The 115,343-nt window shown below is 45.3% G+C and carries 103 protein-coding genes, 2 pseudogenes and 1 riboswitch (1 of these 106 running past the window's edge); of the genes and pseudogenes, 19 read left to right on the forward strand and 86 right to left on the reverse strand.

Annotation, left to right across the window (positions count from 1 at the left end; genetic code table 11):
• Window positions 1-96: 96 nt before the first annotated feature.
• The 19 genes from AN618_RS00005 to hutH all read right to left on the reverse strand — a co-directional run bounded on the left by AN618_RS00005 (window position 97) and on the right by hutH (window position 22,377).
• Window positions 97-906, reverse strand: a complete 810-nt coding sequence (locus tag AN618_RS00005; protein WP_066350500.1) for an ATP-binding protein — start codon at window positions 904-906, stop codon at window positions 97-99.
• Between the two features lie 15 nt (window positions 907-921).
• Entirely contained in the window at window positions 922-2,805 is a 1,884-nt protein-coding gene (cooS, locus tag AN618_RS00010) for an anaerobic carbon-monoxide dehydrogenase catalytic subunit (RefSeq protein WP_066350968.1), read from the reverse strand.
• A 15-nt stretch (window positions 2,806-2,820) separates the two neighbouring features.
• Entirely contained in the window at window positions 2,821-3,237 is a 417-nt protein-coding gene (locus AN618_RS00015) for a 4Fe-4S binding protein (RefSeq protein WP_066350502.1), read from the reverse strand.
• A gap of 86 nt (window positions 3,238-3,323) precedes the next feature.
• Window positions 3,324-4,616, reverse strand: coding sequence for a [FeFe] hydrogenase, group A (locus tag AN618_RS00020; RefSeq protein WP_066350504.1), 1,293 nt, complete (start codon window positions 4,614-4,616; stop codon window positions 3,324-3,326).
• Complete coding sequence (gene fdhF, locus AN618_RS00025; RefSeq protein ID WP_083514956.1) at window positions 4,603-6,654, reverse strand: formate dehydrogenase subunit alpha; 2,052 nt, start codon at window positions 6,652-6,654, stop codon at window positions 4,603-4,605. The genes AN618_RS00020 and fdhF overlap by 14 nt, the downstream gene beginning before the upstream one ends.
• Entirely contained in the window at window positions 6,638-6,862 is a 225-nt protein-coding gene (locus AN618_RS00035) for a 4Fe-4S binding protein (protein WP_066350510.1), read from the reverse strand. The genes fdhF and AN618_RS00035 overlap by 17 nt, the downstream gene beginning before the upstream one ends.
• 182 nt (window positions 6,863-7,044) lie before the next feature.
• Entirely contained in the window at window positions 7,045-8,331 is a 1,287-nt protein-coding gene (locus AN618_RS00040; protein ID WP_066350513.1) for a [Fe-Fe] hydrogenase large subunit C-terminal domain-containing protein, read from the reverse strand.
• 69 nt (window positions 8,332-8,400) lie between these two features.
• Window positions 8,401-8,571 carry a hypothetical protein gene (locus AN618_RS12975; RefSeq protein ID WP_157081581.1) on the reverse strand — a complete coding sequence of 57 codons (171 nt, stop codon included), beginning with the start codon at window positions 8,569-8,571 and terminating at the stop codon, window positions 8,401-8,403.
• A gap of 167 nt (window positions 8,572-8,738) precedes the next feature.
• Complete coding sequence (gene thiS / locus AN618_RS00045) at window positions 8,739-8,939, reverse strand: sulfur carrier protein ThiS (protein WP_066350516.1); 201 nt, start codon at window positions 8,937-8,939, stop codon at window positions 8,739-8,741.
• Window positions 8,940-8,973: 34 nt separating this feature from the next.
• Window positions 8,974-11,109, reverse strand: coding sequence for an aldehyde ferredoxin oxidoreductase family protein (locus AN618_RS00050; protein ID WP_066350518.1), 2,136 nt, complete (start codon window positions 11,107-11,109; stop codon window positions 8,974-8,976).
• A 26-nt stretch (window positions 11,110-11,135) separates the two neighbouring features.
• On the reverse strand, window positions 11,136-11,531 hold the full coding sequence (locus AN618_RS00055; RefSeq protein WP_066350526.1) for a 4Fe-4S binding protein: 396 nt from the start codon (window positions 11,529-11,531) through the stop codon (window positions 11,136-11,138).
• Window positions 11,532-11,691: 160 nt separating this feature from the next.
• The gene (locus AN618_RS00060; protein ID WP_066350529.1) at window positions 11,692-12,348 is read right to left on the reverse strand and encodes a cyclodeaminase/cyclohydrolase family protein; all 657 of its coding nucleotides are present in this window, start codon (window positions 12,346-12,348) and stop codon (window positions 11,692-11,694) included.
• Entirely contained in the window at window positions 12,329-13,603 is a 1,275-nt protein-coding gene (gene hutI, locus AN618_RS00065; RefSeq protein ID WP_066350532.1) for an imidazolonepropionase, read from the reverse strand. Before hutI ends, AN618_RS00060 begins: the two co-directional genes overlap by 20 nt.
• Window positions 13,604-13,617: 14 nt before the next feature.
• The gene (ftcD, locus tag AN618_RS00070) at window positions 13,618-14,520 is read right to left on the reverse strand and encodes a glutamate formimidoyltransferase (RefSeq protein WP_066350535.1); all 903 of its coding nucleotides are present in this window, start codon (window positions 14,518-14,520) and stop codon (window positions 13,618-13,620) included.
• Window positions 14,521-14,541: 21 nt separating this feature from the next.
• Window positions 14,542-16,191 carry a urocanate hydratase gene (gene hutU / locus AN618_RS00075; protein WP_066350536.1) on the reverse strand — a complete coding sequence of 550 codons (1,650 nt, stop codon included), beginning with the start codon at window positions 16,189-16,191 and terminating at the stop codon, window positions 14,542-14,544.
• Window positions 16,192-16,246: 55 nt separating this feature from the next.
• Complete coding sequence (locus tag AN618_RS00080) at window positions 16,247-17,467, reverse strand: helix-turn-helix domain-containing protein (RefSeq protein ID WP_066350539.1); 1,221 nt, start codon at window positions 17,465-17,467, stop codon at window positions 16,247-16,249.
• A gap of 12 nt (window positions 17,468-17,479) precedes the next feature.
• Window positions 17,480-19,129 (reverse strand): urocanate hydratase, encoded by a 1,650-nt coding sequence (gene hutU, locus AN618_RS00085; RefSeq protein WP_342670454.1) that lies wholly within the window; start codon window positions 19,127-19,129, stop codon window positions 17,480-17,482.
• A 16-nt stretch (window positions 19,130-19,145) separates the two neighbouring features.
• A complete protein-coding gene (locus AN618_RS00090; protein ID WP_066350543.1) occupies window positions 19,146-20,429 on the reverse strand; it encodes a YjiH family protein in 1,284 nt (427 codons plus the stop codon).
• 415 nt (window positions 20,430-20,844) lie between these two features.
• Window positions 20,845-22,377, reverse strand: a complete 1,533-nt coding sequence (gene hutH / locus AN618_RS00095; RefSeq protein ID WP_066350545.1) for a histidine ammonia-lyase — start codon at window positions 22,375-22,377, stop codon at window positions 20,845-20,847.
• A 313-nt stretch (window positions 22,378-22,690) separates the two neighbouring features.
• Between hutH and AN618_RS00100 the strand changes: the two genes are divergently transcribed.
• A complete protein-coding gene (locus AN618_RS00100) occupies window positions 22,691-22,927 on the forward strand; it encodes a peptidoglycan-binding domain-containing protein (RefSeq protein ID WP_222926167.1) in 237 nt (78 codons plus the stop codon).
• A gap of 42 nt (window positions 22,928-22,969) precedes the next feature.
• Here the strand turns inward: AN618_RS00100 and sspI are convergent, their stop codons facing one another.
• From sspI to AN618_RS00125, 5 genes are all read right to left on the reverse strand, one after another.
• The gene (gene sspI, locus AN618_RS00105; RefSeq protein WP_066350547.1) at window positions 22,970-23,185 is read right to left on the reverse strand and encodes a small acid-soluble spore protein SspI; all 216 of its coding nucleotides are present in this window, start codon (window positions 23,183-23,185) and stop codon (window positions 22,970-22,972) included.
• 113 nt (window positions 23,186-23,298) lie between these two features.
• The gene (locus tag AN618_RS00110) at window positions 23,299-24,399 is read right to left on the reverse strand and encodes an ABC transporter permease subunit (protein WP_222926169.1); all 1,101 of its coding nucleotides are present in this window, start codon (window positions 24,397-24,399) and stop codon (window positions 23,299-23,301) included.
• Window positions 24,392-25,429 carry an ABC transporter permease subunit gene (locus AN618_RS00115; RefSeq protein WP_066350549.1) on the reverse strand — a complete coding sequence of 346 codons (1,038 nt, stop codon included), beginning with the start codon at window positions 25,427-25,429 and terminating at the stop codon, window positions 24,392-24,394. Before AN618_RS00115 ends, AN618_RS00110 begins: the two co-directional genes overlap by 8 nt.
• On the reverse strand, window positions 25,429-27,048 hold the full coding sequence (locus AN618_RS00120) for a sugar ABC transporter ATP-binding protein (RefSeq protein WP_066350551.1): 1,620 nt from the start codon (window positions 27,046-27,048) through the stop codon (window positions 25,429-25,431). The genes AN618_RS00115 and AN618_RS00120 overlap by 1 nt, the downstream gene beginning before the upstream one ends.
• A gap of 93 nt (window positions 27,049-27,141) precedes the next feature.
• Complete coding sequence (locus AN618_RS00125; RefSeq protein WP_066350554.1) at window positions 27,142-28,311, reverse strand: DUF3798 domain-containing protein; 1,170 nt, start codon at window positions 28,309-28,311, stop codon at window positions 27,142-27,144.
• Between the two features lie 220 nt (window positions 28,312-28,531).
• On the opposite strand from AN618_RS00125, the gene AN618_RS00130 reads away from it, so the two are divergent.
• Window positions 28,532-29,284 carry an SIR2 family NAD-dependent protein deacylase gene (locus AN618_RS00130; protein WP_066350557.1) on the forward strand — a complete coding sequence of 251 codons (753 nt, stop codon included), beginning with the start codon at window positions 28,532-28,534 and terminating at the stop codon, window positions 29,282-29,284.
• Here the strand turns inward: AN618_RS00130 and AN618_RS00135 are convergent.
• From AN618_RS00135 to AN618_RS00190, 12 genes are all read right to left on the reverse strand, one after another.
• Window positions 29,262-30,164: a selenium metabolism-associated LysR family transcriptional regulator gene (locus tag AN618_RS00135; protein ID WP_066350973.1), complete on the reverse strand. Its 903-nt coding sequence runs from the start codon at window positions 30,162-30,164 to the stop codon at window positions 29,262-29,264. The genes AN618_RS00130 and AN618_RS00135 overlap by 23 nt on opposite strands.
• A gap of 26 nt (window positions 30,165-30,190) precedes the next feature.
• A complete protein-coding gene (gene sfsA, locus AN618_RS00140) occupies window positions 30,191-30,880 on the reverse strand; it encodes a DNA/RNA nuclease SfsA (protein WP_066350560.1) in 690 nt (229 codons plus the stop codon).
• 11 nt (window positions 30,881-30,891) lie between these two features.
• The gene (locus AN618_RS00145; RefSeq protein ID WP_066350563.1) at window positions 30,892-31,593 is read right to left on the reverse strand and encodes a DUF6391 domain-containing protein; all 702 of its coding nucleotides are present in this window, start codon (window positions 31,591-31,593) and stop codon (window positions 30,892-30,894) included.
• Between the two features lie 60 nt (window positions 31,594-31,653).
• A complete protein-coding gene (locus AN618_RS00150) occupies window positions 31,654-33,009 on the reverse strand; it encodes a GlmL-related ornithine degradation protein (protein WP_066350566.1) in 1,356 nt (451 codons plus the stop codon).
• A gap of 5 nt (window positions 33,010-33,014) precedes the next feature.
• Entirely contained in the window at window positions 33,015-35,219 is a 2,205-nt protein-coding gene (gene oraE, locus AN618_RS00155; RefSeq protein WP_066350568.1) for a D-ornithine 4,5-aminomutase subunit OraE, read from the reverse strand.
• Window positions 35,220-35,609: an ornithine aminomutase subunit alpha gene (locus AN618_RS00160; protein ID WP_066350569.1), complete on the reverse strand. Its 390-nt coding sequence runs from the start codon at window positions 35,607-35,609 to the stop codon at window positions 35,220-35,222.
• Between the two features lie 11 nt (window positions 35,610-35,620).
• Complete coding sequence (ortB, locus tag AN618_RS00165; RefSeq protein WP_066350570.1) at window positions 35,621-37,027, reverse strand: 2-amino-4-oxopentanoate thiolase subunit OrtB; 1,407 nt, start codon at window positions 37,025-37,027, stop codon at window positions 35,621-35,623.
• A 1-nt stretch (window position 37,028) separates the two neighbouring features.
• Entirely contained in the window at window positions 37,029-37,340 is a 312-nt protein-coding gene (gene ortA / locus AN618_RS00170; RefSeq protein ID WP_066350571.1) for a 2-amino-4-oxopentanoate thiolase subunit OrtA, read from the reverse strand.
• Window positions 37,333-38,385, reverse strand: coding sequence for a 2,4-diaminopentanoate dehydrogenase (ord, locus tag AN618_RS00175; protein WP_066350572.1), 1,053 nt, complete (start codon window positions 38,383-38,385; stop codon window positions 37,333-37,335). The genes ortA and ord overlap by 8 nt, the downstream gene beginning before the upstream one ends.
• 178 nt (window positions 38,386-38,563) lie before the next feature.
• Entirely contained in the window at window positions 38,564-39,952 is a 1,389-nt protein-coding gene (gene nhaC / locus AN618_RS00180; protein WP_066350574.1) for a Na+/H+ antiporter NhaC, read from the reverse strand.
• Window positions 39,953-40,175: 223 nt separating this feature from the next.
• The gene (locus AN618_RS00185) at window positions 40,176-41,828 is read right to left on the reverse strand and encodes a M20/M25/M40 family metallo-hydrolase (RefSeq protein ID WP_066350575.1); all 1,653 of its coding nucleotides are present in this window, start codon (window positions 41,826-41,828) and stop codon (window positions 40,176-40,178) included.
• Window positions 41,829-41,879: 51 nt separating this feature from the next.
• Window positions 41,880-42,950 (reverse strand): alanine/ornithine racemase family PLP-dependent enzyme, encoded by a 1,071-nt coding sequence (locus AN618_RS00190; protein WP_066350578.1) that lies wholly within the window; start codon window positions 42,948-42,950, stop codon window positions 41,880-41,882.
• 244 nt (window positions 42,951-43,194) lie between these two features.
• Here AN618_RS00190 and AN618_RS00195 point away from each other — a divergent pair, with 244 nt between their 5' ends.
• Window positions 43,195-44,874, forward strand: coding sequence for a Na+/H+ antiporter NhaC family protein (locus AN618_RS00195; RefSeq protein WP_066350580.1), 1,680 nt, complete (start codon window positions 43,195-43,197; stop codon window positions 44,872-44,874).
• A gap of 60 nt (window positions 44,875-44,934) precedes the next feature.
• Here the strand turns inward: AN618_RS00195 and AN618_RS00200 are convergent, their stop codons facing one another.
• From AN618_RS00200 to AN618_RS00215, 4 genes are all read right to left on the reverse strand, one after another.
• Window positions 44,935-46,344, reverse strand: coding sequence for a sigma-54 interaction domain-containing protein (locus AN618_RS00200; RefSeq protein WP_066350586.1), 1,410 nt, complete (start codon window positions 46,342-46,344; stop codon window positions 44,935-44,937).
• Window positions 46,345-46,367: 23 nt separating this feature from the next.
• Window positions 46,368-46,742 (reverse strand): DUF1284 domain-containing protein, encoded by a 375-nt coding sequence (locus AN618_RS00205; protein WP_066350587.1) that lies wholly within the window; start codon window positions 46,740-46,742, stop codon window positions 46,368-46,370.
• Between the two features lie 17 nt (window positions 46,743-46,759).
• Window positions 46,760-47,269, reverse strand: coding sequence for a thioredoxin family protein (locus AN618_RS00210; RefSeq protein ID WP_066350588.1), 510 nt, complete (start codon window positions 47,267-47,269; stop codon window positions 46,760-46,762).
• A gap of 152 nt (window positions 47,270-47,421) precedes the next feature.
• Window positions 47,422-48,873 (reverse strand): IS200/IS605 family accessory protein TnpB-related protein, encoded by a 1,452-nt coding sequence (locus AN618_RS00215; protein WP_066350589.1) that lies wholly within the window; start codon window positions 48,871-48,873, stop codon window positions 47,422-47,424.
• A 261-nt stretch (window positions 48,874-49,134) separates the two neighbouring features.
• Here AN618_RS00215 and AN618_RS00220 point away from each other — a divergent pair, with 261 nt between their 5' ends.
• Window positions 49,135-50,472 carry a CCA tRNA nucleotidyltransferase gene (locus AN618_RS00220; RefSeq protein ID WP_066350592.1) on the forward strand — a complete coding sequence of 446 codons (1,338 nt, stop codon included), beginning with the start codon at window positions 49,135-49,137 and terminating at the stop codon, window positions 50,470-50,472.
• Window positions 50,463-51,011, forward strand: coding sequence for a phosphodiesterase (yfcE, locus tag AN618_RS00225; protein WP_066350594.1), 549 nt, complete (start codon window positions 50,463-50,465; stop codon window positions 51,009-51,011). Before AN618_RS00220 ends, yfcE begins: the two co-directional genes overlap by 10 nt.
• A 36-nt stretch (window positions 51,012-51,047) precedes the next feature.
• On the opposite strand, the gene purD is transcribed toward yfcE, so the two are convergent.
• The 15 genes from purD to AN618_RS00300 form a co-directional block, all read right to left on the reverse strand.
• Window positions 51,048-52,319: a phosphoribosylamine--glycine ligase gene (purD, locus tag AN618_RS00230; protein ID WP_066350596.1), complete on the reverse strand. Its 1,272-nt coding sequence runs from the start codon at window positions 52,317-52,319 to the stop codon at window positions 51,048-51,050.
• Between the two features lie 15 nt (window positions 52,320-52,334).
• Entirely contained in the window at window positions 52,335-53,891 is a 1,557-nt protein-coding gene (purH, locus tag AN618_RS00235) for a bifunctional phosphoribosylaminoimidazolecarboxamide formyltransferase/IMP cyclohydrolase (protein WP_066350598.1), read from the reverse strand.
• 13 nt (window positions 53,892-53,904) lie between these two features.
• Window positions 53,905-54,531, reverse strand: coding sequence for a phosphoribosylglycinamide formyltransferase (gene purN / locus AN618_RS00240; RefSeq protein ID WP_083514961.1), 627 nt, complete (start codon window positions 54,529-54,531; stop codon window positions 53,905-53,907).
• Window positions 54,519-55,544, reverse strand: coding sequence for a phosphoribosylformylglycinamidine cyclo-ligase (gene purM / locus AN618_RS00245; RefSeq protein ID WP_066350978.1), 1,026 nt, complete (start codon window positions 55,542-55,544; stop codon window positions 54,519-54,521). Before purM ends, purN begins: the two co-directional genes overlap by 13 nt.
• A gap of 24 nt (window positions 55,545-55,568) precedes the next feature.
• Entirely contained in the window at window positions 55,569-57,008 is a 1,440-nt protein-coding gene (purF, locus tag AN618_RS00250) for an amidophosphoribosyltransferase (RefSeq protein ID WP_245628316.1), read from the reverse strand.
• On the reverse strand, window positions 56,972-59,185 hold the full coding sequence (gene purL / locus AN618_RS00255) for a phosphoribosylformylglycinamidine synthase subunit PurL (protein ID WP_066350601.1): 2,214 nt from the start codon (window positions 59,183-59,185) through the stop codon (window positions 56,972-56,974). The genes purF and purL overlap by 37 nt, the downstream gene beginning before the upstream one ends.
• Window positions 59,163-59,888 carry a phosphoribosylformylglycinamidine synthase subunit PurQ gene (gene purQ / locus AN618_RS00260; protein ID WP_066350603.1) on the reverse strand — a complete coding sequence of 242 codons (726 nt, stop codon included), beginning with the start codon at window positions 59,886-59,888 and terminating at the stop codon, window positions 59,163-59,165. The genes purL and purQ overlap by 23 nt, the downstream gene beginning before the upstream one ends.
• On the reverse strand, window positions 59,885-60,136 hold the full coding sequence (purS, locus tag AN618_RS00265) for a phosphoribosylformylglycinamidine synthase subunit PurS (RefSeq protein WP_066350605.1): 252 nt from the start codon (window positions 60,134-60,136) through the stop codon (window positions 59,885-59,887). The genes purQ and purS overlap by 4 nt, the downstream gene beginning before the upstream one ends.
• Before the next feature lie 34 nt (window positions 60,137-60,170).
• Window positions 60,171-60,875 carry a phosphoribosylaminoimidazolesuccinocarboxamide synthase gene (gene purC / locus AN618_RS00270; protein WP_066350607.1) on the reverse strand — a complete coding sequence of 235 codons (705 nt, stop codon included), beginning with the start codon at window positions 60,873-60,875 and terminating at the stop codon, window positions 60,171-60,173.
• Window positions 60,875-61,405, reverse strand: coding sequence for a 5-(carboxyamino)imidazole ribonucleotide mutase (gene purE, locus AN618_RS00275; protein WP_066350610.1), 531 nt, complete (start codon window positions 61,403-61,405; stop codon window positions 60,875-60,877). The genes purC and purE overlap by 1 nt, the downstream gene beginning before the upstream one ends.
• A gap of 4 nt (window positions 61,406-61,409) precedes the next feature.
• A complete protein-coding gene (locus AN618_RS00280; RefSeq protein ID WP_066350611.1) occupies window positions 61,410-62,543 on the reverse strand; it encodes a 5-(carboxyamino)imidazole ribonucleotide synthase in 1,134 nt (377 codons plus the stop codon).
• 105 nt (window positions 62,544-62,648) lie between these two features.
• Window positions 62,649-62,751, reverse strand: a riboswitch (purine riboswitch).
• A gap of 96 nt (window positions 62,752-62,847) precedes the next feature.
• Complete coding sequence (locus AN618_RS00285; RefSeq protein ID WP_066350613.1) at window positions 62,848-64,011, reverse strand: aminotransferase class I/II-fold pyridoxal phosphate-dependent enzyme; 1,164 nt, start codon at window positions 64,009-64,011, stop codon at window positions 62,848-62,850.
• A 26-nt stretch (window positions 64,012-64,037) separates the two neighbouring features.
• Complete coding sequence (nth, locus tag AN618_RS00290) at window positions 64,038-64,688, reverse strand: endonuclease III (protein ID WP_187694849.1); 651 nt, start codon at window positions 64,686-64,688, stop codon at window positions 64,038-64,040.
• A 19-nt stretch (window positions 64,689-64,707) separates the two neighbouring features.
• Window positions 64,708-65,577 carry a deoxyribonuclease IV gene (locus AN618_RS00295; RefSeq protein WP_245628318.1) on the reverse strand — a complete coding sequence of 290 codons (870 nt, stop codon included), beginning with the start codon at window positions 65,575-65,577 and terminating at the stop codon, window positions 64,708-64,710.
• The gene (locus AN618_RS00300) at window positions 65,558-66,550 is read right to left on the reverse strand and encodes a dipeptidase (RefSeq protein ID WP_066350632.1); all 993 of its coding nucleotides are present in this window, start codon (window positions 66,548-66,550) and stop codon (window positions 65,558-65,560) included. Before AN618_RS00300 ends, AN618_RS00295 begins: the two co-directional genes overlap by 20 nt.
• A 452-nt stretch (window positions 66,551-67,002) precedes the next feature.
• On the opposite strand from AN618_RS00300, the gene AN618_RS00305 reads away from it, so the two are divergent.
• Complete coding sequence (locus AN618_RS00305; RefSeq protein ID WP_066350634.1) at window positions 67,003-67,557, forward strand: nitroreductase family protein; 555 nt, start codon at window positions 67,003-67,005, stop codon at window positions 67,555-67,557.
• 78 nt (window positions 67,558-67,635) lie between these two features.
• On the opposite strand, the gene AN618_RS14225 is transcribed toward AN618_RS00305, so the two are convergent.
• The 3 genes and pseudogenes from AN618_RS14225 to AN618_RS00315 all read right to left on the reverse strand — a co-directional run bounded on the left by AN618_RS14225 (window position 67,636) and on the right by AN618_RS00315 (window position 70,789).
• Window positions 67,636-68,250 carry a dehydroquinate synthase/iron-containing alcohol dehydrogenase family protein gene (locus AN618_RS14225; RefSeq protein ID WP_483788263.1) on the reverse strand — a complete coding sequence of 205 codons (615 nt, stop codon included), beginning with the start codon at window positions 68,248-68,250 and terminating at the stop codon, window positions 67,636-67,638.
• A 27-nt stretch (window positions 68,251-68,277) separates the two neighbouring features.
• Window positions 68,278-68,817, reverse strand: a pseudogene (locus AN618_RS14230) (iron-containing alcohol dehydrogenase); the annotation flags it as partial.
• A gap of 7 nt (window positions 68,818-68,824) precedes the next feature.
• Window positions 68,825-70,789 (reverse strand): NAD(P)/FAD-dependent oxidoreductase, encoded by a 1,965-nt coding sequence (locus tag AN618_RS00315; protein WP_066350636.1) that lies wholly within the window; start codon window positions 70,787-70,789, stop codon window positions 68,825-68,827.
• A 202-nt stretch (window positions 70,790-70,991) separates the two neighbouring features.
• On the opposite strand from AN618_RS00315, the gene AN618_RS00320 reads away from it, so the two are divergent.
• Entirely contained in the window at window positions 70,992-71,900 is a 909-nt protein-coding gene (locus AN618_RS00320) for a LysR family transcriptional regulator (protein ID WP_066350638.1), read from the forward strand.
• A gap of 105 nt (window positions 71,901-72,005) precedes the next feature.
• On the opposite strand, the gene AN618_RS13405 is transcribed toward AN618_RS00320, so the two are convergent.
• Together AN618_RS13405 and AN618_RS13410 are read right to left on the reverse strand one after the other, a co-directional pair.
• On the reverse strand, window positions 72,006-72,950 hold the full coding sequence (locus tag AN618_RS13405) for a sensor domain-containing diguanylate cyclase (protein ID WP_066350640.1): 945 nt from the start codon (window positions 72,948-72,950) through the stop codon (window positions 72,006-72,008).
• Window positions 72,940-73,611: a response regulator gene (locus AN618_RS13410; protein ID WP_222926180.1), complete on the reverse strand. Its 672-nt coding sequence runs from the start codon at window positions 73,609-73,611 to the stop codon at window positions 72,940-72,942. The genes AN618_RS13405 and AN618_RS13410 overlap by 11 nt, the downstream gene beginning before the upstream one ends.
• A 192-nt stretch (window positions 73,612-73,803) precedes the next feature.
• Between AN618_RS13410 and AN618_RS00335 the strand changes: the two genes are divergently transcribed.
• Entirely contained in the window at window positions 73,804-75,840 is a 2,037-nt protein-coding gene (locus AN618_RS00335) for a methyl-accepting chemotaxis protein (RefSeq protein WP_066350646.1), read from the forward strand.
• A gap of 203 nt (window positions 75,841-76,043) precedes the next feature.
• Complete coding sequence (locus tag AN618_RS00340; protein ID WP_066350648.1) at window positions 76,044-76,964, forward strand: polyprenyl synthetase family protein; 921 nt, start codon at window positions 76,044-76,046, stop codon at window positions 76,962-76,964.
• 2 nt (window positions 76,965-76,966) lie between these two features.
• Here the strand turns inward: AN618_RS00340 and AN618_RS00345 are convergent, their stop codons facing one another.
• Complete coding sequence (locus tag AN618_RS00345) at window positions 76,967-78,028, reverse strand: tetraprenyl-beta-curcumene synthase family protein (protein ID WP_066350650.1); 1,062 nt, start codon at window positions 78,026-78,028, stop codon at window positions 76,967-76,969.
• A gap of 194 nt (window positions 78,029-78,222) precedes the next feature.
• Between AN618_RS00345 and AN618_RS00350 the strand changes: the two genes are divergently transcribed.
• From AN618_RS00350 to AN618_RS00370, 5 genes are all read left to right on the forward strand, one after another.
• The gene (locus AN618_RS00350) at window positions 78,223-80,379 is read left to right on the forward strand and encodes an alkaline phosphatase family protein (protein ID WP_187694850.1); all 2,157 of its coding nucleotides are present in this window, start codon (window positions 78,223-78,225) and stop codon (window positions 80,377-80,379) included.
• A 6-nt stretch (window positions 80,380-80,385) separates the two neighbouring features.
• Window positions 80,386-81,489, forward strand: coding sequence for a glycosyltransferase family 4 protein (locus AN618_RS00355; protein ID WP_066350659.1), 1,104 nt, complete (start codon window positions 80,386-80,388; stop codon window positions 81,487-81,489).
• A gap of 72 nt (window positions 81,490-81,561) precedes the next feature.
• Complete coding sequence (gene nikR / locus AN618_RS00360; protein WP_066350668.1) at window positions 81,562-81,969, forward strand: nickel-responsive transcriptional regulator NikR; 408 nt, start codon at window positions 81,562-81,564, stop codon at window positions 81,967-81,969.
• Between the two features lie 95 nt (window positions 81,970-82,064).
• Window positions 82,065-82,610 (forward strand): ECF transporter S component, encoded by a 546-nt coding sequence (locus tag AN618_RS00365; RefSeq protein ID WP_066350676.1) that lies wholly within the window; start codon window positions 82,065-82,067, stop codon window positions 82,608-82,610.
• A gap of 6 nt (window positions 82,611-82,616) precedes the next feature.
• Window positions 82,617-83,219 carry a class I SAM-dependent methyltransferase gene (locus tag AN618_RS00370; protein ID WP_066350677.1) on the forward strand — a complete coding sequence of 201 codons (603 nt, stop codon included), beginning with the start codon at window positions 82,617-82,619 and terminating at the stop codon, window positions 83,217-83,219.
• On the opposite strand, the gene AN618_RS00375 is transcribed toward AN618_RS00370, so the two are convergent.
• The 17 genes from AN618_RS00375 to AN618_RS00450 form a co-directional block, all read right to left on the reverse strand.
• The gene (locus AN618_RS00375) at window positions 83,216-84,847 is read right to left on the reverse strand and encodes a putative manganese-dependent inorganic diphosphatase (protein ID WP_066350678.1); all 1,632 of its coding nucleotides are present in this window, start codon (window positions 84,845-84,847) and stop codon (window positions 83,216-83,218) included. The two genes, AN618_RS00370 and AN618_RS00375, sit on opposite strands and share 4 nt — an antisense overlap.
• Before the next feature lie 39 nt (window positions 84,848-84,886).
• A complete protein-coding gene (locus AN618_RS13845) occupies window positions 84,887-85,009 on the reverse strand; it encodes an OadG-related small transporter subunit (protein WP_281176769.1) in 123 nt (40 codons plus the stop codon).
• An 18-nt stretch (window positions 85,010-85,027) separates the two neighbouring features.
• On the reverse strand, window positions 85,028-86,131 hold the full coding sequence (locus AN618_RS00380) for a sodium ion-translocating decarboxylase subunit beta (protein ID WP_066350690.1): 1,104 nt from the start codon (window positions 86,129-86,131) through the stop codon (window positions 85,028-85,030).
• A 206-nt stretch (window positions 86,132-86,337) separates the two neighbouring features.
• Window positions 86,338-87,498 carry a S41 family peptidase gene (locus tag AN618_RS00385; protein ID WP_066350696.1) on the reverse strand — a complete coding sequence of 387 codons (1,161 nt, stop codon included), beginning with the start codon at window positions 87,496-87,498 and terminating at the stop codon, window positions 86,338-86,340.
• A 27-nt stretch (window positions 87,499-87,525) separates the two neighbouring features.
• Window positions 87,526-89,190, reverse strand: a complete 1,665-nt coding sequence (gene ubiB, locus AN618_RS00390; protein WP_066350698.1) for a 2-polyprenylphenol 6-hydroxylase — start codon at window positions 89,188-89,190, stop codon at window positions 87,526-87,528.
• A gap of 142 nt (window positions 89,191-89,332) precedes the next feature.
• Window positions 89,333-90,262 (reverse strand): TDT family transporter, encoded by a 930-nt coding sequence (locus tag AN618_RS00395; RefSeq protein WP_066350700.1) that lies wholly within the window; start codon window positions 90,260-90,262, stop codon window positions 89,333-89,335.
• 20 nt (window positions 90,263-90,282) lie between these two features.
• Window positions 90,283-90,756 carry a C-GCAxxG-C-C family protein gene (locus AN618_RS00400; protein WP_066350701.1) on the reverse strand — a complete coding sequence of 158 codons (474 nt, stop codon included), beginning with the start codon at window positions 90,754-90,756 and terminating at the stop codon, window positions 90,283-90,285.
• 146 nt (window positions 90,757-90,902) lie between these two features.
• Complete coding sequence (locus AN618_RS00405) at window positions 90,903-92,036, reverse strand: peptide ABC transporter substrate-binding protein (protein ID WP_066350702.1); 1,134 nt, start codon at window positions 92,034-92,036, stop codon at window positions 90,903-90,905.
• A gap of 2 nt (window positions 92,037-92,038) precedes the next feature.
• Window positions 92,039-93,271 carry an RNA-guided endonuclease InsQ/TnpB family protein gene (locus tag AN618_RS00410; protein WP_066350704.1) on the reverse strand — a complete coding sequence of 411 codons (1,233 nt, stop codon included), beginning with the start codon at window positions 93,269-93,271 and terminating at the stop codon, window positions 92,039-92,041.
• Window positions 93,272-93,691: an IS200/IS605 family transposase gene (gene tnpA / locus AN618_RS00415; RefSeq protein WP_066350705.1), complete on the reverse strand. Its 420-nt coding sequence runs from the start codon at window positions 93,689-93,691 to the stop codon at window positions 93,272-93,274.
• A 583-nt stretch (window positions 93,692-94,274) separates the two neighbouring features.
• Entirely contained in the window at window positions 94,275-94,577 is a 303-nt protein-coding gene (locus AN618_RS00420) for a carboxymuconolactone decarboxylase family protein (RefSeq protein WP_066350707.1), read from the reverse strand.
• A 58-nt stretch (window positions 94,578-94,635) separates the two neighbouring features.
• Complete coding sequence (gene rlmD / locus AN618_RS00425) at window positions 94,636-95,991, reverse strand: 23S rRNA (uracil(1939)-C(5))-methyltransferase RlmD (protein WP_066350708.1); 1,356 nt, start codon at window positions 95,989-95,991, stop codon at window positions 94,636-94,638.
• Between the two features lie 27 nt (window positions 95,992-96,018).
• Window positions 96,019-96,501 carry a tRNA (uridine(34)/cytosine(34)/5-carboxymethylaminomethyluridine(34)-2'-O)-methyltransferase TrmL gene (gene trmL, locus AN618_RS00430; protein ID WP_066350712.1) on the reverse strand — a complete coding sequence of 161 codons (483 nt, stop codon included), beginning with the start codon at window positions 96,499-96,501 and terminating at the stop codon, window positions 96,019-96,021.
• Between the two features lie 14 nt (window positions 96,502-96,515).
• On the reverse strand, window positions 96,516-97,340 hold the full coding sequence (locus AN618_RS00435; RefSeq protein WP_245628319.1) for a histidinol-phosphatase: 825 nt from the start codon (window positions 97,338-97,340) through the stop codon (window positions 96,516-96,518).
• Window positions 97,341-97,491: 151 nt separating this feature from the next.
• Window positions 97,492-98,796 carry a Na+/H+ antiporter NhaC family protein gene (locus AN618_RS00440; protein WP_066350718.1) on the reverse strand — a complete coding sequence of 435 codons (1,305 nt, stop codon included), beginning with the start codon at window positions 98,794-98,796 and terminating at the stop codon, window positions 97,492-97,494.
• A gap of 28 nt (window positions 98,797-98,824) precedes the next feature.
• Window positions 98,825-100,012, reverse strand: a complete 1,188-nt coding sequence (gene megL, locus AN618_RS00445) for a methionine gamma-lyase (protein ID WP_066350720.1) — start codon at window positions 100,010-100,012, stop codon at window positions 98,825-98,827.
• Between the two features lie 145 nt (window positions 100,013-100,157).
• Window positions 100,158-101,759: a sigma 54-interacting transcriptional regulator gene (locus AN618_RS00450; RefSeq protein ID WP_066350721.1), complete on the reverse strand. Its 1,602-nt coding sequence runs from the start codon at window positions 101,757-101,759 to the stop codon at window positions 100,158-100,160.
• 106 nt (window positions 101,760-101,865) lie between these two features.
• Here AN618_RS00450 and AN618_RS00455 point away from each other — a divergent pair, with 106 nt between their 5' ends.
• The 4 genes from AN618_RS00455 (at window position 101,866) to AN618_RS00470 (ending at window position 105,187) form a co-directional block, all read left to right on the forward strand.
• Window positions 101,866-102,288 carry a HutP family protein gene (locus AN618_RS00455; RefSeq protein WP_157081583.1) on the forward strand — a complete coding sequence of 141 codons (423 nt, stop codon included), beginning with the start codon at window positions 101,866-101,868 and terminating at the stop codon, window positions 102,286-102,288.
• Between the two features lie 233 nt (window positions 102,289-102,521).
• Window positions 102,522-103,445: an ABC transporter substrate-binding protein gene (locus AN618_RS00460; protein ID WP_157081584.1), complete on the forward strand. Its 924-nt coding sequence runs from the start codon at window positions 102,522-102,524 to the stop codon at window positions 103,443-103,445.
• Window positions 103,446-103,471: 26 nt separating this feature from the next.
• On the forward strand, window positions 103,472-104,386 hold the full coding sequence (locus AN618_RS00465; protein WP_066350724.1) for an ABC transporter permease: 915 nt from the start codon (window positions 103,472-103,474) through the stop codon (window positions 104,384-104,386).
• 6 nt (window positions 104,387-104,392) lie between these two features.
• Window positions 104,393-105,187: an ABC transporter ATP-binding protein gene (locus AN618_RS00470; RefSeq protein WP_066350729.1), complete on the forward strand. Its 795-nt coding sequence runs from the start codon at window positions 104,393-104,395 to the stop codon at window positions 105,185-105,187.
• Window positions 105,188-105,337: 150 nt separating this feature from the next.
• Here AN618_RS00470 and AN618_RS00475 read toward each other — a convergent pair.
• The 7 genes and pseudogenes from AN618_RS00475 to AN618_RS00505 all read right to left on the reverse strand — a co-directional run bounded on the left by AN618_RS00475 (window position 105,338) and on the right by AN618_RS00505 (window position 114,095).
• Window positions 105,338-106,915: pseudogene (locus AN618_RS00475) on the reverse strand (sodium:neurotransmitter symporter family protein).
• 153 nt (window positions 106,916-107,068) lie between these two features.
• Window positions 107,069-107,650: an indolepyruvate oxidoreductase subunit beta gene (locus AN618_RS00480; RefSeq protein ID WP_066350737.1), complete on the reverse strand. Its 582-nt coding sequence runs from the start codon at window positions 107,648-107,650 to the stop codon at window positions 107,069-107,071.
• Window positions 107,650-109,404, reverse strand: a complete 1,755-nt coding sequence (gene iorA / locus AN618_RS00485) for an indolepyruvate ferredoxin oxidoreductase subunit alpha (RefSeq protein ID WP_066350739.1) — start codon at window positions 109,402-109,404, stop codon at window positions 107,650-107,652. Before iorA ends, AN618_RS00480 begins: the two co-directional genes overlap by 1 nt.
• Window positions 109,401-110,309, reverse strand: a complete 909-nt coding sequence (locus tag AN618_RS00490) for a bifunctional enoyl-CoA hydratase/phosphate acetyltransferase (protein WP_066350741.1) — start codon at window positions 110,307-110,309, stop codon at window positions 109,401-109,403. Before AN618_RS00490 ends, iorA begins: the two co-directional genes overlap by 4 nt.
• Window positions 110,302-111,387: a butyrate kinase gene (buk, locus tag AN618_RS00495; RefSeq protein WP_066350744.1), complete on the reverse strand. Its 1,086-nt coding sequence runs from the start codon at window positions 111,385-111,387 to the stop codon at window positions 110,302-110,304. Before buk ends, AN618_RS00490 begins: the two co-directional genes overlap by 8 nt.
• An 11-nt stretch (window positions 111,388-111,398) precedes the next feature.
• Complete coding sequence (locus tag AN618_RS00500) at window positions 111,399-112,484, reverse strand: Glu/Leu/Phe/Val dehydrogenase dimerization domain-containing protein (protein ID WP_066350985.1); 1,086 nt, start codon at window positions 112,482-112,484, stop codon at window positions 111,399-111,401.
• Window positions 112,485-112,691: 207 nt separating this feature from the next.
• Window positions 112,692-114,095: a sigma-54 interaction domain-containing protein gene (locus AN618_RS00505; protein ID WP_066350747.1), complete on the reverse strand. Its 1,404-nt coding sequence runs from the start codon at window positions 114,093-114,095 to the stop codon at window positions 112,692-112,694.
• 102 nt (window positions 114,096-114,197) lie between these two features.
• Here AN618_RS00505 and AN618_RS00510 point away from each other — a divergent pair, with 102 nt between their 5' ends.
• Entirely contained in the window at window positions 114,198-114,878 is a 681-nt protein-coding gene (locus AN618_RS00510; protein WP_066350748.1) for a hypothetical protein, read from the forward strand.
• A 63-nt stretch (window positions 114,879-114,941) separates the two neighbouring features.
• Here the strand turns inward: AN618_RS00510 and AN618_RS00515 are convergent, their stop codons facing one another.
• Window positions 114,942-115,343 carry the 3' portion of an amino acid ABC transporter ATP-binding protein gene (locus tag AN618_RS00515; protein WP_066350750.1) on the reverse strand. It continues 321 nt past the right edge of the window, so 402 of the gene's 723 nt are visible here — the last part of the coding sequence; its start codon lies off the right edge, out of view; the stop codon is at window positions 114,942-114,944.

Here is a 115,343-nt window from a genome sequence, read left to right on the forward strand (position 1 = left end):
ATGCTGGCAATTCGGGTAAGTATTATGTTCAGCACCACGAACATCGCCATGTAGGTTATCCTTTTAGTGCTCATTTTCATGAAATCGGTGTCCTCCTCAAAAATTGGCTTTTGGCATCAATGAATAGTTTGCGATACAAAGCTGGCTAATCTTATTCTTTATGACAGCAATGCTCTCTCTGGTTTGCTTGCTGGCGTAGAAGGGAGAGACGCCTTCCCTATCTGCTTTTTCTACTGTAACATCGTAGCTCAATATTCCCAGCAGTTTATCCGCTCCCACGTGGTTTTTTATAAAATTTTCATCATCCCGGTCTTTTACCTTATTTCCCACCACCAGGACTTTATTTACACCTATCTCGGCTGCAAGTTTCCTTATAGAATAATAGGTGTTTATGCTCTTTAAAGAAGGTTCTACTATAACTATGAAAGCGTCAACACAATCCGCTGTGGCTCTTCCTAAATGTTCTATACCAGCTTCCATATCCACTATCAGCACATCTTTGCTATCAAGAAGCAAATGCCGCATTATAGCCCGCAAAAAGGTGTGTTCCGGGCAGGCACAGCCTGAGCCGCCCTTTTTTATGCCGCCCATTACCAAGAGCCTGACGCCCTCGTGTTCAGCACAGAATCTTTCAGGTATGTCCTCAACTTTTGGATTGAGTGTAAACATCTGACCCACAAGACCGGGTTGGGCTCCGGTCCTTTCTGCTATGAGCTCTCTCATCTCAGAAAGAGGTACGATTTTCCTTTGCTTATCCTCAGGAAATCCCAACGCAGCTGCAAGGTTAGCATCCGGATCTGCATCTACAGCCATCACCCTGTAACCTTCCCCTGCATACAATTTAGCGAGGACTGCGGCAAGGGTGGTTTTACCAACCCCGCCCTTGCCGGTAATAGCTATCTTCATACCTTTAACCTCCACTTAAATCCCAAGTCGCTTCCGCTTATTTTCGATATGAACTGCAATTTTTTCGGCAGCTTTGACCGGGTCTTTTTCTATTTCAAACCTGCCACCTAAGACGCTTTCCAGGTCTTTTGTCAGATAGTTTGTTACATTTTCCGAGCCGGTGACAGCAGGAGATACACCCAATACTACGTATATACCTGAGGCTACAGCATAAAGACCTATAGATTGAGCCTTCTCAGACATCCATTCAGGCGCCGCAGCAGCTACCGGCAAATCGCTGATGTCCACGCCCATGTAATTGGCCACTTCAGAAAGCAGCACCAGAATACGGCTTATGTCCACACAGGACCCCATGTGGAGCACGGGAGGTATGTCAAGCAGTTCGCAAACGGTAGCAAGCCCTTTTCCGCAGTATTTTCGGGCTTCTTTGCTCATTAGCCCCGCCTTTATGCAGGAATGAGCACCGCACCCTGTCGTCACAACGAGTATGTCGCGCCTTAAAAGCTCCTTTGCAAGAGTAACGTGGCACGAGTTGTGCGGCTGCTTATGGTTGTTGCAGCCAACTATCGCCACCGCACCCCTTAGCACGCCCGATTTTATGGCGTCAACGAGGGGTTTTACGGTTCCGGAAGGATGGGCGAAGGAATTTGTAACCCGGTCGAGGATTTTGATTATGGCTTCTAAACTATAGCCTATTTCCCCTTCACTTTTTACGTCGGGTATATAAACTTCTCCCTTCCTGTTTTTGAAGTTCATTACCGCTTCTTTTACTATCCTTTTTGCTATATCCAGACCTTTTTGTTCGTCGAATTCCATATGAATTGCTCCAGGAACCTTTGCCTTGGGAGAGGTAGTAATAAGCTTCGTATGGTAGCATTTTGCTACTGTGGCAAGGGAAGGCATTATGCATTGAACGTCAACTATCATAGCTTCAACGGCGCCGGTCACAATAGCCAGTTCCTGCTGGAAGAAATCGCCTGCCATCGGAATTCCATGCCTCATGGCTATCTCGTTGCCCGTGCAGCACATACCCACTACGTTTATGCCCTCTGCTCCCTGTTTTTTCGCAAGTTCCAAAAGTTCCGGGTCTCTGGCCGCCATTACGATAGCCTCGGACAGAGTGGGCTCGTGGCCGTGTACCACTATATTTACGCATTCCTTCTTCAAAACGCCGAGATTGGCCTCCACCTTCCTGGGCACAGGGGTCCCGAAAAGCACGTCGCTCAGCTCAGTGCCTATCATGGAACCTCCCCATCCGTCACTCAGCGCCGCCCTTATCGCCTGCCTGATTATGTTCCTGTAATCGGCATCGCTTCCCATATGGGTGGAGTGCAAAACCTCTACAATTTCTCTATCTATGGCCTCCGGGGCCACCCCTAATTCATCCCACAAATTTTGCCTTTTATGCGGTGCTCTCTTTAAAAATAGTAATTTGCCGAATATTTTACCAAATTCCGATAGAGCTTTTTCCGCCACTTCTCTGGCAATACGCGAAGCATCCTTGCCCTCTACCGCTATGCCCCACTCGCCGGCTATTTTAAAAAGCTTTTCCTCATCTTTTACACGGATTTTACCAGTCGCATGGTAAAGGGCCAGGGCAATATCCCTTCCATGGTCCGAATGGGCTGCGGAACCGGCAGCGACCGCTCTAGCAAAGTTTCGCGATGCAATCGTGTCCTCGGTCGCTCCGCATATACCCGCTTTGGGGCCATCGTCCGAAACTTTTACAATACGGCACGGTCCCATGGAGCAATTGGTACAGCATAATCCCATCTCGCCAAAGCCGCACTGGGGCTGCATAGCAAGGGCGCGGTCCCATACCGTATCTATTCGCTCTTTTTTAGCCTTTTCGTATAACTTTTTTGTCGCTGCATCGCAGGTGAATAATTCACAGTTTATCACGACAATACCTCCCTAAATAGCCTTCATCTTCAGTGCCCTTGTGGGGCAGGCCTTTGCACACAAAGGTTCATCTTGTTCGCTGCAACGGTCGCAAATCGTGGGATAACTGCTCAAAACGATAGCTCCAAAGGGGCAGGCCTCCTGGCACAGACCGCACATGGTGCATACCAGAGGATTTACTTTGATGGTTCCGGTTTTACTTCTGCTAAGTGCGCCGACAGGACAGACTTCAATACATCTGGGGTTACTACAGAGGGCACATTGTTCTGCACTGAGTTTACCGTTTTTTACTTTTATTCTAATACGGGAAACTTTTTTTTCTTTTATAGCACCAAGCAAACTTTTGGTCTTTGAATGTGCCGCAGCACAAGCAAGTTCACACGTCTTGCAGCCCAGACATTTATCCCTTTCGAAAAGGATTTTCACCATTATTTATCTCTCCTCACGTACATGTTTGTTAATATTTTCACAACTTCCGATTTTAGAATACTACTTCGTTAAATGTTTGTCAATACCTAGTGAAAAAATATTTTTTTATCAGAATATACCGTATGCAGGAGCTCATGCGACTTTTCCGACAGGGGACCGCCCAAGAACTCTGTATATAAAGCTTTTATGAAGGGGTTGTCCACCGCTGCAATTTGAGGCAGGCCGAGTTCATAGTAGTATATGGCTTTTTCCCTTTTTTTCAGCACCATTTTTCTCAAAGACCTCTTTGGAATACGCGGCTGTCCTCCTCCACCAATACACCCGTCCGGGCAGGCCATCACCTCTATAAAATGATAGTCCGAAAAACCCTTTCTTATATCTTCCAGGAGCGGCGCAACATTTTTGATGCCGCTTACCACCGCAACTTTTATCTTCCTGTTTTCAATTCCTATTACGGCTTCCCTGACACCCTCTGCTCCCCTAACCGGCTCAAAAGTTATGTTTTTCAAGGGTTTTCCTGTGAGTTTTTTCACGAGAGTCCTCAGTGCCGCTTCCATCACACCTCCGCTTGTCCCAAAGAGAACTCCTGCTCCGGTGTATAGTCCGAACGGGACATCGAAATTCTCCTCCGGCAAGTCTGTAAATTCGATTTGCTTTTCCTTTATCAACTGCGCCAGCTCTCTTGTTGTCAATACCGCATCCACATCATTATATCCATCTTTATTCATTTCAGGTCTTTTAGCCTCGTATTTTTTGGCTGTACACGGCATGGCCGAAAGCAGAAAAATTTTGTCTTTATCTATACCTTCTCTTTCTGCCATATAAGCCTTTACCAGGGCTCCAAACATTTGCTGTGGCGATTTGCATGAAGATAAAAGGGGAAGGAGCTCAGGATAATTTTTTTCCATATAAAGCACCCACGCCGGACAGCACGAAGTGAACATGGGAAAAGGCCCGCCTCTTTCCAGCCTTTCCAAGAATTCATGCCCCTCTTCCATGGCGGTGAGGTCGGCGGCAAAGCAAGTATCATACACCCTGTCAAATCCCAGTTTTCTTAAGACCGAAGCCATTCGTCCGGGGACAATACTACCCGCTTCCATACCGAATTCCTCCCCCAGGCTTACTCTCAAAGCTGGGGCGCACTGGACGACTTTAACTACGCTATCATCCTCGAGGACTTCTTTTACCCTTTCAAGCTCCGACAGGTCGCTAGCAGCACCTGTAGGGCAGGTGACTACGCACTGGCCGCAGTTGATACAGCGACGTTCGTCAATCTCGTGCGGTATCAAAGGTTCCCCAAAACATGCACCTATCCCACAAACCTGCGAACACAAAGTACAGCCTTTGCAAAGTTCCTTATTTATCTCAACTATCGCCATGCTCTTCACTCCCAGCGAAAATATTTACCGCACAAAATTTTAACTGCGGTGTCTTGGCTACCGGGTCCAGTGCATCTATTGTAAGGTAATTGGCCGCAGCTTCCGCAAAGTGGAAGGGCACAAACACAACACCCTGCTTTATCTTTCCGGTCACTCTTGCGGAAAGTTTTATCTTTCCCCTTCTCGATTTTACGTAAACTTCGTCGCCGTCGGATATTCCCAGCTTTTGCGCATCAGCAGGATTTATTTCAACAAAAGGCTCCGGACATTTTTTGTTGAGAAAATCTATTTTTCTGGTCATGGTGCCCGTGTGGTAATGATACAGTACTCGTCCCGTAGTAAGGACAAGGGGATATTTTTCATCGGTCCTTTCGGCGGGTGGCGTATAATTTACAGGAATGAATTTACCTTTCCCCCTTGCAAAAGAATCTTTGTGAAGGTAAGGTGTCCCCGGATGGTCCTTATGAGGACATGGCACCTGAATACCCCAGCCCTCCAACCTGTCGTAGGATATGCCTCCGTAGGAAGGAGTAAGGCTTGCGATTTCATCCATTATTTCTGAAGGGTCTGCGTAAGTCATGGGATAACCCATGCGGGCGGCAAGTTCCACTATAATCTGCCAGTCTGGCTTAGAATTCCATAAAGGCTCAATGGCTTTTCGCAGCCTCTGAACTCTGCGATCGGTTCCGGTGAAAGTTCCGTCCTTTTCGGCAAAGGAGCAAGCCGGCAGCACCACATCGGCAAATCTTGCGGTTTCCGTGAGGAATATGTCTTGAACCACAAGAAATTCGAGGTTTCGCAGGGCTTTTTCTACATGCGAAAGATGGGCTTCGCTCACCGCAGGATTTTCACCTATTATATACATGACCTTTATAATGCCTTTTTCTGCAGCCTCAAACATTTCCGGCACGGTCAATCCCGGAATTTCTGGGATTTCAACCCCCCAGGCCCTGGAAAATTTTTCGCGAACTCCTGGATCTTTTACTTTCTGGTAACCGGATAAAACGTCGGGAAGGGCCCCCATGTCGCAGGCTCCCTGGACGTTATTTTGGCCTCTCAGCGGGCAAAGACCAGCACCGGGTTTTCCTACATTGCCGGTGAGCAATACCAAATTCGACAAAGCAATTACGTTGTCGGTACTGCAGTTGTGCTGCGTTATACCCATACAGTAAAGGATCATTGCCCTCTCAGCCCCGGCGTAAATGCGGGCAGCCCGCCGGATATCCTCGGCTTTTACCCCCGTAATTCTTTCTGCCCTTTCCGGCGTCCATTGAAGGATGTTTTGTCTTAACTCTTCGAAACCCTCTGTTCGCTCTTTAATGAATTCTTCATTGATAAGGCCGTCATTTATTATCACATTCATCATGGCATTTATCAAAGCCGCATCGGTTCCCGGCAAAATGCAAAGGTGGACATAGGCCCTTTCTGCAAGGTATGTTCTCCTAGGATCCGCCACTATTAATTTTGCTCCTTTTTTTATGGCCTCAATTATCCGCGAGCCTATCAAAGGATGCTGCTCTGTTGTATTTGAGCCTATCACGAATAAAACCTGGCTTTCTGTTATTTCGTCTATCGAATTCGTCATCGCTCCAGCTCCCATTGTTTGGGCCAGACCGGCCACTGTTGGGGCGTGTCACAACCGAGCACAATGGTCTATGTTGTTCGTAGCCAAAACGGCTCTTGAGAATTTCGAGATAAGGTAATTCTCTTCAGATGTGGCTCTAGCCGAGCTTAAAACTCCAAAAGCTGAGCCGCCGTATTTTTCCTTTATCTTATGGAATTTTTCAGCGACCATACCAAGGGCTTCATCCCAAGTGGCCTCTCTAAAACTTCCGTTTTCTCTAATAAGTGGCGTCCTCAGCCTTTCAGGAGAATGTACAAACTCATGGGCCAGCATGCCTTTGATACAAAGCGTTCCTTTGTTTATTGAATCTTTTACAGCCGGGGAAGTTCGAACAATCTTTCCATTTTTCACGTGAAGGATTATCGAACAACCACACCCGCAGTAGGGACAAATCGTTTTAACATACTTTGTCAACGCTATCCCACCTTTCGAAATCTTCTTCCTTCCAATTTACTGCTCTAAGCGGGCAGGCTTTCAAGCAAAGCAAGCATTCCATACAGCTTTCTTCTATTACCTCATAAATCTCTTTCCCTCCATAATGTTTTTCTTTAATTGCATCAAAAGGGCATAGATGGAAACATGTCCCGCATCCAATGCATTCAGTCTTATCTATTACTAGCAACCTATAACCCCCTTTGTTTGTTAAATATTTCACAATTCGATTTTACTACTTTGTTATTTTTTTGTCAATTCTGTTTACTTAACTCACGGAGGTATTTTATAACGCCTAAGCAAACAAAAATAGAAGGGCCTTGTAAAACAAATACGAAAAATGCCGGAGGACAATTCTCCGGCATTTTATATTCACATTCGATGGGATTCTAATTTTACTTTATCTTTATGTTTGCCGTAAAGTATCTTCGCAGTGCCGTTGTTTATAGCTTCCTTAACGCTGCTTTTTGCAGCAAAGGCGTCTACCGCTTTCGCCCCTTCCTCCTTCGGAATCAATGCTCCCGGACCTCCTACGCACCCGCCAACGCAGGCCATTCCTTCCACGAAATTCGCATCAAGAGTACCTTTTTCTATAGCATCGAGTATTCTTTTGCATTCCTTTATTCCGTCACCCTGGCAGGCCTTCACTTCAATGTCGGGCCTCATAGATTTTACGCTGGATACAATGGCCGACGTAACACCGCCTGTGTGGGCATATATTCTTCCGTCGTGCGATGCATCGGTTATAGGCATTCTTACGCTTATTTCCGCCAGGTTTATTTTATAGCCTTCGAAGATCGCTGCCAATTCCTCGAACGTCAGGACGCAGTCCACCGCATCCTTGAGTTCCGGCAATTTAGCCTCAGTCTTTTTTGCTATGCACGGGCCAATAAACACGACTTTTGCGTCTTTATCTTCGGCCTTGATAAATCGGGCTATGGCTACCATGGGCGAAACCGAATCGGACACCATGCCTTCGATTTTACCCCGGTAACTTTTGGCCAGCCTCACAAAAGGCGGACAGCAACAGGACGTTATCATAAATTCGTCTCCCCTGTCCATGCGCCGGATGAACTCCTCGGCTTCCTTCACCGTTATCATATCAGCGCCCAGGGCAACTTCGATGACATCGTAAAACCCCAGCATGAGTAAGCCCGACTTCACCTGCTCCTCACTTACTTCCGGTCCAAACTGCCCGGCAAAAGCTGGTGCCAGCACGGCATAGACCCTTGGATTTTTCTTAATCAAATTGATGGTCTGAGCTATCTCCGTTTTGTCGGCAATGGCACCTTCAGGACAGGCTATTATGCAAAGTCCGCAGGATATGCATTTATCCAGGTCGATAGCTGGGCTTTTATCGTCTTTTACCTCTATAGCTTTCGGCTCGCACGCAATTTTGCATCCGCAATCCTGGCCGTGTCCGGTGCAAGCCTTTTCTATAACCGAAATAAAAGGAAAATCTACTACTTCGGGGATCGCACCTTTTTCAAAAGTGCCAAGCGCCGCCCGAACTCGGGCCTCTGCTTCTTCCCGGCTTAATTTGTCCCCAATCGATTCCATAACCGCCGTATATACGTCCTGCAGATTGTCCAGCTTTCGTGCATGTTCAGCTACTAGCTTATAGATTTCCCGTCTTAGTTTTTTTACGCTTTCTTTCAAATCCTTACCACTCCCCTAACTCATACTCTTAAAAAAACAAGCCGGCGGGGCATTACCGGCTTTCCCAATTCATTTTTCATTTAAAAATACAAGATAATGCCAGCCGTATTCCGGGATCAGAAATCTGAATACCTTTTCTCCGGGTTCCATCGCCTCGAGAAGTTCTTTCTTGACGTAAACTTTTACGTCGCCGTCAACCGTAAACACTTCAAAGTTTTCCTCGTTTTCAGGCTTCCCCACCAGACCTGATGGGGTATAAAAAGCGTTTCATCAGCCGCGAACGTCAAGCCTTTTTTCTATATACATTACTTTTCCGCGTTCCCTCACGTAATTTTTAGCCCAAGGGGATAAATCGGCTTTCACTTTTATTTTTCCCTCCGGAAAAAAATTTAAAAAGAGGAGGGGATTTAACATCCCCCGCTCATCATGTGAATTACATTAATTACGTCACCATCTTTTATTTTATGAGTGGAATAACTATCCACCGGAATTACCTTTCCGTTGACTATAACCGTAATCATGGGATGGGAGTACCTTTTTATTCTCAATACATCTTCAATCGTCATTCCATCTGTAAAATCCATATCTTCGTTGTTGACTTTTATCACCGCGCTCCCCTCCTCTTTTTGCTAGTACCTCATTTTACTCCTGGTATTTGGCTATTAATTCCACCACATCGGGGAAATCTATTCCGAGTTTTTTCACGGTTTCAAGGGTCGGAACTCCATTTTTGTTCCAGCCTCTGCGCTTGTAGACAGCATCTGTAAGCTTTTCGAATTGGCTTTCCCTGTATTGCCTGAGCATAGCCATCTTTTCTTCCGTGGTCTTGCCTTCAATATCGTATCCTAACTCTTTCAGCTGCTTATCGTATCTTTCCGCTCTTGATTCGTATTCTTCCTTTGTCGCAGGTCCTAAAAGCCTAAACGGCGGCATATCGTATTCCCGAGTTCCCTTGCCCATTTTGAGATTAAAAATCCTCTGGAAATTAAATACCCTCTCTGACTGCAGCAAAAGTTCTTCTTTCGTTATGTTTTTGCCCGTCACTCCATTGAAGAGGTCTACGTAGTTTTGAACATGGGCCGGTATCTTATGAGGCTCATCGGTCATCGCGTTATCGGCAGGCACAATGTCGTTCCACGGAAGTTTGCACAATCCCTGCAGGCTGAACCAGGTGCGGAAAATCGGGAAGTAATGGAGGGCTTCCGCTTTATCTTCGAATGTGGGTATTTGCTTGTTAACCATATCCATAAAAATTAGCCACGCTTCATCGTGCTGCGGTCCTTTGTTGGCGAATGCATAACCTCCCTGCTGGGCTAGGGATTCCTTGCTTACGTACATGGATACTTCAAGGCCTTTTATTTCCATGCTTATATCCCGCAGCAATTTTGCATCGGCACCTGTTTTTTCAAGGATGTATTCCCTCAGTCGTTTGACTCCCTGCCCGGCTATCTTTCCGAATCCCTCGCCTTTCGCCATCTGGTGCAAAAGCTCCAACGCCGCATCGGCATTTCCGAATTTGAGCTCAAGTCCCCCCGTAATTTCTTTATTTATTATACCTCTTTCATAACATTCCATAGCAAAGCCGACGATGTTCCCGAAGGAAATGGTATCAAGCCCGTAAGTATCGCAGTAAAAGTTTGCTTCTATAACGTATTCCGGGTCAAATATCCCGCAATTTGCGGCAACCGCAGCGATGGTCTCGTATTCCGCTGCATCTACGCACACCTTTTGCCCTTTGTAAGGACCTGTTTTTACCTCATAATTGTCCACCGCCTTTGCACACGAAAGCGAACAACCATACCAGCAGTTATCGGGTACATTTTGAGTAAAGTATTTTTCTCTAAAGACTTTGGATGTTATTCTATTAGCATCCGGATGGGAACCGTACTGGAAGTTCATTACGGGCAACAAATCATAATCATTCATAACTTCAACCAGGTTAGCCGTTCCCACTTCCCTCATCCTGTTTTGCAGCTTATCGAGCTCAAAAATCTCTTTATGAAGCCTTAACGCCGCATTGATGATCTTTTCCTTATCGGCAGGATTGTTTGAATCACCGGTCACTCCTTTGTACTTCACAACTATAGCCTTTATCTTCTTGTCCCTGAAGACCGTTCCTGACCCACCTCTTCCGGCTTGTTTTACCCTGACGGCCTTTCTTTTGACGTCATAGAAGGATACGTTGAGCATACCAATCAGAGTGTTTTCCGCTCCTTTGCCGGACGAAACAACAGAAATGTTCCTCTTGTCTTCTTCGGAATCCGCATACCTTTCCGTTAATTTTTCCGCTAAAAGGTGGGTATCGGCAGGTTCGTCGGAGGCATCTTCTATAACTACTTTCCCTCTGTTTCCGTCGATGAATACGATTACGTCCCTGTCCGATTTCCCTTGAATCTCCAAAGCGTCCCATCCAGAGAATTTCAGAAGCGGTGCAAAATAGCCGCCTACATTGTTATCCATCGGACATCCGGTGAGAGGCGAAAGGGTCACCACTGCTGCTTTCCCCGAACCCGGGTACTGGGTGATTCCGCAAATAGGGCCCCCAGCAATTATTATCTCATTTTCTGGATCGTTCCATTTCGTGTCACTAGAGACGGCATTCCATAAATACCAGAGGCCGAATCCCCTTCCACCTACGAAAAGCTCTTTCATCTTTTCTGTGACCGGCTTTTCCTTAATCGTCATATCCGATAAATTGATATACAAGGTCTTTCCGGCATATCCTTTTTCCACTTTTGCAGGAGTATATTCGTAAGTAGCCAATATCTTGCCCGCCATTCTACCATACCCCCTTACTTTTGAAATTAATCTTGCTCCTCCAAATAAATTGCTCCCGTGGGACAGGCCCTTACACAGGCACCGCAGGCTATGCATTTTATGGGCTCGTTTATGTCTTTGTGGACGAACATCGCCTGCTCGGGACAAAATCCCACGCACATGTAACATCCTACGCACTTTTCCGCATCGATTCTCACCGCACCATTTTTTGCTTTGTAAATTGCCTCGACGCTGCAAATCGATATGCATTTCCCGCAGTGGTTGCAAACGAAAATATCGTAACCGCTTTCCGCTCCGGGCCTTTCTTTTATCCTTATTGCCGATTTATCCGGGTCCTCAACTTTGTAAAGAACTTTAGAGCACGCTATCATACATGCTCCGCACCCGGTACAAAGGTCCGGTCTGGACTTGACTATTTTCATACAATTTCCTCCTTCCCATTTAGTCTACTTAGTAGCCCAGTACAAAAATTTTTAAATACCCTATCTATTAATATAATACTACACTTATCTGATTTTTCCTTTTTTAATTTACACACAATAAAAAAGGAGCCCTCGGGCCCCATTTTTATTGGTGTTTTTATTATTTTTTTTCAAGCTCTTCCTCCACCTTTTTGAACAATCCATCGGCGAGGCGAATACCTCTCTCCAAAATGGAACTTGCCTTTTTTTCTACATCTTTAATAAACTCTTCGTCTTTTATCGAGTTTAAGTTTATCTTTACGTTCAGCCATCCGCCGTAAAGGGCTGTTTTAAGACACTGAATTCCTACGCCAATATCGCTTATCGCAGCCGTAGTGGTATTCCCCAGAGCTTTTTCATGCAACTTGAGTGCTTTAAAGCTTTCTTCCATTACCGAAAGCGGAACAAGGGTTGCTTCTTTTAAAGCCTGCTCCATTGCTTCGCTTTTGAGTTTTTTTTCTTCTTCCGTTGTGCGCGGCATTTTTGCGGCTCTTGCCACTCGATTAAAGGCTTCGGCATCTTTGTCTATTAAATTTATAAGAGATTCTTTTATTCTTCTCGCTTCCTCCAAAATCTCTACTAGCAGTCCTTCCTTATCCTTAAATTTCTCTTTTCCGCAAGATAGGTTTGAAACCATCGATACCAGCGCCGTCCCTATCGCACCGACGAGTGCCGAAGCTGAGCCCCCACCGGGAGCGGGACTTTTGGAAGCTAGCTCATTCACAAATTCTTTGATGCGGTATTCCGAAAGCAGCATTTTATATCTCCTTTCTTTCATGTCTTTGAACTACAACTTTTCCTTTTTTTATTACGGTTCTTACAAGGTTTACTCCGTAGTGGTAAAATATGAAATCCAAATCCGGCGCATCCCATATTATTATGTCGGCCTGCTTTCCGACCTCGATGGTGCCGATAGTTGAGGCTCTTTTTACGGCAGCTGCGGCATTCAAAGTAACAGCAGTCAGAACTTCTTCCGGCGTCATTCTGTACTTAAGGCAGGCCAGATTCATAACCAGCTGCAGCGATTCGGTCGGCGAAGAGCCGGGGTTGAAATCGGTAGCAAGTGCCACCGGCACCCCTTCTTCTATCATGGTTCTTGCGCGGGCAAAGGATTCTCCTAGGTAAAAGGACGTGCCGGGCAATAGCACGGCAATGGTTCCCGATTTCGCCATCGCCCTGATTCCGTCATCGGTTGCGTAAATCAGGTGCTCCGCCGAAAGTGCCCCAACTTCTGCTGCGAGCCTTGCGCCGCCCATCGGCGTGATTTCATCGGCGTGAAGTTTAGGTACGAGGCCATGGGCTTTTGCGCATTCTAATATGTATCTTGATTCTTCGATGTCAAAGACTCCTTCCTCACAGAACACATCGCAGAACTCCGCAAGTCCTTCCCGCGCCACCCTGGGTATCATTTCCTCCACAATCAGCCGTATGTATTCTTTTTTGTTCTCCCTGTACTCCGCGGGAACCGCGTGGGCTCCCATAAAAGTGGGCACCACATCCACGGGGTGAAGCCTGTTCAGCTCCTTTATGGCCGCCAGAGACTTTATCTCATCCTCTAAGTTAAGTCCGTATCCGCTCTTGGCTTCACAGGTGGTCGTTCCGTATTCGAGCATGCGGTCGAGAGCCTTCATTCCGTTTGAAATCAGCTCTTCTAAAGAAGCTCTTCTGGTTTTCCCGACGGTTTCTAGTATCCCGCCCCCCATCTTGAGAATATCTAGGTATTTTACGCCTTTCAATTTCAGCGAAAGCTCTTTCTGCCGCCAGCCAGAAAAAACAAGATGGGTATGGGGGTCTACAAGGCCGGGGGTGACCAGGTTCCCCCCGGCGTCAATTAATTTGGTATTTTCGGCAGGTTTGAAATCCATTAGATTATTTGCTTTTCCCACACCGGTGATAACGCCATCCTTTACCGCAATAAAAGCGCCTTCGATAAGCTCAATATGACCTTGCTCTTTGCCACCTTTTGCGCTACTTCCAACCGGAGTAGCCAAAATTCCTATGTTTTTTATCAAGAGATCAGGATTACAAGTCATGCTCATCCTCCATCTTATTCGGGAATCAAATAATTCTCGAGTATCTGCTTTTTGTCATCGAAATTCTCAAGTTGCAGGTAATACTTTGCCACGTCAATCAACGCCTTCATCGGCGTTATGCCGACAATTTCGCTCCCGATGACCTCCACTCCGTACCTTTTTGCTTCTATTTTTATAAGTTCAAATGCCCTGTAGAGGGAAGTTTTTTCGTAATTCGTCATGTTCATGGAGACCTGTGCTATATTTTTGTCCTCCAGCATAACCCCTATGGCCCTGACGTTTTTCAGGCCTCCACCGCTTTCCCTGATAACCTTTGCTATGTTTTTGGCAATATTTATATCCGAAGTATTTAAATTCACATTAAAGGCGATGAGCGGCATTCTCGCCCCGACTGCTACTGCGCCTGCTGTCGGGTGTATTTCAGGTTTTCCAAAATCGGGAGCCCATGCGGGGTCTTTTATTTTCTCTGCCATTCCCTCGAATTCGCCGCGCCTTATATCCGCCAGGCTTTTTCGTTCTGGCCTCGTCGCCGACTCTTCGTATAAAAACACGGGTATCGAAAGTTCTCTTGCAATTCTTTCCCCGACCTGGCGAGATATTTCAACACATTCTTCCATAGTTATGTCTTTTACAGGGACAAAGGGTATGACGTCAACCGCGCCCATCCTCGGATGCTCGCCTTTATGTTTTGTCATGTCTATTAATTCTGCTGCCTTTGCCGCCGAAGCAAAGGCAGCCTCCTTTACGCCCTCCGGATCGCCGACGAAAGTGAAAACGCTTCTATTGTGATTTTGATCGTAAGAATAATCAAGGAGCCTCACGCCTTCTACGGATCGGATGGCATCAGCTATTGCTTCTATTACCTCTTTTCTTCTTCCCTCGCTGAAATTGGGGATGCACTCAACGAGCTTAGCCATTATTATTATAAACCTCCTTTTTCACTTCAGCATCGGCATTTTTATCCCGTGTTCTTTGGCAGTCCTTATGGCTATCTCGTAACCGGCATCGGCATGGCGCATTACACCTGTGCCGGGGTCGTTATTTAGCACCCTTGAAATCCTGAAAGCCGCGTCATCCGTCCCGTCGGCTACCACCACTACGCCCGCGTGAATTGAATAGCCGATACCAACGCCGCCGCCGTGGTGGACAGAAACCCAGGTGGCTCCTGATGCCACATTGAGCAAGGCATTCAATATAGGCCAGTCGGCTATAGCGTCGCTGCCGTCCTTCATGGCTTCGGTTTCCCTGTAAGGTGATGCCACCGAACCCGTATCGTGGTGGTCTCTACCTATAACTATGGGTGCAGAGAGTTCTCCTTTTCTCACCATCTCATTGAAAGCTAGACCAGCTTTGGCTCTTTCTCCATACCTCAGCCAGCAGATCCTTGCCGGAAGGCCCTGAAATGCAACCCTCTCCCTTGCTAATTTAATCCAGCGGGCAAGGTGTTTGTCCTCGGGGAAAAGTTCCAAGATCTTTTCATCGGTCTTGTAGATATCTTCCGGGTCTCCGGAAAGAGCAGCCCAGCGGAAAGGACCGCTTCCCTCGCAGAACAGGTCTCTTATAAACGCCGGTACATAACCCAAAATTTCAAATGCATCGGTTACCCCTTCGTCGTAAGCCTGCCGCCTTATGTTGTTGCCGTATTCGAATACCACGGCACCGCGTTTTTTCATCTCGAGCATCGCCCTTACGTGTTCTGCTATGCTCTTTTTGGCCTTTGCTATATACTCCTTGGGATTGGTTTTCCTGAGTTCTAGCGCCTGTTCAAGAGTCATCCCCGCGGGGACGTAACCGTTGAGGGGATCGTGAGCGGAAGTCTGATCGGTCACCACATCGGGTATTATGCCCCTGCGCACCAGTTCCGGATGCACCTCAGCTGCATTGCCCACGAGCCCTATGGAAATTGCCCTTCCCTCTTCCTTCGCCTTGAGAGCCATATTGATAGCCTCATCCAGGTCTTCTACCATTACGTCGCAGTACTTGGTTTTTATCCTCTTTTCTATCCTGCTCCTGTCTACCTCTACGACCAAAGCCACGCCTTCGTTCATGGTTATGGCAAGGGGCTGCGCTCCACCCATTCCGCCCATACCAGCCGTCAGTACCAGCTTGCCCTTGAGCGATCCACCAAAATATTTGTTAGCACAGGCGGCGAAAGTTTCGTAGGTACCCTGCAAAATGCCCTGGGTACCTATATATATCCAGCTGCCGGCGGTCATCTGACCGTACATGGTAAGACCCTTTTTCTCAAGTTCCCAGAAATTTTCCCAGGTAGCCCATGCAGGGACAAGCATCGCGTTCGATATTAATACTCTGGGCGCCATAGGATGGGTCTTAAAGATGCCCACGGGCTTGCCCGATTGGATGAGTAGCGTCTCGTCATTCTCCAAATTTCGCAATGCCTCTACGATTTTGTCAAAGCACTCCCAGTTTCTGGCAGCCTTACCTGCACCCCCGTAAACTATTAGTTCATCGGGTTTTTCGGCAACTTCAGGGTCTAGATTGTTCATAAGCATCCTCAGAGCAGCTTCCTGTTGCCAGCTCTTGCAGGAAATTTCCTTGCCTCTCGGGGCTCTTATAACCCTTTTCATAAAATCATGCCTCCTTGAAAGTTATTTATTATATATAATTCTCAATTTTCTCCTTTTACCCTTCGGAAAAATTCCTCATTATGTGGAATTTTTTGCTGAGCTTGAAGCGGCTAGGGGGCATTCCTATCTCGTTTTTGAATACCCGGCTGAAATAATTTGCATCACTGTAACCTACCATTTTCCCGACTTCCTTCACACTCAAATTTGTGGATAAAAGCAGTTTTTTTGCTTCTTCTACCCTTAGCTTCGTTACATACTGGATAAAACTCATTCCGGTAAAGTTTTTAAAACCATGACTGAAATAATAAGGGCTTACGTGAACATGATCCGCTACTTCTTCCAATGTCAAAGGTTTGCGGAAATTTTCCTGGATATACCTTATTGCCCTTTCGAAAACCACAAGGTTCATCCTCTTCCTGCCCTCGTAAACCTCTTCCACAATGCCGCCGATAAATTCCCTGACCTGCTCTCGAGCTTCCTCCAAAGTATCACTTCTTAGAATACCCTCAATGTACCGGCCGCACAATGCCGCTAAAACTTCCTTATCTCCACCTGCTTCAAAAGCCACTTTTACTACAAAATTAAAAATTTCTAAAAAACGGCTTTTTATACTCAATGGATTGAGAAATCCTGCAGTTCCTATGGAATTTACCAAATCCTCGATTATGCTGTAAGCTCCTTCTTTATCACAGCTCAAAACCTTGACCGCCAGCTCTGATTCCACAGCCATGGAAAACAATTCCATATCATCGGAATACGGCAGCACATTCTCGATATGTATTACCTGGCTCTTGCCCAGAAAAAACTTGTAATTCAGAGCCGCCAGAGCTTCTTTATATGAGAGGTGCAAATTATGAATATCTTTGTAGCGCCGGCCTATGCCTATTGAAACACTGACCTGCGCATAGTCTTCTACTCTGTCCCTGATTTGACTCCCCATCTGCAAGGTTTCTTTAACCTGGTGTTCACCATCGCTTTCTGTCTCAAGTAGAATTGCAAAAAGGTTCTCTTCCATGGGAACGACAAGACCGACGAAGGGTTTCACCGCTTCCTCAAGGGCCTCTATTGTCTTCAGCCTCAGAGCACGCTTTTGAATCTCACTCTTATTTCTCGTCTCGGTGTAATAATTGTCGTGGCTAACTACCATGACTGTGTTGGGCATAGCATTTATCCCCAAGGCCTTCAGTAAGAACCATATATCTTTTACACTCTCGATATTGTTGGAGAGCAATTCCCGCAAGAAGCCCAGACGCGCGAAAAATCTAAGCCGCCTCAATCTCTCCTCCCCCTAAAATACGGCTTTGGCCGGAAACGACTGGCTCTTTGCTATCTCTTTTGCGATTTCATAACCTGCATCCGCATACCTTATGACCCCCAGCGCCGGATCTGATTTTAAGACAAGCTGCAGGCGTTTTTCCGCTTCTTCGGTCCCATCGGCTATCACAGTCATACCAGAGTGTATTGAATATCCAATTCCTACACCTCCACCCTGGTAGAGCCCAACTAGCGTAGCACCGGAGCAGCAGTTGAGCATGGCGTTCAAAACCGGCCAGTCCGCAATTGCATCGCTGCCGTCCTTCATAGCTTCAGTCTCCCTGAAAGGTGACGCTACTGCGGCAGCGTCCATATGGTCTCTGGTAATGGCGATGGGTGCCTTTAATTCACCGATCCTGACCATATGGTTAATTATCTCACCGAATAACACCCTCTCCCGGTAATTGAGCCAGCATACCCTTGCGGGGAGTCCGTGAAAAGAAAATCGTTTTTCTACAAAGTCAATCCACTCGACAATCCTTTTATCGTTTTTAAAAATAGCCTTAATAACTTCATCGGTCCTGTAAATGTCTTCAGGATCCCCCGATAGCGCAACCCACCTGAATGGTCCCCTGCCTTCGCAAAACAGCGGCCTTATATACTCCGCCACAAAACTGGGAAATAACGCGCCTTTTAAGCCAGCCTTTCTACCCTGTGTTCTCAGGTTATTGCCATAATCAAAAACCACCGCACCTTTTTCCTTCAGGGAGACCATGGCACTTACGTGCCTTTTTATTGTCTTTAAAGCTTTTTCTTCGTATATATGGGGGTTTCGCTCCCTTAATTCAGCAGCCTCTTCCACCGAAAACCCAGAGGGTACATAACTTTTTAGATCGTGGGCAGGGGTCTGATCGGTCACCACATCGGGCACAATTCCTTTTTTAACAAATTCCTCATATACATCGGCGGCATTTCCTACGAGGCCTATGGACACCGGCTCCTTCCTTGAAATGTACCCTGCAGTTATATCCAGAGCCTCGTCAAGAGAAGTAGCCATAACATCAATTACACTAGATAGCAGGCGTTTTTTAACTACGCTTTTATCCACTTCTACGATTATGGCAACACCACCGTTAGCAGTTATCGCGAGGGGTTGGGCGCTTCCCATTTCTCCAAGGCCGGAAGAGAGTATTAGTTTACCTCTTAAATTCCCCCCAAAATGCTTCTTTGCCACCTGATTAAAAGTCTCCCATGTCCCTTGAAGTATTCCTTGAGTACCTATATACGACCAGGAACCTGCAGTACTCTGCCCGTAAGCAGTAAGCCCCTTCTTTTCCAGCTCGTAAAAAGTCTCCCACGTGGACCACTTGGGCACTAGTAGGGCACCGGCCATTATCACTCTTGGAGCAAAGGAAAACGTCCTGAATACGCCCACGGGTTTGCCTGACTGAACTAACAGGGTTTCGTCGTTTTCAAGATTTTTTAAAATATCTATTATTCTAATCAGGCACTCGTAATTTCTTGCTACTTTTCCGCTACCCCCATACGCGATCAGATCCTGGGGTTTTTTGGCAATATCCGGATGCAGGCAATTTAGGAGGAGCCTTAAAAGCCCCTCCTGCTGCCAGCCTTTGCAGTTTAGCTGATTGCCTGTAGGTGATTTTAAGATTTCCATCAATACCATCCCTAGCAGGTTTTTTTTACAGCAAAATCATAGCCAGCATTGCCGCAAAAACGATCGAGAGAATGGTCCTCTCTATCCATATAACGATTATTTCTGTTAGGGTCAGAGGAATCTCCGTAGAGAGGAGACAGGGAATTGATGCCGAGAAGAACAGTATAGCGGAAATCGAAACAACAGCGACGACAAACCTGGTGACCAGCGGCGCGTTCGCTACAAGAAGAGCTGGTAAAAACATTTCCGCTATTTCTACCGCAGCGGCCTTAGATGCCAAAACTGGTTCTGGAATTTTACAAAGTAACATAAATGGGTAATATATCCATCCGACAATGTCAAACAATGGAGTATACTCTGCCAGAACAAGGCCCAAAAGTCCTATGGACATAATTGTAGGTAGAATTGAAACCGCCATTCGAAAACCGTCTTTTATATTTTTCGCAATGCTTTCAAATATGCCTGGTGCATCTGCCGCTGCTTTTAATGCCTCGTCCCAAGCAACTTTAAAGCCAATACCAATCTCCTTTTCGGGATTAGGTTCAGCAGCATAGCTTTCTGGTTTTCGAGACAAGGGCCAAACTCTTGCAGTAACTGCAGTCACAGCGAAAGTCACCACTAAAGAGGCCCAGAAGAAAGTATTCCACATATCCATCAAGTTAAGGGTTTTGGCAACTATTATCATAAATGTAGCCGAAACTGTAGAAAAACCGGTAGCAATAATAGCCGCCTCTTTAATCGTATATTTTCCTTCTTTGAAAACTCTGTTAGTAATGAGCAAAGCTATTGAATAGCTTCCTACGAAAGACGCAATTGCATCAATAGCAGATCTTCCGGGAGTCTTCCAGATTAATCTCATAACTGGTCTTAAAAAAGTTCCGACAAACTCCATCAGACCATACCCAACCAAAAAGGCTAAAAATACCGACCCTATGGGAACTATCAGTCCAACTGGTACCACGAGCTTTTCAAAAAGAAAAGGCCCCATGTTGCTTTTCAGCATCCACTCTGGACCAATTTTGAAATATACCATAAATGCTATGGGAATTCCTGCAAGCTTAAATATGGAGAAAATGGTATCGACCTTCGTTTTTTTCCAACTTCCGTTTATCCAAGGAAGCAATCCTCCCACTGTTGTTACTATAAGCGCATAAATGAGGGCAAAGGAGGTAAGATTAGTCCTTATCCATGTCACAATATGGTCTAGAGGAATTGACGAACTCCCTTTCCAATTTATTGGAATAAAAAACATAAAAATACCGATCACACTAAAGACAACAAACCTCAATGCCACTTTGGTTCTGTCCATAAATCACCCCTCCTAATTTTCTTTTAAACATCTCTTCAGTAAAAAATATTTTAACCCTTCGTAAATTTTTCTATAAAATAAGCATTTTTTTGCTTATTTAATGCAGCGTATCTATGCTGTTCTCAATTTTTTTAAATGTTAATTCTGGTGTAGAAACCTAATTTTAAAGCCGTCCCTTCCATAAATTTGCAAAATTATTAAGGAAAATTATGTTAATCTGTGCTTGTTTTGAACTTTTCATGGCCAAAACCCAATACAAAAGTCTACAGATTAGGACTTAACTTCTCATTTTGTATGCATAATTACCATTTATTAGGATAAAATGGGCATACTTCCCGCTCTGATTTCACGTAATTGCTCTTTAAACTTGCTCCAGCATGTATCTTGAAAATCGTTTAAAGTTATGAACAAATAATTATTCTAAATCTCCAATAGCCTCTTCAATCTTTCTCACTAACTCGCCATTTTTTATGATATTCGTAAGTTTTTTTACATCTATGCTTAATACTCTGTCTTCTACAATTTTAGGCACTATATCCCTTACGGCTTTGTAGACCACGTCGGTTCCCTTCCCCAACTTAAGCGAGCGGTTTTTCTCCATCCTAAAATCTAAAGCCTGAGCGGCACACAAAAGCTCAATGGCCAATACATTTGTGGTATTCTCGACAATTTTCAAAGCTTTTCTGGCCGCGATTGTACCCATGCTTACATGGTCTTCTTGATTGGCAGAAGAAGGTATTGAATCGACGCTGGCCGGAAAGGACAGGGTTTTGTTCTCAGAAACTAAAGCAGCAGCAGTATACTGGCTTATCATCAGGCCAGAATTCAATCCGCCTTTTTCTGTCAAAAAAGCTGGCAATCCCTCATTGAGATGTGGATTCACAAGTCGCTCTACGCGGCGCTCCGAAATATTTGCCAGTTCCGACACGGCTATGCTTAAATAATCCATACTTATGGCCACAGGTTCTCCATGGAAGTTGCCGCCCGAAATTACCCTCTCTTCTTCGGAAAATATAAGGGGATTATCTGTAGCTGAATTTATCTCAATTTCTAGTACTCTTTTTACATGCCGTATAGCATCTTTTATTGCCCCATGAACTTGAGGTATGCACCTTAATGCATAGGCATCCTGCACTTTCAATTGCCCCTGACGAGTAACAAACTCGCTTCCCTCTAGCAACTTTCTCATATTTCTTGCACACGAGACTTGTCCAGGATGAGGCCTCACTAACTGGACTCTCTCATCTAATGCGTCGATTACACCGTTTAAAGCTTCAAAGCTTAAGGCGCCACAGATATCTGCAACTTTTGATAGGTTCACAGCCCCGGCGATTGCAAGGCTTCCTATTGCCGACATGGCCTGAGTTCCGTTTATCAACGCAAGGCCTTCCTTTGCCTCAAGAATTACAGGTCTTATCCCGGCTCGTGCTAAAGCTTCACCTCCAGTCATTACTTTACCCTCATAAACTGCTTCTCCCTCCCCTATCATTACCAGAACCATATGGGCAAGAGGCACTAGATCCCCACTTGCCCCCAGCGAGCCCTGACACGGCACAAGCGGTGTAACCCCTTTATTCAGCATTTCAATTAAAGTCATTATCGTAGAAAGCCTCACTCCCGAGTAGCCTTTTGCGAGGGCATTTACCCTTAAAAGCATCATTGCCCTTACTACTTCTTCTGGAAGATAATCCCCAACACCCACCGCATGGCTCCTTATTAGATTTATCTGCAATTTCCGGGTATCTTCCGGCGAAATTACAACGTTGCAAAACTTACCAAAACCCGTGGTAACACCGTAAATTACTTCTCCTTTTTCTACTACATTTTCCACATATTCCCTCGAACGTTCGATTTTTTCTATGGCCTCAGCTGAAAGTTCCACCTTTTCACCTTCAACTGCTACTTTTAATACATCTTCGATGGTTAGATTTTCACCATTTATTACCATTTCTGTCCACCCCCGCGAATATTTCATATTTTATTTTGTAATAGTTTAATGCGATAAAATCTCCCAAAAAGTCATCAAGGGAACCTCCTCGGAGAAGGTTCCCTTGAAAAAAGTTTTTCCTTGCAGGTATTAGCTTGCTTTATTTTTCTACTTTTCGTCATTTCATCAGAAAAAATTATAAGAACATAAAGTTAGAGTTTTTATTCTATAAAACCTTTACTTTTTCCTGCTTTTTTGTGTAACTAGGCACAGATTTTCCGGGATTGACATATATTATATTGCCCACAAAGTTATCCGAAAAGGAGGCCTTAACGTGCAATCACGTCAAGCTTTCGGTTCTAGAATATTGCGCCGGGGCATGCGCGGCATGGATGTGGCCGAACTTCAGATGAAATTACAGTCCCTTGGGTATTACATGGGTCCTATAGACGGCATCTTCGGTCCTTTAACCGAGAGGGCAGTAAGGCAGCTCCAGCGGGACAACAATATAAAAGTCGATGGCATAGTTGGACCCCAAACCTATGCCGTATTAGAGCAACTTATACCATAAATGCTTTAGGGGTGGAAATCCACCCCTTTAGTCATAATGTTGCTATGTTCTTTCAATAGCTGCCATAATTTTATCCATCATGCTTTCTTTTTCGCTGCTATTTGATTTTTGCCACACCACTTCAAAAAGTACCCCCATTCCAGGAAGGGCCTGTTCCTCTCGAGTTTGTATGGTCTCGTTGATGTATTCTTTCACCTCCTCCCGCGTACTTCCCTCTAGGTTTTTCAATACCAGTTCCCTGATGTCGAACGAGGCCACCGTTTCTTTCCTCCTTCATTTTGTTTTTCTCAATTTAATAATTCCCTCAATTAAACCTAAAAATACTAAAAAAATAAGAGGCGGTTACGCCCCTTGAAGCCTTAAGTAATTTTTTATTCAGCTGATTCTGCTCTTATATTAGCATCAAAATTCTTCTGAATCGCGTGCAATGCCAGTGAAAGGGCAATTACGCCGTAAGCCACGAAAGACCTGAAAAATTCCCCTATTTGCGGGTCACCGAAGAGGTTTTTCCCCGCATTGGGCGAAACTATAAACAGTGTATGGAACAAAATGGTGCCTATTATGGCATTGCTTATAGTAGCTTTTGTAACCGAAGCTCCACCCACTAAAATAGCCGCAACGGCAAACATTCCAACTTGTTCGTGGCTACTGTAAGTCTGAAGGGTCCCTATGTTCTGCAAAAAGATTATCTGTCCCCACGCTGCAAGAAGGGTTGATATCGTAATAGCAACCAGTCTTGTCCTGTCCACGTCAATTCCTGCCACTTCCGCCACGTGCATATCCTGACCTACCGCCCTGAAATCCTGTCCGATTTTAGTCTTCAGGATAAATTTGGTAAAAAGGCACAAAAGCCCAATCAATATGAAAGAAGCGACGGGTATTCTTACCCCCACTATATTAATGCTTAACAGATTATCCAAGGCATACTGGATGAGCGAAAGGTCTATGGCGTTCTTTAAACCGATGCCGCCCGGCAGCACGATTTCCGGGTTCTTTATAGGAATGATGGTACCTACAAACAACAAAAACACTAGCTGGTACAATCCCATCGCGAAAAAGCCCAGAATCAAACTGGTAATCATTTCCTTGCCCTTGGTTTTATTTAATAATATACCGGTGGCATATCCGAAAACCAGCGCAAAGGGAACTGAAATTAACATAGCAAGGAACAGACCTAAAATGCCGCCTATATTCCACACTTTTATTGCGATAAGGCCTATTTGCCCTGCCATAGCCCCTATAACAAGAGCGAAATTCAGTCCCATTCCTGCCACCACAGGGATTATAAGGGACAAAACCAGGAAAAGATTCCTGTCCAATCTATTGACAATCTCGTTCACGATGTAAAGGAAGCTTAGTTTGGAAGCCACAACCCCTCCCAGACATATCACGAAAAACAATAGGGGAACCATATTGCTCCTTATGAGTTTTATCAGTGTTTTTTTCGAAAACATAGCTTTCATCTCATTCATTCCCTCCCACCCTGGTTAATGCGTACAAAATTACTCCATTACTTACTATTATCCTCACTACCTCCGAGAGATTCCCTTCCGGCATCATTCTATTAATCACCGGCAGCGAAATGGTAAGGAGGGATTGAAATAAAATCACTCCAGCTATTACGTTGGAAATGGAAGCCTTTCTCGCTGTTGCTCCGCCAATTAATATTGCGGAAATCGCAGCGAAAGGCATCATCAAGGGGCCGGTGTAAAGCTGGAAAAATCCGTAGCTTTGGGCATACACAAGTATGCCGATTCCGCCCAAAACCATGGAGAGTATGGTCCCTATTGTCCTATATTTATCCACATTAATCCCTGAAGCTTGGGCAAACCTGGGATTGCTCCCCGCAGCCATCATGGCGATTCCAGTCTTGGACCTCAAAAAAAGCCAGATGAAGAAACAACAGACGGCAAAAAACAAAAAGGTACCTATGGGTAAGTCAACATTGGGCAGAGTTATCAACCGGTCCAGCACCTTATCGTATTTATTTGCCAGGGTTATGGTGGTTCTGAGACCTCTTCCTCCTATTGCCCACACCATTTCGGGATTCCTAAAAGGAAGCAACAACCACCCGATGCACATCAAGGACACGACTGAAAAACCCATGTATGTCCCTACGGTCATCTCGTCCCCTTTAACTTTATTTAACAAGATGGAATACAAATAACCCGCCATTACCGAAAGAGGAATGGAAATCAAAACCGCAGTCAAAAAACCCTTCAATCCCACGATGTTCATTTCTATAGTTATGCATCCGGCAATCAAACCGCATATTATTCCTATGGAAAGTGCAAAATTGAGTCCCGTTCCCGATACAATGCTCGGCACCATCGCCAGCACCAAAACGCTGTTCATGCCTATTCTTACGAGTGAGTCCTTCAAAAGCCCGTAAACGCTTTGCTTTTGTATAATTGCTATAATGAGGAGTATTATAAGCAGGATTGTTATAAAAACTTTAGGATAACCGTACTTATCTACGAGCTTTTGCCACAGGTTTTTCATTACAAAGCCTCCTCCTTCGAATGGGATTTGTATTCTCCGGCCATCATCAGTCCGAAGTCGGTGTCTGAATCCTGAGGACTTAAGATGCCTTCGATTTTTCCGTCGTAGACGATTGCAATTCTGTCGCAAATCGAGCGCAGTTCTCCCAATTCGCTGGAGGTCATAACTATGGTCATGCCCTTTTCGACATTGAGTTTCACCAGCAAATCCAAAACCAGTTTCTTTGCCCCTATATCGATACCTCTAGTGGGTTCAGAAACGAACAATATGTCCGGCTCAAGGACAAGAGCCTTTGCTATGCAGACCTTTTGCTGGTTGCCGCCGCTCAGCTGCCTGGTCTTTTGGGTGGGGCCGGTGCATCTTATATCCAGCTCCTTTATGTACTTTAAGGCATTCTCCCGCACCTTTCGTTCATCCAGAAGCTTTATCCAATTTAAGCCCAAAAGGGGCTTTAAAAACATCCCTTTTACCTGCATGGCCCCTATGGCTATATTCAATTCGATGGATTCGTCAAGCATCAAATTTACGCCGCGCCTATCCTCCGACACGAAGGCCAAACCGTTTTCCATCGCTTTTCTGGGATTGTTCAATTCAATCTTTTTGCCGTTTTTATATACCTCCCCTTTTGCCCTGTAAAGCCCCATTATCCCGTTGGCGATACCTATCTTCCCCTGGCCCGCAAGACCTCCTATACCTAAAATTTCTCCTTTGTAAACATCCAGATTCACACCCTTTACTTCTTCCCCCGGCATATCGACGTAAAGATTTCTAATCGACAAAATAACCTCACTGCTTTTTTCTACCCTGCCCTTACTTTTTTCAACCCTCTCTATTTTCCTTCCTACCATCATTTGAGCCATTTTTTCAACGGACGCTTCTTCCTTTCTCATGGAGCCTACTTTTTCGCCGTCCCTTAAAACCGTTATATTATCAGCTACGGCCAATACTTCATTTAATCTATGGGTTATGAATAATATTCCTATACCTTTGGCAGCCAGCATCTTCATGGCATCGAGCAATTTCTCGGCTTCGCTTTCGGCCAACACAGCGGTAGGTTCATCGAAAATAAGCAGTTTTACATTCTTCTTGTCTATTTCCCGCGCTATTTCCACAAACTGCATGTATCCTACAGGTAGCCCCGCAACGGGAAGCCACTCATCTACATTCATCCCAAGCTCATTCAATGCTTTTTTTGCATCTTTTCTCATGGCGGCCACGTCTAAAGTCTTAAGTTTGGGTCCGAAAATTCTACTTGCCACATTGTCCTTCAGTATCTCCCGGTTTAACTTTATGTTTTCCGTTATCGTGAATCCCGGAAGGAGCATGAACTCTTGGTGGACCATCCCAATGCCGAGCTCCATAGCATCCTTAGGCGACTTTATTTCAACTGGTCTTCCCTCAAATAGTATTTCGCCAGTAAATCCGCCCGTGCTGAAGATTACCGGCATTCCGAAAATGATGTTCATCAGAGTAGATTTCCCCGCACCGTTTTCTCCCACCAGTGCGTGGATTTCTCCCGGCTTTACGGCGAGGCTAACTCCCTTTAAAACTTTGTTTCCGTAGTATTCCTTTTCTATTTCTCTCAGCTCTATAATGTAGGTATTTTTGTTTTCTCCCATATCAAACTTTCACCTCTAGAAGAAAATAAAAAATATCACTTATGAGGGGATTGCCCTTAAAAAGCAGCAATCCCCCCTGCTTCCAAAATTAAATTAGAAGGTTATGTAGTCGCTCAGAACCATATAGTAATTGTCGTGCTTTATTTCCTTCCCATCCGCACCCACCTCGACGTAATTGCTTATTTCAATCTTCGTATCTCCGGCAACTTCCTGTAAACACTTTTTAAAGGCTTCAGGGTCGTTTCTAGATGCTAATTTCCCTTCCGCATAAAGTTTCGCGTATTCCACCGCAGCCGCCGTAAAGAGCATTCCTGCTGGAATCGGCCAGGTGGAGAACCTGCCCGTTCCTCCTTTTTCCGCAATTTTTGCCTTTATCTGCTCTATCACGTAATCCACGTCTCCGGCCTTGTCAGGAGGAATGTTTATGCCAAGGGCACCCGGATAGCCGTGGAAGGGGCTCGGACAGCACTGCTGCACCACCATGGCCCCCTGTTCCAAGGCTGTTTTTATCAGAGGCTCCTGCATACCGCAGTTGGTGCTGAAAAATACGGTATCCTTGCCGTACTCGGCAACTTTCCGCGGAATGTCCTCGATTATAAATTGCTGCGCACCGGGCAATCCCGCATCACCTGTGGGGTCAGGTGCAGTGGCGTCGACGAATTTTATCCCCGCTTTTTCACACTCCTGCTTCAATATGTCTCTTCTCCTCGCAAGAAGCGGGTATGACATGTGCCTCGGGAATGAATAATGCACAAAGGTCTTAGCTCCAAATTTTTTGGCCTGTTCCACCATTTTGTAGCCCATGGAAAGTTCATCGGCCTGAATAACTATATCGGCCTTGTCTCCGATGACATCCTGCTCGGCAGGAGTTATAGCTATCAATAGAACGTCCGGGCGCTGCTGCCTTATTTTTTCGAAAGCCGCTGCCGCGCCGGGAACCGCCTGATTCATAATCAGAGCCTTAACATTCTTGTCGGCGACCAGGGCAACAGCATTGGCTATAAGAGTCTCCTGCTCTTTCATAAAGTTGTCGGGCATCGTCTGGGTAACTATAATATCCGGATACTTTTTCTGTGCCTGCTGGGCAGATCTGAATTCTTCTTCGTTTTGAGAGACGGTATTGGTGTAGATGGCAATCTTATAGCCCGAACCTTGAGGAGCGTTTCCACCCGAAGAGGAACCCTGCGTGCCGGTGTTCCCGCACCCTGCTATGCTCAAGCAGGTCGCTAAGATTAAAAATACAGAAATAAGCTTTTTTATCACTAAAAACCCCCCTTTTGATAATTTGAATGTTATGATTTTTAATGATTTATATTTTCTGTATTCACCCCTTCCTTAAAATATTTTATATTCTTGATGTAAATAATATTATAAATTGTGATTTGATAATCAATGGTATTTCTTATTCGACATTTAAAACAAAAATTCCTTCAATATCATAATTTGATTTGAAGTTATATAATTATCTTTGAGGTGATCACATATGTCGATATCAGAAAAGGACATCATAAAAGAATCGGCGGAAATAATAAAAAAATCCCGCCATACGCTAGTACTTACAGGGGCAGGAATAAGCACTGAAAGCGGGATTCCCGATTATCGAAGCAAAGGCACAGGTCTTTGGGAAAAATACGACCCTATCCAGAAAGCAAGTTTATCCGCCCTGATGCATAATCCTAAAGAATTTTACGAATTCAACCTGCCGCGGTGGAGCAGCTATATTGATGCCAAACCCAACATAGCGCACAAAGTATTAGCTTTAATGGAAGAGCAAGGACTGATATATGGAGTGATTACCCAGAATATAGATGGGCTACACATAAAGGCGGGTTCCAAAAAAGTATGGGAAGTCCACGGACACCTTCGCACATGCCACTGCATGGAATGCGGCAGGTCCTATCCTTTCACAGAATTAAAAGAGCAATACGAAAAAGGCGTAAATCCCCCTCGGTGCAGGAAATGCAGCGGAATGCTTCGCCCCGATGTGGTGCTCTTCGAAGACCCAATGGGTAAGGATTATTATCGAGCTTTAGAGGCTTTAAGGGGATGCGACCTTTTGATAGTGGTGGGAAGCAGCCTTCAGGTTTATCCTGTTGCCGATATGCCCGGATACGCGGAAAAGCTAATAATAATAAACAGGGAACCCACTCCCTGGGACAAAAAAGCCACTTTAGTTTTTCACTCATCTGCGGGTGAATATTTCGCAAAATTAGCTAGGGAATTAAATTTAGAATAAATTCTTTAAAAGTAGCGGCATTCGGCGAGAGGGTTCGACCTTTTTTGTACACCAGATAAAAGTTCCTGCGAAGGTCTAGGTCCTCGATGCGGTAAACATTTATAAAGCCCATCTTTTCGTAATCCAACACAGCCTTTTGAGATACAACGGAAATCCCCATACCTTCTTTTACAGCATGTTTTACCGCTTCGGAACTGCCGAACTCCGCAACGACATTTAAATCTTCGAGTTTTATACCTTTGTCGCTCAATGCCTTTTCAAAAACCTTTCTCGTGCCGGAAGTTTTTTCACGCAATACAAATCTTTCTTCAATAATATCGCCAATTAATACCGACTTTCCTTTTTCAAACCTCTTTTTTTCCCAGCAGGCGGGCGTTATCAGCACCAGTTCATCGGTCATAAAAGATTCAAATACCAGCTCGTCGGTCGTCAAAGCGGTACCTACAATACCCATCTCAACTTCCCCGTCGGAAACCATTCTTATAACCTCTCCCGAATCGGCCTGGTGTGCCTTTAACTTAACCCCGGGATACAGTTCGTTAAATTTTTTTATCAAAAATGGCAGTATGTAGACCGCCGGAATGGAGCTTGCGCAAATCTTGAGTTCCCCCTCCACGGTCCCCAAAAAATGCTTAATTTCTTCAAGAATCCTTACTTTCTCCTCCAAGATGAGTTTTGCTTTTTCGTACAAAATCCTGCCTGCCGGGGTTAATTCTACTTCCTTTCCCCGCCTGTCGAAAAGTTTTGCGTTTAGTTCTTTTTCCAGAGAAATTATATGGGAGCTTACCGTGGGTTGAGTCAAAAAAAGCGAAGCCGCAGCTTTTGAAAAACTTTTATTTTCCGCTACTTTTACGAAAGCTTCTAACTGATGGAATTCCACCGTGAAAACCCCCGTCATTTTTTTGGTCACAACTGTACAGGCAATGGCCGAAGCAGCACCACTTCATCTTGAGTTACCCGGCAGCTGTATGCGAAAAGTTCAACCCCGGCATTTGCGGCGACCCTTAGAGCTTTCCCGAAATTTTCGTCCATCGAATCATTGGGTGAAAAAATTTCTGCATCATCTCTCTGTACCACGAAAAATACGCCAGCCCCGAATCCCTCTTTTTTTGCTTTTGCAAGCTCTATCATGTGCTTTGCGCCTCTTTCCGTCGGCGCATCGGGAAAGAGGGCCTTGCCTTCTTCAACCAGGGTTACACCCTTGACTTCCATATAATAGAAAATTTTGCCATCGTTTCCAAGCGCGATATCAAAACGGCTGTTGCCACAGGGTACTTCTGTCTTCACCCAATCGTAATCGAGTTTCAACAACTTCTTTTTTGAAAGTTCGCTGGCTAAAAGCCGTGATGGCAAGGTCGAATCTATGGATACGAGGGTATTGCCCTTGTACACCATTATCAGATCATAAGGGTATTTTCTATGTGAATTTAGAGCTTTTTGCAGGATCACCCGGGCGCCCGGTGTCAGAAGCTCTTTAAGCCTTCCGCTGTTTGGAACGTGCACATATTCCGGCTTGTCGTTTATTTTCACGGAAGCGACAAACCTGTTCAACCTTTTTTCAAAAATCCCGTCGACCTTTTCGCCATCGATCTTCATAGTCCTTTCTCCTAGAGCAGCAATCTAAATCGTCCGGATTCAAATTCGGTCCTTATATAATAAGTTCTGTTGGGGTTAAAAAAATTTTCGAACGGAAAACCGAAAATAAAACCTCTACCATAAATATCTACGATCATCAAATCCCTCACATCCGGATAGGTGGTAAAAAACTTTTGGAGCACCCTGCCAAATGGAATCGCCAGCATGTTCGAAACCAAAAATGCCAATAAAATATTGATTATGGAAAGATGGTCGTAAAAAACCAGTACTAATATGAATACTACCGAAAAGAGGAAATTCGCCCCCGCCATAGAAGTCCCGCACCGTGGGTGGATGGCGAGCCGACTTTCGCCGTTCTTCATGCGGAAGAGAGCTTCCCTCGCCGCATCCAAAACTTCATAAGCCGGCGGAAGGTCAGGCCCCGATATCGAAAATCCATCGGAGTAAGCAAGACCGCCTATGCGAAGCGTCCTGCCGTACCTTTCTTCCAGCACATTAATGGTGGCGTGTTCAAGGCTGTGATTCTTCCTTACCCGCTTGTCCGTGGCGATTTTTAGTAGCTGCCACGGAATGGTTACGATGTTAAACAGAGACTGGAAAACGAATACATACGGAAGCAGGAATATAAAGCCTATGAGGAAAAAAGCAAGAATCGGTAAAAAGAGATACGGGAAAAACAAAAGGAGCAAAAATAAAAAAATCAAAAACGGCATAACATCACCCACTTATAGTATACCGTTTTTGACCTGCTTTTGGCAAGGATTTAGGAATTATTATTTCAGCCTCAAGCTTTTTTTAAGTAGCTCTTTCGCATCGGAGGGACATTCTTTTGACAGCACGCCCACAGAAGCCATTATGTAATCCCAATCTATCAAAACTTTCGCGTCTTCACCGGGCAGCAGCTTCTTTGTCCCGGCTTTAGCCTTTATTTTTTCCAATATATTTTTCCCCCCGGGAAGCCGGGTAAAAGCTCCGCCCGTTCCGATTATCCACTTTACCTGGGTCAGGTCCTTCCCCTGAGCCACGGTGTATCTTCCCGTCGGTCCGTATAGATGCTTTATCTCTCCCGCATGGCGATTGACCGCCGTTACGGTAGCTATCTCCGCCAGGAATTCCGCGAGTTTTATCTCGTCGGGATTTTCGGGCACCGGCGGCTGATTTTTCAGGGCCTCTTTTAAATTTTCACCGTAAATTCTCTTTGCTTCTTCGAAACCTACTATTTCTATCACGTTGTACCTATTTAAATAAACTCCCAAATCTCCTTCAACCGTCCTTTTAGCAACGGGTTCCGGGGATAGTAATATCCTGTTTATCTCCTCCGAACCTTCAGTTACCGAATGCACATCCGTCGTGGCCCCGCCCACATCTATTACCATCAAATCCCCTATGTCTTCTTTTAAAAGTACCGCAGCCATCATGACAGCCCCTGGCGTCGGCACTATTGGTCCGTCCACCATGGTGCGGATTTTTTCCATCCCTGGCGCAACCACTATGTGCTCTTCGAAAACCTGCTGAATTACCTTTCTCGCAGGCTCCACGTTGAGTTCGTCAATTCTGGGGTAGACATTTTCCACGAAAAAAACTTTGTTTTTACCCTCAAAGATGGAAGCCACTTCATCCCTTGCCGCCACGTTCCCCGCGTAAATTATGGGGGTATTCAGGTTCAACCCTGCAATTTTTTTTGCGTTTTCGATAACAGTTTTCTTTTCGCCGTAGTCAACCCCTCCCGCCAAGAGAATTATATTCGGCCTTATCTTTTTAATCCTCTCAAGCTCAGCATCGCCCAAAACACCTGCCGTCGTCATGTGCAGGACCGCTCCGGCGCCCAAAGCCGCTTCCCTGGCCGCCTTTGCCGTCATGTCGTGAACTAGTCCGTGGACAGTCATCTTAAGCCCGCCGGCTGCGCTGCTGGAGGCCATCATCCTCTGCCATTTTAAAGGACTGCCCAGCTTTTTCTCCAAATCTTTTATGGCCTTTTCAAGACCAACGGTAACATCTCCCTGCAGCACAGTAGTAGGTGCAACCCCCTGCCCCATAAATCGAGGACAGGGGGTGCCGATACCGCAAAAAGCATTGACCAAAGTAGTGGTGCTGCCTATTTCCGCTACAAGCACATCCACCTCTACCACTTGAATTAACCTCCATTTTTTTCAATTTTCTCCTTCATTTTTTTCACCAGGAAACTGGCCACGTGGATCCCTTTGGTGCCGCGCCCGAATCCGGCGTCAAGCCCCGCTTCTTTAGCCATTTCATCGGTGACCTGCGTTCCGCCGCCCACGAGGATGACCTTCTCCCTTATGCCCTTTTCGATGCAAAGTTCGTGCAATTTCCTCATATTTATTCTGTGGATATCGGCGTGGGTGATGATGGTGCTTATGAGTATTGCATCAGCATCGATTTCTATGGCCGCATCCACCACCTTTTCCACCGGAACGGAAGTTCCCAAATAATGGCATTCTATTCCGAAACCTTCAATCCCTCCATGCTTGATATCAATAATTTCCCTAAGTCCCACGGAATGCTCATCCTCTCCAACCGTAGCCGCCACGATTTTCATGGGATGTTCCTTTATAAAGCTCCTTATCTCTTCTTCCGAAAGCACCTCGGGTTTCTTTGGAATCGAAAGCGTTGCAGGGTCAATCGCGAATGGGACTTTCCCCTTTATTTCAAGATAAGTGCCTTCCGCGGGATGCATTATCTCGCGGTGGATTACTTCAGCATCCTGCAGTCCCATCCTTTTTGCAATCTCGAGTCCCGCAGCTTCCGCCACCTCTTCCTTGACCGGCAGGAACAAGTTCAAGCAAACAACTCCATCGGCAAACCACTCTACTTCAGGTTTTATAAGGCCTTTTTCTCTGAGTTCTCTCGTCTCTTCCAGCCTCACGTGGACGTTGTCTTTTTCATCCAGTTCATCGATATAAGCTATCTTATCTGGATTGCAAAGGGTGCACCCTCCTATCAAATCGCAGGGGTGCTCCAGTCCCTCCGGCAGGTTATTGTAGCCAAAATGGTGGCAAACGGGCGCCATGTAGTCTTCGTCCCTTTTTACCACGGTCCCGGCTCCAACGCCGCCATCGATTTTTCTTACGATTCCATCGCCGTTACGCTCTGGGTAAAATCCCGAATCCACGAAAAATCCCATTTCTACGGCCTTGAAATATCCGCCCACTTCCAGGATTTCTTCTAAAAACAGCACGGCTCTCTCCTTTAATTCTCTCACTTTTTCTCCGAGCGGGCCATCCCTTTTTATTTGGACCATCTCGGTCAAGCCGTCCATACCAACAAGAGCCTGTTTCGCCGTGTCCACGGCCTGGATGTTGAAGTAATGCCAGGGCACGTTTCTCCCCTCGTCTGGAGTGATGGTGCTCTGTATATCTGCACCGGTGAGGCGCGATATGAGGAGGTTAAGGACGTGCGTTACGGTGGCCTCCCTCGTGCTTGATTCGATGTACTTCGTGTTCATCTGGGCACGCATCCTGAATCCTTTAAAAAGCTCCCGTAGGGCCACAGCATAGGGCAGGTCAAGCCTCAAACACGGAGCCGGGGGCGCCGTCGGCGGCACTGTCGAAAGGCAGATGTTTTCTTTTTTCATGCCGACCTTTAATGAATACATAGCATTTATGGCGTGCTGCACCATGAGCTCAGGCATTACCTTCCAGGCTTCCCGGGCGGTGGCGTTGGCATTGTGGGCGCCGTCTATTTGTATCATATCGGCCCAGGCCATTATCTTTTTTGCTACCGCCGCATCGACGAAAGAACGCACCATATTGACGTTCCTGTAGAGCACGTTATACTGCGGGTCCTGGTGGGCGCCGTTTACCCCTTCCTCTGCAAACAGCACTGCCACCTCAGGTCCCGCCACACCGCTTACGTAGGAGTGAAAGTTTATCGGCCTTCCCACCTCATCTTCTATCATATCAAGAGCTTTTCTTGTAGCCCGAAGCTGTTTTCTGGTTATCGGAACTCCCCCTACACCTTCCGGAGTACCCTCAATAAGGCCGTCAAAGTGGCTCTGCCCTGCTGTCCTGATGACCATGATGTGGTCCGCACCGTGCCAGGCCGCCATGCGCATCCTGCGGATATCGTCTTCAAACCTGCCGGAAGCAATTTCCGTGGTGATGACGAAATCCGGCTGTGGGTCTATGTTTCCGAAATACTTGGCAGCTGGAAGCGGGATGCTGTTTTTTAAGCTTTTTGATGTTTCCAGGTATTCAAAAGGCCCTATTTTCTGGTTTTCTACCTTTTCACGCCAGTGCCAGCCCCTGCGCCGGGGACGGTAGTGTTCCAGGTCCTTCAGTATTTCTTCAATATTCAGCTTTTCATCTTTTTTAAGTTCCATTTACATCACCTTCCCCACGATCGATGCGTCAATTTTTAACGCCATGGCTTTTTCTATTTCGTCCCAGCCCTCGCCTCGAGCCAATTGATTCCCGGCTTCTTTAACGGAAATCCCTTTATAAAGGGCGTATTTCAAAACCACATGCCCCGCTCCCTTTCCGAGCAATCCCTTTTCCACGCACCTTTCCACAACGGCTTTGGCTGTGAGGCTGTCAAAACCCATCCTGAGCAGCACGGACCTTTCTATAGAAGGAGATGTATGGGTTCGCGCAAGCTCAATCAGAGGGTCTACTATCTTCTCGGTGAGCTCCCAGAACCTTTTTTCTAATTCTTCCTCCGTGAGATTTGCAAGGTGCTTTCGCCTTTCTTCAAAGTCATCTTTCCTCTGCATTTTCCCACCTCCTAAAATTTAACTCCCAGTTCATCTAATACGCCTTTTACATATTCCTCATCCGTCTTTGTATCTTCGGCCAGAAATTTTATGTCTTCCTCCGTCAACTTTTCGACTTTATAATTTTCTATACAGTTGCTGATATAGGATTTCCTCAAGACGTTCAGGTCAATTTCCTTTACCCTAATTTGAGAAGGATGTTCCGGGATAATTATCCTCTCGCCGGGCTTGTCGTCGGCAGGATCACCGCGGCGCACTTCTATACCCATTTCTTTTGCAAAAGTAAGCTGAGCCGACGGCAGTTTCCCCGCACCTGTGTATTCCGTTTCCTGCACTACGAGAATCTGGTCTTCGTCCATCTCTTGAGCTATGGCAAAAGCTGCAGCAAGGGACGTGTTACCCGCCGGGCCCCTTTCCAGGCCTTCGAGCTGTGCTAAAGCTTCCGTTATGTAAAAGACCTCGCCCTGACTTACGGTCACGTATCTATCCAGGTAGCGCAGGGGCCTTGCGGCATTTCTCGGCACGTCGGCCCTGTCGGGCCATGTAGCAAAGGGAACGCCGAAGCCCGTATGTCCCGTGGTAAAGGATTTCCTGTTAAAGTCCCTGTCGCTTGCCATGTGAAGCCCTGAAAGATCTACGCTGGCACCGATTATCTTCGTATTTTGGCAGCCCGCCTTCAAAAGGCCCCTTGCGGTGCCGGTTACGTTCCCGCCGCCGGCATGGGTTATGACCACTGCGTCGGGGTCTCTGCCGGCGATTGCCCTTACCTGCTCCGCCAGCTCGTATCCCAGAGTCTCAATCCCGGCTATGGCAAAGGGTGTGTAAAGCGAGGCATTGAAGTACCCGGTCTCCTCCAGAAGGCACAAAAAGGTGTAAAAAAGTTCCGGTCCCACAGTAAGCTGGATCACTTCTGCGCCAAAGGCTTCACACTTTCTCCCTTTTTCCAGTATTTCAGGCTGGCCCCTGCCTCGACTGTCGAATACCTCCTGAACCACAATGCAGTTTAATCCCCTCATGGCAGCCTGCGATGCCACCGCCGCCCCGTAATTTCCGCTGGTGGCGGCTATTACCCCTTTATATCCCAATTTTTGAGCCCTGTATACCGAAACCGATGCCCTCCTGTCCTTGAAGCTGCCCGAAGGGTTGCAGGCTTCGTCCTTTATGAAAATCCGGGCTCCCTTACCCGGTGGTGCAACTTTTCGTGCTAGCTTCGTAAGATTTTTAAGTTCCAACAAAGGAGTATTCCCTACCCCCGTCTCTGCCTGTATCTTCCTTACTTCGTCTATGGTATAACCTACTTCCTGCATCATGCGCTCGTAGTCGAAAGCAATGCTGCCCGATTCAAAGATTTGATAGTCTATCCCAACCGCCTTTTTCATTATTTCATTTTTTCTCTTCATTACGGCATCGTAGCTCATGTCACGAGACACTGTCTTCACCTCCCAGGATCTTCCTCAACTCCATCCCTATTGAGAGAAGCTCGGGCACAGGCCTTCCAAAGCCGTGTTCGTATTCGGGATTGATTTTTACAAGCGTACCTTTTACCTTTCGGCCTATTAAAGTCTCGATTTCCACTTCATCGCCTAAATTGGCGTCATGGGTGAGAAAGCCTTTCAGCCTGAATTCAAGCGGCACTTTCTTCGTATCGTCCGGGAGGCGTGCCGACCTTTCTTCGGGTTTTAACACAACCTTATGAATCTGGACCCAGGTCCCTTTTAAAGCATCAGGCATTTTCCCCACCATCCTTCAAAAGTTTCCTCACATCCCCCATGATAGCAGCAGGCACCGGCAGGTCCTTCATAGTAACTAAACCCGGCTTTGCCTCAATAACCTTCGGAATCATATTGACCGCGATGGCAATAGTGCCTATGCCACCAGGAATTTCGGGTTTTATTGCCAGGTTAATATTGGGGGTGCCTTCAATCTCGATATAATCGCCGGTTTCGACGTTTTCCAGCTCCGGCCTTATCTGCTGGGGGTGTTCCAGGACTATAACCGGCTCGCCTTTCCTAAGGCCTATACCGATATGCTTGCAGCCCGCCACCATGCCCGGCTGAACCTTGGCGTAAGGAGTTTCCCGGTAGACCTTCGAAACTATGGGTTCTCTTATCTGCTTTATTTCGTCGATTTCAAGCCCCAAAGCTTCGGAAATAAGGCTTATGGACTCGGGAAAACCGATGTGGCCGACTATTGTACCTTCCTCAAGGCCTCTGTGGAACTCTTCTACAGTGGTCCCCACGCCCTGGGTCCTCATTACTGTGGTGCCGAAAGGCGAAAGGTCGTTTATCCTCCTTGCCGTGATTTTCTTGATATCCATGCACACACCGCTTAAAGCGATTATGAGTGTGTCGAGTACAAATCCCGGATTTATGCCGGTTCCAAGTACCGTTACGTTATGGTCTTTCGCCAATTTGTCTATTTCCCTTGCTATATCGGGTTCTCGATAGGCGGGATAAGCCATCTCTTCGGCAATGGTAATGACATTTTTCCCGCTTTCAATGGCCATCTTAATTTGCGGGAAAATTTCCCTGGTAAAAGAAGAAGTGGCAACAAGAACGATATCAGCATCTTCTTTCAATGCTTTCTCCGACTCGGCGGTTACAGTCACCCCGACTTTACTGCCAAGATTCAGTACTTCTCCCAGGTCCTTTCCGGCCTTTTCCTGCCGCGAAGCTATAGCTCCGACTATCTCCATGCCCTTTTTTTGCAAAATCATCCTGGCCATGCCTCCGCCCATGGCTCCTAGGCCCCAGACGATGACTTTTACGTTTTCCATAAAAAACACTCCTTTGTGACTTTTTTGATTCAGTTATTTTTATTGCAAGAGCAAATTTTATGCCAAATATTTCGTCCCGGAAAAAAGGTTTATTTATAATTACTTGCCGCAAAATTTTTTGCTAAAAAAATACCCTCATCAAGGAGGGTTACTGCAAAAAATTTTTTTATTTTTTATATCAGCTTTTATCATCGTCTTTGAGCCTTTCTATGGTAAATCCCGTAAAACCGTAAATAATAGAAACGATAGGGTTAATGTAATTCAAAAAGGCCCATGGTGCATAGGCGGTCGCCGAAACCCCGAGAACCCCCTTCATAAAAGCGCCGCACGTGTTCCAGGGAACCAAAGCCGAAGTGAGGGTGCCTGCGTCTTCCAGTGCCCGCGAAAGGTTCTTTGGGTGAAGCCCTTTTTCTCTATAGGCTTTTGCATACATCCTGCCGGGCACAACTATAGAAATATACTGCTCAGGCAGCAGCATATTGCTGGCAACGCACGTCAAAATTGTGGAACATATCAAACCTCTGACACTTTTCACTCGCTTTAAAAGCGCTTCCAGAATAACTTCCAGCTGTCCGGTTCTTTCCATAATGCCTCCAAACATCATGGAGGCAATTGTCAATGAAATTGAATACATCATGGCAGTCAATCCACCTGCGGTTAAAAGATCGTCAATCATTTTATTCCCGGTCTCACTAACAAATCCAGAATATCCTGCATTTAAAATCTGCCCCAAATCGGCTCCCTGGAATATAAACGCCTCTATCGCCCCTAAAAGAATGCCCAAAGTTATTCCGGGAATGGCTGGAACTTTTAAAGCTACACAGATAATTACTGCTAAAGGAGGAATGAGCAATAAGGAATTTATATTGAACTGTCCAGCAAGAACTCCCTGTATTTCTTTAATTGTCGAAACATCTACTGCACCGGAACCGTATCGAAAGCCTAAAAAGAGGTATAACAGGGCGGCTATAATATAACTTACACCGGTAGTATAAACCATATGTTTGACATGAGAAAAAATATCCGTCCCAGCTACAGCCGGTGCAAGATTAGTGGTATCCGAAAGAGGCGACATTTTGTCCCCAAAATACGCCCCCGATATTACAGCTCCGGCCACCAGTGGAGCCGGTATTCCAAGTCCTTTGCCTATTCCCATAAGAGCAATACCTATGGTACCTGCTGTACCCCACGATGTACCTGTAGCAAGGGAAGTAATGGAACATATAAGAAGTGCAGCGAGTAGAAAAAACTTTGGTGAAATAATATTGAGGCCATAATATATCATAGTGGGAACAACTCCGGCTAAAATCCACACACCTATCAAAATTCCAATTATTGTCAAAATGATAATCGCCTGTAGAGCCTGGGAAATGCCGTCAATCATGCCTTTTTCGATGTCTTTCCATTTGTAGCCTAGTCTTACAGCTACGAGGCTAGCAAAAAAAGAACCTATTAACATGGGGACGTGGGGGTCGGTGTGATACTTAATCAAACTTATTCCCATGACTGTAATTAGTGCTAAAACAGAAAAAAGTGCTTCATAAAGATAAGGTTTTCTCGGTTGCATTTTTTTCCTCCTTTGCTAATTTTATTGTTACAACTTAACCACATTTATTCAGCAAATTTTGTGCCATAAACATTTTAATTATCGAATAAAACCAAACTTTGATAAATTATCCGGCTATTTTGTAAACGCTTATTCATCTCGGAGTTAAAAACCCTATTCATAATTGTTATTATCGTCAATAAGATCACGCAAATTATTTTGCGCAAAAATTTTGGCATAAATCTCATTTTGTCCCTTTTTGGCTCAACTTTTCTACAAACAATTTTAAAAGCTTTGGAGCAACTCTAAATGAGTAATCAAGTTCTAACCTCTCCGTGTTCTTATGGGCATCTTTTCCTGAGGGGCCTATATTCAGGACAGGTACATCCAGTTTAACAAGATACTCTATTTGGATATCATAAAGATTTCCCCAACCAGGCATATTTTCCGCAAGGAAAACTAGTTCTTCACGACTCCCTTGAAACCCAAAAAAGCTCAAATCAGTTATACCTGCCATATACTCAACAATTTCCAATTCCTCACCGAACTCTTTCCGAGCAAAATCAATAATTTCATTTACTACTTCTAAAATGTTTTTCTCTTTAGTAGTTTGCCTGAGATTTCCTCGATGAGGATAATAAGGCGGCAGAAATCCGATAATCACTTTCGGGTCTTTGTCCGGGTAGAATTTCAGCAATTCCCCGATTAACGCTACACATCTTTCGCGTTCATCCAGGTCGTCCGTAAGGGTTTTAAAAAATTTTCTCACATACTCATTTATATCTCCTGAAAAATTCTGTTTGACGCTCTCGAATAATTCTTGATAAGTTAGAATTTTTGCCTTCCATGGAATATCTACTTTCCTTCCCGAAATTTTGCAAAATTCTTTTGCGGAATCATTTAAATGTCTTATAGTCATATTGAAAGCTTCTTCGGCAATAATTTTCATCTCCATTAATATCTTCTTTGGCAACTTAGTAACCGTCAAATAGTTATAATAGGCCACTCCCTTTCCAGGGATGGTAACCGAATATGCATCTCTCAGGTCCTTCTGTTTTAAACACAACGGTGGGGAGAAAAACTGCTTCTCTTTGCCATCGATGAATTTCGCCTTTGCCTCCAAAAGGATATTTATGTATGAAAGCAACAAATTGGGATTGAACCCATCAGCCCAATCCGCAACATGAGTTTCTTTTCCCACAACGTAAAAGAAAGGCATAATCTTCCCTACAGTCCCTAAATGAATATATCGTTTGGTATCGCCGGGAAACACAGGGCTTGAAGGTTCACAATTGATAGCGGCTATATAGTCTAAACCCATTTCCTCCTGGAATTTGACAAGGTAGGGAACCGCTCCACGCATCCCCGCCGAGTTATTTTCTTCATCCGGAACTGCTAAAAACATTAAATTTGCATTTAGAGAAGCTGGATTTTGTGAAGCTTCTGCCAGAAAAGCCATTTGTATGGCCAAACCTGCCTTCATGTCCATAATTCCCCTGCCAAACAAATAATTTCCCGATTCCAGGTCTCTTGCGGCATCTTCATTCAAAGGCAAATTTCGAAGCCGTTCAGTGTACTTAATGGGGTCGAAAGCTATTTCCTTCAATGCCCCGAAATTTTCCACATCTACAACATCATAATGGCCTATAAAGACTATTGTTTTACTCGTTGGCGGAATAGCCTTAACCAGTGCCAATACCAGACTTCTTCCTAATTCATCATTGGCTATTTCCAACAACTTAAGATTATCTTTATTTTTTTGAAAATACTCTAGTTCCTTTAATATATCGTAAATAAAATTTGCTAGTTCTATCTCACCTTGCGAGCAAGAAAAACTCGGAACCTTAACCAGTTCAAGAGTTAATTCCAGAATCCCCTCTTTGTTGTTATTTATCACTTTGTATCCCCCTATTAAATTTAAAGTTATAAATCACTCTTGCATAAAGCATTAACGAATTACTACCTTCTCCACATAACCGGAAGTCATAAGACTTAACATTGCCGCATAATCCACACCAAACTCTACTATATCACCAACTTTTATTTCAGGACACTTAGTAACATCAAGAATCATATGGTCGCTACTCGCGCCGAGGATTTCAATTCTGCCATTGATCGGCTTCAATCCTTCAATTCGGCAATCCTGCTTTCCTAAGGCGACTATTGCCCTTCTCATAGGTCCTCTGTCCTCATACACCGGTACATTTCCAAAAGCGTCCCGACCTATTTCGCCGATGGGGTATGAAGGCTTTACCTTGACTTCTATTATTTCGGTTTTAAGTTTCATAGTATCCTGAACCGTCCCTGGAACCTTTCTGAAATTATGAGTAGTATCTGTGCCTAGCAGGATACCTTCACCCACTCTAAGCTGGTTTACCCCTTCAGGCAGTTTGCCTCTTTCAACGAGCGACAACGTCGCTGTATTGCCTCCTGAAATGGTCCTAACCTTAATACCGTACTTTTTTTCGATATTAGCCGCCAAATCCACCAGAATTTTCGTGTTTTCGTAGCTTGGAAGTATCGCCCCGTAACAACCGACATTGGTGCCGAGGCCTTCAAACTCTATGCCTTCTAATTTTAAAATTTCCCCAACCACATCTAATACATCTTCCGGCATCACCCCTTCCCTGAGATCGCCTACATCCACCATCAAAATTACCTTGTGGACTTTCCCTAATTTTTTTGCCTCTCTTGCCAAAGCTTTAATTACATCTATTTCTGAATTAAGGCTACCATCAGCGTAATATACCACATCCTGGACTTCCGAAATCATGGGAATTCTTATTAGATAAATCGGATTTTCTACGCCTGCCTTTCTCAAAGCCATTATGTTTTGCATGCGGGAATCTCCGAGCTTTTTTACACCGCCTTCCAGCATCGCCTGGACAACCGGCAAATAGGCACAAACTCCCTTCGTCACGCCCATTATTTCTATGCCTTTTTCGCCGCATTGCTTCACAAGGCAATTTGCGTTGTGCTTTATTTTTTCAACATCGATTTCAATACATGGTCTTCTCATTTATAATCACCTCTCCCTTAAGTTTTTCATGCATGCAAAATTAGCAAACTTCATGCCATTCCCAATTGCCCTAAGACAGAATTCAATACTTCATTTACTATAACGAGCAAAAAAGGCAAAAGCGTGCAAAATATCTTTGCATTATTTCCTAATTTGTGCAATATTTTATAATTTCTGTCTTGCGGCACGTTATTTGCTATAAGCCTATATAACGAACAAAATAATTTGTTAGGGAGGGGATATTTTGCATCGAAAGTGGCTGTTAATTTTTATACTTCTTCTCCTTGCAACACTAGTTTTTGCTCCGGCTTATGGGCAACAGGATGAGAAAAAAGAATCTGAAGTCAATTTTGGAATGCTCTCACTCCTTCCCCCGTTTCTCGCCATAACCTTAGCATTCATCACCAAAGAAGTAGTAGTTTCCCTCTTTCTGGGCGTGCTATCAGGAGCGATAATGATGAATGGCGGCAATTTGTTTGGCGGTTACCTGAGGGCCCTGGACCATTATATCTTGGGCGCTATGGCAGACCCATGGCACGCCGGCATCCTTATATTTTCCTTCACCATAGGCGGCATGGTAGGAATAATAACCAGAATGGGCGGAACTCAGGCGGTAGCTGAAGCTCTCGCAAAACTCGCTAGGAATTCAAGGGGTGCCCAGATAGTAACTGGGCTACTCGGTTGTGCGGTATTTTTCGACGACTATTCCAACACATTGATAGTAGGCCCCACTATGAGACCTCTTTGCGATAAAATGAGAGTTTCCCGCGAAAAACTTTCGTATATCGTCGATGCTACTTCTGCTCCCGTAGCAGGTATTGCTCTTATGTCCACATGGATAGGTTATGAAATAAGTTTAATAAAAGATGTTTATGATAAAATCGGTGAACCTGTGAACGCTTATGCTGTATTCCTTCAAACAATACCCTACCGTTTTTATGAGATTTTCACTTTGTTTATGGTATTCGCACTTGCATATATGATGAGGGATTTCGGTCCGATGTATGAAGCAGAAATTCGGGCACGAAAGACCGGAAAGGTGCTGGCCGACGGAGCAAGGCCCATGTCTGCCATGCATCTTATTGACGTAAAAATTCGCGAGGGCGCAAAGCCCCGGATAATAAATGCAGCAGTACCAGTTATTTCGCTTATCGTGCTCGGATTCGTAAGCCTATGGTACAACGGTGGTGGCCCCGAACTCCCTCTGACCTGGACCGGGATTCGCGAAGCTTTCGGCAAATCGGATACCAGCGTTGCACTGATATGGGCCGCCACCACCGCAACTATTATAACTATAGGATTGGCAGTTGGACAGAAATTGCTGACATTGCGGGAAGCCATGGAGGCCTGGGTGGATGGAGTCAAAGCTCTGACATTGACGGGCGTCATTCAGGTCCTCGCATGGGCCTTGGGCAGCGTCACTGAAGATGTTAAAGCTGCTGAATATCTCATCCAGATCGCTTCGTCTTCCGTAAATCATGCAATAATTCCTGCTTTAGTATTCTTTGTATCATGTATCATTTCATTTGCGACCGGCACTTCGTGGGGAACCATGGCCATTGTAATTCCGCTGGCCCTACCTTTAGCCCATGCCGTAAATCCACAGATTATGCTTCCCACGATGGGCTCTGTACTGGCAGGAGCCATATTCGGCGACCATTGTTCACCCATTTCCGACACTACGATTATGTCCTCCATGGCTTCTTCCGCAGACCACCTGGACCATGTGAAGACTCAAGTGCCGTATGCCGTAACTTCCGCTTTAGTTGCCCTTTTAATCGGGTATATCCCCGCAGGGTTTGGTATGCCGGTATGGGTTTCGCTGATAGCCGGAGCTGGAACCTTATACGGTATAATCAAGTTAATCGGGAGGCCGGTGGACCTCTACAGCTATTTTGACGAACCAGAAAATCGTGGTGTTTAAAAAATCCCGCCATTCACCCTCCTTTTAGGCTCGGTGAATGGCGGTTTGCCTCACTTTACGTTACGTCAACCTATATTTTTTTATTTTATACTGCAACGTCTGCCGTTTTATTTTCAGCCTTTCCGCAGCTTTGGTGATATTTCCTTCGCATTCTTTTAAAGCCTTTAATATAATTTCTCTCTCGATGCTTTCAATTGCTTCCTCCAAAGGCAGCTCGCTTTTAGACGAAGGCTCATTTTTAAACTCTGCATCGACTTTACAAAAATTTTCCGTAATATAAAGAGGGAGATGTTCCACATCTATGTATTTCTCATCGCCAATCATATTCATGGCGCCTTCTATTGCATTTTCCAGTTCCCTCACATTGCCGGGCCAATCGTATTCCCTAAATATTCTCCTGACTTTCTCCGATACTCCTTTTACCTTTTTGCCAAATCTCCCGTTGAACTTCTCAATGAAATATCTCGTAAGGACTGGGATGTCTTCTCTTCTTTCCCTAAGGGGCGGTATTTTTATATATACGACTCCAAGTCTATAAAATAAGTCCTTTCTTATAGCGCCCTTTTTAATGCTTTCAAGAGGGTCTTCGTTGGTTGTCGCGACAACCCTAACATCAACGGGGATGAGGCTTGCCCCACCCACCCGCCTCACGGCCCTTTCCTGCAGAACCCGGAGTAGCTTTGCCTGAAGATTTATCCCCATCGAGTTTATTTCATCCAGCAGCAAGGTGCCGCCATCCGCCTGTTCGAAAAGCCCGGGCCTGTCAACCGCGCCGGTGAATCCCCCTTTTACCGTGCCGAAGAGTATGCCCTCCAGCAAGGTTTCCGGAAGGGCTGCGCAATTTTGGGCTATAAAAGGTTTTCCCTTCCTCGGGCTGGCATTGTGGATGCTCTGGGCAAACAGTTCCTTGCCGGTCCCCGTTTCTCCAAAAATCAGCACCGCCGATGATGTAGCAGCTGCTTTCTTTGCCATATAAATAGCTTTTTTGATTGCCGGACTTTCACCTATTATATCTTCAAAGGTGAACCTCGTAAACGGGGAAAGATTTTCCCGTGAAACTTTTCCTTTTGTTGAATCCTGTAGAAATATCATTTTCTCTGACATTTCCCGCAAAGCCGTAATGTCCTTGGCAATTTCTACAGCACCAAGGATTTTGCCATCTTTTTTCAAAGGCAAAGTCGTATTTATGGTGGTTATCCGCTGGCCCCTGTAGTTAAAATATGTCTGAATGCGATCGACGATAGCTTTCCCCGTTTTCAAAACCTGGTACAGGGTACTCGTTTCCCCGTTTAAAGAGGGGAATATCTCAAAGAGGTTTTTCCCCACCACGTTTTCCGGTTCGAGCCTTTCCAGTCTGCCCATGGCCGAATTGTAAAACACCGTTTTGCCGTTGCTGTCCACGACATGAATTCCAACATCCAAGTTTTCCAATATCTCACTATAAAATTCGTCTAAAAGCCCGGCGGACATTTTTAACACTCCCTGTCAATCTCTCAAGGCCTGCTGCAGTATCTTTCCCAGTCGCACCCTTCGCAAAAGGACAAGAACCAATCTTTAGAGGCCGACGCGACTTTTTCTTTTATTTCACTCCAATTTACCTTTTTCCCCGGGCTGACTTTTAAAAGATCTAAAGCTTTCATATCCAGCTTTCTAATCTCTTCATCCATGCCTTCTTTGTAGCCGCATCGGCCTTCACTTAAATAAGGACACATACCACACACGTCGTCAGGCCCGCAAACGACCCTGATTTTTTCTCCGCTTTCAACTTTCTCCATTATATTTCTCAGATTATCGATGTACTCCTCAGGATAACCCTCGCCGTGGTAAAAGTGCAGGCATACGAGGTGATGCCCCCTCAACCTGATCATAGTTTTCTTTCCCCCATCTATTTGCCTTCGATTATTTCAAGAAAGTCCCCGGCGATAGCTTCCGGATACTTGCCCTGCCGGTACTCCCTCCTGGCCACTATTATATCCGGCTGGTATCCTCTTTCGTAAATTTCTTTTATGAACTTTGGAATCTCCACAAAGGCCCCTAATTCCTCATAATCCTCGTTCATAAAAATTAAGGTTGGTATACGGGGTTTCCCGTCGTATTTGTATTTCTCGAGAAAATCCTCATGTCCTTCCTTTGGCAAGATGGCAAATTCTATTAAATTGTTGATTTCGGCCATTTTAGCCATTACCGGCAGACTTACCATGCAGTCCGGACACCAGGGCTCAGCAAAAACTAAAACTTTGACTATTTTCCCTATTTTTTTAATCCGCTCCACGGTATTTTCGGAAAGCGCCATATCTTTGTAAAACATCTCGAATTTTTCCCTGTAGTTCGGTTCGGCTTTATCCAAAAATTCGTTGTAACTCAAACCTTTTTCGTATAAATCTTTCAACAGCATAAAAATCCCTGGTCATCCAAACTGTGCAAAAGTGCACAAGTTTGGAAGGCTGGGCTATTTATAGTCCGCCCTTTCAGAGAGTGCTCATTCCCAGCAGGCGGTATTTAAGCACTCCCATAGCCCCTGCCCCAAGAAGCAGGAACTCGCGCCCCTTACCCGGGTCTCCCCACTTGCCCTGAATGTAATACTCCCTTCAGGACAGAGACGTCCCTTAATACCCTCTCAGGGGAGAGTGGCGTCACCACCGCTACCTTGAGAACTCGCCAGAGATTGTGACCGCTGCCACAGGTACCAAGACTTGTTCCATCCAGAGGTCTTGGTCCCCTCCCTGGCTCACTCCCAAGGCTTTGTATCAGTTTTATTGCTTCGTCTATCTCCTTTAGTTGCCTTTTCTTTAGCTGTTTGTTCTTAACCGTTCTCTTTACGTGCTCTTTTAGTTCTTCCAATTCGTCAGCATCTAATTCTTTTAGAATTGCCATATACCCTTCGGGAATTTGCTCTTTTAACCCAAGCCCCCTTCTTGCTATGACATACGCTGCTGCAACGTCCTTGCTTATCATATACTGCGGTGCATACTTCAGCATCCCTATCACTGATGTGTAGGCAGGATTGACCTCTATGACTTGTATACCCTTCCTTTTCGCTAATACCTTGATTTTCTCCAGAAGCGACCTGTAGCTAAAGCTGTGCCTTATCCTCCTCGATTTCCTCCCCGAAAAGTCTCCTCTTTTCCCTTTTTCTCTTATATCCAATCTTTCGATTGCTATTGCTTTTTTCTTTTCTTCTGCTAGCCTTACTACTTCATGAGCATACCGCCATCTATAATATTCCCTCTTATTTGAATTGCCGCTTGTAAGTTCAGGCATCGGTACTCTGCCATAACTTGCAAGATTACCATTCTCGTCTGTTTCCGACCACGCTATGTGGTCCGGGTACGCGTTGATGTCTATGCCTACAATTCCACTTTCTTTTGTTATCGCAACTTCCGGGAAGTTTTCTTCAATCGTAAAGTAAGCATATACCTTGCCGTTTTTGAGTTTTAGCTCAACGGAATAAGGCTGTCCGCAAGTGCTTATTGCTTCCAGTAATTCCTCACGGCTCTTTCCTTTTTTCCATCCCGCTTGTATCCTTGCATATGCATACTTTCTTTCACCTACGTTTATCCTTAATCTAGTGCCGTATTCATCTATCTCGATTCTCGTATTCAGGTTCCCTTTCTTGCTCTTGTCCCCTCTCGAGTAGAGATTGCCTTTTCTTCTTTCTTGCCATTCATGTTGCAGCTTCTTATATGCATTTCCATTTATGTGTTGTTTCTTTAGCTTTTCAAACAAACTCCTGCCACCGAAAATAACTTTGCCTGGATTTTCGCCTCTTTCTTTACAAGACTCTAGAACGCTTTTTGCCTTCATTATCGCATCATCTACATACCTCGAATTTAAACTGAAAATCTCTTGCAGTTCTCTTTTGAGTTCATTTCTGCTTTTACCTTCTAAAAGTCTGTTATATGCGAATCTTGTGCAGGATGACCATCTTCTCATAATGTCTAATACTTCCTGCTTATCTTCGTTGCTGTCAAAACTCAGGCTAGCCTGAATTGTTATCATGCTTTTTCGCACCTCATTATCCGTTACTACCGCTATAAGGCCTCTTGCTAATGCCGTATATATCTTTTGTTTTTTGCATACTTAATAACGTCAATTGTCACCCAATCGAAATCATACCCATTTTGCATGACTATCTTCAACTGTTGGGAACCTCCCGTCTCAATTTATTATACCATATTGGTTTCTCCAAAGTAGGAATTTTGATATATTTTGTGTATAATATCCATTGTAAAGCATATCCTGCGAAGGTGAAAATTGACCATGGATCTAAACATAAGAATTCCATCTATCGTAAAAGAAATATGCCACAAATTTAAGTCCCGGGGCTACCAGGCTTTCATCGTCGGCGGTACCATAAGGGATGCATTGCTGCAAAGAGAAAACCCGGACTACGACATCGCTACCGACGCCATGCCGGAAGAAATTTTGTCTATATTCCCCCACGCTATTCCTTACGGCAACTTTGGCACAGTACTTCTTATGGTAGAAAGCATAAAAATAGAAATAACCCCTTTTCGAAACGACGCACCTGGTAGAAAGCCACGCTACTCTTTCGGAGGCACAATCTATACGGACCTTGCCCGCCGGGATTTTACGATAAATTCAATGGCTTACGACCCCATATCTTCGGAATTTATAGACCCTTTTGGGGGCCTTCAAGATTTGAAATCCAGGGTGATAAGATGCACAGGAAATACCAGGCGAATCTGGGAAGATCCGCTCAGGGCCTTGAGGGCAGCGCGGTTTCAGGCGCAATTGGGCTTTACAATAGAACCTTCCTCTCTTTACGCCCTTAAAGCCCATGCACATCTTTTAGACACGATTTCCCGCGAAAGGATAAGGGACGAGCTTTTGAAACTTATAACGTCCGATCACCCCTTCGACGGCCTGGTGACCCTGGTCGTAACCGGACTCATGAAGCACGTCATACCCGAACTGTTGGAAGGCATGGGAATGCATCACAACAACAAGCCAAACGATGTCCTCGAACATAACCTTCTTGCTTGCAAGTACGTAAAAAATTCCCCTCACCTTCGCCTCGCGGCTCTGCTCCACGATGTGGGGAAACCCCGGTGTGCCGTAGAAAAAGAAGGAATTCTGGAATTCCCGGGTCACCATACTAAGTCGCTGGAAATGGCAAAAGCCATATTGAAAAATCTGCGGTTTGACAACTATACCGTAAATAAAGTCCTTCTGCTTATTGAACATCACATGTTTATCTACGCGCCTGATACTCCTCTATCCGAAGCAAGAAGACTCATTTCAAAGGTGGGATGGGAAAACATATACGATTTAATCGAGCTTAGAAAAGCTGATCGCCTGGCCAGCGGCTTTGAGGAGGCCGTGGGCCCCGGACTGAAAAAACTTATTTCGGACCTTGAAGAATTGAAAAAAGAAAAATCCGATTACCAGATAAAGGACCTCGATATCTCCGGAAAAGACCTGATAGACGAGTTAGGAATCCCACCTGGTCCCTTAGTGGGCAGGCTTTTAAAAGTTCTTTTGGACAACGTCATAGAAAATCCCGAGCTAAACCGCAGGGAAATCCTGCTGGAAGTTGCAAAAAAGCATTTGGAAGGAGGCAGTTTATGCGAATAGGCATTATCAGCGATACCCACGGAAGTTCGACGGCTTTCAGAAAAGCTCTTGAAATTTTAGGCCAGTGCGATATCATACTCCACGCCGGAGATGTGCTGTACCACGGTCCCCGAAATCCCCTGCCGGAAGGTTATAATCCGAAAGAACTATCGGAAATTATAAATAGCGTCCAAACTCCGATGCTCATATCTGCCGGCAACTGCGATGCCCCTATCGATCAGATGCTCATTTCCGTTCCGCTTCTGTCGCCGTATTCGATGCTCTGCTTTGACGGTAAAAAGCTCCTTTTGACCCATGGCCATGATATGGAGGAAAAAGCTCTTGAAGAGCTTGCAATGAAGTGGAAGGTAGATATAGTGGTCACCGGTCACACGCACGTGAAGGATATAAAAATATTGCCGGGACTTTTACACGTAAATCCCGGATCGTGCTCGCTCCCCAAGGACGGCATTCCGTCGGTCGCATTGATAGATGGTAAAGAGGTCCATCTCATAGACCTGAATACAGGCCAATCCATAAAGTCAGCAAACCTCGACTGAAAAAGAAAAAGCCCCAAGCAGAGCAGAGATTCGCATTTAAGCTTGGGGCTTTATTACTTTTCCTATATCCTTCCTAAAGTGCATTCCTTCAAAGTAAATCTTCGACGCCGCCCTGTAAGCGTTGTCTCTTGCCTCTTCTTCGGTCTTACCCAAAGCGGTGACGCCCAGTACCCTTCCGCCCGCAGTTACCACTTTCCCGTCTTTTAAAGCCGTCCCGGCATGAAAAACGACGGCTCCTTCTTTTTCCGCGTCCTCTATTCCTGTTACTTCCTTTCCTTTTTCAAAAGCACCGGGATAGCCTCCTGACGCGAGGACTACGCAGACCGCCTTCTCCTTGCTCCATTCGATGTCGGCTTCGGAAAGCCTTCCCTCCAAAACCTTGATAATTATCTCCACAAGGTCGGTATTTAGCCTCGGCAAAACCGACTGGGTTTCGGGATCGCCAAAGCGGCAGTTAAACTCAAGAACCTTCGGCCCTTTCGAAGTCAGCATGAGGCCTGCATAAAGCACTCCTTTAAATGGAGCACCTTCCTTTTCCATGGCTTCAAGGGTCTTCTGGATTATATTTTTTCTCACGTATTCCGAAACATCATCTGTGTAATAGTATGCAGGTGAAACGGCCCCCATACCCCCCGTATTGGGGCCTTCATCCCCATCAAAAACCCTTTTGTAATCCCTGCTGCTCTCCATAATCTTTGCGGTTTTCCCATCGCAAAAAGCCATTACGGTAACTTCGCGGCCCTCTAGAAATTCTTCAATAACTATACGCCTGCCGGCCTTTCCGAAAACTCCATCCTTCATCATTGCCTTAATAGCATTTTTTGCTTCTTCCCTTGTCTTTGCCACCACGACCCCTTTTCCGGCCGCAAGGCCTTCTGCCTTAACCACAATGGGTATGTTAGAATTTTCTACATATCGGAGTGCCTTTTCATAATCGTCAAATACCTCATATTCAGCAGTGGGTATTCCGTATCTTTTCATGAGATTTTTCGCAAAAACCTTGCTCCCTTCGATTTGGGCTGCTGCTTTATTCGGTCCGAAAATCTTCAGCTTTCTTTTTTCGAACTCGTCAACAATGCCCTCCACCAGCGGCGCTTCAGGTCCCACTACAGTAAGGTCTATGCCTTCCTTTTCTGCAAAATCCGCAATTTTTTCGATATCTTCGGCTTTAATGTCCACGCATTCTGCAAGTTCCGAAATGCCTGCATTGCCGGGAGCTGAATATATCTTCTTTACGTAAGGACTCTGGGCTATCTTCCAGACAAGGGCGTGTTCTCTTCCCCCGCCACCAACTACAAGTACTTTCATAGACTTTCCTCCCTTTTAATGCCTGAAGTGCCTTATCCCTGTAAAGACCATGGCTATGCCTTTTTCATCGGCAGCCCTTATGGAGTCTTCATCGCGGACGGATCCGCCGGGCTGGATTATAGCGGTAATTCCAGCAGCCGCTGCGGTCTCTACAACGTCCGAAAATGGGAAGAAAGCGTCGGAGGCCAGCACTGCACCTTTTGCCTTATCCTTTGCCCATGCTATGCTTTGCTGGGTAGGCCATATTCTGTTTACCTGTCCCATCCCTATTCCGACAGTAACTTTATCTTTTGCAAGGACTATCGCATTGGATTTTACGTGCTTTACTACTTTCCAAGCAAATAGCAGATCCTTCATTTCCTCCGGGGTGGGAGCCCTTCTCGTCACCACTTTGAGGTCCTTTTCGTCGAAATCCTCCACATCTGGATCCTGCACTAAAATTCCGCCGCTTACCCTCTTTAAGTCCCATCGTGTATATTTTCTACCTTTCATCTCGACCTCGAGAAGTCTCAAGTTCTTTTTCGCTTTTAGTAATTCTAATGCATCCGGCTCGAATTCCGGCGCTATCACTATCTCTAGGAATATCTTAGAAAGTTCTTCTGCGGTTTTTATATCCACCGTTCGATTTAATGCTACTATCCCCCCGAAAATCGAAACCGGATCAGCTTCGTAGGCCTTTAATAATGCCTCGTGCAAATCCCTGCCGCACGCCACGGCACAAGGATTGGTGTGCTTTATAGCTACGGCACAGGGCTCGTCAAATTCCAACACCAGTGACAATGCCGCATCGGCATCGTTTATGTTGTTGAATGAAAGCTCTTTTCCCGAAAGCTTTCTTGCCCCGGCGATGGTGCCCGATATCTCCCCCATTTCCCTGTAAAAGGCCGCCTTCTGGTGAGGATTTTCGCCGTAGCGGAGGTCCTGGACCTTTTCAAATGTCAGTGTTAGGTTTTTAGGAAAGATATCTTTTTCCTGAGTTTCCTCTGCCAAAACAGTCCTTCTCAAATAATCGGAAATCATGGCATCGTAATGAGCAGTATGCTCGAAAACCTTGAGCGCGAGTCTCCTTCTCAGTTCCCTACTCACATCACCTTTACTTTTAAGCTCTTCCAGCACCACTTCGTAATCTTCAGGATCGCAGATCACTATCACGTTTTCATGATTTTTCGCTGCAGAGCGGAGCATTGCCGGGCCGCCGATGTCTATATTTTCAATAGCTTCTTCAAAGGTGACACCTGGTTTTTCGATGGTCTGTTTGAATGGATACAGGTTCACCGCCACAAGGTCAATCGGCTCTATGCCAAGCTCACTAATTTGTTTCATGTGAACTTTGTTTTCCCTCAGCGCCAGCAATCCGCCGTGAATTTTGGGGTGGAGGGTTTTAACCCTACCGTCCAAAATTTCCGGAAAACCTGTAACTTCCGATACGGGAATAACCTCTACGCCGCTTTCCGAAAGGAGCTTTGCGGTTCCTCCGGTAGAAATTATCTCGACCCCAAGTTCCTTCAATGCCTTTGCAAACTCTACGATGCCGGTTTTGTCGGAAACCGAAATCAAGGCCCGCCTGATCATATCGAATTCCTCCTTATTCTTTTATAAAAACCCGTCTTCCCACGACTTCCAACTTTTTTTCCGCAAAAAGCCTTATTGCTTCCGGAAGAAGTTCATGTTCCACTTCAAGCACCCTTTTTGCAAGAATCTCCGGAGTATCATCATCCTTTACTTCTACGGCCTTTTGTAAAATTATGGGACCTGTATCCGTCCCTTCGTCCACAAAGTGAACTGTTGCACCTGTAACTTTTACTCCGTACTCCAAAACCGCCTTATGCACGCGGAGTCCGTAATAACCTTTGCCGCAAAAGGCGGGTATGAGGGAAGGGTGGATGTTTATTATCCTGCCGGCAAAAGCCCTAACGAAGTGCGGCGAAAGCACTTTTATGTAACCCGCCAGTATAACGAGTTCCACCTTCGCTTCTTTTAGCTTTTTAATCATCGCCTCTTCGTATTCCATTTTCGAAAGGTATCTTTCCGGGCAAATTGCCACACTTTCGATATTGTTGTCCCTTGCCCTTTTTAGGGCGTAAGCATCTTCCCTGCTGGATATTACAATTTCAATGGAAGCATTTAACTTCCCAGCTTTTATGCTGTCGATTATCGCCTGAAGATTAGTGCCGCTTCCAGAAACTAGAACTCCAAGTTTCAAGGCCGGCAAAATACCACCCCGCCTTCGCCCTTTACGACTTTGCCGATAATCCAGGCTTTAAATCCCAAAGCCTTGGATAATTTCAAAGCTTCGTCCGCTTCTTCTTCGGGTATGACGATGGCAAAACCTATCCCCATGTTGAACGTCCGGTACATCTCGCGATCATCTACATTCCCCATTCTCTGAAGCATCGAAAATACCGGCGGGATATCCCAAGACCCCTCGTAAATTCTGAATTCCAGACCCTGAGGTAAAATTCGGGGCAGGTTTTCAAAAAATCCTCCGCCTGTTATATGGGCCATTCCGTGAATGCGAAGACTTAACAATTTTTTTACAGCTCCTACATAGATGCAGGTAGGGGTAAGAAGTTCTTCTCCCAAAGTCTTCCCGAATTCTTCTACATAGCTTTCTACGCTCAATTTGCCTATTTCGAAAAATATTTTCCTTGCCAGGGAATAACCGTTGCTGTGCAGTCCCGAGGAAGAAAGACCGATTACCACATCCCCTTCTTTTATTTTGGAACCATCCACAATCTTATCCTTGTCCACAATCCCTACTGCAAAACCTGCCAGGTCGTATTCGCTTTCTTCGTAAAATCCCGGCATTTCGGCGGTTTCACCGCCGACTAAGGCACAGTTTGCCATCTTGCAGCCTTTGGCCACTCCCTTTACTATTTCTTCTATCTTTTCCGGCACAATCCTTCCCGTAGCGATATAGTCCAGGAAAAAAAGCGGCTCGGCGCCGTGAACTGCTATATCGTTGACGCACATCGCCACACAGTCTATCCCCACCGTATCGTGTTTGTCCATCATGAAGGCTATCTTGAGCTTGGTCCCAACTCCGTCAGCACCCGACACCAAAACGGGATGGGTGTAATTTTTTAGATCTAGCTCAAAAAATCCGCCAAAGCCGCCTATATCACCAAGAACTCCTTTACGGTATGTGGAGCGCACATGGGATTTCATGAGCTCCACAGCCCTATTCCCTGCATCCACGTCAACGCCGGCATCCCGGTAGGTTATTTTCTCTTTCACAAAACATCTCCCCTAACATTTCTCGAAAAGATATTTTTTTCTTTCTCCCGGAACTTTCAAGGGATATTCCCCTGAAAAACAGGCGGTGCAAAACTTTTCACAGCTATAGCCAGTAGATTTTATGAGGCCATCCAGGCTTAAAAAGCCGAGGCTGTCTGCTCCGATATATTTTCTTATCTCTTCTACATTATGGGTTGCAGCGATCAATTCTTTTTGGGAAGAAGTATCTATTCCAAAATAGCAGGAGTGAGTTACTGGAGGTGAGCTAACCCTTACGTGAACTTCCTTTGCACCCGTATCCTTTAACATCTTTATTATCTGGCCGCTGGTCGTACCCCTCACTATTGAATCGTCTACCAGAACCAAGCGTTTTCCTTTCACCTCGGATTTTAGGGCATTTAGCTTCAGCATTACCCCCAAACTCCTCAGCTTCTGGCTCGGCTGGATAAAAGTCCTTCCTATATAGCGGTTCTTTATGAGTCCGAAGCCGAAGGGTATTCCCGACTGAGCCGAATACCCCATGGCTGCCACTGTTCCGGAATCCGGAACCCCCACCACCAGGTCTGCATCCGCCGGATGTTCCAAAGCTAAAATCCTGCCGCTTTCCCACCTTGCCCTGTAAACATTTATGCCATCTATAGTGCTGTCGGGCCTTGCAAAGTAAACGAATTCGAATATACAAAGGGAATTTTTCTCTTGACATTTGTACTTGACGCTTTTTATGCCGTGGCTGTTTATGACCACAATCTCGCCGGGTTCTACATCCCTTATGAACTCAGCTCCTATGGTGTCGAAAGCGCAGCTCTCGGAAGCAAGCACAAAAGAACCGTTGTACTTCCCAAGGCATAGGGGTCTAAAGCCATTCGGGTCCCTCACGCCGATCAGGCTGTTTTCTGTCATTATGACCAGAGCGTAAGCTCCTTTTATCCTATCCATACATCCTTTTATCGCTTCAACTATGTCTTTTGATGCCTCCCTCGCGATGAGAAATGCAATTATTTCGCTATCTACCGTTGTTTGAAATACGGCTCCGCTTTGTTCTAACTCGTACCTCAACTCATAGGCGTTTACCAGATTTCCGTTATGGGCGACAGCAAGATAGCCGTTTTTATATCTCACCACCAGAGGCTGGGCATTGCTTAAACTATTAGAACCGGTTGTGGAGTATCTCACGTGCCCGATGCCGATGTGCCCCGAGAGTCTATCGAGTACTCTTTCCGTAAATACTTCTGACACAAGGCCGAGGTCTTTATGGTAGTCGATACCGTTTCCAGAACTCACGGCAATGCCAGCGCTCTCCTGCCCCCGGTGCTGAAGGGCATAAAGGCCGTAATACAGGGTTCTACCAAGACTCGGGTCTTCCACATTGGAATATATCCCTATAACACCACACGCTTCTTTTAATTTTTCTTCCATCATTCTTCTACCTTTCGCTCCAAAGATTTGCTCCATATATCGGCCATCTCCTCGACGGAAAGCTCGATTTTCTTAAAGCCGCCTTTCGAATCTTTAACGTTAATCCTAAAATACTCCGGCACGACACGACCCAACACCATAGCTTTAACGCCCGTTTCATCTGCAAGCTCAATTAAAGCCGGAAGGTTTTCTTCTTTTAAACTGACTACTATCCTGGATTGCCCTTCTCCGAAAAGCAGCGCATCAGCTCTTATGTCAGACGTTATCTCCCCTTCAAAGCCAAGATTCCCGGTAATGCAGGATTCTGCTATCGCTACGGCAAGCCCTCCTTCCGACACATCGTGGGCTGAACTTAAAATTCCCTTTTTTATTGCCTTCAGGCAGCAAAGATGAAGCCGCTTTTCACGTTCCAAATCGACTCTGGGGGGTTTTCCACCCTGGATACCAAAAATCACCCTCAAATATTCCGAAGCGCCCATTTCATCGCTGTTTTCACCCAAAAGGACAACTATGTCTCCCGGATTTTTAAACGCCATGGTGCAGCGCTTTTTTACATCTTCCAAAAGCCCCACCATTCCTATAACCGGCGTGGGGAATATTACCCTGCTGCTACTTTCATTGTAAAAGCTAACGTTGCCGCTTACCACCGGAATCTCTAAGGCCTTCGCGGCTTCTGAAATTCCGTCTATGCATTTTTCAAACTGGTAATACACTTCAGGATTTTCCGGACTTCCGAAATTGAGGCAATCCGTTATGGCAAGGGGTTTTGCCCCCGTTACCACAAGATTCCTTGCCGCTTCGGCCACCGCCTGTTTCCCGCCTTCGTAAGGGTCGAGATAGCAGTAAAGCCCGTTGCAGTCGGTGGTGAGCGCTATCCCCTTTTTAGTACCCTTTATCCTCAAAACTGCCGCATCGGAACCCGGGGGAACCACAGTGTCGGTGCGGACAGTATGGTCGTACTGCTGGTAAACCCATGCTTTGCTCGCTATGTTGGGAGATGCCAAAAGCCTGAGAAGCACTTCGCTCAAATTTTCCGGAATTTCTATTTTTGAATAATCCAGATCCTGCACATCCATGTACACCGGCCTTTTGCCTTCACGCTTTATCACCGGCGCCCCTTCTGCCAGCGACTTTGCCGGAACCTCAGCCACTATTTTGCCGTTTTCCAGGACCCTGAGCATCCCGTCGCCAGTTACCTCGCCTATTTTCACGGCGTACAGGTCCCATTTTTCAAATATCCTCTTTACATCTTCCTCATGACCTTTTTCTACTATAATCAACATGCGCTCCTGGGATTCCGAAAGCATCACCTCGTAAGGAGTCATCCCTTTCTCGCGCCTGGGAACCAGCGCGACGTCCAGCTCTATCCCGGTACCCGCCCTTGCAGCGGTTTCGGAACACGCCGATGTAAGGCCGGCAGCCCCGAGGTCCTGAATTCCCACCACCCATTTTTCCTTTAAAAGCTCCAGGCACGCTTCAAGCAGCAGTTTTTCCATGAAGGGGTCCCCTACCTGCACCGAAGGCCTTTTTGATTCTGATTCTTCGGACAGCTCTTCGGATGCAAAGCTGGCCCCGTGAATTCCGTCCCTTCCAGTTGCAGCTCCAACGAGCATTACGGAATTTCCAACGCCTTGCGCTTTACCCTTTATTATATCGTCGTGGCGGATTATTCCGACGCACATGGCATTGACCAGAGGATTATCCTTGTACGCATCGTTAAAATAGGTTTCGCCACCCACTGTGGGTATCCCCATGCAGTTTCCGTAATCCGCTATCCCGGAAACCACTCCACTCAAGAGGTACTTAACCCTTGGATCATCCAGTTCCCCGAACCTCAGGGAATCCAAAAGCGCTATCGGCCTTGCCCCCATGGCAAAAATGTCGCGGATTATGCCCCCCACGCCGGTAGCCGCTCCCTGATAGGGCTCCACCGCGGATGGATGGTTATGGCTTTCTATCTTGAGCACCACCGCCAGGTTATCCCCTATATCGACGATACCCGCGTTCTCACCTGGCCCCTGGAGCACGTGAGGTGCTATTGTGGGAAATCTCTTCAAAAGCGGTTTTGAATTTTTGTAGCTGCAGTGTTCCGACCACATTACGCTGTACATTCCAAGCTCCACATCGTTAGGTTCACGTCCGAGCGTCTGGACTATAAGGTTGTACTCCTCGTCCGTAAGTCCCAGCTTTTTAGCTTCTTCTGCTTTTCCCAATTTTTACCCTCCCCTCGAGGTATTCTAAAATGGACATAAAAAGCCTCTTTCCATCGGTATTCCCCAGAATCTCTTCAGCGCAGCGCTCCGGATGGGGCATCATCCCGAGGACATTTCTTTCTTCGTTTAAGATCCCCGCTATGTTCTCCGCCGATCCGTTGGGATTCGCTTCGTCTGTAATATTGCCTTTTTCGTCAGAATAGTAAAATACGATTCTATCCTCTCTTTTTAGCCTCTCTATAGTATCGGCATCGGCGTAATAATTGCCCTCACCGTGGGCTATGGGCATTTTTACCACTTCTCCTGGCAGGTACATGTTCGTGAAAGGTGAATCGGCTGTACCCACTTTCAGGTATACGTCATGGCAGTGAAACTTGAGGTCTCTGTTTTTCATCATTGCCCCCGGAAGGAGTCCTGCCTCAAGGAGGATCTGAAATCCGTTACATATGCCGAGAATAAGCTTCCCCTTTTCGGCAGCTTTATAGACGCTGTCCATCGCCGGCGAGAACCTCGCGATGGCACCTGCCCTCAAATAATCGCCGTAGGAAAATCCCCCCGGCAGGATGATGAGATCAAAGTCCTCAGCAGAAAACCTTTCTTTGTGGAATACGTATTCTGTGGGCTGACCGAGGACGTCCTTCCATACATGAAAACAGTCCACATCGCAATTAGATCCGGGGAAAACTATTACGGCACACCTCATATACTTTCCTCCACCACTTCAAAGCTGAAATCTTCAAGAACCGGGTTTGCAAGAAGCTTTTCACACATCATCCTTACCTTAGCCTTTGCTTCTTCCAAGTTACCGGCTTTAAGTTTCACCTCTATCAATTTCCCAACCCGAACGTCCTCAGCTTCAAAGCCAAGATGATTCAAAGCGCCCTTTATTGCGGCTCCCTGCGGGTCGAGCACACCATTTTTGAACCTAACGCATATTTTTGCATTAAACATTGCAATTCCCCCAAAACTATTAATATTTTGATTTTCACGATTTAATTCGGCTCAGTATTTCTTTATACGCCTCTTCTACATTGCCGAGGTCTCTTCTGAAGCGGTCCTTGTCAAGCTTTTCCATGGTTTTTGCATCCCAGAAGCGGCACGTATCAGGAGAAATCTCATCAGCAACCAAAATTTCGCCTTTAAATCTCCCGAATTCCAGCTTGAAATCCACCAGGATTATATTTTTCTTGATGAGGAATTGGCTCAATATTTCATTTACTTTGAAGGAAGTTTCCTCAATGAAAGCTATCTCCTCTTTGGTGGCTAAATCCATTGCCAGTGCATGGTATGCGTTTATCATCGGATCGCCTAGTTCATCGCTTTTATAGCAAAATTCCAAGACCGGACTTTTTAGTTTCGTTCCCTCCTGAAGTCCGAGCCTTTTCGCCATGCTCCCCGCCGCCAAATTCCTCACTATTACTTCGAGCGGCAGTATCTTCACCGCTTTTACCAGCATCTCCCTATCGCTTAGAAGTCTTTCGAAATGGGTTTTAACGCCATTTTCTTCTAAAATCTCAAAGAAAACCGCAGAAATTTTGGTGTTAAGTTCACCTTTGCCCTTTATCGTCCCCCTTTTTTGCCCGTTGAACGCCGTAGCGTCATCTTTGAATTCCATTACGTAAAAATCCTCATCTTCTGTGCGGTAAACCCTTTTTGCCTTGCCTTCGTAAATCAATTCCAGCTTTTTCATTAATTGTTCACTTCCCTTTCCTTTAAATATTCCCTATACCCAATATTTTCCATTCTGGCTGCCTTCTCTTCCACTTCTTTTTTCATCTTTTCCTTGTATTCCGCAACCTTTTTCTTAATTTCGGGGTACTTTATGCCCAGAATCTCTGCAGCCAAAATCCCGGCATTTTTTGCATTGTTTATCGCCACCGTGGCCACCGGTACCCCCGGCGGCATCTGAACTATCGACAAAAGGGAGTCCATCCCCTCGAGTGACGACGTCTTTACCGGGACGCCTATTACCGGCAAAGGCGTAATCGATGCCACCATCCCGGGAAGATGAGCCGCCCCGCCCGCTCCGGCGATTATCACTTCTATGCCCCTTTTGTCGCAGTTTTTGGCATAATCAAACATTCTCTCGGGAGTCCGGTGGGCCGAAACTATCGTTAGTTCAAAATCGATGCCGAATTCCTCGAGAATCTTGGCTGCCTCCTGCATTACGGGCAAATCGGAATCGCTCCCCATGATTATGCCTACCAGCGGTTTTTCCATATCATTACCTCGCTTTCACCTTTAATATGTTCTTCGCCTTTTGGGCCTTTTCAATGGCCTTTTCCACATCGTCATCGATTACCGTCACATGTCCCATTTTCCTGTAAGGCCGGGTTATCTTTTTGCCGTAAAAGTGAAAGTACAGTCCCTCTATGGAAAGTGCCTCCTCGAATCCCTCTACCAACGGTATTCCATCATATCCTTCTTCCCCTAAAAGATTCACCATCACGGCAGGAGAAAGCAGTTTGGTGGAGCCTAGCGGCAGACCGCATATGGCCCTTATGTGCTGTTCGAACTGGCTTGTGGCACAAGCTTCGATGGTGTAGTGGCCGGAATTGTGGGGCCTCGGAGCGACTTCGTTTACCAATATCTTTCCTTTTTTGTCCAAAAACATTTCCACCCCTAAAACACCCACACCGTCTAGTGCTTTGACAACTTCTTTTGCAATTTCCATTGCTCTTTCTTCCAAATCTTTTTCTATTCTGGCAGGAGCTATTACCATATCGCATATATTGGCTCTTTCATCAAAGATCATCTCCACGACTGGATAGCATCTGATTTCCCCTTTGGTGTTCCTTGCCACCATAACTGCCAGTTCTTTTTCTATATCGACCAATTCTTCCACATAAGAGTCGGTGTGAAGTGCCTTTGCCATATCTTCTTCGGACCTAATAACGGCCACTCCTCTTCCATCGTATCCGCCTTTCCTGGCTTTTTGGACGAGCGGAAATCCGAACTTTTTAAATTCCTCGATGGTTACTTGTTCGATTTTCATAAATCTGGCAACAGGAATTCCCGCTTTTTTAAGTATCTCCTTTTGAGCCAATTTATCCTGGATGACCTCCAAAAGGTAAGGCGAAGGAAGTATGCTGTATCCTTTGTCTTGCAGCCTTTTAAGCGGTTCCGTCGCTATATGCTCAATGTCGTACGTCGCCACATCGCTTTGCTTTATAAGTTCTTCTAGTTTTTCTTCGTCGTAAAAATTTCCGACTATCTGTATATCCGAAACAGAAGATGCAGGACAACCGAGCGTCGGATCCAATACGCTTACAAAAAAGCCCATTTTCTTGGCCTCTTGCGCCATCATCTTCCCCAGCTGCCCGCCGCCTATGATGCCAATTCTAGGAAAGCCCTTCATCCCATCCTCTTTCAATGCGGCCGACCTCCAAATCACGTAATAAAACGTAATAAAAAAAATTAAGGTAGAGGAAATCTCTACCTTCAAAGCCCAAAGGGTTTTTGGCAATAACCAACTACCCCTTATAGCCAGGGCGGTTTACGGCCGCCCGGTAGAGACTTCCAGGCCATATTCCTGGAATTATATAAGGGTACCGGAAAAGTATTCAATTTGTTCGTTCAACTAAATACATAATACTACATTTTGACCAAATAATCAAGTAAAATTCCGAACAATACACTTTATTTTTTTGAATATCGTACGTTTATATTTGTTTTAAAAACTGATAGATTCTTTCCATTGCCTTTTCAATGTTATCCATAGATGCAGCATAAGAAATTCTTACAAAACCCTGGCCGCTTTCGCCGAAGGCACTCCCGGGCACTACGGCCACCTTCATCTCATAAAGTAGCCTATTTGCGAATTCTTCGGACGAAAGGCCTGTGTTTTTAATCGAAGGGAAGATGTAAAAGGCCCCTCTTGGCTCAAAGCACTCAAGTCCCATATTCTTTAAGCTGCTATAGACGAACACCCTCCTCCTGTCGTATTCTTCTCTCATCCTTTTTATATCTTCGTCGCCGTTTCTCAAAGCCTCAACAGCCGCATATTGCGCCATAGTAGGGGCACAAGTTACGCTGTACTGGTGGACTTTCAGCAATTCTTCCGCCAATCCTTCGGGAGCGGCAAGATAACCCAGTCTCCAACCGGTCATGGAATAGGCTTTCGAAAAACCGCCTATCGTAACGGTCCTTTCCCGCATCCCCGGAATGGCGGCGAAGGCGGTGTGCTCCACCCCATAAGTGAGTTCAGCATAGATTTCGTCGGATACGACAATTAAATCATATTTTTCGGCGACCTTCGCAATGTTCATGAGCTCCTCGCGGCTCATGATGGCTCCAGTTGGATTGTTGGGATAGGAGAGCATGAGCACTTTAGACCTGGACGTCACGTGCTTTTCCAGAACTTCCGGCATTAAAGCAAAACCGTCCTTCATATACGTGGGCACGGAAACCGGTCTTCCTCCGGCAAGGACCACGCAAGGTTTATACGCCACGAAAGCGGGCTCTGGGATGAGCACTTCATCGCCCGGATTTAGCAACGTTCTCATCGCCACATCTATAGCTTCACTTGCTCCTATCGTCACGATGATTTCTTTTTCAGGGCTGTAAGAGAGGCCGAAACGGCGTTTTAAATAATTGGCTATCTCCGAGCGGAGCTCCATAATTCCCGGATTGGGTGTATACGAAGTCCTTCCTTCGTCCAATGCTTTCTTAGCCGCCTCCCTTATATGCGGGGGCGTGACAAAGTCCGGCTCTCCTATGCAGAGCGAAATCGCATCTGGCATCTGATTTACAAGGTTGAAAAAGTATCTTATTGTGGAAAATGTTACTTCTTTTACTCTATCAGCCACGTATTTTTTGTGTTCCAAGAAAGCTCCTCTCCTTCCTTTTGAATTCAAAAATTATACGAACAAAAACGGCAAAGATCCTTTAAAAAACAATTTTCGCAGTTGGGTTTTCTTGCAGTGCATACCCTTCGCCCGTGATAAATCAGCCAATGATGGGCTTTAATCCAGTAATCTTCGGGAATTCTCATGGTGAGATCCTTTTCCACTTTTAACGGGTCATTCCCATCGGAAAGGCCCAGCCGCCTCGAAACTCTAAACACGTGGGTGTCCACCGCAAAAGCCGGTTTCCCAAAAGCATTGGCAAGTATAACATTGGCCGTCTTTCTGCCCACACCTGGAAGCTTAACAAGTTCTTCGAATTCATCCGGCACCCGTCCAGCGTATTTTTCTAAAATCATTCGGGATGATTCGATTATATTTCTGCTTTTATTCTTAAAAAGTCCGCACTCTCTTATCTCATTTTCCAATTCCTCGGGTTTTAAATTGGCAAAATCCTCGGGCCCTTTGTATTTTTCAAAAAGTCTTTGTGTCACCTGATTGACTCGCTTGTCGGTGCACTGGGCGGAAAGTATGGTTGCCACCAATAATTGAAACGGATTATTATACCGGAGGGCAGTGGTGGCATTCGGATAATGTTCTTCGAGAAGTTTCAGGATTTTTAAAACTCGTTCTTTTTCATTCTCGCAGATTTCCTTCATAACCATACCCTTTAAATCTTTAATTTTCTCGCATATTCTTTAAAATTTCAATTTCCTTTTTGTAATTTTCCATCCCCCCGGGAGTTTCGAGCAAAAAGGGCTTGTCCTTAATGGCTTCGTGGTTTATCACTTTTTTCATCGTTTCCAGTCCCAGCACTCCTTCTCCCAGGTTTGCGTGCCTATCCTTTCGGCTGGCAAGTCCAAACTTGCTGTCGTTCAAATGAATAACTTTCAATCTTTCAAGCCCTAAAATTTTATCGAACTCTTCCAGCACTTCATCTAAATGCTCCTTTACGTCATATCCCGCACCGTAAAGGTGGCAGGTATCCACGCACACCCCGAACGCCTCGGGGATGCCGGTTTTGTCCATAATGTCATAAAGCTGCTCAAAAGTGTATCCCACCTCACTTCCCATTCCCGCCATGGCCTCCAGGAGCACCATCACCTTTTCCCTTCCGGTTACCACTTCCTTTAAAACAGCGGATATCCTTTCAATTCCGGCCTCGAGTCCGTCCCCTAAATGGCTTCCTGGATGAATCACAAGATATTCAGCGCCGACTTTTTCGAGCTTTTCTAAATCCTCCCTGATTACCATCCTGGTAAAATCCGCCGTTTCTTTTTTATTAGTCGCCATATTCATAGTGTAAGGTGCGTGGGCGACCAGAGGACCGAAGTTTTCTCTTTTTCTTAATTCCTTTAACTTCTTAATATCACTTTCATCCAGGGCTTTTACGGCTCCGCCCCTGGGGTTGCGTGTAAAAAACTGCATCGTATTGGCTCCTATCGAAAGGGCGTCTTTTACAGCCTTTTCGTAACCTTTTGATATAGATATGTGAGCACCTATAAGCAAAATGCATTCTCCTTTCATATTAACTTTGAACCTTCTCATATACCCTCATGAAATTCCCGCCCAAAATTTTTTCGATATCTTCATCAGAAAAACCTCTATGCACCAATCCGCGGGTGATGTTGATAAATTTCTCGCAAGATTCTAACCCCTCCACCGTTCCAGTAAAGCCGTCGAAATCGGACCCGATTCCCACGCAATCGACACCGGCTTTGTCCGCTATGTAATCTATGGCATCTAGCACTTTTTCCAAACTGCCTTCGGCTCCTCCATAGCTTGTAAAGTAAAAGCTCACCCCGATGACCCCGCCCCTTTCGGCAACGGCCTTTATCTGTTCGTCATCTAGGTTCCGGGGAATATCCATGAATTTTCTCGGAAGGGCGTGGGAGACTATAACCGGCTTTTCGCAAACTTCCAGCGCGTCCCAAAAACCTTTAGGAGAGATGTGAGCCAGGTCTACCACCATTCCCAGCCTTTCCATCTCCTTTATCACTTCCACACCGAAACTTGAAAGCCCTCCATTGCTCCTTATGTCCCCGGCACCATCGGCGATAGCGTTTCTGTTGTTCCAGGTGAGGATAATTGAGGAAACCCCCATTTTAGCATAAACTTCCAGCATGTCCAGGTCTCCCTGAAGGGCTTCTCCCCCTTCGATACTTATGAAGGCCGCGACTTTACCTTCCGCTACCGCTTTTTTTACGTCTTTAAATGACCTTGCCAGCATTACATCGTCTTCATTCTTTTTTATTTCACGCGTTAATGTGACTATTCCCTTTAACGTCGCGTGGACAGCATCCCCGTACCATTCAGGCCTCACGAATACCGAGAATACCTGTGCCTTTATCCCGCCTGCTTTAAGCCTTGGTACATCTACGTGTCCATCCTCCGACCTTTCGCCTAAAGTTCGCTTCCCTTCTAGCACTTGAAGGACAGTGTCACAGTGGGCGTCGAAAATGATGCTCTCTCTGTGGAGCCTCAAGGCTCTTTGTTCCTGTTCTTCACTCAGTTGAAACACTCACATACGCCTCCATCTTTATCTAAACTTTTTATCTAAATTTTTTATTTTAATTGTAGCTTATTCAAATCAATTTTTCTATACGTTATAATTATTTTAAAAAGGCATCCTAAAAGACTCACAGTAATATGTCTATACCCTAAAAATGGAAAATAAAATTACTCAGGTAAAATTTGAAGTGGTAAAGAAAAAGCTATCTCACAGACCCGTTGCATTTTGAAGTTTAAGACAAGGGTTTATCTCATAGATCTGGAGCGAGTAAGGTTTTAACTGGGGGGCGTCCAAAATTTTCAAAGAAACTTAAACAAGAATGTGAGAATCGAGGGATAAAACCTTTTATTTATACTTTTGGTCAAATTGAGAAGTCACGCAAATATACTTTAGAAGACTTGAAACGAAAAATTCAACTTTTTAAAAGGCGAGCTATAATAAAAAATAGGGAGGGAAATATTGTGAACGAGGTAATCAACGCCATAAAAACCCGAAGGAGCATAAGGCGTTTTAAGCCCGAACAGATAAAGGATGAGGAAATAGAGGCCATTATAGAAGCGGCAATCCATGCACCCAGCGGTCACAACGAGCAGCCCTGGCATTTTACTGTAATCCAGAACAAGGAGCTAATCGACCACTTCAGCCTCGCGGCGAAAAAAGCCATGGCGGAATCGGAAGTTCCATGGATAGCCGCCATGGGAAAAAATGAGAAATTGCATTTATTTTACAACGCGCCAACCGTAATAGTGGTCTCCGGCAAAAAAGATTCTTATTCGCCTCTCATCGACTGCAGCGCCGCCACTCAAAACATGTTGCTTGCAGCTCACAGCCTGGGCCTCGGAGCGTGCTGGATTGGCCTTATAAATTTCTTGTTTTCTATGGAAGAAGAGGTGAAAAAACTCTCGCTGCCAGAAGGTTATGAGCCTTATTTTGCAGTAGCCTTGGGTTACCCAGACCTGGAAAAACCACCGCGTCCCATAGAAAGGAAAAAGGATGTAGTAAATTACATAAAGTGACACAAAATAAAATTAGCCTTTGCAAATCAAAAATAAATCCACCCCCAAACTTTGACAGTTTGAGGGTGGATTTTTTGCTTAATAATTTTCGTACATATTTTCCAATATCTTCAAAATTTCTTCTCTTTCCAATTGCCGCGGAACAAAACTGTAGCAAGGATCTTTAAATACCATATCAACCGTGCCCAATAAATCTTCTTTAGATATCCCAAGCTCTCTAAGCGGCCTTATTCCCAATCCCTTCATGAACCTTCTTATGGCTTGGGCCACCTTTTCGCCAATTTCTTCGCCACTTTCCTTGCCTGAAAAATCAAGGCCCATCGCTTCGCCCACAATTTTTACCCTAGATGCATCCACTGTAGCAGCGTATTTCATCACTTCGGGTAACGCCAGAGCACATGCTTCGCCATGGACTACATGGAACTTCGCACCTATGGTGTGAGCTATGGCATGTCCTAAGTGTACTAAGGCATCGTTAAAGGCTATACCTGCAAAATTGCTAGCGAGAAGCATATTTGCTCTTGCTTCGATGTTGACACAATCTTCGGCAGCAACCGGCAGATACTTAATTATTTTATTAATCGCATCAAAGGCAAGAAGCTGTGATTTAGGATTAGGCAGTTTTGCCGTAATAGCTTCAGCTGCATGGGCGAATGCGTCCATCCCCGTATGGACAGTGGCATCCTTTGGCAAGCTTATCGTAGCTTCGGGATCTAATATTCCAAGGGAAGCTACTCCAAAGACAGAGTTTTTAACATTATTTACAGTATCTGTTATTACAGCGACTCCTGTGCTTTCGCTTCCGGTACCGGCTGTTGTCACCACCATCACAACGGGAACGCCGGGCTTAAAAAAGGGATTCCCAAAATACTGGTTTATGGGCGGCGGACTATTTATAAGTATATTTATGCCTTTAGCCGCATCCATTACGCTTCCTCCACCTACAGCCACTATCCCGTCAACTTTTTGCTCTCTTGCCACTTCTCCGCCTTTATTGACTATATAATCCGGAGGATCAGGTAATATTTAATCAAATTCTACAAATCTTATGCCAGCATCACTTAGACTTTTTTTGCACTTTTGGTAAATATCAAGTTTTGACACAGTTTTATCTGATACCAGGAGCACCTTCGAACATCCTAGTTTTTTGACTTCGTCGCCCAAAACACTTACAGTTCCTTTTCCGTAAATAATTGGACACAATTGGGCGTATCTCGAATAGGATAACAACATCTCGGATTTCCCCCTTTTTAGCTTCATTAGTATTTTACAAATTATACGCTGCTAAAAAGCCAGCCTCTATAGCATTTCTTATTTTCCCTGCTTTTTCTGCATCTCCCAATATAAAGACCTTTTCAAAGCTGCTTTTTATCTCTTCAACCAAGTTTTTATTCGGTGTCCTCCCAATAGACAGCACCACGTAATCGAAGTTGCAAACGACTTTTTCTTGAGTTTTCGTGTTCTCAAAAACCACTTCATTTCCATTTATCGCAACAAGTTTGTGGTTTGGATTTAGCTCTACATTATATGCTTTCAAATGACCTAAAACATCTATTAAATTCTGGAAAAATAATCCCGGGCCGATTTCATCTAGCATTTCAAATACACTGACCTCATTTCCTTTTTCCGCGAGGTAATGAGCGGTTTCAAGCCCCGTCATTCCAGATCCAACTACTGCTACTTTTTTACCGGATATATATACTTTCTCACCTAATATATCTTCTGCTGTAAATACGTTTTCGCTTTCGATGCCGGGAATCGATTTAGGTATTATGGGCTCTGAACCTTGAGCTACAAACACCGCATAGGGGTTAAGTGCCTTTAATTCATCAATTGCCGGCATCGCATTAAATCTTACCTCTATATTTTCCTTTTCAATCTGAGACTTAAAATAATCAATGAGCCAATTTATCTTCTCCTTTTTGGGAGGCTTGCTTGCAAGGTTCAACTGTCCGCCTATTTTATCGGTCCTTTCAAAAATCACCGGCCTAAACTTCCGTTTCGCCAGTATTCTTGCTGCCTCAAGCCCCGCAGGCCCTGCGCCTATTATAGCTACAATCCTACCTTCCCCATCCTCCTTAAGTTGATTTAACTCCCATTCACGACCACTTTGGATGTTTATGCTGCACTGGCAAGGCATTCCTGTTATATCGGCACCAATTAAGGTTTCCATACAATAAAGGCAAGATATGCACTTTCTTATTTCATTTACTTTACCTTCCATTGCCTTATTTGCCCATTCCGGATCAGCAAAATGCTGTCTTGCGGAACCCGCAAAGTCGATCTTACCTTCCCTTATCATCCTGTCTGCAAATTCGGGGTCCCTTATTACTGAAACTCCTATTACTGGGATGTCAACAGCTTTCTTTATCGTTTCAGCAAGATATATCTTCCATCCCTGCTCGTAAGATGACGGTTCCCAGGACACATTCATAGTCTCATATATACCGCAACTTATATCCAGTGCATCTACGCCCAGCTCCTCAAGCCTCTTTGCTATCTTTACCCCATCTTCTAGATGAAGCCCTTCATTTGGAAGCCCCACCTTCTCCAAAAATTCATCGACCGTCAATCTTACAAGAAGTGGAAAATCCTTTCCGCACTTTTCTCTAATGCCAATTACTATTTCTTCTAAAAACCTCATCCTGTTTTCAAAACTTCCACCGTACTTGTCAGTCCTTTTATTTGTATATGGACTCAAAAATTGGTTTATTAAATATCCGTGCGCTCCATGGACTTCAACTCCGTCGAATCCGGCTTTCTTTATTCGAACTGCAGCATCTACAAATTTTTTTACCATTTCCTCGACTTCTTCCGTACTCATTGCCCTCACGGGTTGATGCACGACTTTGCATTCCACCTCGCTCGGCGCCGCCATCGGCATATTCCCATTTATCGCAGAAATTCCTTGCCTTCCCGGATGATAAATTTGAGCCACGATCTTCGCACCGTATTTGTGCACCTCATCGGCCAGAGCTCTGAGACCGGGTATAAATTTATCGTCATACGCACACATCTGCCTGGTGTTACCTTTGCCCCTCTCGTCTACAACCATACATTCGGTGATAATGAGCCCTACTCCACCTTTTGCCCTAGTCGCGTAAAATTGGATGTCCCTTTCCGAAACAGTTCCATCGGAATTCGCAAGGGCGTTTCCCATAGCTGTAAAGACGACCCTGTTTTTTGTTTCCATAGTCCCTATTCTGCCACGAGAAAACAAGTTTTCAAACATACCCTTCCCTCCCATTTGTTAATGTTATAACTATCCCATTTCAATATATATTTTAGCCAGCATAAAACCGATTGCCTAACATAAAGTAGTTGTATTTGCTACAATCTTTTTTTGACTGTAAAGATATCCTTTCAAAGGCCTTGATACCTTTAAATCCATATTGTAATATTTCAGTAGTAGACCAAGAAGCGAGAGTGATGAAATGGAAATTGATATGACTTCTCTTAAATATTTCGTGCTTATATGCAAAAATAAGAGCTTTTCCAAAACTGCAGAGGAACTTTTTATAACCCAGCAGGCTTTAAGCAAGCGCATCCAAAAGCTAGAAAAACAGTTAGGCACACAGCTTTTTGAACGTACACCCCGAGGCGTCACTCTTACGGAAACGGGTAGGTATGTCCTTTCGAGGGCGGAACTTCTTGTCAAAACTTATGATGAATTCATTTCCGATGTAAAAAGTAAAATAGACAAAGAAAAAACGACGATAAAAATAGGGTTTGCCCCAGGCACCCTCCAAATTTTAGGGGTCAAGGCAATAATTGAATTCGAGCAAAAAAGCCGGGATATCCACATTGAAATAGCAGAATTTTCCGATATAGACTGTGAAGCAAATGTATTAAACGGAACTCTAGATCTAGCTTTGACAGTAAAACCTAAAGACCTGAGCAATTTTATCTATTATCATCTCATAAGGGAAAAATTAATCGTTATAGTCAATAAAGCCAACCCTCTTTCAGCTAGAGAGAGTGTAAGATTTGAGGACCTTAAAAACGAAAAACTGATACTATTGAGCGATACTTTTCGGATCCAACCGGTCATCCTTGAACATTTTGAGAAAGCGGGGCTTGTTCCAAAAATTTACTTTAAATCAAGCCACGATTTGAAAGTCGCTTACGACTTTGTGGAATTGAACCAAGGTATTTTTATATTTGTGGACAAACTAACGCATCCCCACATAGAAGAATACAAAAATATAAAGGTAATCCCCCTCGATGATCCCACAGCTCACTGGGATGCCGGATTTATAGTAAAAAAAGGAGCAAAGATTAGTAAAGCTGCAAAAAGGTTTATGGACTACTTTTTATTAGGAAAAAATAAATATATTCCTTGAGAAGTAAAACAGTAAGAATTTTCCTTTTGTCCTCAGCAGTAGTTTAAGGTTTAAAAAAAGCCAGCGGCGCATTGAAAATTGCGCCGCTTTTTTATAATTTTTTTCTTATTTTTTGAGATAGTTTACCTTATTTTTTCCTTCATTTTTAGATTTATACATCAAATCATCCGCTCTTTTAATTAAGCTATCAATCGTATCACCTTTTTCATATTCTGTCACTCCGAAGCTCGCTGTTATCCTCTCATTACATGGCAAAACAATGTCAGCAATATTACTTCTTAAATCTTCTGCAAGTATTGCCGCCTTTTCAACGGGAGTTCCAGGAAGCACTATTACAAACTCCTCTCCTCCCCATCTCCCAAAAACGTCTAACTTCCGTATTCTTTCCCTTACCACCTTTGCCACTCTTCTCAGCGCTTCATCTCCCATAATATGCCCGTAGCAATCGTTTATTTTTTTGAAATTGTCTATATCAAACAATATGATTGAGAACTCTTCCCCGTACCTTTTTGCCCTTTCTATTTCTTCCTCCAATTTTGAGAGCAAATATCTCCTATTATACGCCCCTGTCAGCGCGTCGGTAATGGATAAAAGATAAAGTTCCTTTTCCATCTCCTTCTTTTCGGTGATGTCATCTACGATTATCAAAGCTCCAGAAACCTTACCATCTTCTTCTTCCGGTTTTATATGCACCCTAATCCACACTCTTTTGCCCCATTTAGAAGTGTATTCCAATTCATAAGTTCCGATTTCGTTATTTTTCAAACACTCTTCTAATTTTCCCGAAAGGCCCTGCTCTACTAATAGCGGAAACGTTAAAAGATTTATCTTCTTCGTTTCTTCCTCCCCAGGAGAGCCTAATATTTCAATAAGCTTGTTATTTACATAAAGAATATTGCCTTTATTATCGCATCTCAATATACCAACCGGAGCATTTTCTGCCAACTCAAAATATAATTTTTCCTTTTCTTTTATCGCCCTTTCAAATTTTAATCTCTCTGCAATATTTTCAACACTAGCTAAACATAGCTTTCTTCCTTTATAAATCAAAAAGCTGCAATTTTATTTTAACAGGATACGTTGTCCCGTCCTTCCTGCGATGAATTGTTTCAAAGCTTACTTCGGGCATCTTGCCTTCGAGGAGGGGAGATATCAACCTAACGAAACTCTCTTTTGTAAATTCCGGTTTTATTTCGATGGGGGTCATATTTAAAAGCTCGTCTTCTGTATATCCTAAATTCATCCTTGCACTTTTGTTTACCTTTATAAACTTCAAAGTCTCTGGATCAAAAACATAAAGCTCACTTGTGGAGTTTTCGTAAATGTACATGAACATGTTTGCAAGTGAATAAGCTTCATGAAGTTTTATGGCCATTTCTATTGAAGGAATTACAGCTTTCTTGTCAGTGCCTTTTAAAATATAACCATAAGCTTTTATGCTCTTTATCCTCTTTATTACCTCAGACGAAGCATTTGCAGTTAAAAATATAATGGGAACATCGCGCCTTTTTAATATCATCTTTGCAGTATCTATACCATCTAAATTTCCTTTGAGCTCTATATCCATTAATACAAGGTCAGGCAAAAAAATTTCACAAGCCTTTTTTATAGCTTCATCCCCGTCCGATGCTGTTTCCACCTCGAAGCCATAACCCTTGAGCAAATCCGAAAGTATTAACTGCTCAAACCGACTATCCTCTACCAGCAGCACTTTCTTTTTCGCATATTGCAAATCTTCTGTACTTACCATTTCTCTTGACCCCCAGAAAATTTAAATTGCAACTTACAATATTATATCAAAACTCTCTAGAAAATGCGTCCTTTTTTTCTTTTATTGCTAAAACTGACATAATTAGATATAATTAGAGAAAAATGTTAATTTTACAATATAGGGGGTAATGCCGTGAATTGGTCGGAGCAGAAACTATTTAAATTTAAATTTTCGCTCCCAAAAAGTTTTTCTGGAAAAATGAAGCACAGCCTTAAAACCCGCCTGGCGGTATACCTCATAATCATGGCCCTGCTGCCCCTCACTGTTTTAAGCGGAATCATAAATTACTTCACAAAAAACTCCATGGAGGGGGAGGTTAAGGAAAAAACCAGTCTCATAGTCAGCACATTAAGCGACAACATAGACATTTTCATAAATGAAAACAAAAACTTAATATCCTTCCTCGCAAATACCGATGTTGTTCGCTCCATGGAAAGATACTCCATCGAAACTTTTATCTATGACATGCTATCTCGATATCCACAGATAAGCAGGGTTCTCATAGCAGATACTAAAGGAAATGTGTACGGAATACCTTACGCCAACATTTCGGAAGGGACAAACGTGCTCAGCGAAGGTTGGTATACCGGCGCTTTGAACCAAAAAGGAGTTTACATTACGAAGGCAAGATTGGACCCGACTTCATCTACCATGATAATATCTATATCATCGCCGATATTTTCCGAAAAAGGAGTGCTAAACGGAGTTATATGTGCTGATATATCCCTCGTATCCCTCACCTCTATCATATCCAAGATGCAAATAGGAGAGTCCGGCTACGCATTTATTACCGACAGTGATGGCAATGTCATAGGGCACAAGGATTATAAAATAGTGCGGGCGAGAGAAAATTTCATGAAGTACGACTTTGTAAAACAGGCCCTTTCAGGAAAAATAGGTTTTACCACTTTTGTCGAAAACGGAACTAGAATGTTCGTAGCCTATGGCCCACAACCCGCCACCGGCTGGGGGATTTTCGTAAGCCAGCCGGTATCTGAAGCTTACTCCAACATCTACAAGGTAACCAGAATTTTCACCTTGGTCGGCCTTCTTACCGCTATTTTAAGCGTCATAGCCGGATTCTACATAGGGAGCAAAATTTCATCACCGATTCTCAACATGGTGACCGTATCGAGTCAGGTATCCAGGGGCGACCTGACGAAAACCATAAATATAAAAGATTCATCAGAAATAGGATTTTTAGCCGCCTCATTCAACTCCATGGTATCGGGTTTAACAAATCTGGTTATGGAAATCAAAAAGACGGTGGAAGAACTTTCAGCGGCAACAAAAAGCCAGGCCGAATACGCAGAAAACAGCAAAAAAGCCGCCGAACAGATTTCTACCGCTATGGAACAAATAGCAGCAGGTGCATCGGATCAATCGCAAAAATTAAGCGAAATATCCGATGTGATAAATGACCTAGTGATATCTAACGGCAAGATAGATGAAAATGCCCGTTCTGCGGCACAAGCTGCGGAGGAAATGCTCAAACGTGCTAAAAACGGGCAAGTCAAGATGAACGAAGCTACTGTCAGTATGGATTCCATTAAAGACTCAGTAGACCAGTCTAAAAATATCATCGTTGATCTAGATGCAAGGGTCAAAGAAATAGGAAAGATATCAGATATCATAAAAGATATAGTAGACCAGACGAATCTGCTTGCATTAAACGCCTCGATCGAAGCTGCAAGGGCGGGCGAATCGGGGCGCGGATTTTCTGTGGTAGCCCAGGAGATAAGGAAACTCGCCGAAAAATCCGGTCAGGCCGCAAAGCAAATTTCGGACATAGTAAGGCAAATTCAGGAAAACAGCCAAATAGCCGTGGAATCCATGGCTAAAAGCTCAAAGGAAGTGGAAACCGGAACTCAGATAATAGTCGACGCTAACGAAACCTTTAACAGGCTCATTTCGGACATAGAAGCCACTGCAACGGCTGCAAGGCAGATTTCCGAAGAAATAAGTTCCCAGTACATCAACATCGAAAGGATCGTCAATAAAATAACCGACATAACCTCTGTGTCTCAAGAAACGGCTGCTGCAAGTGAAGAAGTTACTGCATCCACTCAAGAACAGACAGCAGCCATGGAAAGCATAGCCTTTTTTGCAAGAAAACTTTCTGACTTAGCGGAAAACCTGTCCTCAGCGGTAAGCAAGTTCAAGGTTTAGAAGAAGGCCTGCGGCCTGCGGCGCAATTTTTAATGCGCCGCTTTTTTTATATATCGATGGAGACTCTTTTCCCTCCAGCATGGGTGTCTAATGAGGTGTGTATTATAAAATCACCTGATTTGTATAAAAAAATAATCCCGTGACAAAAATATCCTTGAAACAGATAAATCATCAGGAGGGACACCGAACTGATAGTAGAGGAGATGAAACTTGTCGAAAGGGAATTGATGCGCACAATAGCACAGTGCCACGAACCCGTGAGCAGTATACTTAAAGATATATTTACCGGCGGAAAACGGCTGAGACCCAAGCTGGTACTGCTCTCAGGCCTTTGCTTTTCACCGGTAAATTCGGATATGATTTATTCCGCAGTAGCCACCGAGCTAATTCACACCGCTTCACTCATCCACGACGACGTGATAGACGAAGCCCATTACCGGAGAAACCGGTCCACCATAAACTACATACACGGCAACCAGGTTGCAGTCCTTGCCGGAGACTACGCCTTTGCAAAGGCTTTTGAGGTCCTTTCCGTCCACAACCTGCACCGCTGCAAAGATTACTTTGTCGCCGCAATTCAGGAAATGTGCCACGGCGAGGTCATGCAGGCTGTGGAGAATCCATCCATTGATGAAAAATATTATTTTAAAATCATAGAAAAAAAGACCGCCTCTCTCATCTCGGCATGCTGCAAAGCCGGAGCGGTGTGTGGAAAAGCCAGTGAGGAAGATGTAGAAAAAATGGGCCTTTATGGCCTTTACCTTGGCTGTGCTTTCCAGATTGTCGACGATCTCCTGGACGTGATAGGGGATGAGGTGGAAGTCGGAAAACCGGTGGGCCATGATTTGGAGGAGGGCAAGGTAACACTTCCCTACATATATTTCTTGCGAGAAAGTCCGCTGGGCTCGAAATACCGTCCATTTTTAAACGACAGATACCGCCTTTTAAAAGTAAAATCCCAGCTCATTTCTGACTTAAAAAAATCCGAAGCCGTCAGCATTACTTATGCAAAGGCTGAAGAGTTTTCCAAGAAGGCAAGGGATATATTGAGTGAATTACCCGATTCGGTATATAAAAAACTCCTCGTCGAGCTTTCTTTTGAAGTTGTCAAAAGGAAAAAATAGTCTTAAATCCTTTTTTTCTTTCTCAGCCAGCAGCAAAAGCCATGCATCATCCTGGTGTATTTACCGCAATAGTCCAAAAGCTCTTCCGTGACCAAACTGCGCTCGCCGTAAAAAGCTTTGGGGTCCGAAAGGTACATGGCCATAAGGCCGTCCACTACAGTGGAATGGAAAAATGGATATCTTAATTTAGTCGCTTCGTTTTGGGAATTTTTGTAAAATACTTTAAGTCTTTCGAGACAATTTGTCAGATTCGCGTAATAACTTACGAAATTGAGATCGCCGTTTGCTTCATCCTCATCTAAATCTATGTAATAGTCCAGCAGTATGTGCAAACCGCATATCCATGGAAAGTACGAATGGAATATCTCCCAGGCTTCAAGCCCGTCCAAATAAGGGTTCGTCGCTGCGGCGACCAGCATAAAAATCCCCAGCGTAGAACCGGCGGCTGCGGCAAATTCCCACCCGTTTATCTCCGGAAAGTACCCGAGATAATTTTCATACCATCCGGTCATACGGCATTCCCTTACCTCCGGCACCAGATGCTTGTAGGTCTGCAGCTCCGAATAAAGCCTGGCTAGAAATAAAATCTTTTCCCTTACGATGGCATAAGACGGTAAACCGGAAATGAACGCCTTGCATTCTGCCACCAGCAATCTCAGATAACCGCCATCATCCTTATAAGGATAGCACTCGTAATAATCGCTAAACACTTCCCCCGGAAGGAGGGCATCGGTCATTGCCTGGTGAAGCCTTTTAAAAGCTTCTTCATCTTCTACCTTGGCTCTGTCGCACAAATTATCAAGGTAATCGCTGATGGTCTGATAAGACACAATAAAGCGCACCATATCCCTTTGCGGCACCCCCGGATATAGGGCATATACGCTGCCTCCCTGGCAATGAAATTTCTTTTTGTTTATACTTTCAACCGCCTGTCTTTTAAGCACGGGGTCCGGGATTTTCTCCGCCATACGCATGTACCTTTTCAATTCCGCTTCAACCTGCGGAAACACCTTATTGACAAATCTATGCAGAATTCCAATCCGGTAAAAGCTTTGCTTTAGCACGGCAGAACCTCCGAAAAATCTATTTTTTTCTCCTACTATTATTTGCCAATATCAGCTTTTATATTAATCCAATCAACACGACATAAAAACGCACCTCAAATTCAATAATATTAATTGTAAGTCGAAGGAAAGACGGGAGTGAGTCTATGACAATAAAAAAAGCGATTCTAATTGTTACGTTTTTTTTCATTTTATTGCAAACTCAATGTTTTGCCTCAACCGACGACAGCAATAATTTTCCTAAAACCGCCGTCATGATAGTTTTAGACCGGATTGACCTCGAAGACCTTGCAGGAGATTATCCAAACCTGAAAAACCTCATTTCCGGAGCTGCCGTAGGCCTTATGAATACAAGACCGGGCGGAAACTACGACCCAGCCAGCTGTTATCTTTCTATCGGGGCCGGCAGCCGTGCTCACACCGGTGGCAAAGGCAAAAACGCATTTATGGCCTTCGAAAAATACGAATCCATCGAAGCAGGCAGTGCTTTTAAATTATACACGGGCCTTTCGGTACCGAACAACGCCGTCGTTCAGCTTGATATAGCCCGAATTATCGAAGAAAGCAAAAGGCAAAACTACGAGGTAAAACCCGGCCTTTTGGGGGAAATTTTAAAAAATAGCGGCATACCGGTCTCCGTCCTCGGAAATGCCGATACCGACCACGAAAAAAATAGAATGGCAGCCCTTATTGCCATGGACTCAAACGGGATAGTTCATTCCGGTTATGTAGCCGGGGATATAAACACGCGAGATGAAAGCAGTCCCTTCTTTTTAAAAACTGATTACGATAAACTTTACCGGAAATTTATGGAACTTAAGAAAAAAGGGGGCTTAATCGTAATACACCTGGGGGACACCGCAAGAGCTAATGACATCGTCGATCTTGTGACCCCGGAATTGTACGAAAATTACAGGGTTAAAGCTCTAAAAGATTGCGACGAATTCTTCGGGAAGATAATTGATAATTTGGACACCAAAAGGGACCTGTTGCTGGTAGTAACTCCCTTCCCCTCTTTTAACGGATACAGGGAGAAAAAACTGCTCACGCCTTTTATAGCTATCGGCCCTAATTTGAATCGGGGTCTTGCCATATCTTCCACAACGCGACGAGCCGGTATAATAGCCAACGTGGACATAGCACCGACCGTACTTTCCTTTTTTCAAATTCCGGTGCCTGTTGAAATGTTTGGCCATCCCATCGAAAGCGTATACTTTACCAATGCATACGACCATCTTCTGAAATTGAGCGAAAAAGCAACCCTTACATACACCTATAGGCCGTATTTTATAAAATCCTACGTCGTCATGCAAATATTGGTTTCGCTGACTTTCCTGTTTTTTATCTATTATAGAAAAAATTATCTCGTTTTTATAAGACCTTTTTTACTAGCCAGCATGTCGCTGCCGCTGACGTTCCTGCTACTCGCACTGATTCCCGGAGAAAATAATATATTTTACATGTTTTTTTGGACCATCATAATCACCATAGCAGCAGTGATAATTGCATCGAAAGCAAAAAGCACCGCCGGTGCCGTTTCCCTTATTAGTTTATCAACGGCCTTGGCAATAGTTGCCGACCTGTTATCTGGCGGAAAACTTTTAGGAAGTTCAGTTCTGGGACATGACCCGATTGCGGGAGCCCGCTATTACGGGCTGGGGAACGAATATATGGGCGTTCTAGTCGGCTCAACCGTAATAGGTGTTACAACCTTATTCGACAATCTTAAAATAAACCGGCAACTTCTGACAGCTATGGGTATTTTAATTTTCAGCATTTCCTTTTGCCTTATTTCTTCACCTTCTTTTGGAAGCAACGTCGGCGGAGCTATTACCGCCTGCGGCGCATATTTGACAACCTTGATTTTACTTTCCGGTTCAAAACTAAACTTTAGGACTTTTGTGGGTATCCTCGCCATTACCGCATTTTTTACTTTGCTTTTGTTCTTGTTTTCAGTTGTCTCAGGTCCACCCAGTCACATAAGCCAGACGGTGGACCTTATAAGAGAAGGAGGAATGAAACCCGCTGTTTCGATAGTAATAAGGAAAGTTTCCATGAATTACAGGCTTTTCAAATACACCCCCTGGACCCGTGCACTGGTCACGACCATAGCTGCTCTCATTTCCCTTTCCTTCAAGCCGCCCAACACTATGAAAAAGATATTTAAAAAGCAATCCAATTTTTATGCCGGTTTTACGGGAACCAGCATAGGCTCTATCCTTGCCCTCATATTCAACGATTCGGGCATCGTAGCTTCGGGAACAATGGCCATTTTTTTCGGCCTCCCCGTCCTGCTATTTATAGCCGACGAGAATATTAACGATAAAAGCGAAATGTACCTCAAAGGGTGAATCAGCGTGAAAAAAATTAAACTGCTGGAAGTCGTCCGCGACGCCGAAGGAGGTATGAAGCGCCATGTGGAGTACCTTATTCGAGGCCTTGACAAAGACAAGTTCGACATCATTCTGTTATTATCTGCAGAAAATTTAAAGTTGTGGAATCTTGAAAAGTCCGTTAAAGTTGCCAATACAAGGCTCGGCGACCGTCGAGCACTTCTTGCCATTTCCAAATCTTTTTTTGATATCGTAAAGATTCTCAAAAAGGAAAAGATCGATATAATTCACAGCCACGGTCTTTTAGCTGCAGCAATCGGCACTGCGGCTGCTCTCGTCGCAGGCACCCCAAGAATTGTCACCACACTCCACAATTTCCCGAAAAATAATTTTCAAAACCGGCTCGCAGGTTACTTTCTTAGATATAACCACAAAATAATAACCGTTTCTCAAAAAATGGCACAAGAAGTGAGAGAGGTTTTCAGTATACCAGTAGAAAAATTAGCCGTCATCTACAACGGCATAGACCTAAAATCGCTGGGAAAATTCAATATATCCACTTTTAAGCGTGAAAATTCTTTTTCTTTCCTGAACATAGCCCGACTGATACCGGAAAAAGGCGTCGATGTGTTTCTGAAGGCAAGTGCCCTGCTGCTTGAGAAACTTTCTTCTGACAAAATTGATTTAAAATTTTATATTGCGGGGACTGGGCCCATGGAAAAAAAACTGAAGGACCTTGCCGATGAACTTAGTCTTTCGGGGAAAGTTTTTTTCCTGGGATTTTGTCCCGACGTATACAAGATAATCAGCGAATCGGATGCATTGGTGCTCTCTTCGCTCAGCGAAGGATTGAGCCTTTCCCTCCTGGAAGCAATGGCTATGGGAAAGCCTGTCATAGCCACCGACGTGGGGGGAAATCCAGAAATAGTAAAGAACGGAATCTCAGGGATACTTGTACCGCCGGCTGACCCCAAAGCCCTTGCAGAAGCTATGGAATACATCATAAAAAACCCCGGTGCCGCCGAGAAAATGGCCATTAATGCCCGCCATATGGTAATGGAACGTTTTTCCCATGAGCACATGGTAGACGCCTTGCAGAATCTTTTCAGTTCGTTAATTTTTTGTTGATCTTTTCTCCGGTTTATGTTATTATTTTAGTAGCACAAAAGTTAGAAAAAGTGACTATTATTGGAGGATATTATGTCTGATACCACCAGGTTTGGAATATCTATGAGCCAGGATTTGTTGGAAAAATTCGACAGGTTGATACGAAAAAAAGGTTATACCAGCCGTTCGGAAGCTCTGAGGGATTTAGTGAGAAACGCTCTTATCGAAGATATGTGGGAAAATGAGAGTGGAACCCTTGCCGGCACCATAACGATTATCTACGAGCATGACGCCCACGGGATTACTGATACTCTCACCCACATACAGCACGGTTTCCACCATTTAATTATATCCACAGTCCATGTGCATTTCGACGAAAAAAACTGCCTTGAAGTACTTATAGTAAGGGGCAAGGCGCAAGACATAAAAAAGCTCTATGAAAAGGTCTCTTCCCCAAAAGGCGTAAAACACTCGAGGTTGTCCGTTACCGCAATAATTTAACCGACGGCAAATTTAAAATTTTTTTCACTATATTTTTTGGCATATAGTGTTACGATTTTATTATTTTGTGCTACTATTCAAAGGGGGATGAATTTATGCAAAGTAAAGTAAAAAATTTAGTAGCCGCAGGCCTTTTGGTTGCCGCGGGAATTCTGCTGCCAATCGCCTTTCACACACTCAAGCTGGGAGGGCCCGTATTTCTACCCATGCATATACCGGTGCTTCTAGGTGGTTTTATGCTTCCAAAAAATCTGGCAGCTTTGGTAGGCCTTTTGACTCCATTTTTGAGTTTCCTCATAACCTCGATGCCATCTCCACCCTTTGTCTTCGCCATGATGGCTGAACTTGCTACATACGGAATTGCAAGTTCATTCCTTTATCGCGACCTAGAATGGAGTATTTACCCGGCCCTTTTCGGAGCGATGGTTTCCGGAAGGATTACCTCTATAATCGCCACGTGGTTGATAACCGCCGGGATATTAGGAATGCCCTTCAGCCTGGCAAAAGTGATGACTACGCTGTTCATAACCGGCCTTCCCGGAATTTTAATTCAACTCATCCTCATTCCAGGATTGGTAAAGCTAGTGGAAGGACAAAGATGGTTACAAAAGCAAAGTATAGGAGACGCGAAAAGGAGGTAGGACCTATTGGAATCTCTGCGTCAATTTTTCAACGACATGGCCTCTATATGGGATGAGAAAGTATTTCATCCTTCTGAAAAGGTAAGGTTTATATTAGAGCTTATGGAAATCTCCAAGGGATTTAAAATCCTTGATGTAGGCTGCGGCACCGGGGTGCTCATCCCGTATTTAATTGAAAAAACCGGGTCTTCTGGCGAAATTATCGGGATAGACATTGCTGAAAAAATGCTGGAAATAGCTCGGGCAAAATTCCCTGAAGATTCTTTCCCCAATGTAAAATTTGTACACGCAGATTTTATGGATTTTGAATATCAAGGTAAATTTGACACTATCATTTTTTACTCGGTATTTCCTCATATACAACACAAACAAAAATGCATAAAAAAAGCCGCCTCCTTATTAGCCGCAGGAGGCAAACTGACCATATGCCATTCGGAGAGCCGGGAAAAGATAAATTCCATCCACCGAATGACAGGTTTTCCTGTGTCCCATGATCTGCTCCCGTCCGCTCAGGAAGTAGCCAATTTCATGAAGCAAGCTGGCCTTGAAATATTACATTCAATTGACAATGACGACTTATACGTAGTAATCGGTTCGCTTTCGAATTAGGATATGGAATTTATTGCCGATATAATTTTCGGAATAACCTGCTTTTTCCTGGAAACAACACCGGACAGTATAAAGCTGTTCCCTTCAACATCCACGCCGAAAGCCATTTTAATTAATTCCCTGTGATTACCTACAAATAGAAACTCGGAAACCTCATTTATTATATCCGTCAACATGAGGAGCAGGAAGTCGTATTCTTCTTCGCTTCGCATTTTTTCCATAAATTCTATCAGGCGATTTTTGAGGGGTTCCGGGCTATTATAAAAAATATTCACCTGACTTACACCGAACTTGTAGTCTCCTATTCTAAACTCTTTAAAATCAGTAAAAAATATCTCCTCTTCGGTTTTCCCTTCAAGGGATGTCCCAGCTTCAAACATGGTTTTCCCAAATTTCTCAATTTCTATGCCCGCTATTCCGGCAAGGAGTTTGGCCGCCCTTACATCCTCAGATGTGCAGGTGGGAGATTTGAACATAAGGGTATCGGACAGTATTGCGGCACACATCAGGCCCGCTATTTCTTTCGAGGGAACGATATTTCTTTTCTCGTAGCTGTCTAAGATTATAGTCGCGGTACAGCCCACAGGCCGGTTGATAAAAACTATGGGCTGTTCGGTCTCCGGACAACCTATCCGGTGGTGGTCGATGATTTCAAGGATATCCGCCTGTTCTATGCCTTCCGCCGACTGGGATTTTTCGTTGTGGTCTACCAGTATGACTTTTTTCCTGGAATAGTTCAATATGTGGTGTCTTGCCAGCATACCCACAGGCCTTTTTTGACTGTCGAGAACCGGAAAATTTCTGTATTTGTATTTCAACATCGTTTCCTTAACATCATCGATGGTATCATCCAGCCTAAAGCTTACCACATCTTCGGTTTTCATTATATATCTTACCGGAATGCTTTGATTTATCAATTTCACCGTATCGAAAGTGTCGTAGGGCACCTTTATTACCATGGCATCATTTTCCCTTGCCGCCGCCAGCACATCATCCTCAACATCGTGCCCTCCGGTGACAATCAGCACTTTTATGCCGCTTTTGACAGCCATGAGCTGGACTTCTTTTCTGTTGCCCACAATCAATAAATCGCCTTTTTTTATTCGTCTTCGAATATCATCCATTTGCATGGCGGCCACTATTATATTCCCGCTAAAAATCTCTTCTTTTTTCGATACGAGAACCTCACCGTTTAAGGTCTTTACAAAATTCATCACCGGCACTTCGTATTTTGAAAAACCCGAGGAAGACTCCAAATAGACCTTCGCGACATCCCCCAGCGTCGCAAGCCCGTGAAACTTTCCGTCATCATCGACGATATTTATCGTCCTGACATTCTTATTTATAATTTCCTTCCAGGCTTCAAACATAGAAGCATTTTTATTGATATTAACCGGTCCATCAAAATTTATATCGGATACCTGGGTGTAAACATTCTCCATCAAGGCGGGCACGGGTACACTAAAATATTCCAGCACGAACTGGGTTTCCCTGTTAACGGACCCCAGCCTCACCGGCACGTAACTATCTTCTTTTTCAGTCAGGTTTTTAAATTCGCTGTATGCTATGGCGGAGCAAATCGAATCGGTATCGGGATTTCTGTGTCCGAAAACGTATACTTCTCCCATTGATTACCCCCCAACAAAAAAGCGTTCATTACGAACGCTTCACTTTTCTTCAGGAAAGATTCTCACCATGAGTTTTATTATAATATAAAAAAGCGATATCGCCAAGAATATTCCCGTCATGCCCTGAACCATGATTTTTATTGCCTCAAAAAATACATCCACCCCTTTTCACTCCTTCCTCTATTTTACCAGCGTGAGTATTAGACCCCCGGCTATGATCGAACCTATCTGTCCCGCCACGTTAGCCCCGACCGCTTGCATAAGCACAAAATTAGAAGGGTCTTCCTGCTGGGCTATTTTCTGAATTACCCTTGCCGACATGGGAAAGGCGGATATGCCGGCCGCTCCGACCATAGGATTGATTTTATCTTTCAGGAAAAGATTAAGGATTTTTGCGAAAATAACACCACCTGCAGTGTCAAAAATAAATGCCACAAGACCCATTGCAATTATCAATAACGTCGAAGGGTTTAAGAACTGTTCTGCGGTCATCGTAGAACCGATAGTAATTCCCAAAAGCAGCGTAACGAGGTTGGCAAGTTCATTCTGTGCCGCTTTGGAAAGCCTGTCCAGAACGCCCGAAACCCTTATTAAATTGCCGAACATCAGTGAACCGACTAGCGCCACGCTGATAGGAGCGAGTATTCCTGTAATTATGGTTATTACTATAGGGAAAAGGATTTGTACGGTTTTCGAAATCTTAACGTTGAATTCTGGCCTCATGTGAATTCTTCTTTCGGCAGGCGTCGTAAGCAGTTTGATAACCGGCGGCTGAATAATGGGGACCAGCGACATGTAAGAATAAGCTGCAACGGAAATAGGAGCCAGCAAGTGTCTTGCAAATTTAGTCGCAACGTAAATGGAAGTCGGCCCGTCCGCCGCCCCGATTATTCCAATGGAAGCAGCTTCCTTCAGGTCGAAACCGAATAGCGCCGCCATGGCCATGGTAAAAAATATCCCGAACTGAGCCGCGGCACCGAAGAAAAGCATGAAAGGTTGCTGCAAAAGGGGAGTAAAATCGATCATAGCCCCCACGGCGATGAATATCAAGATAGGGAAGAGCTCAGTGAGAATACCGCTTTTAAAAAGCAGTGTCAAAAAGCCTTCTTCTCCTATTGCCGATGAAAAAGGTATATTTGCAAGTATCGCGCCAAAACCGATGGGTAAAAGAAGCATTGGTTCGTATTCTTTTTTAATCGCAAGATAGATAAGTATGCCGCCGATTATAAACATGACTATTTGAGAAAAACTCAAAGCTTTAAGACCATAGAACAATTGATCCATTTGTTGTCCTCCCATCTTAGAATTTCTTCATGTAAAGACAAAAGGAGCCTCCATTATAATTGCATCCGGTGTACATTGTACAACCTGAATTTTCTCAAAGCAAATTCAAATTAAAATGATTGTACAAACTGTTCCCCTATTTTTCTCCAAATTTCGTCAGCAAACACGGATAAGCAAACGAAAAACCGGCTTTAATTGCCGGTCTTTCATGCAGCATTATCCATCTTCCTGCTCATGAGCTTCCTTAAGATTTCCAAAGCCCTTTCAAGCTGCAAATCATGCTGTCCTCCGCCAACGCCCATTGCCTGCTTTACTTCTATGTCGGGGGATATGCCGCTTTTATTTATATCGACCCCCCCGGGAGTAACATACCTTCCTACTGTTATCTTTATGCCGCCAAAGGGGCCCAGGTCGACAATTTGCTGGACGGTGGCCTTGCCGAAAGTCTTCTCACCTATTAGTATCCCCGATTTTCTGTCCTTTATGGCCCCGGCCACTATTTCAGAAGCGCTGGCCGAACCGCCATTGACAAGTACCACCAGCTTAAAAGGCAAAGGCCCCGATTCGGAATTGTATACTATGGTTCTGCCGTTTTTAAAAACCACCTTTACAATCGGCCCTTTGGGAACAAAATATTCTGCTACTTTCACGGCCTGCTGAAGGATTCCGCCTGGATTATTTCTTAAATCAAGAATGATTCCTCGCACATTGTTTTTTTCAAAAAAATCCAGGGCCTTTTTTACGTTTACCGCTGTATTCTCGTTAAACTCGCTAATCTTTATGTATCCTATGTCCTTTTCCAAAATACTGAAAACTACGGGATTTATCGTAATTATTTCCCGGGTCATAACAAATTTCAATATTTTACCTTCTCTTTGAACGCCTACGCTCACTTTAGTCCCCACAGCACCTCTCAAGAGAGATGCTATTTCCGAAGTGCTTAAGTTTTTCACGTCCTTTCCATCAATCTCCACTATCCTATCCCCAGGCATCATACCGGCTCTAGCAGCGGGAGAATCATCAATTACCGAAACTACAGTGGCAAAATTATCTCTGGATGTTATGACTATCCCTATGCCGCCGAAACTCCCCTTAGCTTCCGTCTGAAACTCTTTTAATTCTTCCGGAGTTAAATATTCGGAATACGGATCACCCAGCGATTCCACCATCCCCCGAATGGCCCCCTGGATTAATTTCACATTGTCCACTTCGCCGGCGAAATTGTCGTTGATGAAGTCAACAATGCTCATTATAAGTTCTGCCTCGGCAGAGCTTTCCTGTCCAGCAGCTTTAGCCGTCAGCACAGGCAAAGAAGTAAGTAAAATAACCAAAACGAGTAAAAATGCTCTGCATCTTTTTTTATTCATACTTCCTTCCTCCATCATACAATTTTCTCACATTATACCTGTTTTCAATATGGAAATCAACAATCCCAGCCCCAACAAACCGGCAAGGACAAACCCCAATATTCCCATCAAAGGCATTCCTCCGACGGTAGGGCCTATCCCAGCCCGGACAACTAGCGATGAACCCACTATCAGCGATGCCACTATCAGGCTGAATACCATTCTATTGGCCATTCGGTTGAGCTCGAATGCAAATTTTTCAAGGCCGTTGTACTCAAAATCAATTTTTATACTTTCTCTCTTCACTTTATTGTAAATTTCATCAATCAGGTCAGGCAAAATGGCAGAGGATCGCATAATATTTGTTATATTTTTCCTGATATCCTTTGTAAAATACTTTGGATTATATCTTTCCCTAAAAAGTTGCCTTACAAAGGGCTTCGCCACTTTTATAAAATCGAATTCTGGATAAAGCTGTCTTCCAATACCATCAATGGTCAATATGGCTTTGCAAAGCAGCGCAAATTTCGAAGGTATTTTTATACCATGTCTTCCGGCGGTAAGGAAAATTTCGTTGATGAGCTCCGGCATATTTATTTCCTTCAAGGTTTTACCGTAATACCGGTCAAGAATATCTTGCACCTCGAGCATTAATTCCTCCAAATTACCCCGTTTCTCGGAAGCCCCGATCTCCAGGAGGAGATTCACGATTCTCTCCTCATCTTTACTTATGACTCCCAGCATTATTTCAGCCATCTTTCTCATGGTACTGCGGTCTATCCTGCCCACCATTCCGAAGTCGATAAATGCTATACTGCCGTCCGGCCGCACCAATATATTGCCGGGGTGAGGATCCGCATGGAAAAATCCGTGCACGAAAATCTGCTTTAATATTGCCCTTGCACCGTTTTCCGCTATCTTCTTTTTGGAAATCCCCGTTTTTGAAATCTTATCTATCTGGTCAACTCTAACGCCTTTAACGTATTCAATGGTCAGGACCTTTCGGGTAGTGTATTCCCAAAATACTTTCGGCACGTAAACGCTTATGTCACCTTCGAAATTTCGTCTGAACTTTTCAACGTTCCATGCTTCTTTTGTAAAGTCAAGTTCTTTCTGCATGGCCCTGGCAAATTCCGACACCAGACCTACCGGATCGTATAAGCGGCTTTCGGGTATATGTTTCTCGGCAAGCTTTGCCAGGTTATGCAGGATATCCAGGTCCGCCCTGATTATCCTTTCTATACCCGGCCTCTGTATCTTTACCACCACCTCCTGCCCGCCCTTTAACATAGCCCTGTGGACCTGAGCTATCGAGGCAGCGGCGAAGGGATGGGGGTCAAAAAAAGAATAAACCTCTTCTATCGCCTTTCCCAATTCCTTTTCAACCTGCCTCTTTATACTCTCGAAACCGACGCCGGGGATTCTGTCGTGCAGCTTTTTTAGTTCTTCTATGTAATCCTGAGGAATTAAATCTGGTCTGCTCGCCAGGATCTGACCGAACTTGATGAAAGTCGGCCCCAGTTCTTCCAGCATCAACCTCACTCTTTCCGGAGCCGTCAATCTCCCGAGCTCCCGGTACTTTTCTCTTTTAATCAAGCGAACGAGTCCCACCTTTTCCACCAGAAATCCGAAACCGTACTTGACTATTACGTTTATTATTTCTCTATACCTTTTCGCGTGAAGATAAGTGGTATTGAGCTGACTGAGCCGCAAGCACAAAACCTCCTCGATTGTTCTTCAGCTACTATGTTATCACCGCTTACTGGAAAATGCAATTTATCCTGTTAAATCTTTTTCAAATAACAAAAAACTCACCCGCTTAAAAAATGCGGGTGAGAGGATTTTATCATACTTATTACGTTCTTCTAATATCCGGTTCGGAAAAAATGAAAATTGCGTATCTTATAAATACGTAAAGGATCATCGTTATAGCCCAGAATTCCATAAATTTGGCCAGATACAAAAACGGATGTATATTTACGATTTTTGCCAAAAATGTATATGCACCCTTTATGGCAATGGCTGTGATGACAAATGGAAAGGTCAAAGCAGAATAACTGGGGTAAAATTTTAATTTCAGTATTTTAGGGATATACAATAATACAAAAATGAACATAAATAGCGACAGCAAACTTAAAAAAACAACCATAGCCATATTTTTATCCTGAAACGAATTAAGGTAACCCGCAAGGCATAAACTAGCCGGTGCCGAAAGTATAGCAATCGTCGGAAATGCCGGTTCCGGCAGTCTTTTTATAACCAAAACCCTATACAATATCAACGGAAGCAAAATCAAGTAAGCGATAAATCCGAACCAGAACAAGAACCGGCCCAGGCTGATGAAGCCGAACGCTGGGGAAGTTACGCTTCCGCAAACTATCCCCACATAAACTACAAAACAGCTTGGGAAAACTTTTTCTATTTTAAAGTTCAAAATGTACTTTTTCGTGAAAAAATACATCATGACGAGGTGCAGACATAAACCCGAAAACCACAATAAATATGCTGCTTCGTAAAGGTAATCTTTTATATATGTTGCCAATATCACTATCCCCATGGAAAAAGTAGGCATCACGCCGGCAACCGCCGGGTTTTCAAAATTTTCTAGCACCGACTTCGGCACCATTATTATTTTTGCAACAACTAAAACGAGAATAACTGCCGACAGAAATCCGAAAATGTTTTTATATACACTACCGTACTGCGCCACCAAGTTTCCCGCTACAGCTAAACCGAGCATGAGGCCAGCTATCGGAATAGGTACATTCTTAATTATCCTGTCCATTGTTCTCACCGGCGTTAAATTTAATTAAAGGCCTCATTAATTCTAGGGGCAATTTCGGGATCTTCGAGCAGCTTTTCAGCTATCCATGCCGCAACTTCACCCGTGATTTTTACGCAATGCGCCTTCCTTTCGGGGCTGGAAAATTCGTAGTCTTTGACGAGGACGCGACAGCAGGTGCTTTTATACATATTTTTGATATGGTCGTGTAGAGCCGCGGACATTTGAAACATTTTCTCATTCATGGTTTCGCCGTGTTTTCTGCCGTAAGCCATCCCCAGAGCCATAGCGCCGCCGCTGACCGCACCGCAAAGGCATCCCGATTTTCCAAGTCCTATCGGAAATCCCGATGCCATTTTTACCACTTCTTCAGGGAAGGGCCAGCCGAGCAGCTCATTGATTGTGTGAACCACCGCCTCCGAACAAAAAAATTCTCCTCGGGCAAAATATCCTTCAGCTTTCTTGCGTACCGATTCAACTATAAGATTTTTTTCCACGATTGTTCCCCCTATCACAAAAGGTATTTCCAGTTGATGATTATACTAGAATAACTGCCGCAAGGGAAATTAATCATTTCTATCCCATATTGAAAAGCTATTGCCTTAATCAATAAAAAAAGTTCCGGGAATTTCCCCGGAACATGTCATTTACCCTCCACCGATGCATATATGAAATCCGGATCCGAACCGCTGGCAAAGGTCCTCACAAGGCCCTGAACGTAGTCTTTTTTCACCCATAACCTCTCCCTAAAGTAAAGTGGGACAACCGCACCTTTTTCCAGGAGGTATTTTTCCGCTTCGAACATTATCTCGTTCCTCTTTGCAAAATCCGACGTGTTTTTAGCGGCGTTGCAGAGTTCGTTGTATTTTTCGTCGGTCCACCCGCTATTTATCATGCCTTCACTTATCGTCCAGTAATCAAGGTAAGTCATGGGGTCGTCATAGTCCGGTCCCCAGCGGGTTATCATCACTTCGTAATCACCACTCCTCATCCGCTGGAGCCTTTCCTTGAAGGTGACTATCTTTATATCTACTTTTATGCCTAAATTTCTCACGAGCATGTCCTGTATGGCTTCCACGCCATCCTTCGTGCCGGAGCTGTCGTCCACCATCAGTTCGATGCTAATCTTAGAGGGATCGGAAATCCCGAGTTCTTTCATGGCTTTGCCCAAGAACTCCTTGGCCTTTGCAACGTCCGCATTTTTCGGATAAAATTCGTACGGGAACTCTTCTGCGAATTTTTTCTCGAGGCCGGAAATCGTCGGCGGGATGTATCTTGTCGCCGGCTTGGAAATACCTTTAAATGCCATATTTATATAACTTTCTCTGTCTATAGCAAAGCCAATAGCTTTTCTGAAGTTTTCGTTGGCAAGATAAGGTTTGCCTTCTTTTTTCATGTTGAACCTGATGAAATATTCGAAGCTATCCATGTAGGTGAGGCCCTTACCTTCTTTTTGCATCTGTTCTACCAGCGGAGTCGGCACATCCACGAAGTCGAGCTCACCGTTCTCGAACATCTGATAGGCGGTATTCGCGTCGTTGATGATAAGAATCCGAACTTTATCCAATTTTATTTTGTCTTTGTTCCAGTAGTTCGGGTTTTTCTCGAGCACAATCTCCTGTTCGTGTTTCCATTCCTTTATAATGAAAGGTCCGTCGTAAGCCATCTTATCTGCATCAGCGGCATACGCTTGGCCGTATTTTTCTACTAAATCCTTTCTCGATGGTTTAAATGAAATAAACCGTGACGTCCTCCCCTCAATAAATTTGAGGGGCATCCTCAAGCGGATGCACGCAGGGCTTTATTCCCGCGCTTCGGTTCAGCGACGCCGTGCCATCCCAAGAGGAATGACACGACCGCAGGCCGCGCCACACGGCCACTACTCCCCTCCACGGGAGATACCTGGTACGCCCTCTCGTAGATGTTTAGGGCACCGTTTACGTCTGCCTGTGCCTTCCAACCACAGGAACATACATACAAACCCCGGTGTCTCCGGTTGGAAGACATGACCTTGCCGCAGGCGTGGCAGGTAATGGACGTGCTCTTCTCTTCTACATCGTCACGGACTATGATTCCCGCTAGAGCACCCTTATACTTCAGCATGTTGATCAGCTTCCGGTACGGCCACGCATGCAACCGCTGGTTCAACCGTTTCCCATGATCAATACTCTCACGGATCCCGTTGAGATCCCCAATGGCTATCTCCTTTACGCCCCGCCGTACGCATTCCGCAATAAAATGGGAGGTGGCTATGTGCAACAGGTGCTCCACTTGTTTCTTTTCCCGATGCGCTATCTCCTTCCACCTACGGGAGTTCTGCTTGAGACTGGCCCGCACCTTCTGCCAGTACCGCCTTACGGCTTTGATCAGCCTGCCGGAGTAAAGCGTTACCGTACCATCGTCAAAGGCACAGGCCATAAGAACCGTCTCCCCGAGGTCTACCGCTACCCTTCCCGTCCCGTTGTTTTCACGGGCCTTGACTTCCACCACCAGACGGGCCTCACAGCGCCCGGAAACCTTGTCGTAGGCAATGGAGAGTTCCCGCACCCGTTCGTATTCAACATCAAGACGGTGAGATATGCGGAAAGTGACCTGTTTTACATCGTCTTCCCGGCTGGTGCCCAGGCTCAGTGTGACCTTGTCTCCATCTACCCTGAACCCGCTCTGTACATACTTGAGCGGAGAAAGACAGTTCTTCCGGCGGAAGCCGGGAGCTTCATGCCGCGTAAGACCCTTTTTCTTGAGAGTAAAGAAAGACTTATACGCTTCCCGTACTTCGTCCCGGGTGAGCTGGACTGACATCGAGTAGTACCCTTTGGCCCTGGGCAGCTCTTTTAAGATGCGGTTGAGGTTCTTTCGAGAAATATTTACCCTTCCGGCTTCTTTGTACTCTTTTCTAAGATGCCACAGAAGACCGTTGTAGACCTTGGTGGCACAGAACATGGCATCCTTTAGAACGGCTTCAATCTGCGGGTCCGCATGGATTTGGGCTTTGAGTGTGATTAGCGGCACTCAATCACCTCTTCCCTCTGTTTTTTGAGCTTCGATGTACCGCCTGATAGTATCACTAGAGACCTCTCCAGCTGTGCCCACGTAGTAGCTTGGATTCCACAGATGACCGTCCCAGAGCTTCTTTTTGAGTTCCGGATGTTTCACAAAAAGAGTGCGGGCCGTGGAACCTTTCAGCACCTTGGCGATTACTGCTGGAGCTATTTTGGGAGGGGCGGAAAGAAAAATGTGTACGTGGTCGGGCATGACCTCCAAAGCCAGCAACTCGTAGCCATGTTCGTTACAGAGAGCAGTAATTGCTTCCTTCAAGGTTTCGTCTATTGGTGGGAACAATACCTTACGGCGGTACTTTGTTGACCATACAAAGTGGTAGTTGATGTTGTAAACTGCTGTCCCAGCTGATTTCCAAGCTTCCTTCTTCATACCATTATGATAGCATACCACGCAACGATTGTAAATATCGGAGCGAGGGGGTCCGTGTATCCCCTAAATAAATTGAGGGGGATTATTGCCCCCTCGCGCTCCCCCATTTTTCTAAAACTTCCATTAATGCTCGGATGTCTTACTGTAATTGATTTTCGAAGTGCTTATTGTGAGCTTGTTTTAGCTACAATTGCTCAGAATGTTGTTGCTTTAGTCGCATTAAGAGCGAATAAGCATGACAAGGTAAGGTCACTTCGGGGAATTGTTGCTTAAAATTGCAATCAAGCCCAGGGGGTGTTTTTTGCTTTTTTCAATTGAGCTTTTAAACTAGAGCAAAACATATTCCATAATCTGTCAAATTTGAGGCCCAGACAGGTATAGGGACTTTTTTAGTTTTTTATGGGAGCATAGTTTTGCAATAGCCTAAAAATATAATTTAAAATTAACAAATATGTTGAGCAGAATTTTACCACACTTTTTGTGTTTGTGTCAATACAAAATTTTGCTGAATTTTGTATACAAAATAAAAAGCTCCGCGCGATATCACCTCGCACAGAGCCCATTATTGGTTTACATACCAACCTTACTTACCTTCAGGAAAAGCCGCAGAATACGAAGCCAAAATGGAATTTCCGAAGGCAAAATAAGCTATCCGAATCGCCTCTCTTATCTCTTCATCCGTCACTCCCATGCTCCTCAACTGCTTTGCTATGTTCGTTACCCCTTGAGTTGCTCCATGGGCGGCATCCACAGCCAGCGCAATCAAGAGCTTCGTCTTCTGGTCCAGCGCCCCCTCTCCCATGGCCAAAGAATATACGTCTTCAATGGCCTTCCCAAAATCAGGGTCGTTTTTCCCTACCGACGCCAGAAAAGGCGGTAGTGGCATATGTCCCCCTCCCGATTGAATAATTTGTTCTAATATTATATCACAACTCCTTTTACACTCAAACTCTCCTTCTAATCAACGCCACGCACTCCACGTGATGGGTGAAAGGGAACATGTCTACGGGCTGCACCAGTTCGGTTTTATAGCCCCTGTCTTCCAGGAAACGCAGGTCCCTGGCAAGTGTGGCCGGGTTGCATGAAACGTACACCATCCGGGAAGGATTCATCTCGACAGCAGCCTCCAGCAGCCCTTCTTCACACCCCCTTCTCGGAGGGTCCATAACTATAACGTCGGCCCCGACACCCTGCGTCAGTAGCCGGGGCATTACTTCTTCCGCCGCTCCCTCTATGAATTCCACATTCTCGATTCCGTTTAACCGGGCGTTTTTTCGGGCATCTTTTACCGCATCGGAAACTAATTCTATGCCGTAAACCTTCTTTGCCTTTCTTGCCAAAAAAAGTGTTATGGTGCCTATACCGCAGTAGGCATCGATAACCGTCTCTTCGCCGGTAAGGGCCGAGAATTCCAAAGCTTTGCTGTAAAGCACCTCCACCTGTACCGGATTTACCTGGAAAAAGGAGTTGGGAGAAAGGGTGAATTTAATTTCACCGATAAAATCCATTATATAAGGCTTTCCGTATACCAGTATGTTTTCTTCGCCCAAAATCACATTTGTCTTCTTCGTGTTTATGTTCAAATAAACGCTTGTAAGTCCCTCTATATTTTTCTCCAAAGCACCGATAAGCTCTTTTAAACGAGGAATTTTTCTTCCATTAATTACTAGTACAACCATAACTTCACCGGTCTTTGCCCCAATCCTTGTTATTACGTGCCTTAAAAGACCTTCATGCTTTACCTCATCGTAAACTGGTATTTGATATTTTTCCACCCATTTTCCGACCAGCTCCGCCACTTGCCAGCTAAAATCATGCTGTATCAGACAGCTTCTTATCGGCACGAGTTCATGGCTCCTTTTTTTGTAAAATCCAAGTACAGCCCGGCCATCCTTTTTCCCCACCGGATACTGTGCCTTGTTTCTGTATTTAAATGGAATGTCCATTCCTATAGTTTCGAGCACCGTAGTATGTATATGCCCTATCCTCTCCAAATTGTCCTTGACTTTTTGAGTCTTAAAATCAAGCTGTCCTTTGTACGAAAGGTGCTGCAGCGAGCACCCGCCGCATTTTTCCGCATAAGGGCATGGCAGTTCAACCCTTTCGGGCGATGGCACGATAATCTTTTCCACCCGTGCAATGGCGTAATTTTTAGATACCTTCTCTATCCTTGCAAGGACCTTCTCGCCTTTTAAAGCTCCTTCGACAAAGACTGCAAGGCCATTAACTCTCCCTACTCCCTGTCCTTCATGAGCCATTCCCGTTATTTCCATTTCAACTTTTTGCCCTATTTGAAGCATAACTTCACCGCCAAAGCTTAATTTTTCTCATTTCGACGAGGGACCCTTGATTTTCAACCCTTTGAAATCGTTCTGCCTTAACGCTTCATAAAGCACTATGGCGACGGAATTTGAAAGGTTCAAAGACCTGGCTTCTTCCAGCATGGGTATCCTTACGCATCTTTCCCAGTTGGCTTTTAAGAGTTCCAAAGGAAGGCCCGCCGTTTCCTTTCCGAAAACAAGATAGGTACCCGGCTCGTATTGCACATCCGCATAACATTTTTCAGCTTTCGTCGTGAGAAAGTAAGCCGAAATACCGGGGTTTTTCTCCTCAAACTCTCTATAATTTTCGTAATATCTTACATCCACCAAATGCCAGTAATCAAGCCCCGCCCTTTTGAGGTATTTGTCTTCCAGAGAAAATCCAAGCGGGCCTACAAGATGGAGCACCGCCCCGGTCGCCGCGCAGGTGCGGGCGATATTTCCGGTATTTTGAGGTATTTCCGGTTCTACCAGCACGACATGAAACATTTATACCGCCTCTTTTATATTTTGTAAAAAAAACTTTTCCTTTTTTCGAAATAGCATAGATTTTTAAAACCGAAAGACCTTACGTATTCCAAAGCTTTGTCAAAATCCCTTCCCACATCTTCCGGCCGGTGAGCATCGGAGTTTATGATTAAAGGAATTTCGTAGTTTTTGAGTTGAATCATGATGTCCGGCGATGGGTAAATCTCTCCCACCGGCTTCCTGAGACCAGCAGTGCTGACTTCCGCGCAAACCTTCGACTTTTGCATGGCTTTTGCTACTTTTTGGTATATCGGAGAAAGGTCCTTTTCGGTTTTATGACCGAAAACTTTTATTACATCAATATGGGCAATTATATCAAAAATCCCTGAAAATATCGCGTTTGTCAGCACCTCGAAATACTCGATATAGGTTTTATAAATGTCCCTTGATTCCCATTCGCTCATAAAATCCGGATTGTCAAATCCAAAGTCACCCAGCCAGTGAACCGCCCCGATCACATAGTCAAAGGGGTAAAACGAAACAAAATACTTTATTTCATCTTCCCATTCCGGAATATAGTCCACTTCAATGCCGAGCTTTATCGGAAAACCCTGCTTTTTTGCATCTTCCACGAGTTTGATGTACTCCTCGATATCTTTAGTTGCCCTTTCCTCGTGCCATCTTCCTCTCGGCCCGTCACTTCTCCAAAGATGCTTTGCCTGGTAAAACCTGTAGCAGTGTTCCGAAAAGCCGATTTCCTCTACAGACCTTTTTTTACCTTCTTCTAAAAATTTTTTCACCCACTCTACTGTGTAAGGTCCTTGTTCCAGGTGAACGTGGTAATCCCTGAGCTCCATCATTTCCTTCTCCCTTGCTCCTTCCGGTAATTTTTAGACATATTTTTATTATAGCATACTTTGCATCACAAAGAGATAAGCCCGTGCTAAAGTTGCTTTTTGAAAATACAAAAAGACCGCCAACTTTTATCGACGGTCTTAAAAAGCAGCATGATTAACTAACCGGCTTCCTCGCCGCTTTGGGAAAATCAAAGGCTATCGCCGCCAGGGTAAATAATCCGAGAAGGTACGGGTAATAAAGATACGGTATAATCTCTACCGGCGACAGTTTCGCTATGCTGCCGGCCAAGAGAAGCTGGGCTCCGTAAGGGATGATGCCCTGCCACACGCAGGAAAATATGTCGAGCAGGCTGGCGCTCCTCCTCGGGTCGACGCCGTTTTCCTCAGCCAATTTTTTTGCCATCGGGCCCGTTATTACTATCGCAACGGTGTTGTTGGCCGTACAAATATCCGCAACCGATACAAGGGCACTTATGCCCAGCTCAGCCCCTTTGCGGCTCTTGATTTTTCGGCTGATCAAGTTTAACAGGTAATCTATACCGCCTTCTTCTGCAATCATCGCCGCAAGGCCGCCTATCAAGAGCGAGAGGATGAATATCTCTTGCATGGAGCCGAAGCCTTCATACACTTTTTTAGTAAAATCAAGCAAAGTGAAGCTTCCATCGGCAAGGCCTATAGCACCGGCCATAACAAGACCAATCAAAAGCACGAGAAACACGTTAAGTCCCATCAATGCCAGCACAAGCACGAATACATAAGGCAATATCTTTACAAAATTGTATTCCAATCCCTGTGGTATATTTCCCGCTATCCCGGAAAGTGCAAGTATAACTATCGACAGCAGTGCCGCAGGCAAGGCTATTTTAAAGTTCATTATGAACTTATCCTTCATCTCGCAACCCTGAGTGCGTGTAGCCGCTATGGTGGTATCCGAAATCATCGAAAGGTTGTCGCCAAACATGGCGCCGCCCACCACGGTGCCCATAGCAATTGGCAAAGGTATCTGAGCTTTTATGGCCATGTCTACGGCAATCGGACCTATTGCAGCTATCGTTCCCATGGACGTTCCCATAGCGGTGGAAACAAAGGCTGCTATCAAAAACAGTCCCGGCAGTATCATATTCGGCGGAATTACCGACAGGCCGAAGTTGACGGTTGAATCCACTCCTCCCATGGCTTCGGCCACTGTAGAAAATGCACCGGCAAGCAGGTAAATCATGCACATTATTATGATGTTGGAATCACCCACGCCTTTAATGAAGCTGTCCATTTTCTTATCCAGTGAACCTTTGAATATGGCAAACGCAACTACAATCCCCGCCATAGCCGCTACCGGGGATGGAAGCTGATAGAAGGCAAACTCGACGCCCTTGCTGTTGAAATAAAGGCCGCTGCCCAAAAAAATTGCAAGGAATATCAAAAGGGGCAAGAGTGCAAGCGGGTTTTCTCTTTTCTTCATCTACATCTCCTTTCTAGATTTAGAAAAATTAAGCTTGCAAGCTTTCCTGAACCTTCTTCAAAGCCTGGTCCAAATCCGCAATTATATCCTCAACATCTTCAATGCCGACGGAAAGCCTCACGAGGCCGTCGGTAATACCAGCTTTCAACCTTTCCTCTCTCGGCACGGGAGAATGCGTCATTGAAGCCGGATGCTGAATCAAGGAATCCACGCATCCCAAACTCACCGCAAGGGTTATCAATTTAACGCTGTTCATTAAGACCTTGCCTGCCTCTATTCCGCCTTTGAGTTCGAAACTTATCATTCCGCCGAAGCCATCCATCTGCCTTTTGGCCAGCTCATGCTGCGGGTGGGAAGGAAGCCCTGGGTAGTATACCTTTTCTATCATCGGATGGTTCTCCAAATATTCCGCCACCTTCTGAGCATTCTGGCAGTGGCGGTCCATCCTAAGGCCTAGAGTTTTTATCCCCCTCAAAAGGAGCCATGCATCAAAGGGGCTGATTACTCCCCCGATATCCTTAAGATACGGCATCTTCATTTCGGTTATCAAATCCTTCGGTCCGACGATTATACCCGCAATTACATCGCCGTGGCCGCCTATATACTTGGTGGCGCTGTGGACCACAATGTCAACCCCGTGCTCGATGGGCCTTTGCAGGTACGGCGTCATAAAGGTGTTGTCGACGACCACCCTCGCACCCGCCCTGTGGGCTATTTCTGCCGTCCCCTTGAGGTCCACCAGCTTTAACGTGGGGTTGGCCGGAGTTTCCACATATACCACTTTGGTATTGGGCTTAATGGCTTTTTCGAGATTCGAAAGGTCAGAAAGGTCAGTAAACGTAACCTCTATCCCGTATTTGGGAGCTATATGGCTCAAAAAGCTGTGGGTGCACCCGTAAAGGGTGTCGTTGGCTACGATGTGTTCCCCCTGCTTTAGCAGGGTAAAGAGCACCGTAGAAATGGCCGCCATGCCGGAAGCGGTGGCTATAGCCGCCTCACCGCCTTCCAAAACCGCCATTTTTTCTTCCAGTTCCGTGACGGTGGGATTGCCTAGCCTGGTGTAAATATAACCTTCTTCTTCACCGGCGAAGCGCCTCGCACCCTGGTCGACGTTTTCAAAAACGAAGGTCGAAGTCTGGTAAATCGGCGTAACGTGGGCCCCGGTCACCGGGTCATGCTTTTGTCCGGCGTGAATGGCCTTTGTGTTAAAACCCATAAAAAACTCCCTCCCGAGTGATTTTCTACACAAAACTCTCTCGCAAAAACCGTACCATCGCTTCCGGGGCCGGATTTAGGCCTTTTCGGTAAATTTTTTTACCATTCTGTCGCTTTTGCCGGTTAAAAATATTACCTTTGGTCAATTATTTTACCATTTCCTCCGACCAACGGGTTTCTTTCTTTATCCCGTAACTTCTCATCTTGTTCAAGACGGTAGCATGGGTCACCCCAAGCAGCTTTGCGGCTTCCCTTATGCTTTTCGACTTCGAGAGAGCATCTAGTATGGCCCTTTTTTCGGCTTCCTCCACCACTTCTTTCAGATTCTTACAGGGCGTTTTACCGCACGGCTTTCTGACGTAAAGCGAGTCGCTCAATTCTTCTTCTTTTAATACTAAATGTTCGACTCCGATGACTTCTTCGTCGCACAGGTTTATGGCCCTTTCTATCACGTTTGAAAGCTCCCTCACGTTTCCGGGCCAGTCATACTCCATAAGTTTTTTCATTGCTTCGGAGCTTATATCGTTAATCCTTTTCCCCACCTTCTGGCTCAGCTTCTTTATTAAATGCCTCGCTAAAATCGGAATGTCTTCCTTCCGTTCCCTGAGGGGCGGTATGAAAATGGGAATGACGTTTAGCCTGTAATAAAGGTCCTCCCTGAACTGGCCCTCCTTCATGAGCTTTTCTAAGTTTCTGTTGGTCGCGGCAATGATGCGAACGTCCACGGGGATTTCTTCGTTCCCGCCTACCAGCCTAATTTTACCCTCCTGGAGCACCCGAAGGAGCTTCACCTGCAGGTAGGTGGAAAGCTCACCTATCTCGTCCAGAAAAAGAGTACCCTTGTCGGCATATTTAAAAAGCCCCTGCTTTCCGCCTTTTTTCGCCCCCGTAAAAGCGCCTTCCTCGTAGCCGAAAAGTTCGCTCTCTAGAAGCGTATCCGGAATTGCAGCACAGTTTACGGCGACGAAGGGTTTATTCTTCCTCGGGCTTGCCATGTGAATGGAACGGGCGAAAAGTTCCTTGCCCGTCCCGCTTTCGCCTCTTATTAGCACGGTAGAATTTCCTTTCGCAGCAATCTTGGCTATCTCCTTTACCCTTCTCATCTTCTCGCTTTCCCCGAGAATTTCCTCGAAGGTTATCATCGCCGGCTGGGCAAAGGAATATACGAGTTCCATCACGTTTTCAATATCCTGAAGCGACGCCACAACTCCTACAGGATTGCCGTCCTGGTCCAGGATGGGACGTCCCGAGGTTATATAGTGACTTTTGGTCTTTTGGTTGTTCAAAACGATTTCCACGTTGTCGTAACTTTCTCCCGTCTGCAAAGTCCTCAACATAGGTATGTCCGGCGCGAGTATCTCCGCCACAGGCCTGCCGATGGCTTCTTTAGCCTTGATTCTTAGTATTTTCTCCGCCGCTGGGTTGAACGCAGTAATTATGCCGTTCTTGTCGATGGCGATTATGCCTTCAACCGTGGCATCCAAAACGGCCTTTATTTCTCTTTCCTTTTTCTCCTGCGGCATCATTTTTATCCTTTCAACTTCCAACACATCTTTTTCCTGAAGCAGCTGCTCCTTCAAAAAGTCGAAAGAAAGGCCTTCGGCCTTTTCTATTTTCAAAAAGGCTAATCCGGGTGCCACTTCCATGGCCTTCAGGTTTATACCATGCCTATAGAGTATTTTTAAAATGTCGAGGGCCATACCAACTCTGTCTTTGGTCTTCACCGCAAAACAAATTGTTTCGCCCATACTATCACCCATTTCATTTTACAAAAAATAATGAACTCATTCCACTTAAAAACATAAGGAAATATTCTCAACGGCATGCTATAATAATTTTAAAAAAGTCAAAGAGGTGGGAGATTTGGAAAGCATCGATGTGGCGAAAATCGCCATAAAGATGGCTCTTTCGAGCCGGGAAGAGGAAATGGAGTTTAAGGAGAAATATTCGAAAATGCACGTCAGGACGGCCGCCGTCGACTTCGGAGGAGATTTCAATAACTCCATCAAAAAAATCATAGAGCGGACTTTGGTGGCCGCAAAACGGGAAGGAGTAATTGAAGAGGGAAAGCACGTGCAGGAGGGGGCTTTGATAGGTGCGGCAAGAGAAGCCCTCTCTCAGGTGACGCAAAAGGCCCTGGGATTAAACGTAGGAGGAAAAATAGGCATGGCGAGGTGCGGCGAACATATATGCGTCGCCATGTTCTTCGGCGTGGGGTTCCTTAACCTCAACGAGGTAGCAATAGGCCTTGGACACAGGTCCATTCCGAGTTTTTAAATCTAATGTATTGACACCGAACGGATTTGAAATATATAATATTATTCAAAATTAATATCACGGTAGGGCGGTAGTATGGTAGGAGAACGTTTTTAAAACACTCTTACCGAGTGTTTTTTTGTTTTTCTCCCCCATACTTACCGTATAAAAAAGAAAAGGGGGTAATTTTTTATGAAAAAGCTTTTTGTGATTTCTTTAGCATTTCTTCTCGTCATTTCCCTTTTTCTTACAGGATGCGGAGGCCAAAAAAAGCAGAGCAAAAAGTTTTTAAAATCGGCATATCCCAGTTTGTAGAACATCCGGCCCTGGATGCAGCGCGGGATGGATTCATCGATGGCTTGAAGGAAGCGGGTTTTGAAGAAGGCAAAAACGTCACCTTTGTGATAGAAAACGCTCAGGGCGATTTTCCAACCGCTCAAACCATAGCAAACAAATTCGTCGGTGAAAAGGTGGATATGATTTTGGCTATAGCCACGCCTTCCGCCCAGGCAGCGGCCAACGCAACTAAAGATATACCCATTCTAATAACCGCAGTAACCGACCCCGTAGCTGCAGGCCTTGTCAAAAGCCTTGAAAAACCCGAAACCAACGTAACCGGGACTACTGACATGAATCCCGTGAAGGAACAGCTCGAGCTTTTAAAAGAAATACTCCCGGATGCGAAAAACGTGGGAATACTTTACAACGCCGCCGAAGCCAACTCCAAAGTTCAGGTGGACTTGGCCAAAAAAGCGGCAGAAGAACTTAATCTCACCATCCATGAGGCAACCGTAGCCAGCAGCAGCGAAGTAAACCAGGCTGTCCAGTCCCTTTCCGGAAAAGTAGATGCCATATATGCGCCTACGGACAACACCATTGCCTCTGCCATAGGCGCGGTAGTCAAGGTCTGCAACGATGCCAAAATCCCGGTGATAGCTGCTGAAAGAGGCATGGTGGAAGGCGGTGCCCTCGCCACGCTGGGAATCGATTATTACCTTTTGGGAAAGCAGACTGGCGCCATCGCCGCTCGAGTTTTAAAGGGTGAAAATCCCGCCGAAATACCTGTGGAGGGTTCAAAGGAATATAAGCTCATAATTAACAAAAAGGCCGCCGAAAGGCTGGGCATAAAGATACCGGATGCCGTAATGGCAAAAGCCGATGAAATAATAGAAAAATGATTTTTCTTTCAATTGAGGTGTCTTAGATGTGGCAAAATATGTTATTAAAATCCGTAGAACAGGGCCTTGTTTTCGGCATAATGGCTCTTGGAGTTTACATTACCTTGAAAATACTTAATTTCGCCGACCTCACCGTTGACGGAAGTTTCCCCCTGGGGGCGGCTGTGGCCGCATCACTAATCATAAGTGGCCACAGCCCTTTCACGGCAACGGCAGCCGCCATCCTCGCAGGGGCCCTTGCGGGCTTGATTACCGGGATCTTGAACACCGGTGCGAAAATAAGCGAACTTTTGTCCGGAATCCTTACCATGACTTCCTTATACTCCATAAACTTGAGGATAATGGGGCGGCCAAACATACCGCTTTTGAATGAGCCCACCATTTTCACGAGCTTACAGGAATTTGTAAAAGTTCAGTTTCCCGTCTTCCCGTTGGAGTATATTTACCTCGTAACCTTTCTTCTTTTCGCGGGTGCGATAGAACTCATGCTTGTCTTGTTTTTGAAAACTCAGCTGGGTTTGAGCCTCAGAGCTACAGGCGATAATCCTCAAATGATCCGGAGCCAGGGGGTAAATACGAACGTAACCAAAATTATAGGGCTTTGCATTTCGAACGCGCTTATTGCGCTTTCCGGTGCTATCGTTGCCCAGTATCAGGGTTTTGCCGACGTGGGGATGGGAATCGGAACAATAATAGCCGGGCTTGCTTCCGTCATAATAGGCGATGCCCTTTTGGGCGAAAGGTCCATACTAACCAGTACGCTCGGGGTGATATTGGGCTCGATTTTATACCGCTTCAGCATCTCCCTTGTGCTTTCCTTCAGGCTGGCACAAGCTTCTGACCTGAAACTTCTCACAGCCGTAGTCGTGGTAATCGCCCTCACAATCCCCAGGTTCAAAAATTTCATGAGGGGGTCAATTATTCCTTCGGAAAGGGGATAGAAAGTCATGCTGGTCCTGGAAAACATCTCTAAAACGTTCAACGCCGGTACCCCCAATGAAAATCGCGTCTTTGACGGCCTTTCTCTGGAAGTAAATGAGGGGGACTTCATCACCGTCATCGGCAGCAACGGTGCCGGAAAATCCACATTGCTGAACATCATAGCGGGAGTTATTCCGGTGGACGGCGGAAAAATATATCTTGACGGAAAGAATATAACAAATCTCCCCGAATACAAAAGGGCCGCTTTTATCGGACGCGTATTTCAGGACCCCATGCTAGGAACTTCTCCCTCCATGACGGTGGAAGAAAACCTGTCATTGGCTTATTCAAGGGCCTGCAACATTTCCCTGAGATGGGGGCTCACTGCTAAAAAACGTCAGATTTTCAAAAGATACCTTTCCAACATCTCCCTTGGCCTTGAAGAGCGCCTTGCCGAAAAAGTCAAGAGCCTCTCAGGCGGACAGCGTCAGGCATTGACGCTGATCATGGCCACCATGAAAAAGCCGCGGATTTTGTTGCTTGACGAGCATACCGGCGCCCTGGACCCCAAAACGGCAATAATAGTCAACGATTTGACCGAAAGGATCGTAAAGGAAGAAAAAATAACGACAATTATGGTCACCCATAACCTGGAAGACGCCATAAGGATGGGCAACCGGCTTTTGATGATGCATCACGGAAAAATAGTGCTGGATATCAGGGGTAAGGAAAAGGCCGCAATGACCATCGAAAGGCTCTTAAAGAAATTCGAAGAGGTCCAGGGGGAAAAATTCGCAGAAGACCGCATGATGCTGGCATAAATCGCACTAGAAAGGAGCTGCAAGTTTGCAGCTCCTCATTTAGACTGGTGCTTCACCAGATTGCTCATGGTGACAAAGACACCTATTAAGATGAATGCCCATGCAGACACCAGGAAAAACAATGCTCCACCCGACATTCTACCGCCTCCTTTAGGCTTTCAGGCCTTTTTGAGCCTGGGCTTTTCCGTAATTTTTCTGAATCGAATAGTAGGATTCTACAAAGCCTAGTATTAATATTCCTACTAGCAGCAACCGCGCGCCCTGCACCCAGGGCACCAGCTGGGGCGAATTTTCTACAAAGCTGGGCACCCATCTGAAATAACCAGCCTGAATATAGCTAATGGTCGAGAGCACTAATAATATTCCGGTTGCAAGCGGAGTCACGTATTTTATCATCAGGGTGAAAACTCCAGAGGGCACCTTCCACCAACTGCCCCTGTTTATTTCCTCAAGAGCTTTTTCCGGTCCAAACAGCCACCCTGCCACTATAGCCTCTAACAAACCTACGACCACCAGCAGGTAAGATCCCACCCAGTTGTCAAGTTCGCTGAGGAATGCCAGGTCACCGGTCTTGGTCAAAATGGGCTCAAGAGCCGAAGGCAGACCTACAATGATGTAGAACGCGAAGACCCAGAGAGCTGCCGTCTTTCTCGGTACCTTGAGGTCTTCTTCCAGTATGGCTATGAGGTAGTTGTACATCGCGATGGCCGAAGTGTAACCGGCAAAGAACAGCACCAGGAACCAGAAGGCTCCGAAGATTCCGCCTGCAGGCATCATGCGAAACACGTTGGGAAGAGCTATGAACGAAAGCCCGGGGCCGCCTGCCACGCCTTCGGGTCCAAGGAAAGTATACGCTATTGGAATGGCGATGGTGCCTCCCAGAATGACTTCAGCAAATTCGTTTAAAAATACCATCGACGTGGCGGAGAGCACAATATCTTCGTCGGGCTTCATGTAAGAAGCGTAGTTTTGGACTATACCCATGCCGAGCGAAAGGGTGAAGAATATCTGGCCCGCCGCTGCCAGCGCCGCCTGCCAGTTGAGTTCCTCCCATTTGGGAGACCATATAAAGTCGAGGCCTTTTATGGGGGACCAGTCAGGATTTACAGGCGTTCCCAGGGTCAACGTTCTTACGATAAGGATTAGTCCGAAAACGTAAAGTAACGGCATCATAACTTTAGCCCATGCTTCAATACCGCCCTGCACGCCCTTGCTCAGCGCATACGCCAGGAGCGCCAAAGCTATTACCCAGAATAAAAGTGACATTACGGGATTCTGGATATAACTTACGAAAATCTCCGCAGTTGATTTGGATGCATCCATATAACCGCCGGTTAGGGAAAGATAGGTGTAACCAAGAGTCCAGCCTATTATTTGGATATAATATGAGTTCACCAGAGTCGTTACGGCGAACACCATCATTCCAAGAATCGCACCTAGAATGGCCGCGTTGGAATGTCCGAGCCTATCCTTTGCCAGAAGGTAAGTGGAGCATCCCAGGGTGCCGTGGCCGTACCTGCCGCCGTAGCGGCCCTGCATCCATTCCACATATATGAGAGGTATGCCTATGAGCAAAAGGGCACCGAAATAAGGGAGCATGAATGCGCCGCCGCCATTTTTGGCAACCTGGTATGGGAACCGCTAGAAGTTGCCGAGGCCTATAGCATTACCGGCCATGGCAAGGATGAGTCCAAGCTTTGTACCCCAGTTTTCCCTGCTGTTTGACATAGAAACCCTCCTTTTGTGAACTTTTTATACATATTTGTCTAAAATTATACATTAGAAAAATTCTCTTTGTCAATATAATTATTTTGCCTTTGAATAAAATGGTTGCATTTGCTAATATTCTTAAAATTATCTTTAAAAAAAGTTCTACAAGCCTTACAGCATGCCCATATCCCACCCTCTTTCAAAAGCACTGATATTCACATCAACGTATTTGGCAGGGACTACATCCCTGATTACCTCGACGAAGGCATCTTTAGGCCAGTCCATCACCCTGGCCAAGACACCCACCAGCACCATATTCTGAGCCCGTATTTCGCCGCATTCTTTTGCAACCCCGACCGCATCAACCACTATCATATTTCTTATCTCTTCTTTCAGGCGCTCAACTATGTCGGCCGGATATTCCTCCTTACCCACCAGGACCGACGCCGGAGGCATTTCAAGGTCATTGACGATAAGAGTGCCTTCCGGCGAAAGGTACTCCACGTACCTTGCCGCTTCAAGCTTCTCGAAGGCCAAAAGCACATCCGCCCTTCCTTTTTCAATGAGAGGTGAATAAACCCTATCGCCATATCTTATCTGGGTTATTACGCTTCCTCCTCTCTGGGCCATCCCGTGGACTTCGGACATTTTAACGTCGTAACCCAGGTTCACCAAGGCGGTTGTTATAACCTTCCCAGCGAGAATGGTCCCCTGCCCGCCAACTCCGGAAATGAATATGCTCTTTACCGCCATTACTCATCACCCGCCTTTTCTATTGCGCCGAAGGGACACACCTGGACGCAGACCGCACATCCGACGCAGCTCAAGGGGTTAATGAATACCCCGTCGCCCTTGACCTGGATCGCAGGGCATCCCAGCCTCAAGCAGATTTTGCACTTCCTGCACTTTTCCTCATTTACGGCGTAAAGTCCCTTGGGACCCTTCCCTTTCAGCAAAGCACAGGCCCTTCTTGCAATTATCACGCTCGGGCCGTCTTTGTACTTCATCGCGTCTTTCACTGCATTTTCGACCGCCTTCAAATCGTAGGAATCCACTACAACCACGTTTTCGACGCCGAGGGCCCTGTAGATGGCTTCCAGAGATACCGCCGGAGCGGGTTCTTCTTTTGCGTTGTACCCGGTGCCGGGATGGTGCTGGTGGCCGGTCATGGCGGTAATGCTGTTGTCCACAATAATATTTATGGTATTGCTGCGGTTGTAGACGGCGTCCATAAGCGACGTAATGCCTGAATGCAGGAAGGTGGAATCCCCTATGACTGTAATCACGGTGGCATTCTTGCCGTTAGCTTCAAAGGCCTTTTTAAATCCGTGCCCCATGCTGATGCTGGCACCCATGCACAGTATGCTGTCGATGGACTCCAAAGGAGGAAGCACTCCCAGGCTGTAACAGCCTATATCGCTGGTCACCACTGCTTTCATCTTTTTGAGCACGTAGAAAACACCCCTGTGGGGGCATCCCGGACACAGCACGGGAGGTCTTGAAGGCAGCTGAGCATACGGTTTGAAGGTAATACCCGGTTTTTCCCCCTTCAGTTTTTCCCGCAGTATTTCGGGGCTCAGCTCGCCGATTTCCGGAATTACCTCCTTACCCTTTACTTTAAACCCCATCGCCTTTATCTGGTTTTCAAGGTACGGGTCTAGCTCCTCCACCACGTAGATTTCCTTTACCTTTTCTGCAAAAGCGGCGATGAGTTTTTTGGGAAGGGGGAAGGTCATCGTGAGTTTCAAAACACTCACTTCGTCGCCGAAAACTTCCTTAACGTACTGGTAGCTGATGCCGCTCGTTATTATTCCGACTTCATAATTTTTGCCCAACTCTATCCTGTTGTAGGGGAACTGTTCGCTGTAATCCTCTAAAGCTGCGAGCCTGTCCTTTAAATTTAATCTTCTTTTCCTGGCAAAGCCGGGAATCATGGCGAATTTTTCCGGATTTTTAGAATAGGGCTTCATTTCCAAGGACTTTCTCTCGCCCAATTGTACAACGCTTCGGCTGTGGGATACGCGCGTCGTGGTCCGGAAAAGAATGGGAGTATCGAACATCTCGCTTATTTTCAAGGCTTCACCGATCAGATCCTTTGCCTCCTGGCTGTCGGAGGGCTCCAGCATGGGGATTTTCGCAAAAGGCGCAAAATTTCTGTTGTCCTGTTCGTTCTGCGAGCTGTGCATACCCGGGTCATCGGCGGTAACGATTACAAGGCCGCCGTTTACACCGGTATAAGCTAGGGTAAAAAGCGGGTCGGCCGCTACATTCAAGCCCACGTGTTTCATTGAAACTATGGCTCTTGCGCCGGCCATAGAAGCCCCTGCTGCAGCTTCCAGCGCTACTTTTTCGTTAGGAGCCCATTCGGCGTATATTTCGGGGTACTTTGATATATTCTCCAATATTTCAGTGCTGGGGGTGCCCGGATAGGCCGATGCAAAACTTACCGCGTATTCGTACGCACCGCGGGCTATAGCTTCGTTTCCGGTAAGAAATGCTTTCTTCAAGTCTTTTCACCTCGCTTAACAAGACATGCTAATACAATGGACATCAGTTTGGAAAGGGGTGAATCCGCACGCGACGACAGCACTACCGGCGCTTTTGCTCCGACCACTATGCCTGCCATTAGGCCACCTGCGAGAAAAGTCAGGGACTTGCCCAGGGCGTTACCCGTTTCAATGTTGGGAACCAGTATCAGGTCGGCCCTGCCGGCCACCGGGCTTTTTATTCCCTTATGTGCAGCCGCTTCCTCGCTAACGGCGTTGTCCAGAGCCAGAGGTCCATCCACCAAAGCGCCTTTTATCTGGTTTCTTTCCGCCATCTTCGCCAGAATGGCGGCATCTACCGAAGACTGCATCTTGAAAGAAACGGTCTCCACCGCAGAAAGCACGGCTACTTTTGGTTCGGTGTATCCGATTGCTCTTAAGGCTCTTATTGCATTTTTCAGGATGGAAATCTTTTCTTCAAGGGTCGGCGCGATGTTTATGCCGCCGTCGGTTACGAAAATTATCCTGTTGAAGTTGGGCACTTCAAAGGCCGCCAAATGGCTTAAAAGTTCCCCGGTCCTCAATCCGAAATCGGGATTGAGGACGGCTTTCATGAACGTCGCAGTGTCCACGAGGCCCTTCATGAGCACGTCGGCCCTGTTCTCATGCACCAGGCGAACACCGGTTAAAGGAGCTTCCTCCGGTGAACAATCTACAATTTCCACATTTTTTACTGGAAATCCTGCTTTCAGTGCCTCTTTTTGAATCTTCTCTTTTTCGCCGACTAAAATCGGCTCGATTATGCCCTTATCGCAGGCATCCTTCACGGCTTCCAGCACCGCGGCATCGGCAGCTTGTACGACACTTACGCGAAGAGGGGGGAGGTTTCTCAATTTTTCCAGCATTTCGTTGAAGTTTTTAAACATATTGCCTTTCCTCCCCGTAGCACAAAATTTCTTCTTTTCCCTCCATCACACGACATGCCGCCTCCGCCAGGGCCCTCATTTCCTCCTCACCCGGAATCCTCCTGACCGGCGCAATAAACTTTACCCTTTCCGATATAGCATCGCAAATTCGCTCAGACTTGGTGATGCCCCCTGTGAGGACTATAAAGTCCACCTCGCCTTTCAATACCGTCGCCATCTCGCCGATGCCCTTGGCTATCTGGTATACCATCGCATCCAGCAGGAGGGCGGCTTTTTTATCACCATTTTCTGCCCTTTCTTCCACTTCTTTTACATCTTTCGTGCCAAGGTACGAATAAAGGCCGCCTTCCTGGATTAACTTTCTTTTTATCTCTTCTTTCGTATATTTGCCGCTGAAACACAATTCCACCAGTTCCAGGATGGGAAGTCCGCCGGTTCTCTCCGGAGAAAAGGGCCCTTCGCAGTTAGCGCTCTCCACATCCACCATCCGCCCTCTTTCGATGGCAGCGATGGAAATTCCTCCCCCCAGGTGGGCCACTATGAAATTTAGCTCCGCCGGCGTTTTCCCCAGCTCTTGGGCAATTTTATACACGACGCACCTTATATTGAGCGCATGGGACAAGCTCTTCCTTTCGATTCCGCAAAGTCCAGAAATCCGCGCCACATCCTCCATTTCATCCACCGAAACTGGATCCACGACAAATGCAGGGATGCCCTTTTCCTTCGCGATACGGTGGGCAATGAAAGCCGAAACGTTGGAAGCGTGCTCTCCCCCCACGGCATTTTTCAGGTCTTCAAGCATGCTTTCGTTTATGCGGTAAGTTCCGGCCTTAACCGGCCGCATTATTCCTCCCCTTGCCGCCACCACGTCTATCCGGTCGAGGGAAAATCCTTTTTCTTTTAAAGCCTTTAAGATGGCTTCGTAACGGTAGTCTTGCTGCTCAATCACATTTTTGAACTTTTTCAATTCCTCATAATCGTGCACTATATTTTCGGTAAAAACTTCTTCTTCACCATCAAATACCGATATTTTGGTAGATGTTGAACCCGGATTTATTGCAAGTATACAAAGCCCCATATACCTTCCGCCTACCTTTTCACGTAAGTAGTTTTAAGTTTTCCGATAACTTCTATTCTTTCTTCTGCAAGCCTGTCAGCTACCTTATGAGGGGGGATATTTTGCTCCTTGCTTATAGTGAATATCTTGATCAGGATGTCGTAAATGGCGGCGGTTTTCATCATAACTCGTTCGTGCCGTTTTTCATTATCTTTGTATTCCAGTTCGTCGGCCACCTGTATGAGCCCTCCGGCGTTCACGACATAGTCGGGGGCGTATAGGATACCTTTTTCGTGCAGCATATCCCCGTGACGTGGCTCAAGAAGCTGGTTGTTGGCAGAACCGGCTATTATTTTGCATCTCAATCTCGGAATGGTATCATCGTTTAATATTCCGCCCAGAGCGCATGGGGCAAATATATCGCACTCCACATCGTATATATTTTCGGGTTCCACCACCTCTACATGTGGATGTTTCGATTTCACCTTGTTTATGTTTTCCTCACTTATATCGGAAATTACCGTCTTTGCCCCCTCTTCGGCGAGATAATCCACCAGAATCTGCCCGACCTTGCCGACCCCTTGAATAGCAACTTTCATGCCTTTTAAAGATTCTGTGCCAAACACTACCCTGGCCGCAGCCTTCATACCCCTGTACACACCGTAAGCTGTTGGAAGAGCGGAATTTCCGCTTCCTCCGTACTCCTCGGGCAGCCCCACGAGATAGTCGGATTCCCGGCTGGCATATACGAAATCCATCCCTGTAGTCCCCACATCGGTCCCGGTGTAGTACCTTCCTCCTAATGTCTGAACGAACCTGCCTAAAGCCCTAAAAAGCGCTTCCGACTTGTCTTTCTTGGGGTCACCAATAATGACCGTCTTACCGCCTCCGAAATTGTTATCCGATATGGCGCATTTATATGTCATACCTTTTGCAAGCCGCATGGCATCGATCAGGGCTTCATCCTCCGATTCGTAAGGCCACATGCGGCAGCCACCGAGCGCAGGACCCAACGTGGTATCGTGAATGGCTATAATCGCCTTAAGTCCGGTGGTTTTGTCGTAATTGAAGATTATCTGCTCGAAACCGTGTTTCTCCATCTCTTTAAAAATATCTATCTTCAAAATCAACCCTCCCCTTTCATTTTTCGACAAAAATTATAATAAGCAAAAAATATACCAATTCGTCGAACGTCTTTCGGGGAGGGATTTGCGTGTAATTTCGTTCTCACCGGCGTATACTTTTGTTCTCGCATTCGATTTTATGAGGCCCGGAAACATCCGTAATGTATACTTTTGTTCCCGTTTTTTTCGCAATCGTCGCATTTATTCTGTTATTTCACTACTTTCCAATAACTTAAGCTTTTTGTACAACGCCCTTCGAGTTATGCCGAGGTCTTTTGCAATTTCGGTTTTGGACTTTTTCCTGTTCAGGAAATAACTGAGAACCTTTGACTCAAACTCTCTTTTTACCTGCTCCCAAGTCTTGCCATTCAAGCTTATCACAATCTCGCCATCCGCAAGCTGCCTCATAGCCCCCTGATGATCCGCCAGCTCCGGCAGGTGTTCGGGCTTTATCTCCTTTTCGGATATGTCCATGTTTATCATGGCGCGGCTTATTACGTTTTCAAGTTCCCTCACGTTTCCTGGCCAGTCGTAGGACATCAAAATCTCCATAGCTTTTTTTGATATCGAATTAATCCCCCGGCCGTACTTCTGGTTGTACTTTTTTATTATGCTTTTGCAAAGAAGCGGTATATCTTCCTTTCTCTCCCTCAGCGGCGGTATCGTTATCCTGACCACGTTCAGGCGGTAGTAAAGGTCGTGTCTGAAATTCCCCTTTCGCACTTCTTCCTCCAAGTTTCGGTTGGTGGCAGCTATAATCCTTACGTCCACTTTTTTGGGCACGGTGCTGCCAATCCTCATCACTTCCTGCTCCTGAAGCACCCTTAGAAGCTTCGCCTGAGCGGGGAGGCTGAATTCGCTTATTTCATCCAAAAACAGCGTCCCGCCGTCGGCCTGCTCAAAATACCCCTTTTTCCCGTACCTCAGCGAACCGGTGAAGGCGCCTCCTTCGTACCCGAAAAGCTCGCTTTCCAAAAGCTCTTTATTTATGGCAGCACAGTTCACCCTTACAAAAGGTCCTGAAGCCCTCGGGCTCATGTTGTGGATGGCGTGGGCGAAGAGTTCCTTGCCGGTTCCGCTTTCTCCCACGAGCAATACGGTCGCCGACACGCCGGCACAGGCTTTGGCTTCTTCCTTCGCCTTCATGATCTTTTCGCTGTTTCCCAGTATGTCATCCAGCGTGTACTTGGACTCCAGGTTGCGAAGCATTTTTGTCTTTAGCTCCAGTTCCCTGCTCATCCTTTTAATCTCCGATATGTCGTGCATCACTCCAACACTTCCCACCAGTTCTCCCCTGATATAAATGGGCTTTGCGCTGCAGAGAACCTCCCTCCTTTCCGGGCCCACCCGCCGGAAAAGATTGGAAAATTCCCTGCCCTCGCGGATGGATTTGATGAGGACGCTGTCATTTTCTGCTATGTCGACATCTGCCGGTTTTCCGACCACATCTTCTTCCGAAAGGCCGCTCAAGTTTTTGTAAGCCTGGTTTACCATAATGCATTTTCCTTCTCTGTCGGCCACCATAACGGCATCCGGGATCATTTCGATGATATTTTTTAAAAGCTCTATCACATATTCCGCCTCACCTTTGAGAGAGGGAGCCATAGATACCCCTCCAAAGTGATGTCTTAATATGCTATAATTTAATTATAATTTAATATGGCTGAAAAGTTAAAACAAAAAATTTGGCAAGCTGGGGGTTATAGCTTGGAAAATGAAATATTTGGCATATTAACTTCCATCGAGAAAAAGTTAAATTCCTCCTCCATTTCACCGAGAATTCGAGCTTCCCTGACGAAGGAGCTTGAAAAGGCAAAAAATCGTTACCGTAATTTTGATGCAGATTTGATAAAAGGGGAAACCCAAAAACAGGTCTACGAATCTCTCCTGAAAAAAGGCAAAGCTTTGCTAAAAAACGGCAACAACTTGAATGAAGTTTACTCTTTTTTGCGATACGCCAATGCCGCCTATTTTGATTTCACCAATTCTTTGGGACCGCTGAATACGGGAATTAGACTATTCACCTTGACTTCAGCTTTACTTATGGCCCTTTCTCCGCAATTTGTTGGCGCCGTCTTTTCCTTAGTTTTGGTGCTCCCAATTTTCCTTGGATTAAACGCCTTGAAAAAAAGGCGGGCCATGGGCTATACCATGGCACTGTTTGTTTTCCCCGTATCCTTCGCGGTGTCGACCCTCTGGCTCCGGTTCGGATACCGGGTTTTGAAGGACTACTCCGGCGTGCTTTCTGAAACCGTCCAGGCTACCGGAAAATCGCCGGAATTCGCGCGGCTTTTGATTACAATCCCGCCCGTCCTTTCATTACTGCTCCTTATTTCGGCATGCCTTATGATATACAAGCTTTTTAAGGCACGGGATATGTTAATTTAATCTTAAATAAAACCCCCGGGCATTGCGCCCGGGGGTTTCTAAAATGGGAGGGGTTTTACTTTTCTACAATATTTTGCTTAAAAACTCCTTTGTCCTCGGATTTTGGGGGCTTTCGAAAATTTCTTCGGGAGTGCCTTCTTCCAGTATCTTTCCTTCATCCATAAAAAGCACCCTGTCTCCCACTTCCCTGGCAAACCTCATCTCGTGGGTCACGACCACCATAGTCATGCCCTCCGAAGCCAGGTCCTTCATGACATCCAGCACTTCCTTTATCATCTCTGGGTCCAGGGCAGAGGTTGGCTCGTCAAAGAGCATTACTTTCGGATTCATGGCAAGGGCTCTGGCTATGGCAACCCGCTGTTTTTGCCCTCCTGAAAGGGAAGCGGGAAAACACTCTGCTTTATCGGCAAGGCCTACCCTTTCCAGCAATTCCATTGCTTTTTCTCTAGCATCTTTAGGGGATAT

The organism is Fervidicola ferrireducens (assembly GCF_001562425.1).
Lineage (GTDB): Bacteria > Bacillota > Thermosediminibacteria > Thermosediminibacterales > Thermosediminibacteraceae > Fervidicola > Fervidicola ferrireducens.

Bases quoted from the DNA above. Each gene is read 5' to 3' on its own strand.
- AN618_RS00405 (WP_066350702.1), bottom strand. From the start codon at position 92,036: ATGCCCCTCAAATTTATTGAGGGGAGGACGTCACGGTTTATTTCATTT.
- ftcD (WP_066350535.1), bottom strand. From the start codon at position 14,520: ATGGCTAAGCTCGTTGAGTGCATCCCCAATTTCAGCGAGGGAAGAAGA.
- hutU (WP_066350536.1), bottom strand. From the start codon at position 16,191: ATGAAAAGGGTTATAAGAGCCCCGAGAGGCAAGGAAATTTCCTGCAAG.
- purD (WP_066350596.1), bottom strand. From the start codon at position 52,319: ATGAAAGTACTTGTAGTTGGTGGCGGGGGAAGAGAACACGCCCTTGTC.
- AN618_RS00375 (WP_066350678.1), bottom strand. From the start codon at position 84,847: ATGGGAGAAGTATACGTTTTCGGACACAGAAATCCCGATACCGATTCG.
- AN618_RS00130 (WP_066350557.1), top strand. From the start codon at position 28,532: ATGTCGATATCAGAAAAGGACATCATAAAAGAATCGGCGGAAATAATA.
- AN618_RS00210 (WP_066350588.1), bottom strand. From the start codon at position 47,269: ATGCTGTTGAAAGATTTATACGAAAAAGGTTTGAGTTACAACGAATTT.
- sfsA (WP_066350560.1), bottom strand. From the start codon at position 30,880: ATGAAGATCGATGGCGAAAAGGTCGACGGGATTTTTGAAAAAAGGTTG.
- ortA (WP_066350571.1), bottom strand. From the start codon at position 37,340: ATGCCTGATGCTTTAAAAGGGACCTGGGTCCAGATTCATAAGGTTGTG.
- AN618_RS00280 (WP_066350611.1), bottom strand. From the start codon at position 62,543: ATGAAGGGCTTTCCTAGAATTGGCATCATAGGCGGCGGGCAGCTGGGG.
- purE (WP_066350610.1), bottom strand. From the start codon at position 61,405: ATGGAAAAACCGCTGGTAGGCATAATCATGGGGAGCGATTCCGATTTG.
- purC (WP_066350607.1), bottom strand. From the start codon at position 60,875: ATGAAAAAGCTGGAATTGATTTACGAAGGCAAGGCAAAAAGGGTTTAC.
- hutI (WP_066350532.1), bottom strand. From the start codon at position 13,603: ATGACTTGTAATCCTGATCTCTTGATAAAAAACATAGGAATTTTGGCT.
- AN618_RS00395 (WP_066350700.1), bottom strand. From the start codon at position 90,262: ATGGACAGGATAATTAAGAATGTACCTATTCCGATAGCTGGCCTCATG.
- AN618_RS00435 (WP_245628319.1), bottom strand. From the start codon at position 97,340: ATGATGGAGCTCAGGGATTACCACGTTCACCTGGAACAAGGACCTTAC.
- trmL (WP_066350712.1), bottom strand. From the start codon at position 96,501: ATGTTTCATGTCGTGCTGGTAGAACCGGAAATACCTCAAAATACCGGA.
- AN618_RS00385 (WP_066350696.1), bottom strand. From the start codon at position 87,498: ATGAATAAAAAAAGATGCAGAGCATTTTTACTCGTTTTGGTTATTTTA.
- AN618_RS00440 (WP_066350718.1), bottom strand. From the start codon at position 98,796: ATGAAGAAAAGAGAAAACCCGCTTGCACTCTTGCCCCTTTTGATATTC.
- AN618_RS00505 (WP_066350747.1), bottom strand. From the start codon at position 114,095: ATGGCTCCCTCTCTCAAAGGTGAGGCGGAATATGTGATAGAGCTTTTA.
- AN618_RS00380 (WP_066350690.1), bottom strand. From the start codon at position 86,131: ATGGATCAATTGTTCTATGGTCTTAAAGCTTTGAGTTTTTCTCAAATA.
- AN618_RS00015 (WP_066350502.1), bottom strand. From the start codon at position 3,237: ATGGTGAAAATCCTTTTCGAAAGGGATAAATGTCTGGGCTGCAAGACG.
- AN618_RS00315 (WP_066350636.1), bottom strand. From the start codon at position 70,789: ATGTTTGAAAACTTGTTTTCTCGTGGCAGAATAGGGACTATGGAAACA.
- purF (WP_245628316.1), bottom strand. From the start codon at position 57,008: ATGGAGCAAATCTTTGGAGCGAAAGGTAGAAGAATGATGGAAGAAAAA.
- hutU (WP_342670454.1), bottom strand. From the start codon at position 19,129: ATGGTATTGATGGAAATCTTAAAATCACCTACAGGCAATCAGCTAAAC.
- AN618_RS00295 (WP_245628318.1), bottom strand. From the start codon at position 65,577: ATGAGAAGGTTCAAAGTTAATATGAAAGGAGAATGCATTTTGCTTATA.
- hutH (WP_066350545.1), bottom strand. From the start codon at position 22,377: ATGGTAATAAATGGTGAAAATCTAACCATCGAAGATGTATTAAAAGTA.
- AN618_RS00450 (WP_066350721.1), bottom strand. From the start codon at position 101,759: ATGGGCGAAACAATTTGTTTTGCGGTGAAGACCAAAGACAGAGTTGGT.
- AN618_RS00090 (WP_066350543.1), bottom strand. From the start codon at position 20,429: ATGGACAGAACCAAAGTGGCATTGAGGTTTGTTGTCTTTAGTGTGATC.
- purH (WP_066350598.1), bottom strand. From the start codon at position 53,891: ATGATCAGGCGGGCCTTGATTTCGGTTTCCGACAAAACCGGCATCGTA.
- AN618_RS00205 (WP_066350587.1), bottom strand. From the start codon at position 46,742: ATGATCAGGTTGAGGGGGCATCACCTCGTATGCCTGCACTTTTACCAC.
- purQ (WP_066350603.1), bottom strand. From the start codon at position 59,888: ATGAGGTGTGCCGTAATAGTTTTCCCCGGATCTAATTGCGATGTGGAC.
- AN618_RS00190 (WP_066350578.1), bottom strand. From the start codon at position 42,950: ATGAGAAGACCATGTATTGAAATCGATGTTGAAAAAATAAAGCACAAC.
- yfcE (WP_066350594.1), top strand. From the start codon at position 50,463: ATGCGAATAGGCATTATCAGCGATACCCACGGAAGTTCGACGGCTTTC.
- AN618_RS00120 (WP_066350551.1), bottom strand. From the start codon at position 27,048: ATGGGAGAAAACAAAAATACCTACATTATAGAGCTGAGAGAAATAGAA.
- AN618_RS00365 (WP_066350676.1), top strand. From the start codon at position 82,065: ATGCAAAGTAAAGTAAAAAATTTAGTAGCCGCAGGCCTTTTGGTTGCC.
- AN618_RS00050 (WP_066350518.1), bottom strand. From the start codon at position 11,109: ATGGCGGGCAAGATATTGGCTACTTACGAATATACTCCTGCAAAAGTG.
- AN618_RS00055 (WP_066350526.1), bottom strand. From the start codon at position 11,531: ATGAAAATAGTCAAGTCCAGACCGGACCTTTGTACCGGGTGCGGAGCA.
- AN618_RS00060 (WP_066350529.1), bottom strand. From the start codon at position 12,348: ATGAAAGAAAGGAGATATAAAATGCTGCTTTCGGAATACCGCATCAAA.
- tnpA (WP_066350705.1), bottom strand. From the start codon at position 93,691: ATGAAGAAGGAAGCTTGGAAATCAGCTGGGACAGCAGTTTACAACATC.
- oraE (WP_066350568.1), bottom strand. From the start codon at position 35,219: ATGGAACTTAAAAAAGATGAAAAGCTGAATATTGAAGAAATACTGAAG.
- AN618_RS00340 (WP_066350648.1), top strand. From the start codon at position 76,044: ATGAAACTTGTCGAAAGGGAATTGATGCGCACAATAGCACAGTGCCAC.
- AN618_RS00465 (WP_066350724.1), top strand. From the start codon at position 103,472: ATGTGGCAAAATATGTTATTAAAATCCGTAGAACAGGGCCTTGTTTTC.
- nikR (WP_066350668.1), top strand. From the start codon at position 81,562: ATGTCTGATACCACCAGGTTTGGAATATCTATGAGCCAGGATTTGTTG.
- AN618_RS00215 (WP_066350589.1), bottom strand. From the start codon at position 48,873: ATGATAACAATTCAGGCTAGCCTGAGTTTTGACAGCAACGAAGATAAG.
- AN618_RS00115 (WP_066350549.1), bottom strand. From the start codon at position 25,429: ATGAAAAACCTGTGGCAAAAGCTCGTAGATAAGTACGGTTATCCTAAA.
- AN618_RS00490 (WP_066350741.1), bottom strand. From the start codon at position 110,309: ATGTTTAAAAACTTCAACGAAATGCTGGAAAAATTGAGAAACCTCCCC.
- AN618_RS00420 (WP_066350707.1), bottom strand. From the start codon at position 94,577: ATGCCACTACCGCCTTTTCTGGCGTCGGTAGGGAAAAACGACCCTGAT.
- nth (WP_187694849.1), bottom strand. From the start codon at position 64,688: ATGAAGGAAATCTGCGAGAATGAAAAAGAACGAGTTTTAAAAATCCTG.
- AN618_RS00005 (WP_066350500.1), bottom strand. From the start codon at position 906: ATGAAGATAGCTATTACCGGCAAGGGCGGGGTTGGTAAAACCACCCTT.
- megL (WP_066350720.1), bottom strand. From the start codon at position 100,012: ATGGGTTTTAACACAAAGGCCATTCACGCCGGACAAAAGCATGACCCG.
- AN618_RS00460 (WP_157081584.1), top strand. From the start codon at position 102,522: ATGCGGAGGCCAAAAAAAGCAGAGCAAAAAGTTTTTAAAATCGGCATA.
- AN618_RS00020 (WP_066350504.1), bottom strand. From the start codon at position 4,616: ATGGCGATAGTTGAGATAAATAAGGAACTTTGCAAAGGCTGTACTTTG.
- ortB (WP_066350570.1), bottom strand. From the start codon at position 37,027: ATGAGCTACGATGCCGTAATGAAGAGAAAAAATGAAATAATGAAAAAG.
- nhaC (WP_066350574.1), bottom strand. From the start codon at position 39,952: ATGCAACCGAGAAAACCTTATCTTTATGAAGCACTTTTTTCTGTTTTA.
- AN618_RS00470 (WP_066350729.1), top strand. From the start codon at position 104,393: ATGCTGGTCCTGGAAAACATCTCTAAAACGTTCAACGCCGGTACCCCC.
- AN618_RS00145 (WP_066350563.1), bottom strand. From the start codon at position 31,593: ATGCCGTTTTTGATTTTTTTATTTTTGCTCCTTTTGTTTTTCCCGTAT.
- AN618_RS00160 (WP_066350569.1), bottom strand. From the start codon at position 35,609: ATGCAGAGGAAAGATGACTTTGAAGAAAGGCGAAAGCACCTTGCAAAT.
- AN618_RS00220 (WP_066350592.1), top strand. From the start codon at position 49,135: ATGGATCTAAACATAAGAATTCCATCTATCGTAAAAGAAATATGCCAC.
- buk (WP_066350744.1), bottom strand. From the start codon at position 111,387: ATGGGGCTTTGTATACTTGCAATAAATCCGGGTTCAACATCTACCAAA.
- purS (WP_066350605.1), bottom strand. From the start codon at position 60,136: ATGTTTAATGCAAAAATATGCGTTAGGTTCAAAAATGGTGTGCTCGAC.
- rlmD (WP_066350708.1), bottom strand. From the start codon at position 95,991: ATGCTTCAAATAGGGCAAAAAGTTGAAATGGAAATAACGGGAATGGCT.
- AN618_RS00200 (WP_066350586.1), bottom strand. From the start codon at position 46,344: ATGTCCGCCGGGCTTTTAGACGAATTTTATAGTGAGATATTGGAAAAC.
- AN618_RS00480 (WP_066350737.1), bottom strand. From the start codon at position 107,650: ATGGCGGTAAAGAGCATATTCATTTCCGGAGTTGGCGGGCAGGGGACC.
- AN618_RS00320 (WP_066350638.1), top strand. From the start codon at position 70,992: ATGGAAATTGATATGACTTCTCTTAAATATTTCGTGCTTATATGCAAA.
- ord (WP_066350572.1), bottom strand. From the start codon at position 38,385: ATGGAAAACGTAAAAGTCATCGTCTGGGGCCTAGGAGCCATGGGCGGA.
- AN618_RS00110 (WP_222926169.1), bottom strand. From the start codon at position 24,399: ATGAATGAGATGAAAGCTATGTTTTCGAAAAAAACACTGATAAAACTC.